Origin of the sequence: Kribbella sp. CA-293567, from assembly GCF_027627575.1 — a bacterium.
GTDB lineage: Bacteria > Actinomycetota > Actinomycetes > Propionibacteriales > Kribbellaceae > Kribbella.
In genome coordinates this window covers 2,729,031-2,844,373 of record NZ_CP114065.1, presented here as the reverse complement: position 1 = coordinate 2,844,373, position 115,343 = coordinate 2,729,031, and the positions used below count along the sequence as shown (strand labels likewise).

At 66.9% G+C, this 115,343-nt stretch carries 86 protein-coding genes and 3 rRNA genes (2 of these 89 cut by a window edge); 35 read left to right on the top strand and 54 right to left on the bottom strand.

Annotated features, from left to right (window positions below; genetic code table 11):
• The 3 genes in view from OX958_RS13580 to OX958_RS13570 are tightly spaced (each overlapping or abutting the next) and all read right to left on the bottom strand, a layout consistent with a single transcriptional unit that may run on beyond the window.
• Positions 1-37, bottom strand: partial view of an ABC transporter permease gene (locus tag OX958_RS13580; RefSeq protein WP_270137684.1) — the 5' portion only. It extends 782 nt beyond the left edge of the window; only the first 37 of its 819 coding nucleotides appear in the window; its start codon is at positions 35-37; the stop codon falls past the left edge of the window.
• Positions 34-981, bottom strand: coding sequence for an ABC transporter permease (locus OX958_RS13575; RefSeq protein WP_270137682.1), 948 nt, complete (start codon positions 979-981; stop codon positions 34-36). Before OX958_RS13575 ends, OX958_RS13580 begins: the two co-directional genes overlap by 4 nt.
• Complete coding sequence (locus OX958_RS13570; protein WP_270137680.1) at positions 981-2,492, bottom strand: ABC transporter substrate-binding protein; 1,512 nt, start codon at positions 2,490-2,492, stop codon at positions 981-983. The genes OX958_RS13575 and OX958_RS13570 overlap by 1 nt, the downstream gene beginning before the upstream one ends.
• 181 nt (positions 2,493-2,673) lie before the next feature.
• Between OX958_RS13570 and OX958_RS13565 the strand changes: the two genes are divergently transcribed.
• Positions 2,674-3,423: a FadR/GntR family transcriptional regulator gene (locus OX958_RS13565; protein ID WP_270137679.1), complete on the top strand. Its 750-nt coding sequence runs from the start codon at positions 2,674-2,676 to the stop codon at positions 3,421-3,423.
• A 3-nt stretch (positions 3,424-3,426) separates the two neighbouring features.
• Here OX958_RS13565 and OX958_RS13560 read toward each other — a convergent pair whose 3' ends face one another.
• Positions 3,427-3,933: a hypothetical protein gene (locus OX958_RS13560; protein ID WP_270137678.1), complete on the bottom strand. Its 507-nt coding sequence runs from the start codon at positions 3,931-3,933 to the stop codon at positions 3,427-3,429.
• 112 nt (positions 3,934-4,045) lie between these two features.
• On the bottom strand, positions 4,046-6,595 hold the full coding sequence (locus OX958_RS13555) for an MXAN_6230/SCO0854 family RING domain-containing protein (RefSeq protein ID WP_270137677.1): 2,550 nt from the start codon (positions 6,593-6,595) through the stop codon (positions 4,046-4,048).
• Between the two features lie 482 nt (positions 6,596-7,077).
• Here OX958_RS13555 and OX958_RS13550 point away from each other — a divergent pair, with 482 nt between their 5' ends.
• Positions 7,078-8,310, top strand: a complete 1,233-nt coding sequence (locus OX958_RS13550; protein ID WP_270137676.1) for an MFS transporter — start codon at positions 7,078-7,080, stop codon at positions 8,308-8,310.
• 83 nt (positions 8,311-8,393) lie between these two features.
• Here the strand turns inward: OX958_RS13550 and OX958_RS13545 are convergent, their stop codons facing one another.
• Complete coding sequence (locus tag OX958_RS13545; protein WP_270137675.1) at positions 8,394-8,582, bottom strand: DEAD/DEAH box helicase; 189 nt, start codon at positions 8,580-8,582, stop codon at positions 8,394-8,396.
• A gap of 248 nt (positions 8,583-8,830) precedes the next feature.
• Here OX958_RS13545 and OX958_RS13540 point away from each other — a divergent pair, with 248 nt between their 5' ends.
• Positions 8,831-10,042 (top strand): GGDEF domain-containing protein, encoded by a 1,212-nt coding sequence (locus tag OX958_RS13540; protein WP_270137674.1) that lies wholly within the window; start codon positions 8,831-8,833, stop codon positions 10,040-10,042.
• A gap of 105 nt (positions 10,043-10,147) precedes the next feature.
• On the opposite strand, the gene OX958_RS13535 is transcribed toward OX958_RS13540, so the two are convergent.
• A complete protein-coding gene (locus OX958_RS13535) occupies positions 10,148-11,122 on the bottom strand; it encodes a zinc-binding dehydrogenase (RefSeq protein ID WP_270137673.1) in 975 nt (324 codons plus the stop codon).
• A 98-nt stretch (positions 11,123-11,220) separates the two neighbouring features.
• Here OX958_RS13535 and OX958_RS13530 point away from each other — a divergent pair, with 98 nt between their 5' ends.
• The gene (locus OX958_RS13530; protein ID WP_442913270.1) at positions 11,221-14,205 is read left to right on the top strand and encodes a DEAD/DEAH box helicase; all 2,985 of its coding nucleotides are present in this window, start codon (positions 11,221-11,223) and stop codon (positions 14,203-14,205) included.
• Positions 14,198-15,424, top strand: coding sequence for an SWIM zinc finger family protein (locus OX958_RS13525; protein ID WP_270137670.1), 1,227 nt, complete (start codon positions 14,198-14,200; stop codon positions 15,422-15,424). The genes OX958_RS13530 and OX958_RS13525 overlap by 8 nt, the downstream gene beginning before the upstream one ends.
• Here OX958_RS13525 and OX958_RS13520 read toward each other — a convergent pair.
• From OX958_RS13520 to OX958_RS13490, 7 genes are all read right to left on the bottom strand, one after another.
• Positions 15,407-15,766: an iron chaperone gene (locus OX958_RS13520; RefSeq protein WP_270137669.1), complete on the bottom strand. Its 360-nt coding sequence runs from the start codon at positions 15,764-15,766 to the stop codon at positions 15,407-15,409. The two genes, OX958_RS13525 and OX958_RS13520, sit on opposite strands and share 18 nt — an antisense overlap.
• Positions 15,767-15,823: 57 nt before the next feature.
• The gene (locus OX958_RS13515) at positions 15,824-16,789 is read right to left on the bottom strand and encodes a GDSL-type esterase/lipase family protein (RefSeq protein WP_270137668.1); all 966 of its coding nucleotides are present in this window, start codon (positions 16,787-16,789) and stop codon (positions 15,824-15,826) included.
• 116 nt (positions 16,790-16,905) lie between these two features.
• Positions 16,906-19,776 (bottom strand): CBM35 domain-containing protein, encoded by a 2,871-nt coding sequence (locus OX958_RS13510; protein ID WP_270137667.1) that lies wholly within the window; start codon positions 19,774-19,776, stop codon positions 16,906-16,908.
• A gap of 87 nt (positions 19,777-19,863) precedes the next feature.
• A complete protein-coding gene (locus OX958_RS13505; RefSeq protein ID WP_270137666.1) occupies positions 19,864-20,739 on the bottom strand; it encodes a carbohydrate ABC transporter permease in 876 nt (291 codons plus the stop codon).
• On the bottom strand, positions 20,736-21,620 hold the full coding sequence (locus tag OX958_RS13500) for a carbohydrate ABC transporter permease (protein WP_270137665.1): 885 nt from the start codon (positions 21,618-21,620) through the stop codon (positions 20,736-20,738). The genes OX958_RS13505 and OX958_RS13500 overlap by 4 nt, the downstream gene beginning before the upstream one ends.
• Positions 21,621-21,623: 3 nt before the next feature.
• On the bottom strand, positions 21,624-22,985 hold the full coding sequence (locus OX958_RS13495) for an ABC transporter substrate-binding protein (RefSeq protein WP_270137664.1): 1,362 nt from the start codon (positions 22,983-22,985) through the stop codon (positions 21,624-21,626).
• Between the two features lie 11 nt (positions 22,986-22,996).
• Complete coding sequence (locus OX958_RS13490; protein WP_270137663.1) at positions 22,997-24,586, bottom strand: glycoside hydrolase family 13 protein; 1,590 nt, start codon at positions 24,584-24,586, stop codon at positions 22,997-22,999.
• Positions 24,587-24,713: 127 nt separating this feature from the next.
• On the opposite strand from OX958_RS13490, the gene OX958_RS13485 reads away from it, so the two are divergent.
• A complete protein-coding gene (locus tag OX958_RS13485; protein WP_270137662.1) occupies positions 24,714-25,769 on the top strand; it encodes a LacI family DNA-binding transcriptional regulator in 1,056 nt (351 codons plus the stop codon).
• Here OX958_RS13485 and OX958_RS13480 read toward each other — a convergent pair.
• The gene (locus OX958_RS13480; protein WP_270137661.1) at positions 25,719-26,522 is read right to left on the bottom strand and encodes a TrmH family RNA methyltransferase; all 804 of its coding nucleotides are present in this window, start codon (positions 26,520-26,522) and stop codon (positions 25,719-25,721) included. The genes OX958_RS13485 and OX958_RS13480 overlap by 51 nt on opposite strands.
• 244 nt (positions 26,523-26,766) lie before the next feature.
• On the opposite strand from OX958_RS13480, the gene OX958_RS13475 reads away from it, so the two are divergent.
• The 5 genes from OX958_RS13475 (at position 26,767) to OX958_RS13455 (ending at position 34,488) form a co-directional block, all read left to right on the top strand.
• Positions 26,767-27,957, top strand: coding sequence for a hypothetical protein (locus OX958_RS13475; RefSeq protein ID WP_270137660.1), 1,191 nt, complete (start codon positions 26,767-26,769; stop codon positions 27,955-27,957).
• Complete coding sequence (locus OX958_RS13470) at positions 27,954-28,583, top strand: hypothetical protein (protein ID WP_270137659.1); 630 nt, start codon at positions 27,954-27,956, stop codon at positions 28,581-28,583. The genes OX958_RS13475 and OX958_RS13470 overlap by 4 nt, the downstream gene beginning before the upstream one ends.
• Entirely contained in the window at positions 28,580-29,233 is a 654-nt protein-coding gene (locus OX958_RS13465; RefSeq protein WP_270137658.1) for a hypothetical protein, read from the top strand. The genes OX958_RS13470 and OX958_RS13465 overlap by 4 nt, the downstream gene beginning before the upstream one ends.
• The gene (locus tag OX958_RS13460; RefSeq protein WP_270137657.1) at positions 29,230-32,679 is read left to right on the top strand and encodes a chromosome segregation ATPase; all 3,450 of its coding nucleotides are present in this window, start codon (positions 29,230-29,232) and stop codon (positions 32,677-32,679) included. Before OX958_RS13465 ends, OX958_RS13460 begins: the two co-directional genes overlap by 4 nt.
• Positions 32,680-33,834: 1,155 nt before the next feature.
• Positions 33,835-34,488, top strand: coding sequence for a hypothetical protein (locus OX958_RS13455; RefSeq protein ID WP_270137656.1), 654 nt, complete (start codon positions 33,835-33,837; stop codon positions 34,486-34,488).
• A 15-nt stretch (positions 34,489-34,503) separates the two neighbouring features.
• Here OX958_RS13455 and OX958_RS13450 read toward each other — a convergent pair whose 3' ends face one another.
• From OX958_RS13450 to OX958_RS13415, 8 genes are all read right to left on the bottom strand, one after another.
• Positions 34,504-35,022 (bottom strand): GrpB family protein, encoded by a 519-nt coding sequence (locus tag OX958_RS13450; RefSeq protein WP_270137655.1) that lies wholly within the window; start codon positions 35,020-35,022, stop codon positions 34,504-34,506.
• A gap of 153 nt (positions 35,023-35,175) precedes the next feature.
• A 5S ribosomal RNA gene (gene rrf, locus OX958_RS13445) occupies positions 35,176-35,293 on the bottom strand.
• A gap of 144 nt (positions 35,294-35,437) precedes the next feature.
• A 23S ribosomal RNA gene (locus tag OX958_RS13440) occupies positions 35,438-38,564 on the bottom strand.
• 487 nt (positions 38,565-39,051) lie between these two features.
• A 16S ribosomal RNA gene (locus tag OX958_RS13435) occupies positions 39,052-40,569 on the bottom strand.
• The 16S, 23S and 5S rRNA genes sit together here, the layout of an rRNA operon.
• A 752-nt stretch (positions 40,570-41,321) precedes the next feature.
• The gene (locus OX958_RS13430) at positions 41,322-42,650 is read right to left on the bottom strand and encodes a serine hydrolase domain-containing protein (RefSeq protein ID WP_270139057.1); all 1,329 of its coding nucleotides are present in this window, start codon (positions 42,648-42,650) and stop codon (positions 41,322-41,324) included.
• Positions 42,651-42,751: 101 nt separating this feature from the next.
• Positions 42,752-42,979, bottom strand: a complete 228-nt coding sequence (locus OX958_RS13425; RefSeq protein ID WP_270137654.1) for a hypothetical protein — start codon at positions 42,977-42,979, stop codon at positions 42,752-42,754.
• Positions 42,980-43,057: 78 nt separating this feature from the next.
• Positions 43,058-43,267 (bottom strand): KTSC domain-containing protein, encoded by a 210-nt coding sequence (locus OX958_RS13420; RefSeq protein WP_270137653.1) that lies wholly within the window; start codon positions 43,265-43,267, stop codon positions 43,058-43,060.
• Positions 43,268-43,630 carry a helix-turn-helix domain-containing protein gene (locus tag OX958_RS13415; RefSeq protein WP_270137652.1) on the bottom strand — a complete coding sequence of 121 codons (363 nt, stop codon included), beginning with the start codon at positions 43,628-43,630 and terminating at the stop codon, positions 43,268-43,270. It lies immediately after the preceding gene.
• A gap of 143 nt (positions 43,631-43,773) precedes the next feature.
• On the opposite strand from OX958_RS13415, the gene OX958_RS13410 reads away from it, so the two are divergent.
• Positions 43,774-44,064 (top strand): hypothetical protein, encoded by a 291-nt coding sequence (locus OX958_RS13410; protein ID WP_270137651.1) that lies wholly within the window; start codon positions 43,774-43,776, stop codon positions 44,062-44,064.
• 59 nt (positions 44,065-44,123) lie between these two features.
• On the opposite strand, the gene OX958_RS13405 is transcribed toward OX958_RS13410, so the two are convergent.
• A complete protein-coding gene (locus OX958_RS13405; protein ID WP_270137650.1) occupies positions 44,124-45,008 on the bottom strand; it encodes a hypothetical protein in 885 nt (294 codons plus the stop codon).
• Positions 45,009-45,192: 184 nt separating this feature from the next.
• Positions 45,193-45,822, bottom strand: coding sequence for a hypothetical protein (locus tag OX958_RS13400; RefSeq protein ID WP_270137649.1), 630 nt, complete (start codon positions 45,820-45,822; stop codon positions 45,193-45,195).
• 197 nt (positions 45,823-46,019) lie between these two features.
• On the opposite strand from OX958_RS13400, the gene OX958_RS13395 reads away from it, so the two are divergent.
• The gene (locus OX958_RS13395; RefSeq protein ID WP_270137648.1) at positions 46,020-46,850 is read left to right on the top strand and encodes an aldo/keto reductase; all 831 of its coding nucleotides are present in this window, start codon (positions 46,020-46,022) and stop codon (positions 46,848-46,850) included.
• A 158-nt stretch (positions 46,851-47,008) separates the two neighbouring features.
• Here OX958_RS13395 and OX958_RS13390 read toward each other — a convergent pair whose 3' ends face one another.
• The 4 genes from OX958_RS13390 to OX958_RS13375 all read right to left on the bottom strand — a co-directional run bounded on the left by OX958_RS13390 (position 47,009) and on the right by OX958_RS13375 (position 53,562).
• Positions 47,009-47,788, bottom strand: a complete 780-nt coding sequence (locus OX958_RS13390) for a DUF6308 family protein (protein ID WP_270137647.1) — start codon at positions 47,786-47,788, stop codon at positions 47,009-47,011.
• Positions 47,789-47,917: 129 nt separating this feature from the next.
• On the bottom strand, positions 47,918-50,809 hold the full coding sequence (locus OX958_RS13385) for a vitamin B12-dependent ribonucleotide reductase (RefSeq protein ID WP_270137646.1): 2,892 nt from the start codon (positions 50,807-50,809) through the stop codon (positions 47,918-47,920).
• A gap of 103 nt (positions 50,810-50,912) precedes the next feature.
• The gene (gene nrdR, locus OX958_RS13380; protein ID WP_026163430.1) at positions 50,913-51,392 is read right to left on the bottom strand and encodes a transcriptional regulator NrdR; all 480 of its coding nucleotides are present in this window, start codon (positions 51,390-51,392) and stop codon (positions 50,913-50,915) included.
• Positions 51,393-51,717: 325 nt separating this feature from the next.
• Positions 51,718-53,562 (bottom strand): glycerophosphodiester phosphodiesterase, encoded by a 1,845-nt coding sequence (locus OX958_RS13375; protein WP_270137645.1) that lies wholly within the window; start codon positions 53,560-53,562, stop codon positions 51,718-51,720.
• A gap of 99 nt (positions 53,563-53,661) precedes the next feature.
• Between OX958_RS13375 and OX958_RS13370 the strand changes: the two genes are divergently transcribed.
• On the top strand, positions 53,662-54,612 hold the full coding sequence (locus tag OX958_RS13370) for a nucleoside hydrolase (RefSeq protein WP_270137644.1): 951 nt from the start codon (positions 53,662-53,664) through the stop codon (positions 54,610-54,612).
• Between the two features lie 89 nt (positions 54,613-54,701).
• Positions 54,702-56,027 (top strand): Gfo/Idh/MocA family protein, encoded by a 1,326-nt coding sequence (locus tag OX958_RS13365; RefSeq protein WP_270137643.1) that lies wholly within the window; start codon positions 54,702-54,704, stop codon positions 56,025-56,027.
• 2 nt (positions 56,028-56,029) lie between these two features.
• Here OX958_RS13365 and OX958_RS13360 read toward each other — a convergent pair whose 3' ends face one another.
• The gene (locus tag OX958_RS13360; RefSeq protein WP_270137642.1) at positions 56,030-56,566 is read right to left on the bottom strand and encodes a LysM peptidoglycan-binding domain-containing protein; all 537 of its coding nucleotides are present in this window, start codon (positions 56,564-56,566) and stop codon (positions 56,030-56,032) included.
• Between the two features lie 369 nt (positions 56,567-56,935).
• Here OX958_RS13360 and lexA point away from each other — a divergent pair, with 369 nt between their 5' ends.
• The 3 genes from lexA (at position 56,936) to OX958_RS13345 (ending at position 60,852) form a co-directional block, all read left to right on the top strand.
• On the top strand, positions 56,936-57,718 hold the full coding sequence (gene lexA, locus OX958_RS13355; RefSeq protein ID WP_270137641.1) for a transcriptional repressor LexA: 783 nt from the start codon (positions 56,936-56,938) through the stop codon (positions 57,716-57,718).
• Between the two features lie 48 nt (positions 57,719-57,766).
• Positions 57,767-58,279, top strand: a complete 513-nt coding sequence (locus OX958_RS13350; RefSeq protein ID WP_270137640.1) for a glutathione peroxidase — start codon at positions 57,767-57,769, stop codon at positions 58,277-58,279.
• Between the two features lie 227 nt (positions 58,280-58,506).
• On the top strand, positions 58,507-60,852 hold the full coding sequence (locus OX958_RS13345; protein WP_270137639.1) for a hypothetical protein: 2,346 nt from the start codon (positions 58,507-58,509) through the stop codon (positions 60,850-60,852).
• Here OX958_RS13345 and ligD read toward each other — a convergent pair.
• From ligD to secD, 3 genes are all read right to left on the bottom strand, one after another.
• Positions 60,849-61,817, bottom strand: coding sequence for a non-homologous end-joining DNA ligase (gene ligD / locus OX958_RS13340; protein WP_270137638.1), 969 nt, complete (start codon positions 61,815-61,817; stop codon positions 60,849-60,851). The genes OX958_RS13345 and ligD overlap by 4 nt on opposite strands.
• A 170-nt stretch (positions 61,818-61,987) precedes the next feature.
• The gene (locus OX958_RS13335) at positions 61,988-63,967 is read right to left on the bottom strand and encodes an ATP-dependent DNA helicase (RefSeq protein ID WP_270139055.1); all 1,980 of its coding nucleotides are present in this window, start codon (positions 63,965-63,967) and stop codon (positions 61,988-61,990) included.
• 131 nt (positions 63,968-64,098) lie between these two features.
• Complete coding sequence (gene secD / locus OX958_RS13330; protein ID WP_270137637.1) at positions 64,099-66,399, bottom strand: protein translocase subunit SecD; 2,301 nt, start codon at positions 66,397-66,399, stop codon at positions 64,099-64,101.
• Between the two features lie 290 nt (positions 66,400-66,689).
• Here secD and OX958_RS13325 point away from each other — a divergent pair, with 290 nt between their 5' ends.
• Positions 66,690-67,883 carry a S8 family peptidase gene (locus OX958_RS13325; protein ID WP_270137635.1) on the top strand — a complete coding sequence of 398 codons (1,194 nt, stop codon included), beginning with the start codon at positions 66,690-66,692 and terminating at the stop codon, positions 67,881-67,883.
• Between the two features lie 56 nt (positions 67,884-67,939).
• Here the strand turns inward: OX958_RS13325 and OX958_RS13320 are convergent, their stop codons facing one another.
• Together OX958_RS13320 and macS are read right to left on the bottom strand one after the other, a co-directional pair.
• Entirely contained in the window at positions 67,940-68,578 is a 639-nt protein-coding gene (locus OX958_RS13320; RefSeq protein WP_270137634.1) for a response regulator, read from the bottom strand.
• Entirely contained in the window at positions 68,575-69,729 is a 1,155-nt protein-coding gene (macS, locus tag OX958_RS13315) for a MacS family sensor histidine kinase (protein ID WP_270137633.1), read from the bottom strand. Before macS ends, OX958_RS13320 begins: the two co-directional genes overlap by 4 nt.
• Before the next feature lie 238 nt (positions 69,730-69,967).
• Between macS and OX958_RS13310 the strand changes: the two genes are divergently transcribed.
• Positions 69,968-72,352, top strand: a complete 2,385-nt coding sequence (locus OX958_RS13310) for an immune inhibitor A domain-containing protein (protein ID WP_270137632.1) — start codon at positions 69,968-69,970, stop codon at positions 72,350-72,352.
• A gap of 117 nt (positions 72,353-72,469) precedes the next feature.
• Here OX958_RS13310 and hflX read toward each other — a convergent pair whose 3' ends face one another.
• Together hflX and dapF are read right to left on the bottom strand one after the other, a co-directional pair.
• The gene (gene hflX / locus OX958_RS13305) at positions 72,470-73,969 is read right to left on the bottom strand and encodes a GTPase HflX (protein ID WP_270137631.1); all 1,500 of its coding nucleotides are present in this window, start codon (positions 73,967-73,969) and stop codon (positions 72,470-72,472) included.
• An 82-nt stretch (positions 73,970-74,051) separates the two neighbouring features.
• On the bottom strand, positions 74,052-74,900 hold the full coding sequence (gene dapF, locus OX958_RS13300; RefSeq protein ID WP_442913269.1) for a diaminopimelate epimerase: 849 nt from the start codon (positions 74,898-74,900) through the stop codon (positions 74,052-74,054).
• Between the two features lie 22 nt (positions 74,901-74,922).
• Here dapF and OX958_RS13295 point away from each other — a divergent pair, with 22 nt between their 5' ends.
• Positions 74,923-75,291 carry a hypothetical protein gene (locus tag OX958_RS13295; RefSeq protein ID WP_270137630.1) on the top strand — a complete coding sequence of 123 codons (369 nt, stop codon included), beginning with the start codon at positions 74,923-74,925 and terminating at the stop codon, positions 75,289-75,291.
• A gap of 1,013 nt (positions 75,292-76,304) precedes the next feature.
• On the opposite strand, the gene OX958_RS13290 is transcribed toward OX958_RS13295, so the two are convergent.
• The 6 genes from OX958_RS13290 to OX958_RS13265 all read right to left on the bottom strand — a co-directional run bounded on the left by OX958_RS13290 (position 76,305) and on the right by OX958_RS13265 (position 88,779).
• A complete protein-coding gene (locus OX958_RS13290; protein ID WP_270137629.1) occupies positions 76,305-76,757 on the bottom strand; it encodes a hypothetical protein in 453 nt (150 codons plus the stop codon).
• Positions 76,758-77,268: 511 nt separating this feature from the next.
• The gene (locus OX958_RS13285; protein WP_270137628.1) at positions 77,269-77,511 is read right to left on the bottom strand and encodes a hypothetical protein; all 243 of its coding nucleotides are present in this window, start codon (positions 77,509-77,511) and stop codon (positions 77,269-77,271) included.
• Positions 77,508-77,831 carry a hypothetical protein gene (locus tag OX958_RS13280; protein WP_270137627.1) on the bottom strand — a complete coding sequence of 108 codons (324 nt, stop codon included), beginning with the start codon at positions 77,829-77,831 and terminating at the stop codon, positions 77,508-77,510. Before OX958_RS13280 ends, OX958_RS13285 begins: the two co-directional genes overlap by 4 nt.
• Positions 77,828-80,113, bottom strand: coding sequence for an RHS repeat-associated core domain-containing protein (locus OX958_RS13275; protein ID WP_270137626.1), 2,286 nt, complete (start codon positions 80,111-80,113; stop codon positions 77,828-77,830). The genes OX958_RS13280 and OX958_RS13275 overlap by 4 nt, the downstream gene beginning before the upstream one ends.
• A 453-nt stretch (positions 80,114-80,566) precedes the next feature.
• Positions 80,567-81,202, bottom strand: coding sequence for a hypothetical protein (locus OX958_RS13270; RefSeq protein WP_270137625.1), 636 nt, complete (start codon positions 81,200-81,202; stop codon positions 80,567-80,569).
• 20 nt (positions 81,203-81,222) lie between these two features.
• On the bottom strand, positions 81,223-88,779 hold the full coding sequence (locus tag OX958_RS13265) for an RHS repeat-associated core domain-containing protein (RefSeq protein ID WP_270137624.1): 7,557 nt from the start codon (positions 88,777-88,779) through the stop codon (positions 81,223-81,225).
• Positions 88,780-89,093: 314 nt separating this feature from the next.
• Between OX958_RS13265 and OX958_RS13260 the strand changes: the two genes are divergently transcribed.
• Positions 89,094-90,089, top strand: a complete 996-nt coding sequence (locus OX958_RS13260) for an IS481 family transposase (RefSeq protein WP_270133500.1) — start codon at positions 89,094-89,096, stop codon at positions 90,087-90,089.
• A gap of 75 nt (positions 90,090-90,164) precedes the next feature.
• On the opposite strand, the gene ggt is transcribed toward OX958_RS13260, so the two are convergent.
• The 4 genes from ggt to miaA all read right to left on the bottom strand — a co-directional run bounded on the left by ggt (position 90,165) and on the right by miaA (position 94,296).
• Positions 90,165-92,003 carry a gamma-glutamyltransferase gene (ggt, locus tag OX958_RS13255; RefSeq protein ID WP_270137623.1) on the bottom strand — a complete coding sequence of 613 codons (1,839 nt, stop codon included), beginning with the start codon at positions 92,001-92,003 and terminating at the stop codon, positions 90,165-90,167.
• 109 nt (positions 92,004-92,112) lie between these two features.
• Entirely contained in the window at positions 92,113-92,814 is a 702-nt protein-coding gene (locus OX958_RS13250; RefSeq protein ID WP_270137622.1) for a hypothetical protein, read from the bottom strand.
• The gene (locus tag OX958_RS13245) at positions 92,802-93,344 is read right to left on the bottom strand and encodes a SigE family RNA polymerase sigma factor (protein ID WP_270137621.1); all 543 of its coding nucleotides are present in this window, start codon (positions 93,342-93,344) and stop codon (positions 92,802-92,804) included. Before OX958_RS13245 ends, OX958_RS13250 begins: the two co-directional genes overlap by 13 nt.
• The gene (miaA, locus tag OX958_RS13240; protein ID WP_270137619.1) at positions 93,325-94,296 is read right to left on the bottom strand and encodes a tRNA (adenosine(37)-N6)-dimethylallyltransferase MiaA; all 972 of its coding nucleotides are present in this window, start codon (positions 94,294-94,296) and stop codon (positions 93,325-93,327) included. The genes OX958_RS13245 and miaA overlap by 20 nt, the downstream gene beginning before the upstream one ends.
• 141 nt (positions 94,297-94,437) lie before the next feature.
• Between miaA and OX958_RS13235 the strand changes: the two genes are divergently transcribed.
• From OX958_RS13235 to OX958_RS13220, 4 genes are all read left to right on the top strand, one after another.
• Positions 94,438-94,641, top strand: a complete 204-nt coding sequence (locus OX958_RS13235) for a hypothetical protein (protein ID WP_270137618.1) — start codon at positions 94,438-94,440, stop codon at positions 94,639-94,641.
• A gap of 91 nt (positions 94,642-94,732) precedes the next feature.
• Complete coding sequence (locus OX958_RS13230) at positions 94,733-94,969, top strand: antitoxin (protein ID WP_270137617.1); 237 nt, start codon at positions 94,733-94,735, stop codon at positions 94,967-94,969.
• Positions 94,970-95,040: 71 nt separating this feature from the next.
• Positions 95,041-95,493 (top strand): NUDIX hydrolase, encoded by a 453-nt coding sequence (locus tag OX958_RS13225; protein ID WP_270137616.1) that lies wholly within the window; start codon positions 95,041-95,043, stop codon positions 95,491-95,493.
• A 94-nt stretch (positions 95,494-95,587) separates the two neighbouring features.
• A complete protein-coding gene (locus OX958_RS13220) occupies positions 95,588-97,414 on the top strand; it encodes a LamG-like jellyroll fold domain-containing protein (protein ID WP_270137615.1) in 1,827 nt (608 codons plus the stop codon).
• A 2-nt stretch (positions 97,415-97,416) separates the two neighbouring features.
• Here the strand turns inward: OX958_RS13220 and miaB are convergent, their stop codons facing one another.
• Positions 97,417-98,862, bottom strand: a complete 1,446-nt coding sequence (gene miaB, locus OX958_RS13215; RefSeq protein ID WP_270137614.1) for a tRNA (N6-isopentenyl adenosine(37)-C2)-methylthiotransferase MiaB — start codon at positions 98,860-98,862, stop codon at positions 97,417-97,419.
• 202 nt (positions 98,863-99,064) lie between these two features.
• On the opposite strand from miaB, the gene OX958_RS13210 reads away from it, so the two are divergent.
• From OX958_RS13210 to OX958_RS13195, 4 genes are all read left to right on the top strand, one after another.
• Positions 99,065-99,835 carry an amino acid ABC transporter ATP-binding protein gene (locus tag OX958_RS13210; protein WP_270137613.1) on the top strand — a complete coding sequence of 257 codons (771 nt, stop codon included), beginning with the start codon at positions 99,065-99,067 and terminating at the stop codon, positions 99,833-99,835.
• A gap of 64 nt (positions 99,836-99,899) precedes the next feature.
• Complete coding sequence (locus tag OX958_RS13205) at positions 99,900-100,823, top strand: glutamate ABC transporter substrate-binding protein (protein WP_270137612.1); 924 nt, start codon at positions 99,900-99,902, stop codon at positions 100,821-100,823.
• An 81-nt stretch (positions 100,824-100,904) separates the two neighbouring features.
• Positions 100,905-101,555 carry an amino acid ABC transporter permease gene (locus OX958_RS13200; protein ID WP_270137611.1) on the top strand — a complete coding sequence of 217 codons (651 nt, stop codon included), beginning with the start codon at positions 100,905-100,907 and terminating at the stop codon, positions 101,553-101,555.
• Positions 101,552-102,409 carry an amino acid ABC transporter permease gene (locus OX958_RS13195; protein ID WP_270137610.1) on the top strand — a complete coding sequence of 286 codons (858 nt, stop codon included), beginning with the start codon at positions 101,552-101,554 and terminating at the stop codon, positions 102,407-102,409. Before OX958_RS13200 ends, OX958_RS13195 begins: the two co-directional genes overlap by 4 nt.
• A gap of 64 nt (positions 102,410-102,473) precedes the next feature.
• Here the strand turns inward: OX958_RS13195 and OX958_RS13190 are convergent, their stop codons facing one another.
• Positions 102,474-105,329, bottom strand: a complete 2,856-nt coding sequence (locus tag OX958_RS13190; protein WP_270137609.1) for an ATP-binding protein — start codon at positions 105,327-105,329, stop codon at positions 102,474-102,476.
• A 211-nt stretch (positions 105,330-105,540) separates the two neighbouring features.
• Between OX958_RS13190 and OX958_RS13185 the strand changes: the two genes are divergently transcribed.
• Entirely contained in the window at positions 105,541-108,477 is a 2,937-nt protein-coding gene (locus OX958_RS13185; RefSeq protein ID WP_270137608.1) for a S8 family serine peptidase, read from the top strand.
• Positions 108,478-108,522: 45 nt separating this feature from the next.
• Here the strand turns inward: OX958_RS13185 and OX958_RS13180 are convergent, their stop codons facing one another.
• On the bottom strand, positions 108,523-109,812 hold the full coding sequence (locus tag OX958_RS13180) for an aspartate aminotransferase family protein (protein WP_270137607.1): 1,290 nt from the start codon (positions 109,810-109,812) through the stop codon (positions 108,523-108,525).
• Positions 109,813-109,884: 72 nt separating this feature from the next.
• Between OX958_RS13180 and OX958_RS13175 the strand changes: the two genes are divergently transcribed.
• Entirely contained in the window at positions 109,885-110,973 is a 1,089-nt protein-coding gene (locus tag OX958_RS13175) for an LOG family protein (RefSeq protein ID WP_270139053.1), read from the top strand.
• Here OX958_RS13175 and pdxY read toward each other — a convergent pair.
• A complete protein-coding gene (gene pdxY, locus OX958_RS13170; RefSeq protein WP_270137606.1) occupies positions 110,966-111,817 on the bottom strand; it encodes a pyridoxal kinase PdxY in 852 nt (283 codons plus the stop codon). The two genes, OX958_RS13175 and pdxY, sit on opposite strands and share 8 nt — an antisense overlap.
• Positions 111,818-111,987: 170 nt before the next feature.
• On the opposite strand from pdxY, the gene OX958_RS13165 reads away from it, so the two are divergent.
• Genes OX958_RS13165 through OX958_RS13155 form a run of 3 tightly spaced genes read left to right on the top strand, consistent with a single transcriptional unit; the run spans position 111,988 to position 113,110 of the window.
• A complete protein-coding gene (locus OX958_RS13165; RefSeq protein ID WP_270137605.1) occupies positions 111,988-112,455 on the top strand; it encodes a hypothetical protein in 468 nt (155 codons plus the stop codon).
• Positions 112,452-112,751 (top strand): DUF6355 family natural product biosynthesis protein, encoded by a 300-nt coding sequence (locus tag OX958_RS13160; protein ID WP_270137604.1) that lies wholly within the window; start codon positions 112,452-112,454, stop codon positions 112,749-112,751. The genes OX958_RS13165 and OX958_RS13160 overlap by 4 nt, the downstream gene beginning before the upstream one ends.
• Positions 112,745-113,110, top strand: a complete 366-nt coding sequence (locus OX958_RS13155; RefSeq protein ID WP_270137603.1) for a hypothetical protein — start codon at positions 112,745-112,747, stop codon at positions 113,108-113,110. Before OX958_RS13160 ends, OX958_RS13155 begins: the two co-directional genes overlap by 7 nt.
• Here OX958_RS13155 and OX958_RS13150 read toward each other — a convergent pair whose 3' ends face one another.
• The 3 genes from OX958_RS13150 to OX958_RS13140 all read right to left on the bottom strand — a co-directional run.
• On the bottom strand, positions 113,111-113,707 hold the full coding sequence (locus tag OX958_RS13150) for a DivIVA domain-containing protein (protein ID WP_270137602.1): 597 nt from the start codon (positions 113,705-113,707) through the stop codon (positions 113,111-113,113). It abuts the gene before it with no gap.
• A complete protein-coding gene (gene rlmN / locus OX958_RS13145; RefSeq protein WP_270137601.1) occupies positions 113,707-114,828 on the bottom strand; it encodes a 23S rRNA (adenine(2503)-C(2))-methyltransferase RlmN in 1,122 nt (373 codons plus the stop codon). Before rlmN ends, OX958_RS13150 begins: the two co-directional genes overlap by 1 nt.
• A gap of 104 nt (positions 114,829-114,932) precedes the next feature.
• Positions 114,933-115,343, bottom strand: the 3' portion of a protein-coding gene (locus OX958_RS13140; protein ID WP_270137599.1) for a C39 family peptidase. Its footprint extends 366 nt past the window's final position; the window shows 411 of its 777 coding nt (coding positions 367-777); the start codon falls outside the window, past its right edge — the gene reads right to left on this strand; it ends in the stop codon at positions 114,933-114,935.

Below are 115,343 nucleotides of genomic sequence, written 5' to 3'. Positions count from 1 at the left end.
CCGTACCGACGACGAGGCTCGGGTTCCATCTCCTCATCGCTCGACCCGCAGTCGGGGATCGAGCGCGACGTACAGCAGGTCGACGAGGAAGTTGACCACCAGTACGGCGACGACGAGCACCATCACCACGTCCTGCACCAGCAGCAGATCACGATTGGAGACGCCGTCGAGCAGCAGGCTGCCGACGCCGGGGATCACGAAGACGCGCTCGACCACCACCGCGCCGATCAGCAACGTCGCCAGCTGCAATCCCAGCACGGTCACCACCGGGACCGCTGCGTTGCGCAGCCCGTGCCGCCACAACGCCGGGAACGGCCGCAGCCCTTTCGCCCGCGCGGTGCGCAGATAGTCCTCACGAAGTACGTCCAGTACTGCGCTGCGTACGTACCGGGTCAGAACGGCGCCCTGAACGAGGCCCAGAGAGAGCGCCGGCAGAATCAGCTGTTTGAGAAACATCCCGGGATCGGACGCGGGCGGCGTCCAGCCGTTGGCCGGCAACCAGCCGAGTTTCACCGCGAACAGCATGATCAACAGGATCCCCGCGAGAAACGCCGGGATCGCGACTCCCACTTGAGAGAGAGCAGAAAGCGCCAACCCGGAGAGCCGGCGGTGCTGCGCGGCCATTACCGTTCCCGCGGGAGCGGCCAGCACCAGCGCGATCACCATCGCGACGACGACCAGCCACAAGGTGACCTGGAACCGATCGGCGATCTGCGGGCCGATGGCAACCTTCGACACGTACGACGTCCCGAAGTCACCGCGGAGCAGACCGCCGACCCAGTCCGCGTACTGCGTGGCCAGCGGCCGGTCGAGTCCGAACTGCTGACGCAACTGCGCGACGGCTTCGTCGGACGCGTTCACGCCAAGCGCCACCCTGGCCGGGTCGCCGGGGAGCACCACCATGAACCCGAAGACGAGCACCGAGGCGACCGCCAGGCTGACCAGCAGCACGGCGGTGCGCTCAACCAGGCGGAGGACCATCAGGAACGCGCTAGGCGGGTCAGGTCGAAGGACTCGGTGATCGCGTTGGCGGGCAGCCCTGTCAGGTTCTTGTCGGCGACGACGAGGTTGGGCAGCAGGAACAGCCAGTCGGCCGCGGCCTGCTCCGACAGCCGTCGCGCGGCCTTCTTCATGTTGTCGACCTGGGCCGCCTCGTCGCCGGAGTCCGCCGCGGCCAGCAGCCCGGCCAGCGTCGGGTCGTCGTACCGGGTGTAGTACTTCGCGTTGAAGACCGCGCCCAGGTCACGCGGTTCGACGTGCGCGACGATCGACAGGTCGTAGTCGGCGTTCTTGAACACCGTGGTGAGCCAGGCGGCCGGGAACTCGAGCTGGTCGATGGTCACCTTCAGCCCGACCTGCTCCAGCTGACTCTTCACCACCTGGCCGCAAGAAGTTGCATAAGGCAACGTCGGGAGCCGGAGCCGGAGAGTGGCGCCGGCCGCGCCCGCCGCCTGCAACGCAGCCGTCGCCTTTGCCTTGTCGAACGGCGCGACGCCGGTCAGGTCCTCGGACCACGGGTCGGTCGGCGGGACCATGCTGCCGATCAGCTTGCCGCGACCCGCGAAGCAGGTGTCGAGCAGCGCCTGGTGGTCGATCGCCTGCCGGATCGCCTGCCGCACCCGCAGGTCCTTGAGCACCGGACGCGAGTTGTTGAACGACAGCACCACCTCGCCGTTCGTCGTGCCCTCGATCACCTGGTACTTCTCGTTGCTGGTGAACTGGGTCAGCGCCTCGGGTGCCTGGACCGTGCCGATCACGTTGATCGTGCCGGTGAGCAGGGCGTTGTTGAGCGCGGTCGGGTCCTTGAAGTACTTCAGCGTGACCTGGTTGAAGAACGGCTTCGTGCCCCAGTACGCGTCGTTGCGCTGCAGCACGATCGAGTCGCCGCGCTTCCAGGTACCGAACTTGTACGGTCCGGTGCCGACCGGATCGGTGGCCAGCTTGCCGACGCCGGTCTGGGAGAACATCGCGCCGACGCGGGTGGTCATCCGGAACAGCCAGCCGTTGCTCGGCTTGGTCAGCGTCACCTGCAGCTGGGTCGGCGACACGGCCTTGGCCTCCGACACGACGTCCATCACGGACTTCAGCGAGGTCGTCCAGGCCGTCTTCACCCGGTTGATGCTGAACACCGCATCGGCCGCCGTGAAGGCGGCGCCGTTGGTGAACTTGGCGTTGTCGACGAGTTCGAAGGTATAGGTCCTCCGGTCCGGCGAGACGGTCCACGACTTGGCCAGGTCCGGCACGATCTTGCCGGACTCGTCCTGTTTGACCAGGCCGTTGTAGACGTTGCCGAGCAGCGCCTGCGGGATGGCCGCGCCGTCGGTGGTGGTGAAGTCGAGGCTGGCCGGCTCGGCCACCAGGCCGACGACGAGCGACTGATCGCCACCGGGAGACGAACCGGACGACGTACCGGAGCCCGCCGAGCAGGCCGTCAACGCCAGCAACGCAGCGGCACCGACCAGTGCGATCGCTCGGGACGAGTACGACTTCATGCGAACTCCTCTGACCACCATGTGCCGCATTTTGCCTGCCTCCCGGCAGCCGGACGGCGGCGGATCGCCGGAACGAGCGGAGCCGTAACTGGTCGGACCAGTGGACTAGGTACCAATAGGCCACTAGGTTTGTCGCTACCGATCGGCCTGTCAAGGCAAAGGGCGAGACCAAGGGGCGCAGATGGCACAGTTCCAGCCCGTGCACACCGTCCGCGCCTACCAGCGGATCGTCGAGCAGATCGAGGAAGCGCTGGTCCGCGGTGAGCTCTCCCCGGGCCAGCGGTTGCCGAGCGAGCGCGAACTGGTGACGCAGTTCGCCGTCAGCCGCTCGACCGTGCGGGAGGCGCTCCGGGTGCTGGAGAGCAACGGTGTCGTGCGGTCGAGACCCGGTGACCCGAACGGTCCGGAGATCCTGCCTTTCTCACCAGGACCTCTGCGCAAGCAGCTGACCAGACTGGCCCGGGTCGACGACCTGACGCTGAGCGAGCTGATCGCCTTCCGGATGATCATGGACGGCGCGGCGATCCAGCTGGCCTCGCGGCTGCGCACCGACGAGCAGCTCGCCGAGATGGAGCAGACGCTGGTCGCGATGCGGGCGGCGATCGACGTCGACTTCACCGCGTTCAGCGAAGCCGACGTCGCGTTTCACGAGGCCGTCGCCCGGGTCAGCCGCAACTCGATGCTGCAGACCTGCAACGAGGTCGTGCGCGGCGTCGTACTCGGCTTGATCTCCGACAAGATCGCGCACGCGGCGAACAGCCGCGCGCTGATGCTCGAATCACTCGGCCACCACGCCGAGGTGGTCGAAGCGATCCGCGCGGGCGACGGCCACGCCGCCGCCCGCCTGGCTCGCCAGAACCTCTACGACTACTACTCCAGCTACGTCGCCGAGCCGGAGCGCGAAACCCTCCGCGCCCTGCTGGACGACTGACCGCTAGTCGGCGTGCTCGAGGACCCGGACCCGGGCGACCTTCAGTTCGCGGCGGGCGTTGGTGACCCAGTTGGAGCAGAGGAAGCGGGCGGCGGTTTCGGGCCAGGCGACCACGACCACCTCCTGGCTCTTGGTGGTGGTGACAACTGTCTTCAGGGCGAGCAGGATCTCGCCGCGGGTAACAGCGACGTCGACCCGGCAGGCGTTGAGGCCGCGAAGTCTTCGGGCGCTGTGCTCGATCACCGCCGGGAGGTCGTACTGCGGATCGGCGAGCGCGGTCCCGGTCGTGGTCGCCGTACGGGCTGGGCTCGCGGCCACCGGCAACCCGGCGACGTCGGCGAAACTGGAACCCAGCAACGCCATCGGGCCACCGATTCCCTCGGTGGGATGACTCGAGACCAGCAGGTGGTAGGTCACCGGCTCGTCGTTTCCAGCATGCAGGGCGGCGACCCTGAGCGCGTCGCCCTCACTCATCTCCCGTTCGATGAGCACCACCACGTCGTTCGTCATGCGTGGCTCCCTTCGCCACTTCCTTTGTAACCCCGGGAGCCGCCGGCCGGAACCGTGATCACCGCATCGGCCGCGAAAGTCACCGAACTCTCACACGGCTCAGGGCGCAGGCTCAGGTCCGGACCCTGGCGCGGGCGTCCGGAGCCAGGGTGGCGAGCAAGTGGGGGGCATCGACGAGGTTGAGGTTGCCCGCGTCCAGCAGGTGCGGGTGGAGGGCGTAGACCTCGGCGCCTGACTTGGGGTCGAGGTCGCCGTTGACGACGGCGACGAAGTCGGCGCGGTTGGCGGCGTCGAGATCCCAGTAACGGTCCGGTTCGAGGCGGGCGGTCAGGCGGCGGGCGAAGGTCGCTACGTCTTCGGTCTCGCCGCGCAGGTAGCCCACGATCGAGTCGTCGGCGCAGCGGACCACGACCTCGTTGGTCCGCGCCGCGGCGTGCCAGCAGGCCACCTCCCACAGGGTGACCCGGTCGCCGGCGCCGTGCGCCTCCTCGATCGCTGCTGCCATCAGCGCGATCGGACCGGCGTACCGCGCGATGTCGTGGCCGTAGCCGGCGGCACCCAGGTTCACGTCGTACCAGCGGAGCTCCTTGGTCCGCAGATCGATGCCGAACGGCAGCAGGATCTTCGCCGGACCGCTGAGGTCGAAGCGCTCTTCCACCGCCGTCGGGTCGAAGAGGCCGGACGGCTGCCGCATCACGCCGGCGAAGCCTCGCTCGAGCCGGTCGAAGGCGACGTTGTTGTAGCTGAAGACGACAGGCAGGACGTAGCGACCGCCGACCCGCTGGACCGCGACCAGGTCCAGATCGATGAACTCGGTCGAGCCCAGCGGACCGGGCGCCGAGGTGAGGTCACCCGAGTGCACCAGCGCGTCCTGGTCGAACCTGTACCGGGTGTAGTCGCAGAGGCCGGCGAACCGCCATTCCTCGTCGAAGACCGCGACGGACAGATCCAGGTCCACCCGGCGCCCGGCCGGCTGGATCCAGTGCAGGAAGAGCCGCAGCAGCTCGTCCTCAGGGATCGGTTGCGCACTCCCCCGGGTCATCCGCAGCAGAGTGGAGGAACTGCCACGCTCGGATCCGGGCGCCGCCAGCCGGGACAGTTCCTCGTCCAGGAAGGCGCGCCGGATCCGCGGCAAACCTGTTGCCCGACGCAACAATTCGCTCATCAGTACTTCGCCCAGCGCCGCGGCCGATCCGGCCGGCAACGGCGCGCGGCCGTCCACTGTGGTCCAGATTCGCGTCGTGCCGCCGCGCGGGAAGAACAACCGCAGGTCGCCCGGCGGAGTCCGGAGCTGGCCGAGCGCGGCGGTGAGGACGACCGGCGAGACGTCCGACACCGCGGTGGCGACCGCTTCGACGAGTGTCGCTTGGGATTCCGGCGGCAGCGTGCGAACAAGGTGAACCAGCCGGCGCAGCAGATCGCCGGGCCGACCGCGCAACAGGTCGAGCGCCAAGTCTGGCCGGCTGGAACTGAACGCGCCCTCGACGCGACTCGCGAAGGTGCTCATGGTGAGCCGGCTGTCCTCCAGCCGGAGCAGAGGATGCAGCGTGGCCTCGCTCAGCACCGCCAGGCCGGCCGGGGTGGAGGCGTCCAGCTTGGTCCGGCGAACGACGGCGAAGGCCAAGGCCGCGACGCGATAGCGGGTCGCGAATTCGAACGGGTGCAGGTTTTCGGCAATTCGCTTCCAGGCGCGCCGGTGCCGCAACATGTCCTCGATGAGGGCCTCGGCCGGCAGTTGGTCCAGCCGGGCCAGTACCGCGCGACGGGTCGCCCGCGGCAGGGAATGTCGGCGTACCGGCGGGGTGCGCAGGTCCGGGGCGGCCCCCATCAGCACATAGAGGAGGCGAAGCGCGTCGGTCGCGGTCTCGACCAGTTCGTCAACCAGGGCAGGGAAACGGGGCAGCAACTCGGCGAGCACGACAGCCCGGGTTTCGCGCACCGGGATGACGTCGGGCAGCCAACTCGGCTCCGCATCGGCCAGCAGCAGCACGAGGTCTGCTCTGTCCCGCTCCGACAATGGGGCTCGCCGGGCCAGCAGCTCGGTCGCCGTACTGCGCGCTGCGCCCGGCGAGGCGAGCGCGAGCAGCCGCAACCGGCCGTTGCGACCTGGCGTCGGCACCTCGTCGAAAGAAGGTTGCAGAAAAGGATCGTCGGGGTCGATGCGGCGGAGGCACAGCGGGCAGGCGCTGAAGTCGGAGCCGTCCCAGCAGGAACGGCAGACCAGGTGCGCGCAGGGCGCTACCGGATGGACCGTCCGGGTCTCGCCGCACAGCACACAGGGCTGATCCGGCTCCTGCAGCAACTGCGCGAAGACCCGGTTGATGTAGAACGTCTCGGTGTTGCCCGGGACGCTCTCGGGGAAGCCGCGGAAGAGCGGGACATGGGTCGCGCCCGCGCCCGGCTCCTGGTCGAGCAGGTCGAGCATCGCCCGGCCGAATCCGGCGAGCGCCAGCGGGCTGAGCCCCGCGCAGTACCGGTAGAGGTCGACGGACAGCAGCAGGCCACGCTCGATCAGGTCTGCCTGGAAGGCCGACAGCCCGGCCGGCGTGGTGAGTGGGCGCCGCAGCCAGCTCCAGGCGGAGCGGCGTACGGGCGGGGTGAGGCCGTCGGTGTCGACCAGTCGACGCCGGCGCAGCAACACTGCAGCGAGCGCGTGCGGCATCGATGCCTCCCCCGGAGTAGTCAGCGTGAAGTGCCAGGGGCGGAGAGCAGACGCGCTACATGCCTGGTTAAGGAGAAGGAAGCACGCCCAGGAGCCGCCCCTGGCAAGAAGAACGCTACCGGGTCGCACCGACAGTTTCAGCGGAGTATCGGCAGGCAGCGTGCGCGTCATCGGGGAGAGACCCCCGGACAGAGAAAGGGTCCGGTACCAGGGTCGGAGCCGCCCCGCCCAAACCCCGGTACCAGACAAGACCAGTCTACGGCCGCCGGACAAGTCCCGTGTCACCGGCTGCCACTTTTGACACTGATCCGCCGGTTCAAACCCTTGAATGCAGCACACCAGTGTCAGTGCTGGTACTGACCAGTCACCGTGCGTTCGATCACATCGGCAGCGGGTGGGCCTGCAGGGAAACCCTCGGTGTCACGAAGAGAAGGTGTCAGGCCACGGATTGTGGTTAAGGTCTCCGGCATGGTGGTGGGGCGGTGACGGAGAAGGCGCGCTGGCGCGACGTGTTCGGGCATCCCGAGTTCCGCGCGCTCTTCGCGGCGGGCGTGCTGTCGGTGATCGGCGACCAACTGGCCCGGGTCGCACTGTCGGTGCTGGTCTTCGAGCGCACCGAATCGGCCGGTCTGACCGCGCTCGCCTACGCGCTCACCTACATCCCGGACCTGATCTTCGGTCCGCTGCTGGCCGGGTTCGCCGACCGGTACCCGCGCCGCCGGGTGATGATCATCACGGACCTCGCGCGCGCCGTCCTGGTGGCCGCGATGGCGATCAACGCGCTGCCGCTGCTGGTCGTCATCCTCCTGCTGGTCGCGTTGCAGGCCTTCGGTTCACCGTTCAACGCCGCCCGGGCCGCCACCCTGCCGGTGGTACTGCCAGGCGACCACTACGTTCTCGGCAAGGCCGCGAACGACATGGTCGTCCAGTTCAGTCAGGTGCTGGGCTTCGGCACGGGCGGTCTTGCCGTGGTCGCCGTCGGCACCTCCGGAGCACTATTGCTCGACTCCGCGACGTTCCTGCTCTCAGCGGCCTTCATTGCCTTCGGCGTTCATCACCGGCCGGCACCTTCACACTCCACCATCGAGGGCGAGCCACGCCGAAGCTACTTCAAGGACCTGGCCGCAGGCGCAGTCCTGGTAGCCCGTACTCCGAGCCTGCGGGCTCTGGTCGCTCTGGCGACCGTCGCCGGGTTCTACGTGACCGTGGAAGGCCTGGCGGTCCCGTACGCCGACGAGATCGGCGGCGGCGCCAAAGCAGCCGGACTCCTGCTGGCAGCCCAACCCGCCGGCGCCGTGCTCGGGATGTGGCTGATCACCCTCTGGCCGCCGGAGCGGCGGATGCGGTTCCTCGGCCCACTGGCGATCGCCGCCTGCGTTCCACTGATCTTCTGCGCGCTCAAGCCGGGCCTGGCCGTGACGGTAGTCCTGTGGGGGCTGTCGGGCGTCGCGTCCTCCTACCACCTCCCGGCCAGCGCAAGCTTCGTCCAGGCCGTCCCGGACCACCAGCGGGGTCAGGCGTTCGGGGTGGCGAGCACCGCACTGAAGAGCAGTCAGGGGTTCGGGATCCTGCTTGCCGGAGTACTGGCCGAGCGGTTCACGCCCTCCCTGGCGCTGGCCGTGATGGGCGCCGCCGGAGTCGTCACCGCGGTAGTGGCGGGCGCCGCCTGGCGGCGCGCCCGCCGAATTCCGGCCGACTCGGTAAAATTCCGGTAAGGAGAATTCCGGGCGGCCGGCTGAGATCGTTTTCCGATATCAGTTCGGCCGAGCGTAAGGCAAAGGTAAAGATTTACCTTTCGTCACCAATCGTTACCGCCAGGTACGGAAGTCGGGACGAACCAGTCGTTGCCACCGGCGAACCAGTCGTTGCCACCACCGGTGAACCAGTCGTTACCCCCTGTGAACCAGTCGTTTCCGCCCTGGAACCAGTCGTTGCCGCCGATGAACCAGTCGTTGCCGGTGCCGGTCGCGCGCGCTGCCTTGCTCATGGTTTTCGACCCTTCGAAGAGGAGTAGTCCGTTGAATGAATCCGGACACAGGGGTGACCTGACGTGAACAGGCCGTTACGATGAACGCATAACCGTTCAGGTCGAACTGTGTGAGGCTCATGATGATTCTGATCGGTCGGAGCAGCTGGGTGCCACCCCGGCAATGGAAGCTCTGGTCGTTGCCGCCTGCGGCGTTGGGATATGTGCTCGCAATTGACGTGATTGCGGTCACGATTACCACACTCGCGGTGCGCTCGACGCTGTCCGGGCCCCATGCCGGCGTCACCTCCTCGGAGTGGGCGGCCTTCGCCGTCCTGGCCGTCGCCTCGGTCCTGCACCTGGAGTCGGCGCGCGGGATCGAGCGCCGCCGGGAGATGGCCGCCAACACCTCACCGCACACGAACCTGAAGTGCCTGTGGGTCTTCGCCAGCCTGCTGTTGCTGCCGCTGTCGCTGGTGATCCCGCTGATCACGCTGATGTACCTGTACTCCTGGTTCCGCGTGTACGGCCGGACCGTCGCCCACCGCAAGATCTTCTCCACGTCGACCTACGTCCTGGCCAGCGCCGCCGCTGCCGCCGTACTGCGGGCGGGAGGGCTGATCGCCGAGCCGCGTGTCCCGGTCAGCTTCTGGACCCTGCTCGTCGTGATCGCCGCCGCGGCGACCTGGTGGCTCGTGAACTACGCGCTGGTGATCGGCGCGATCCTGCTGGCCTCCCCGGAGGCGACCGCCCGCGAAGCGCTGGGCGAGCTGTCCGACCAGCTGGTGGTCTGCGCCGGGCTGGGCCTGGGCGTGGCGATCGCGGCAGTGCAGTCGTCATACCCATGGGTCGTCCCCGTGCTGATGGTGACCGTGCTCGCGCTGCACCGCGACCTGCTGCTCCCGCAGTACCAGCGGGCGGCCGGCACGGACGTGAAGACCGGCCTGGCCACCCCGTCGTACTGGGCCAGCGCGGTGCCGGTCGAGCTCGCACGCGCCGAGACGCTGCGCAGCCAGGTCGGGCTGCTGCTGCTCGACCTGGACAAGTTCAAGGAGATCAACGACACCTACGGGCACCCCGCCGGTGACCAGGCACTCAAGGCGGTCGGTGAGAGCGTCCGCGCCGAGGTCCGCCAGGGCGACCTGGTCGCGCGCGTCGGTGGCGACGAGTTGGCCATCCTGCTGCCCGGCGCCTCGGAGAGGGAGGTGCTCGAGGTCGCGGAGCGGATCCGGGACCGGCTGGCCAGCCTGACCGTCGCGGTCAGCACGACCGGAACCTCCAAGACGATCATCACCGGTGTCCCGGCCTCGTTCGGTGCCGCGGTCTACCCGGAGGTGGCCGGCACCATGGACCAGCTGGTCCTGGCCGCCGACAACGCGCTGCTCACCGCGAAGCGTGAGGGCCGAAACACGATCGTGTCGGCGCAACCACTGCCGCCTGCTGTCGGCGAGCGTTCCGACCAGCCGGTCGGCGACAACTGACCGTCGTACTGCTGCTTCACTGAGCGACATGGGTCAGCCCTCCCTCGAGGCGCTGGTTGCCGGTACTGAACCAGTTCCCCGGGGAGGGATCGCTCTAACCGATGGTCACCGAATCCTGATCAAAGCCTTACCAAGCAGCGACCTGTCCTCGACCGCGGTGTGGGCCTCGCCGAGCTGCTCCAGCGCGAAGGTCCGGTCGATCACCGGCATCAGGTCACCGCGCAGCGCCCGCCGCAGCACGTCCTCACCGGTGACGGAGACTGCGCTGCTGTCCACGCGCAGCTCCATGATCCCCTTCACGGTGATGCCGCGCCGCTCTGCCTCGGCCGGATCGTACGCCGCGAAGCCGCCGCTCGGCGCCCCGTGCGCGGAGAACCAGCCGCCGTCCTTCACGGTGCCGAACGCGACTCCCCCGAGCTCGCCGCCCGCCCCCTCGAACGCGAGGTCGATCCCGTTGCCGTTCGTTGCCTCCAGCACTTGCTTTTCCCAGCCCGCGACGGAGTAGTCGATCACCACGTCCGCTCCCTGTGCCTCGACCAGGTCGAGCTTGGCCTGGCCGCGCGCCGCGGCGACGACATGAGCGCCGGCCCGGTGAGCAAGCTGGACCAGCAGAACGCCCAGGCCGCCGGCCGCGGCCGTGATCAGCACCTCTTTTCCTTGCAGGCTCGGCGCGAGCTGCTCGAGTAGCACTGCGGTGAAGCCGTCCCCGAAGACCGCTACCGCTGTCTGCAGGTCAAGACCGTCCGGCACCTCGACCACCTGGTCGACGGCGGCGGCCGTCAGTTCGGCGTGGGCACCGAAGGCGGCGGTGCGACCGAGAACGGTTCGTCCGATCCACTTGTCGTCCACCTCCGGACCCACCGACCGCACGACCCCGCCGAACGAGTTGCCTGGCACGTAGGGCGGTGTGACGTCGAAGAAGCCGCCGTGGTCGCCCTTGCGGATCGCCGTCTCGACGAAGATCAGGTCGGTCAGTTCGACGTCGACGAGAACCTCGCCCGGTCCGGCGACCGGTTCCGGCCAGTTCCGTACCTCGATGACCTCCGCGCCGCCGAACTTGGTCACTACTGCTGCCTTCATGGCTTCGGGCTCCGTTTCGCGTCCGGTGATGTGGCCGCCAGCCTGCTACCTCAACTAATGTTCAGGTCAAGTCGCGCCTGTGGACGAAGGAATCCGGGATGTCGGCGGTGATCGGTAGGGTTCGAAGGGTGTTGGAGGTCGTGTTCGCACCCGCCGACCCGCCGCGAGCGGGGCGCTTGGCGCTGTACGGCGACCTGGCGGCGACCGGCCTCGTCGCCGACGAGAAGGCCGAGTTGGTGCTCCCCCGCGGCGATCAGGTGCGCCGCGTGCGGGTGGCGGTGCTGACCCTGGGGATGACGGAGGCGCTGGCTTTCCTGCTGTCGGCAAGCGGCGAGACCAGGCAAGCGGACTCGCGGAGTTGGCAAGCGTGGTCTGCGGCTGCCCTCGCGGGAGTCGGGTTGATCGGGCGGGGCCGGCTGGTGCCCGACGTCAGCCCTGCTGGGTTCGGAGCGTGGCGGGTGGCGCCGTTGGATCCGGCGGATCACGGGTGGTTGCGGAGTCTGGCGGCGGCGATGCCGGCGTACGGGCATGCGTTGGCGATCGAGGGGTCCCGGCCTCTCCGGCTGGTCGATCCGGAGCAACTCGTGCGCGCGTTCTGGGATGCGATCGCCGACACGTTGGTGCGGACGCCGGCCGCGGGCGTCGCAGTACGGGCCGGTGCTGCTGCGTTCGCCGAGGCCGGGCCGGTCGCGTTGACCGGTTCCACGGCTTGGCTGGAGGAGACCGCGCGGAGCGAGGAGGCAGGTGCCCGGCTGGTACTTCGGATCGAACCACCTGAGGACGACTCCGAGTTCCGGGCGGTGCTGCAATTGCGCAGTGGCGTGGATCCGAGCCTGCTGGTGGATGTCGCGGAGGTGTGGAACGCGCCTCCCGCAGTACTGGCGGCCTTGGGTGAGCGGGCCGAGACGGATCTGCTGCTGGCCTTGCGGCGTGGCGCTCGGGTTTGGCCGCCCTTGGGGGTGGCTCTGCGCGACGCGGCTCCGGCCGAGGTGCCGGTGGGCGATGAGGCACTGGACGAGTTGGCCGGCGACAGCAACGCACTCGAGGATGCCGGGATCGAGGTCTTGTGGCCGGCCGAACTGTTCGCGGGTCAGCTCGCTCTGCGGGGTGCTGTGCAAGCCACGCCAGCGCCGGGCGCGGTGACCGGTCCTGACTTCAGCCTGACGGAGTTGCTGGCTTTTCGCTGGCGTCCGACGCTGGACGGGCAGGAGTTGACCGAGGCGGAGGTCGCCGCGCTGGCGGAGGCGAAGCGGCCGATGATCCGGATGCGCGGGCGTTGGGTGCGCATCGATCAGGAACTGGTCCGCAAACTGCGGCACGGTGGATCGCGGAAGCTCAGCGGCGCCGAGGCACTGGGGGCCGCGTTGACGGGGTCGGTGCAGATCGAGGGCGAGCTGGTCGCTTTCGACCCGGACGGTTCGCTGCTGACGATGGTCGAGCGGCTGCGCGCCGCTGAACAGCCGGAGCCGCTGGCCGATCCGGTGGGTTTGCGGGCGACCTTGCGTGACTACCAGCGCCGAGGGGTCGCCTGGATGGCGCAGCTCGCCGAGCTGGGGTTCGGTGGGTGTCTGGCCGACGACATGGGGCTGGGCAAGACGATCCAGGTGATCGCCTTGCACCTCCAGTTGTCGCGACGCGGTCGTGGGCCGACGTTGGTGGTGTGTCCGTCGACGCTGCTCGGCACGTGGGAGCGCGAGTTGACGAAGTTCGCGCCCGAAGTGCCGGTACGGCGGTATCACGGGGCCGGGCGTTCGCTCTCGGAGCTGCTGCCGGACGAAGTGGTGCTGACGACGTACGGGGTGGTGCGTCAGGATCACCGGGTGCTGGGTGAGATCTTCTGGGGCCTCGCGGTCGCCGACGAGGCGCAGCACGCGAAGAACCCGTTGTCCCGGACGGCGCGCGCACTGCGGACGTTGCCTGCAGCAACCAGATTGGCGTTGACCGGAACTCCGGTGGAGAACCGGTTGTCGGAGCTGTGGTCGATCCTGGACTGGGCGGCGCCGGGGTTGCTGGGGACACTGGAGCGGTTCCGGCACGACATCGCGGTGCCGGTCGAGCGGTATCACGACGAGGAGGCGACGGCCCGGCTGGCGCGGGTGACGCGGCCGTTCCTGTTGCGGCGGAAGAAGAGCGATCCGGGGATCGCACCGGAGCTGCCGCCGAAGACCGAGCACGATCTCGTCGTACCGCTGACCGCGGAGCAGGCGACGCTCTATCAGGCGGTGGCGAAGGAGACGCTGGCCAAGATCGAGGAGGCCGAGGGGATGGCACGGCGGGGGTTGGTGCTGAGTCTGCTGACGCAGCTGAAGCAGGTCTGCAACCACCCGGCGCAGTTCCTGCACGAGACCGGTCCGCTCCCGCGGCGCTCGGGCAAACTGGCGGCGCTGGACGAGCTGCTCGACGTGATCCTGGCCGAGGGTGAGTCGGTGCTGATCTTCAGCCAGTACGTCGAGATGTGCCGGCTGATCGAGTCGCATCTGGCGGCGCGGCAGGTGCGGTCGCTGTTCCTGCACGGCGGCGTCGGAGTGCGGAAGCGGGAGCAGTTGGTCGAGCAGTTCCAGGCGGGTGAGGCGCAGGTGTTCCTGCTGTCGCTGAAGGCCGGCGGGGTCGGACTGACGCTGACCAAGGCGACTCACGTCGTGCACTACGACCGCTGGTGGAATCCGGCGGTCGAGGATCAGGCGACGGACCGCGCCTACCGGATCGGCCAGGACCGGCCGGTTCAGGTGCATCGACTCGTCACCGAGAACACCCTGGAGGACCGCATCTCCACGGTCATCGCTACCAAGCGCCAACTCGCCGACGCCGTCGTCGGCTCCGGCGAATCCTGGCTCAGCGAGCTCTCCGACACCGAGCTGACCGAACTGGTCGAGTTGTCGACCACCCCGGCGAAGTCCGGCGCCGCAAGCGCCTACAACCCTTCCGCGGTGGGCCGGGCACCAAGCATTGAGAGCACAGCCAGCGCTCCGCCCGGCTCGACCTCCACGGCCGACGGCGCGGCGCAGACGTCGTCCACTTCCGGTCAGCACCAGGAGCTCTACGGCGGTCTCCCCTCGACCAGTGAGGGGTTGGACGATGAATGAGCGGACGCCCTGGCAGGGGTGGCGGCAGCGGGACGGGGAGAACGCCGGGCTGCCTGCTGCCAAAGGAGCGGGGAGTCGACGGCCGTTCGGCGGGACTTGGTGGGGCAAGGCCTGGTTGGGGGCGTTGGAGCGGCAGGCGCAGCTGGATTCCAACCGGCTGGGGCGCGGGCGGTCGTATGCGCGACGCGGGAGTGTGCTCTCGGTCGAGGTGGAGCCAGGGGTGGTTCGGGCGTCGGTGCAGGGCAGTCGCGTCACGCCGTACGAGGTGACGGTGAAGATCCGTGCGTTCGACGATCGCGAGTGGGAGGCGGTGCTCGACGTGGTGTCGGCGCAGATCGGCCGCGTCGCCGCGCTGCTCGACGGCGAACTGCCGCCCGAACTGGTCGATGACGCTCAAGCGGCGGGACTGGAGCTGCTACCGGACTCGGGTGAGGTGCGAACAGCTTGCAACTGCCCGGATTACGCCGTCCCCTGCAAGCATTCCGCCGCCGTCTGCTACCTGATCGCGGACGCCCTGGACGACGACCCTTTCGAGCTGCTCCTGCTGCGTGGAAAACAGAAGGACGAACTGCTGTCGGCGCTCCGAGCCCGGCGGGCGACGAGTGCCGAGCCGCCGGCGATCAGACGACAACCCGTCGGCGTACTGGCGAAGGCGGCCTTCCAGCGAAGTCCCGGACCGCTGCCGAAGCCTGTGCGTCCATTGAGTCAGCCGGGCGCGCCGACCGCCGTACAGGTGCTGGAGCCGCCGCGGCAGTCAGGGGTCGAGGGCAAAGACTTGGTTGCGCTGGCGACCGACGCGGCGCGGCGAGCCTGGGAACTGGCCGCGGGAGACGGCGACGGCGGGCTCGGCCTCACCCGCGAGCAGGACCTCGCGCGCCGAGCCGCCAACCTCTTCGGTACGCCGGGCCTGGCCGATCTCGCCCACCGCTCCGGCCTGACCGCCCGGCAGCTCACGAGCTGGGCTGTGGCCTGGCGCGAAGGAGGCGCAGGCGGACTCGCGGCAGCCACCGACCACCCGGCCGACCTCGATCCCAGCGTGCTCGCGGAAGGTCTCGAGGCTCTCGGCGGCGTGATCGAGGGCAACCGCGTCACCGCCGGCCGCACGCAGCTGCGTCTCGGCCCGGACGGCCTCTGGTACTTGTTCACCAAGCAGTTCAGCGACTGGATGCTGAGCGCGCCGCCCGGGCCCGATCCCGCGGAGTTACTCGGCCGCCCGTGACGCGACGAACGCCTCGGCGATCCGGGCGATCAACTCGTACGGGATCGGTTGAGCCAGCGGGAACTTGAGCGTGCCCTCACCGGACCGGTAGGGCTCGATCGCCGTCGCGAGCTCGCCGTCGACCGGCGGAATCGGATAGATCGCGAGGTGCTTCTTCCAGCCGCTGAAGTGCAGCAGCGAGGTGCCGTCCAGCGTGATCGTCGGCATCTGGTAGCCGATCTTCTCCCCCGCCCCGGGGACGACGCCGTGGATCGTCTCCCGCACCCGCTGCAGGATCGTCTGCAACTCGGCGGGAAACGATGCGATGTACTCGTCGACGCTCTGGAAGTTCGTGGTCGCCATACCCCATCGTGGCGGCCGGGAGCCGTCGCGGCAAACAGCAGCCACCGGACCGGCGCGCTAGAGAATCGCGCGAAGCTCCTCGGTCAGCCTGGCCGCGATCTTCGCGTGTCCGTCGACCGACGGGTGCAACAGGTCCGTGCAATCGTCCTCGGTGATCCAGCCGTCGGTGCCGACGTACCGGATGGCCGGGTCGCCGCCGGCCTTGACCGCGGCCTCGATCTCCTCGGCGTACTTGCCGTTGAAGGGGCTGAGAGCAACGATCTCACTGCTCCCGTACGCCGCCCGCACCCGCGCGAGGTATCCGCCGTACTGCGCGGCGGTCAGCGTCTCGTCGTTGACCCCGAGGTTGATCACCACCACCTGCGGCTGCTCGATCCGCTCGGCGGGTGAGCCGGCGAAGTTCCAGCCGAACGACTCGATCCCGCCCGGCACCTCACCGTTGCCCGGCCGGACGACGCCCTGCCGCCCGAAGCCGACCTGGTACGCCGATGCGCCGAGTGCTCGCGCGGTCAGGTAAGCGAACGACTTGGTCCCGTCGGCGCCTTCGGACTCCGGGTGCTCGCTGAGCGCTCGCACGCCTTGCGTGATCGAGTCGCCGTAGAACTCCAGTCGCGGTCCGCTCGGGCGCCCGCTCAACCGCAGCCGGGTCCCGGTGCCGAGCACGAGGCCCGCGAAGACGACCGCGCAGCCGAACGGCGGGTGCCAGCGGTTGACGTGTTCGTTGACGTCCTTCACCACGATCTCGACCTTGTGCGGCCCGGCCTCCGCCGCGGTCAGCTCGATCACCGGCTGCGCGACGACGTGCAGTTCGGGCTCGGCCTCGTCGACCGAGACCCACAAGTGCGGCGCGACCTCCAGCCCACCGACGTCGAACAACGCCTGCACGGCAGTGCCGTTGAAGGTGAACGAGATCCGGGAGCCGGAGTTCACGGTGACCGCCAGACCCGGCTGCAGCCCCCACTGGCCTTCCAGCACGATCCGCGGATCACTCGGTGCGACTACTTCGCCCGCCACAAACGCCACTGCTCTGCTCCTAGGTCTCCGGCAACCCGGCCATTCTCCCCAACCGCCGGCCGGGGCCGGACAGGGGTCAGCCTCCCGCGCCGGTCAGGGGCGCGGGAGGCCGGCAGGGTGGGGGGTCAGAAGCCTGAGTTGCCCGGACCTCGGTTGAGGGTGAAGCCGAAGGCGTTGTTGAGGCCGCCCGCCAGGGTGCCGGAGACGGTCACGTTGTTGAAGGTGGCGCTGCCCGCGACCTGGATGTCGATGCCGAAGGTGCCGGTGTTCTGCACCTTCACGCGGTCGAAGGTCAGGTTGGTGACGTTCTTCTGCCAGCTCATCGAGATGCCCTGGTAGGTGCTGTCCAAGATGTCGACGTCCCTGATCAGGACCGGCGAGGTGATCTCCCGGCCCTCGGCGTAGATCCACAGGCCGCCCTGGCTGCTGTTCCAGTCGGTGTTGAAGCCGCCGGCCCGGGTGATCGTGTTGCGCTGGACGACCGTCGTACCGCTGAACGGCTGCGCCGAGTGCCAGGTGCTGATCGTGATCCCGGCGGCGGTGTAAACCGTGTCGGAGAACAGGTTGTCCTCGATCCGGTTGCCGTTGCCGCCGTAGATCGCGCCGCCGTTGGCCAGCGCGGGCAGCGCGGCGGTGTTGAACGTGAACGCACAGTCCGCGACCGCGCTGCTGAACGACCACATCGCCATCGCGTCGTCACCGGTGTTGCGGAAGACGCTCTGGTCGACCCGGCTGTTGGTGACCGGACTGCCGTCGCCGCTGAAGGTGTTGAGGTTGAGGCCGTCGGCGAACATGTCGCGGATCCGGACGCCGGCGACGTACAGGCCGGTGGTGCCGCTGCTGGCCCACAGGCCGACCTTCGAGTGCTCGAGCCACACGTTGTGGATCAGCGAACCGGGCCCGAACTTGCCCTCCAGAGCGGCGTCGGTGGTGACCGAGCCGTCCGGGTCGCGGTACCGGACGTCACCGGCGAAGTAGAAGTCGGCGAGCTGGACGGCGCCGCCGTTGGCGAAGAAGCCGCCACGACCGGCGTTGCCGCGGACCGTGGTGTGCCACATGCCCGCACCCCGGATCGTCACGTTGTCGATGGTGACCCGAGCGGTCAGGTCGAAGGTTCCGCTGGGGATCCAGAGCGTCTTACCGGCAGCCTTGGCCGCGCTGACCGCCGCATTGAACGCGGCTGTGTCGTCACCGGAGCCGGACACAGCGCCGTACGCGGTCAGGTCGACCGAGTTGGCCGGCATCGAGTACGCCGGTGCCACGACCTCCGTGTCGATCAGGTCGATCGTGATCGGTGTGGAGGTGTCGTTCTGCAGCCTGAGCACAGTGCCTGCCGGGTACGACGGAAGCGTCGAGCGGACCTCGTCGTAGAAACGGTGCCCACCACCCAGACCCGGGTCGTTGGGGAACGGGTAGTTGCCGTAGACCCAGCTGTACGCCGAGGTCAGGCTGAGGTCCTTGACCTTGGCTCCGCCCACGTAGACGCCGAGCGGCGCGGTGATGCCGGTACCGGCGGCGTTGTCGGGGATCGAGTAGCGGACGACGATCGAGTTGGCCGGCTTGGTCAGGGTGAACTGGGTGTACTTGCCCGCGTTGTCGAGCCGTACCGCGCGCCGCCCGGACGACTCGGACGCCACCGTCCGGTAGGTGCGGTCGGGGCCGATCACGACGCCGTTGGTGCTGCTGCTCTCCGCCTCGTACTCGGTGTAGGGCACGGTCGCGCCCCGGGTGGCGAGGTCGGTCGATCCGGCCACCGCGAGATCGTCGAGGGCCACGTTGCCGCTGTCACCGGCGTCGTACTGGTAGCCGATCAGGTTGAGTCCGGCGCGGAGCGGCAGGGTCTGTTGGACGGTCGCCCACCCACTTGCCGCAGGCAACGAGACCTGGCCGACCTTCACCCCGTTGGCGTAGGCGCTCAACGTCTTGGTACTGCCGCTGGAGTTGCTGTAGCGGAGGGTGGTCTGGGCATTGCCGGCGGCGAGGAGGTTGACCGTGCGGATCGCGCGACCGCCGACGGCGGTGAAGCCGGTGACGTAGCCGCTGCCGGCGTACCCGGTGATCGACGTACCGACTGTGGTGCCGCCGGAGAGGAAGGAGCCTTCGAGAGCGGCTCCCCCGGCGGGCGGCGGGTCGGTGGGGGCGGCGACGGCGAGGTTGTCGAGGTTCACGTTGCCGGAGTCGGCGCTGTCGAACTTGTAAGCGATCGTGTTGGCGCCTGCGTTCACTGGCACCGCTTCGGCCGCAGTACCCCAGGTGTCCCAGTTGGCGGTGGCCGGGAGGCTGATCTGCCTGACCTTGCTGCCGTTGGCGTACAGGGACAGAGTCATGGCGACTCCGGTGCCGTTGGCGTACCTGAGGGTTGCAGTGCTCGACCCGGCCTTGGCTGCAGTTACAGCGAAGGTGGTTGCAGCGTTGCCCTTGTTGGCATCCGTGTAGCCGCCGACGAAGCCTGTGCCGGTGAAGCCTGGGTGATCAGTGGCAACGACGACTCCCCCGGACAGCGTGGCCGACTCGGCCTCCAGAGCTCCGTCCGGTGTCGGGCCGCCGCCGGGGAGGTCAGTGACGGTCAGCCTGTCCAGGTTGACGTTGCCGGAGTCCGTGGAGTCGAAGCGGTAGCTGAGCTGGTTGGAGCCGGCCGGGAGCGAGAGGGTGGTGTGCAGGTCGGACCAACTGTTCCAGTTGGCCGACGGCGGCAGGGTGAGCTGTCGCACCTTCGTACCGGCCTGGTAGAGCGACAGTGTTTTGGCTGAGCCGGTGCCGTTCGCGTAGCGAAGGGACAGGTCGTAGCTCGCGGCGGCGGGGACGTTAACCGCGGCAGTGACGGCTGCCGTGCCTTTGTTCCCGTCGGTGAAGCCACCGACGAAGCCGGAGCCGGTGAAGCCGGTGTGGTTGGTGGCGACGACTGCGCCTCCGGCCAACGTCGCGCTCTCGGCCTGCACGGTCGCCGTGAAGCCGGCCGCGTCGGCTGGTCGCAGGAAGCCGGCGGCCAAAAGCATGGCCAGTAACGCTGTGGCAAACCTCTTTTTGGGCATGGCTGTGGAGCCCTTCTGTCAGGCACTGCTCGGGCGGGGGTGGGGGCGGAACTAACCTTTGACTGCGCCACTCAGAACGTTGGACCTCAGGAACAGTCGCTGGAAGACCAGGAAGAGCGCCACGGGGATCACCGTCGAGATCGCGAGTGCCGCCAGGAACACATCGAGTTCGACGAAACGCTGCAGCGCCGGGAGACGGACGGACAGGGGTTGCAGATCGGGATCGGGGAGCACCAGCAACGGCCAGAGGAAGTCCTTCCAGGCCGCGATGATCGCGAACACCGAGACCACGCCCAGGATCGGGCGGGACATCGGCAGCACGACCGACCAGAACATCCGGAACGGTCCGGCGCCGTCGACCCGGGCGGCCTCGAAGATCTCCCGGGGCAGGTTGTCGAAGAACCGCTGCACGATCAGGATGTTGAACGCGTTCGCGCCGGCCGGCAACCAGACCGCCCAGAACGAGTTGATCAGCGAGGTCTTCAGCAACGGCGGATTCACGATCGTGAGATAGAGCGGGACGAGCAGCACCACCGACGGGACGAACAGCGTCGCGAGCACGACGCCGGTGAGTGCCTTGCGGTAGCGGGGCCGGAGGACGGACAACGCGTACCCGGCGGTGGTTGCCACCAGCAACTGGACGAACCAGGAGCCGGCCGCCAGCACGACGGTGTTGAAGAAGTACTTGTCGATCTCCACCCGCGTCCAGGCGGTGGCGAGGTTGGCCCAGTCCATCCCGTTCGGCCACAGTGCGAGTGGCGCGCGCAGAGTGTCCTGGGTGGGCGTGATCGCTGCTTTGGCGAGCCAGAGCATAGGCCCCAGGCCGACCAGGAACAGCAGTCCCAGCAGTACTACGTGCAAGCCGCGCGCAGTACGCCGTACGCCGGGGCGGCGCCAGTCCGACGACGAGAGCACTCCCCTGCTCATGAGCGGCTCCAGGATCGGGTCAGCCGGAAGTAGATCGCGGACAGGATGCCCAGGGCAACGGCAAGCATGATGCTGAGCGCGGTGGCCGCGCCGTACTCGCCGCCGAGGCTGTTCGCGAAGGCGTAGTCGTAGATCAGCAGCAGGATGGTGATGGTCGAGTTCGCCGGGCCGCCGCCGGTGAACAGGAACGGCTCCAGGAACACCTGGGACGTCCCGACGATCTGCAGGATGAAGGTGATCAGCAGGACGCCTCGGAGCTGTGGCAGCGTCACGTGCCAGATCTTGCGCCAGATCGAGGCCCGATCGATCTCGGCCGCTTCGTACAGGTCGGTGGCGACTCCGGTCAGTGCCGCCAGGTAGATGATCACCGTGCCGCCGGCCGCGGCCCAGGTCGCTTCCAGGACCAGGGCCGGCATCGCGCTGCCCGAGTCCTGCAGCCAGGACACCGGACCGAGACCTACCGCGCCGAGGATCGTGTTGAAGACACCGTTGGGCCCGGCGTCGTAGAAGAACTTCCAGAGCAGTACTGCGACCACCGGCGGGATCACCACCGGAAGATAGGCCAGTGCGCTGTAGAGACCTTTGAAGCGGCGCACCTCGCTCATCAGGACGGCCGCGACGAGCGGCACCGGGTAGCCGAACAGCAACGCCAGCAGGGCGAAGTACAAGGTGTTCTTGACCGCTGTCCAGAGCAGTGGGTCGGCAAGGACGTCCCGGAAGTTCTGCAGGCCGACGAAGGTCGCCGGAGTGACCAGGTTGGTCTCCTGGAAGCTCATCACCACGGCGCGCAGGATCGGGACCCAGGAGAAGATGCCGAAGACCAGCAGCAGCGGGAGCAGGAAGACCAGTGTGCTGAGGCTGCTGCCGCGGACCCGTGTCATCGGCTACTTCCGGTCGAGGAGGGCCTGCGCTTGAGCGTCGGCCTTCTTGAGCAGGTCCGCGATGTCCGCGTCCTTGTTGGTGAGCACCGACTGCACGACCGGGTCGAGCAGCTTGTAGACCTCCTGCGTCGACCGGACCGGCTCGGTCACCAGCGGCTGGTCGAACATCTTGTCCGTGTAGGGCTTCATCTGCTCCAGCGGGACGTTGACGTACTCCTTCACCCAGCCCAGCGACTCGTCGTACGTCGCCTTGTCGAACACCGGCAACTGCGGAGCGCCCACGGGCTGCTTGGAGGCGGCAGTGGTCTTGGCATCGAGTACCGCGGCGTCCTTGTCGGCCAGCTTCTTCATGTAGAAGAAGTCGATCCACTTCACGGATGCGGCCTTCACTGCCTCGCTCGCCTTGGCGCTGACCGTTGCCAGCGTCCCGCCGCCCAGTACTCCGGCCTGGTCGTTGACGAGCGGAATGGTGGCTACGCCGTAGTCCGCCGGCTTGAGCGCGTTCTGTGTGACCAGGGAGCCGTAGTTGCCGCCACCGGACACGTACATGCCGATCTGGCCGGAGGCGAACGCCTGGTTGATGCCGCCCCAGTCGTAGAGGAAGTTGGCGCCCATGCTGTTGTCGGACCAGCGCATGTCCTTCAGCAACTGCAGTACCGAGGTCATTTCGGGTGTGTCGAGCTGTGCGGTCGCAGTGTCGCCTTCGAGCTTCTCTGTCCGGCCACCGAAGGCGTAGTTGAGGGTGGTGAGGATCCAGCCACCCGTGTTGTCGGTGGTGAGTTCGGCGTACCCGGCCTTGCCGGTCTTCTCCGCGATCTGCTTGGCGCTGGAGCGAACCTGGTCCCAGGTCGTCGGCGGCTGGTCGGGATCCAGACCGGCCTGCTTGAACAGCGAGCGGTTGTAGTGCAGCGCCTGCCCGTACGCCGCGATCGGCACGGCCCACATCTTGCCGTCCTCGGCCTTGCCCGCCTTGGCGACGTTCTCGCTGAACTTGCCCGCGTAGGGCAGTGCGGAGACCAGGCCGGAGATGTCGGCGATCTGCTTGCGCTCGATCAGGCCGCGGCCGTCGGTGAACGGGACGGTGAAGACATCGGGCAGCGTGCCACCAGCAAGCTGCGCGGTGAAGGTGGTGGCCGTCCAGTTGTACTCCTGCGGGACGACGTCGATGGCCGGGTTGTCCTTCTCGAACTGCGCGACCCGCGCGTCGAAGGCGGCGATCGCGCCCTTGTCCAGGCCGGGGTCGCGAGCGACCTTGATCGAGACCGGTCCGTCCGGGCTCGGCGGGCTCGCCGCGTCGTCCGAACCCGAGCAGGCCGTGAGGCTCGCGGCCAGCGCGACCACCAGGGCGATGGGAGTGAGTTTCATCCGTGGTTCTCCTACTTCGTGGTCAGCCAGACGGCTGCGTCGGTGGGAAGGCGGTCGCCGGTCAGGGCGGTGCTGGCGAGTAGCACTTCGCCGTACTGCGGAAGGGCCAGCGCCTGGTCGCCGAGGTTGACCAGGCAGAGGAAGCCGGGTCCCCGGGTGAAGGCGATGACGTCGCCGGTGTTGAGTTCGTGCCAGTCGAAGGGACTTGCGCCGAGGTCGCGACGGCCGGCCAGCGCCGCGCGGTACAGGGTGAGCATCGAGCCGGAGTCGCGTTCCTGCCGCTCGACCGAGTGCGATCCCCAGTCCGCGGGCTGCGGCAGCCAGGGGGTGAAGCCTTGCGAGTTGAAGCCGAAGCTCGGGCCGGTCGTTGTCCAGGGCAACGGTACGCGGCAGCCGTCGCGGCCGGGGTCCGCGCCTTCGGAGCGGTGGAAGATCGGATCCTGGAGAGCGGCGAGCGGAAGGTCCTCGACCTCTGGCAGACCGAGCTCGTCACCTTGGTAGACATAGAGCGACCCGGGCAGCGCTGCCGTCAGCAAAGCCGCCGCTCGGGCCCTGCGTTGCGCCTTGGCCAGATCGGTCGGTACGCCGAACCGCTTGTCCTGGAACGAGAACGAGCTGTCCTCCCGCCCGTACCGGGTGGCCGGCCGGGTCACGTCGTGATTCGACAGCACCCAGGTCGCGGGCGCGTCGACCGGGGCGTGGGCGGCCAGCGTCGACTCGATCGACGCACGCAGCTCGGCCGCTTGCCAGGGCCGGCCCATCAGGTCGAAGTTGAATGCGGTGTGCATCTCGTCCGGCCGCAGGTAGCGGGCGAACCGCTGGGGGTCGGCCAGCCAGATCTCGCCGACCAGCACCCGCGGTTCGGCGTACGAGTCGGCAATCGCGCGCCAGGACCGGTAGATGTCGTGCAGCTCGTCGCGGTCGACGTACGGGTGCTCGGCGGTCTCGCCGTACTGCGGGAAGCTGGGGTCCTTGACCGGCATGGTGGCCGAGTCGATCCGGATCCCGGCGACGCCCCGGTCGAACCAGAACCTGAGGATCTCCTCGTGTTCGCGGCGGACGTCCGGGTGGTTCCAGTTGAGGTCGGGCTGGTCGGGCGTGAAGAGGTGCAGGTACCACTCCCCCGGCGTACCGTCGGGGTTCTTCGTCCTGGTCCAGGTGTCGCCGGAGAAGCTGGAGACCCAGTCGGTCGGCAGCTCCTCCCCGCCGCGGAACCAGAACCGGTCCCTCGCGGGCGAGCCCGGGCCTTCCTCCAGCGCCTGCTTGAACCACTCGTGCTCACTGGAGACGTGGTTGGGAACGATGTCGATGATCGTGCGGATGCCTCGGTCGGCCGCCTCGGCGATCAGCAGCTCGGCCTCCTCGACGGTGCCGAAGGCCGGGTCGATCGTGCGGTAGTCGGCCACGTCGTACCCGCCGTCGGCCAGCGGGGACAGGTACCACGGGGTGAACCAGATGGCCTCGATGCCGAGGCTGCTCAGATAGGGCAGCCGCGACCGGACGCCGGCCAGGTCGCCGGTCCCGTCACCGTCTCCGTCGGCGAAACTGCGCGGGTAGATCTGGTAGATCGCCGCGTCCCGCCACCACTGTTCTCTGCTCACCCGGACTCCGTTCGATCATGGTAGGTTTAGCGCTCCACCTTGGTGGGACCGTAAGGCCGGTTCCGGCCGGGTGTCAATGGGGGGATCGCACTCGTATCCTGGCCGCGACGATCGAGAGGAGCCGCTGGTGCGGGTCACGCTGAAGGACATCGCCGACGAGGCCGGGGTCAGCATGATGACGGTCTCCAACGTGGTGAACGGCAAGCGCGCCCGGGTCTCGAAGGACACCATCGAGCGGATCGAGCGGATCGTCGCCGAGCGCGGCTACGTGCCGAGCGCGTCGGCCCGGAGCCTGGCGGCGAAGTCGTCGCGGCTGATCGGGCTGCTGGTGCCGGCCGCCGACGAGGACAGCCTGATGATCAGTCCGCACAACGTGGCGATCGTCGGGCAGATCGAGCGGGAGCTGCGCAAGGGCGGCTACCACCTGCTGCTGCGCGGGATCGCCGCGCCGGCCGAGGTGGCCGAGGCGCTGCAGTCGTGGAGTCTGGACGGCGCGGTGCTGCTCGGTTTCCTGGACGAGGAGATCGACCGGCTCACGCCGCGGACGGTCGGCAAGGTGTCGTTGCTGGCGATCGACAGCTACTCGGCCAACCCGCTGACCACCGGCGTACGGTCCGACGACCACACGGGTGCGCTGCTGGCCGCACGGCACCTGCTCGAACTGGGGCATCGGGAGATCGTGTTCGCGAGTCCCTCGTTCTCCGGGGTCGGCGTGGTGCACGAGCGGTACTCCGGGTTCCGTGCCGCGTTCGCCGAGGCCGGGCTGGTCTGGCGGGAGCGACTCGTCACGGCGAACACCACGCATGCCGGCGGTCGCGAGCTCGGGCGGCGGCTGAAGTCCGAGCATCCGGAAGCGACGGCCGTGTTCGCGACCGCCGACATCCTGGCGATCGGGATCATGGAGGGCCTGGGCGAGAGCGGTTTCTCGGTGCCCGGCGATGTCTCCGTGCTGGGCTTCGACGACCTCGACCTGAGCGCTTACGTGACGCCGAAGCTGACGACGATCGCGCAGGACATCCCCCGCAAAGCGGCGATCGCCGTCCGGCTGCTGCTGGGCACGGTCGAGGGCAAGGACCATCCGGCCGACCCGATCACGCTCGACGTGCGGCTGATCGAGCGTGGATCGACCGGCTCACCACCCCTCCTTGCGGGCGCGGGCCTCGAAGAGCAGGATGCCCGCTGAGAGAGCGACGTTGAGCGAATCCGCCTGACCGAGCATCGGGATCGAGACCTTGCCGAACCCCTGCTGATGCCAGTTGCGGTGCAGTCCCGCGCCCTCCGAGCCGACCACGAAGGCCGTCCGTCCCCGGTACGCCGGTGTTTTGTAGCTGCCGGTCGCCGCGGGATCGGCTAGGTGGACGTCGAAATGGTGCTGCCTGAGCCAGCTCGCTGCCTCCGCGATCGTCGGGAACTCGAGCACCGGCGTGGTCAGGACCATGCCGCGGCTGGCGGCGTACACGGTGGGGTGGGTGAGTTTCGCCCGTCGGCTCGTCAGGACCAGACAGTCGGCGCTGGCCGCGTCGACGGTGCGGATCAGGGTGCCGAGATTGCCGGCGTACTCGACCCCGTCGGCGACCAGGATCAACGCGTCCTCGCCGAGGCGGAGCAGGCTGGGCCGCCAGGCAGGGAGGCGGGCGATCGAGATCAGGCCGTCCGATCTGCTCTTGCGGCTGACCCTGGCGAGCAGCTTCGGCGAGATGCGGAAGACCTCCCGCGCGCGGGCCGCGATCTCGGCTGCCTCGTCCGGTGGCGCGCAGGCCTCGGGACAGTAGTAGAAGGTGTCGACAGTGGTCGGGGTGCTGAGCAGGCGGCTGTGCTCCCAGCTCCCCTCGACCAGGATCCGGCCGGGGACCGTGTCCTTGCGGACGGCGAGCAGGGCGCGGCCGCGGGGATGCTGCGCGCCGATGGTCAGGGCGTCGGGAAACGACGGTGTCATCAGGTGACTCCGGAGGATGAGACCAGCGAAAGCGTCCCGGGGATCGCCGCTCAGGCGTCCGCACCGGGTCTCTCACTGGGGGTCGGCCAGGGCGTGGGGACGCGCTGGCCGAGCAGTCTCATCATGTTTCGGATGGTAGATATCCACAGCCTCGGCGTCACTCGGTTTTCAGATGCTCGGTCCCGGTCGATAAAGTCCGTTCTCTGGCTGTCTTCGGGGGCGGCCGGGCACGGGAGGAGTCACGATGGACGCGACATTGCTGGACGCGGAGGCCGAAGCGGCCGTACTGCGCGTCTACCGGCAGGTCTTCGCCGTGCTCGCCCGCGAGGCCGGCGCGATGATCGTCGATCCCGAGCTGCTGGATGTGGACCAGGCGATCCTGGACGCGTTCGCCGAGGCGGGCAGCGACGGGATGACCGTCGAGCAGGCCACCCTCGCCTGCCGGGGGTATCCGCACGACGTGATCGTGCGGCGCTTCGAGGTGCTGCGGCAGTACGGCGCGATCACCAAACTGGTCGACCGGCCCAACGAGCTGCGCCACCGGGCGGCTTTCGCGCCGTACGTGATGCTGATGTTCCTCAAGCGGATGTCGGTGCAGGGCGGTCAGGCCGAGCTGCACCAGTTGCTGACTCTCGAAGCGCACAGCGTGAGCGACCCGAAGGCTGTGGCCGACCAAGGGCAGGCGTCGATCCAGCGGCTGACCAAGGTCTTCCGGCTGCTGGGCAACGAGCTGTCGATCCTGGTCTCGACCAGCACGACGGCTCAGCTCCGGGAGAACGCGCAACTCGCCTGGGGCAACGAGCGGCTGATCGAGCAGGCCGAGAAGGTCCACCGCATCGTGCTCGAGCGCTGGCCCGGACTGCACCAGGTCTGCACGCAACTGCGGATGTCGCTCGCCGCCTATGCCGACGCGGTGCAGCTTGCCGCTGGGCGACTGGTCGAGCGAGCCGGTACTACGCGAGCGCTGGGGCTGCTGCCGATCGAGACCTGGCTGAGCTTCACCCGCGGCAGCGACACCGACGTACTGGCTGGGGTTCTGGACGGGCTGCTCTTCGACGCGGCGGCGCCGGACTTCTCCCCGGAGAGCATGCTGGAGGCGGTCGAGTCCGGCCGCCGGACCGGCACAGCGCGAATGGCGCCGCCTCGCCCTTCGTCGGAGACCGACGCGCCGGAGTCTGCCGCCGCGACGGATCGGGAGGATCTCCGCGCGCAGGCCGAGCGGATCCTGGCCGGCCAGTCGAGCGTGAGCATCGTCGACGTGGTCGACGATGCGGGTGACTGGGTGACGGCCCGCCGGGTGCTGTCCGAGCTGACCGCGGCTCACCTGCACGACGAGCTGGACTACGAGCTGGTGTGGGGCGACGGCATGCGGATCGACCCGTCAGCCGGGACGCCGTGGGCGACCGAAGGTTCCTTCCGGCGGGTGACGCGATGAGCCCCTCGGAGGCTGTCGAGAGTGGCCGCGGCTACAACGCTCTGTGGTGGGCGAAGGTGCAATCCGCCGGGCCGTTGCAGGTCTCGGCGGACACGCCCGCCGTCCCAGGACTGGCCCGTGCCGCCGAACCGGACGGCACGTCCTTGTGGATGCTGCCCACGCTGCCCGACGGCGCCGGCCACAGTGTCCTGGAGGAGCTCGGCATGCCTCCAGTGGCCGTCGAGCAGCCGAACGAGACCGCCCGGGTCCTTTCGATCTGCGTAGCCTGCTGCTGGCCCGACCGCAGCGGCTCCGCCTGGCCCGGCGTCACCGGCACGCTGGCCCAGGTCAAAGCCGTGTACGCCGGGCTGCGGGGTCGCGCCGAGCAGTCGAGTGACCTGACCTTGATCATCGGCAGTCTTCGCCGCCTGCACGCCACCAACTGGCTGCTCTGGAACGAGAAGGACGGCGAAGTGCGGCTGGGTCCGCGAGTCGTCACCTGGGGTCCGACGCAACTTGTCGCTCTTCGCGAGATCTGCCGCATCCTGCCTGACCCGCCGGCCGCGGTGCTCGCCCCGCCGCAGCCCGTCGTACCGGATCCGGATCCGCTGCCCACCACGCCGACCCCGACGGAGGAGGACGAATGACCGAGCAGCACGCGCTCTTCGACCCCATCCTCCAAGACCTCAGCGACCGCACCCGCGACGAAGTACTGGCTGCTTTCAGCGCTGTCCAGTACGCCGCCCATCCGGTGGCCGAGGTCCAACTGGCCGGCCTTCGCGATGTCACGCTGCGCCGTCAGGTGCAGAAGATGCTGAAGCTCATCGGCCGCACCCTGGTGCACGTCGACGGCACCCACTGGACCGCGGGCTACGCCGACGACATCGCCGAGACCCTCACGGCCCAGGGCTGGCAGCCCCTCTCGACCGTGGACCGCGCCGTGCTGGTGCTCGTGCTGGTCCACTCGGTAGCGATCCCTCGCAGCGAGGGCATCCTCACCGGCGACAGCTGGAAGTCCGCCCGGCCCACGACGGTCGACGAGCTGCGCACCACCAAGATCAGCGCGGAAGAGCGCCGCCTCGCTCTTCAGCGCCTGCGCGCCGCCGGCCTGATCCAGCTCTCCGGGGACCACTCCGGCGGGCCGAGTTACATCCCTGGTCCGCAGCTCCAGCGCCTGACCCCGGCCGCGCGCCGCCGCCTGCAGGACCAACTCATCCTCGCGGCCGCGCCGTCGAGTCCGATCGCGGAGGCCATCCGCGCTCGCAAAGGTTCCACCCCAGCAGAAGGAGCGGCATGAGCACCCCCACCACGACCGAGGACGGGCCGTTCGACATCCTCGGCTCGAAGGTGCTGCTCGGCGTTCAGGTCGTCGACCTGTCCCGGCTGTCGACGCACCCGATCCCGATGGTCGGCCAGGGCCTGGTCACTGTCGCCGGTCAGGGCCCGGTCGACTCCAACGGCGCCGGCAAGTCGTCCTGGATCGCCGCGTTGTCGCTTCTGCACGCCGACGACCAGTGGCGGCTGACCAGCGGTGCCCCCGGCGCCGCCGAGTTGCTCTTCACCGCTGAAGCGGCCGGCCAGGAAGGCACCTGGTCGAATGTCGACCGTGGCTACATCGTCGGCGTCTTCTCCGACCCGGACCTGACCGAGCTGGCCGAGATCGAGGCCGCCGCGATCACCGTCTGGATCAGGATCAACCGCAAAGCGTCGTACCTGGATCTCCGCTGGAAGAGCGGCCTGCACGTCCCGTACGGCAGCACCGAGGCCGAGCGCGCCGCGGGCGCTGACGCTCTGTGGGCCGCGCTCCCCCACTCCAACGGCCGCACCGACTTCCACGCCAACAAGCTCTCCTCGGTCCTGTACGGCGGCCAGGTCCGCTGCGTCTCCTTCCTGTCCACGTCGGTCCGGTCGTCCCCCACGGCCAACCTGCTCGCCGAGCCGCTCAACGAGCTCGGTCCGGCCCGTATCTTCAACGCGATCGCTACCCTGACCGGCCTCGATCACGAGCTGGAGCAGGAACAGGCACACCGCTCCACCGAGCACACCCAACGCGAGGCGACCAAGCAAGCAGCGGCCGACCTGCAGCGGTGGGAGCAGGAGATGGCCACCGTCGAGGCGGGCATCCTGCAACGCGCCGCGGCCCGCGACGCGCTGACGGCCGCTCGCGAGTCCTGGCGAGCCCGCAGCGCGCGGCACCTGCTCGACGGGGACGCGCGGAACAGCGAGATCCTCGAGGAGCTGGGGGTTCTCGACGAGCGGGTGGCCGAGCAGGAGGCCAAGCGCGAGACGGTCGACACCGAGATCGAGGCGTTCGGCAGCGAGGAGAACCTGCTTCGCGACGTCCAGCTGACCCGCCAGGAGCGCGACAAGCTCGACGCCCGCGACCGCGAGCTCGATCTGGCGCAACGGTCGGTCCGCGAGCAGCTCGAGCGGCTCGGCCAGGAGCACCGCCGGTTGCTCGACGCCGGACGTTCGGCCGACGGCCGGGATCTCTCCGCGGCCGCGGAGGAACAAGAAGAGGCCCGCGCCGTACTGGAGGAGCACATCGGCCGGGATCACGCGGCCCGTTCCTCGGTGGGCCAGGCGACTGCCGAGCTGAAGGAAGCTGAGAGCGGCCAGACCGTCTCGGCTCCGCAGCAACAGGTGCTCGCCAACGCGGGGATCGAGTGTGGCGCGCTCACCGACATCACCGAGCTGGCGAGTGCCGATCGTGCCGAGTGGGAGCCACGGCTTGCGCCGTACAGGGAGGCTGTTGTCGTCGACGCGGCTGACGTTGCGCTCGCGACGTCTGCTCTCAGCGACGCCGGCTACTCGGGATTCCTACTCGTGCTGGCCAACCGGCCCGAGGCAGTGCCTTTCGAGGGCGGCCCCGTATCGGCGGACAAGCGCTTCCAGCTGGACGGGTTCTTCGCCGCGCTGGCAGCTCGTGCCGCCAAAGAGGTCATCGATGATCCCGCCGGTGTGGTCGCGGTCGGGCAGTTCGAGGAAGCGATCACCGGTCGTACCGCCCGAATCGAGGCTGCCCGCCGCCGACTCGAGGCAGCCGTCGAGGCTCGCGCCGCTGCCTCGGCCGCCCTTGAGCAGGCTCGTGCTCGGGTCGACCAGGCTGAGCGTCGTACGGCGGCAGCTCGCGCGTTGGGTACCGCGACCGGCGTACAGGAGGAGATCCTTGCTCTCCGCGAAGCGAACGACCAGCACGAGGCGGATCGCGACAGCCTCGCTCCCGCTCTTCAGGCAGCCAAGGAATCAGCGGAAGCAGCAGCTGGGCAGCAACTCGTCCGCGATGAGCGGCTGAAGAATCTCGAAGCCACCCGTCGCGACCACGGCCGAGTTCTCGATGAGCTGGCCGGTCGTCGCCTCATGCTGCTGGAAGAGCAAGCCGGACTCGACCTGGCCAGCCGGACGGCCGCTTGGGGTGGCAGCGCGGCCGAGGCCTCCGAGTTCCTCGTCGCGTTGCCGGACGAAGCTGCCCAGCGCCGTACGACGGCTGATTGGAACCACCAGGCCTGCACCCAACTCGACGACGTCATCCGGCGCTGTTTCCCGAACGCTCGCTCGCGGGAGGAGATCCCGTCAGAGCTCTGGGAGATCCTCAACGGCCCTGACGGCTGGTCGAACGGCACTCTCGGTGCCCGAGTCGCGCTGGTCCCCGCGTTGCAGCGGACACTTGCCAGCCACTTGGCGCAGCACGAGACCTTCGACAGCCTGCAACAACAGCAGATCGCCAGCCAGCGGGCCGAACGCAACGCCGCCCTGGAGCGCGCTCGCGAGGGGCTCGACGAGTCGGAGAGCACCGCCCGTGCTCACCGTTCCTCCCTCGCCGACGGCATCAAGGCTCGGCTACGTCTCGTCTCTGCGGAGTTCGATCGCCTGGACCAGCAGTACGGCGGCTACGGAGCCAAGCTCGAGTACCCGGAGCCCGACCCGCCGGCCGAGCCGGACAAGCCGTGGCGCTGGACCGTCACGCCGAAGTGGCGGCGCTCGGAGGGTGGCCCGTTCTCCGCGTTCAACGTCAAGGGCAACACCGCCCAGATGGATGAGAAAGCGGTCAAGCTCGTCTGCGCCGCCGCCCTCGCGGGCGGTAGCGACCGCCCACTGTTGCTGATCCTGGACGAACTGGGCCGCAACCTCGGCTCCCAGCACCGCCGCGAAGCAGTAGCGCTCTTCGAACAGATCGGCCGCGACCGCAACATCACGGTCATCGGCGCCCTCCAGGACGACATGGAACGCTACGCGCTGTCGTCTTCCCGCCTCTACGTCAAGCTCCGCCGGTCTTCCGACACCATGGCGTACAACCAGGCCCCCGTCGTCAAAGGCAACGACGAGTACTCCGCACGGGTTGAACTCCTGCGCAGTTGGCTCGACTCGTATCGCGGCCCCCGCCCGACACTGGACCTGGCCAACCCCATGCTCGACGCCGATGCCGACGTCAACGCCAGGCTTGACGCCGATCCGACGCTCGACTCGGTTCCCGCGCTCGACTCGGCTGCGACGCTCGACTCAGCCGGCCTGGCTGAGTCGGCCGCAGGGGTAGCAGTCACTACCTCAACCGCTTCAGCCTCCGACGTCGACGCGAACACACACCGAGGATCCACTGCTGAAGACACCTCCGGCTCTGCAGGGAAGGCCAGCAAGTCGGCCACCCGACGAAAGGCGGCTAAAGCGGTCAAGTCAGCCGAGCCTGAAAGCACGGACTCCAACTCCGCAGCGCCCGCCGAAGACGGGCCTGATGCCCGTCCGTGAAGCCGCAGGAACTCGTCGAAAGACCAGCCAGCTCTGACACAGGATGACGAGCACCGGCACCGGCACCGGCACGCGCACCCGCACCCGGCACACGCACCCCCACCCGCACCCGGCACGCGCAATCGCACCTGCACACGGCACGCGGACCTGCATCCGCACACAGCCCGCGCACCCGCAGACGGCACGCGCACCCGCACACAACACGCGGCACCCGTACTTGGCACGCGGCAGCGGCACCTGTACTTGGCACGCGACACGCGCAGCGGCACCGTACTCGGCATCGGCATCGGCATCGGCATCGGCATCGGCAGCGGCAGCGGCAGCGGCAGCGGCAGCGGCAGCGGCACCGTACTCGGCATCGGCACCCGTACTCGGCATCAGCATCAGCATCGGCACCCGTACTCGGCATCAGCATCAGCATCAGCATCAGCATCAGCATCAGCATCAGCATCAGCCGAGGATTGAACTGCGGACTGACTGCGCGCTCACCTGCTCATCAAATACGCGAACGACGAGGCCTGCGCCGCCATCGGCGGCTGACCCTAAGGTCTGCGTGCCGCGTGCCGCGTGCCACTTGCCACTTGCCACTTGCTGCGGCCTGCTCGGTGCAGTCTGCTCATCGCTGCTGGGTGCGGGCCGCGGGCTGCCGGATGCTGGGCGCTGGGCACTCGCCGCCGGGCGCTCGCCGCTCGCCGCTGGGTGCCGGGTGCCGGGCGCTCGCCGCCGGGCGCTGGACGCTCGCCGCTCGCCGCTGGGTGCCGGGCGCTGGGTGCTCGCCGCTGGGTGCCGGCGCTGGGTACTGGGCTGATAGGTGCTGGGTGCTCGCCGTTGGGCGGCTGGGTGCCGGGTGCTCGCCGCTAGGTGCCGGACGCTGGGCTGCTGGGGGCGGATCGAGTCCGCTGCGATCGCTCTCCGACGCCCGGCGCGCCTCGCTCCCGACCGGTCACTTTGTGGCGGGAGGTTGCGGAAAACCGACCCCGGTGGTCCGGATCGACCTGGGGTTCGTTCACACTGGGAGGGTGAGGTGTCTGCAGATGTCCGTCCCAGCCCTCTTGAGTCGTTCACACGGAGTAGGCGGAGCTCTGGCCAACCCCTCACCGTTCGGCGTACCGTCCGTGACACAGCTCCAGCCGGCAGCTGATCGGAGGGCGTGAGATGGCATCCTGGCTACTGCGCGCCCAGTGGGCTCACCGCGACGAGTCGGTCGAACACCGCGCACTCCGCGTAGGCCGCACGCTGACCGCGGTCGCCGTAGCGTTCCCGGAAGTCCACCTGTGGACCCAGGACGAGCGCTGGGGCTTCCATGTCCTCGAGGCAGATGCCTCCACGCCGCTCCAGGAAATGGTCGAGGCGACCACCAAAGTCCTGTCGAACGGCTCAAGCACCACCCGGCTGCACCTCCAAAGCGCCGGCGACCTCCCCTGGCTCTTCGACCTCTCCATGGGCGGTACTCTCACCACGGTCTCCGACCAGCTCACCCTGCACTGGAGCGATGAAGATGCGCTGACCCAGTCAGAGCGCTTCGCCCAGGTCCTCCGGGCAGTCGTCACGATCTGGGAACCCGAATGGGCCAGCATCGCCGACACCGAACTGGCCGCAGCCGCCGGCGTCTTCCGCCGCGGCATCCCGATGATGGGCTGGCTCACCTACGTCCGAGGCATGGTCGCCGGTGCCCACGGCATAGACATCGGCCTCACCCCCTTCGAACGAGGCACCCTCCTCCAGGCCCCCGTAGCCCCCGCAGACCTGACTCCCATCCACATCTGCGCCGCCGCGGCCCTCGTAGGCATCTCCCCCGAAGACCTCTGACTTGCGCTCGCTCGACTACGAACTCAGTCGTGCGAGCACGTCGACGATGAAGGGCGCCTTACCAGTTCGGTAGCGCGGCCGATCTTGGTCGTCAACAGCGGCCAACTCCCGCTTGATCCGCCCGTACTCCGCCCGATCGGCGGCGTCCACTCTCAGGTGATCACGAAACGCCAGAAGCGTCTGCAATCTGTCGGAGCCCTGCTCGTAGACGTGCAGATGATGTGTCCGTCGCTCGACGGACGGAAAGCACAGCGACCACTTAAGAGCCTCTGGATCTCCCGGCTCGGGCGCCCGCAACCAACCGATGGACGCCAAAGCGTCGAACGCGCCCACACATTCCGCATGGTCGCGAACCACTACCGCCATATCGATAATCGGCTTGGCCGGCAGGCCCGGAACAGCCGTGCTTCCTATGTGCTCGACAGGCCCAGCCAGATACTCCGACATGACCGACTCCACCCGCCGGCGTTGCTCTTCGAACAACCCCGGCCAGCGAGCGTCGTACTCGACGATCTCGATCCGATCCAGCCGCATGCCAAGAAGTATGCCCAGCAGCGCGCCGCGAAACTCGCCTCGCACCGCGGCCCAAGCCACCAACAAGAGATGTGTTGGCCTTGAGTACACCAACGGTGGACCATGAACGCATTAAGGGCCACCCCTTGCGGGGTGGCCCTTAACAGTGTGAATGTCCGGCGACGTCCTACTCTCCCACGACCTACCGGTCGCAGTACCATCGGCGCTGTCAGGCTTAACTTCCAGGTTCGGAATGGAGACTGGGTGTTTCCCTGACGCTATGGTCACCGTAACTCTATAGAAATATCAACCAACCACACCTAGTCACATAACCCTCGGATCGAGGATCATGGCTGGGGTTGACCGTATTCCGGGAACCGTATAGTGGACGCAAACATGTTCGCAGCAGTCTGTTGCCAACCATTGGTTGGGTGTTTGAGACAAGCCCTCGGCCTATTAGTACCAGTCAGCTCCACACCTTACGGTGCTTCCACCTCTGGCCTATCAACCCAGTGGTCTACTGGGGGCCTTACCCGATTAACTCGGTGGGAGACCTCATCTTGAAGCGTGCTTCCCGCTTAGATGCTTTCAGCGGTTATCACTTCCGAACGTAGCCAACCAGCCGTGCTCCTGGCGGAACAACTGGCACACCAGAGGTTCGTCCACCCCGGTCCTCTCGTACTAGGGGCAGCTCTTCTCAAGTCTCCTGCGCGCGCAGCGGATAGGGACCGAACTGTCTCACGACGTTCTAAACCCAGCTCGCGTGCCGCTTTAATGGGCGAACAGCCCAACCCTTGGGACCTACTCCAGCCCCAGGATGCGACGAGCCGACATCGAGGTGCCAAACCATCCCGTCGATATGGACTCTTGGGGAAGATCAGCCTGTTATCCCCGGGGTACCTTTTATCCGTTGAGCGACGGTGCTCCCACATGCCACCGCCGGATCACTAGTTCCGACTTTCGTCCCTGCTCGACATGTCTGTCTCACAGTCAAGCTCCCTTGTGCACTTACACTCGACACCTGATTGCCAACCAGGCTGAGGGAACCTTTGAGCGCCTCCGTTACCTTTTAGGAGGCGACCGCCCCAGTCAAACTACCCACCAGGCACTGTCCCTGATCCAGATAATGGACCGAAGTTAGACAGCCAGAACAACCAGAGTGGTATTTCAACGATGACTCCACCCGAACTGGCGTCCGAGTTTCACAGTCTCCCACCTATCCTACACAAGTTGTACCGACCACCAATACCAAGTTGTAGTAAAGGTCCCGGGGTCTTTCCGTCCTGCTGCGCGTAACGAGCATCTTTACTCGTAATGCAATTTCGCCGAGTCCATGGTTGAGACAGCGCCCAAGTCGTTACGCCATTCGTGCAGGTCGGAACTTACCCGACAAGGAATTTCGCTACCTTAGGATGGTTATAGTTACCACCGCCGTTTACTGGCGCTTAAGTTCAAAGCTTCGCCGGCCTAAACCAGCTAACCTGTCCCCTTAACGTTCCAGCACCGGGCAGGCGTCAGTCCGTATACATCGAATTACTTCTTCGCACGGACCTGTGTTTTTAGTAAACAGTCGCTTGGGCCTGGTCTCTGCGGCCATCAACGCTTCCGAGAGCAAGTCTCGTCACGCATCCGGCCCCCCTTCTCCCGAAGTTACGGGGGCATTTTGCCGAGTTCCTTAACCATGGTTCACTCGATCGCCTTGGTATTCTCTACCTGATCACCTGTGTCGGTTTGGGGTACGGGCGGCTCTAACACTCACTACGAAGTTTTTCTCGGCAGCATGGGATCATCCACTTCCCCTCAACGGGTCCGCCTCGGTTCTCAGGCTATATGAGACACGGATTTGCCTATGCCTCGCCCTACCACCTTGCCCGCGGATCAGCTTGCGCCTACCATCGCCGCGGTTGGACTGCCCTCCTGCGTCACTCCTTAGTGCACCTAATACCAGTTCGGGTCAACGACTCCACCAATCAACCCGAAGGTCTCATGGCTTTGTGGTCTTAGCATCACCAGGTTCGGTCGGGTCGTGTTAATGCCGGTACGGGAATATCAACCCGTTGTCCATCGACTACGCCTGTCGGCCTCGCCTTAGGTCCCGACTTACCCAGGGCAGATTAGCTTGACCCTGGAACCCTTGATCATTCGGCGGACGGGTTTCTCACCCGTCATTCGCTACTCATGCCTGCATTCTCACTCGTGCAGCATCCACAACTAGATCACTCTGCTGCTTCACACGCTGCACGACGCTCCCCTACCCATCCACACACCTGGACACCAATCAAGTCGGTGCCGAGTACAAATGTGAATGCCACAGCTTCGGTGGATTGCTTGAGCCCCGCTACATTGTCGGCGCGGAATCACTTGACCAGTGAGCTATTACGCACTCTTTCAAGGGTGGCTGCTTCTAAGCCAACCTCCTGGTTGTCTGGGCAACTCCACATCCTTTTCCACTTAGCAATCGCTTAGGGACCTTAGCTGGTGATCTGGGCTGTTTCCCTCTCGACGACGGAGCTTATCCCCCGCCGTCTCACTGCCGCGCTCTCACTTACCGGCATTCGGAGTTTGGCTGATTTCGGTAAGCCGGTAAGCCCCCTAGACCATCCAGTGCTCTACCTCCGGTAAGAAACACGCGACGCTGCACCTATATGCATTTCGGGGAGAACCAGCTATCACGGAGTTTGATTGGCCTTTCACCCCTATCCACAGGTCATCCCCCAGGTTTTCAACCCTGGTGGGTTCGGTCCTCCACGCGGTCTTACCCGCGCTTCAACCTGCCCATGGATAGATCACTCCGCTTCGGGTCTAGAGCATGCGACTAAAGCGCCCTATTCAGACTCGCTTTCGCTACGGATACCCCTCACGGGTTAACCTCGCCACATACCACTAACTCGCAGGCTCATTCTTCAAAAGGCACGCCGTCACACCCACACAAGGTGAATGCTCCGACGGATTGTAGGCAATCGGTTTCAGGTACTATTTCACTCCCCTCCCGGGGTACTTTTCATCTTTCCCTCACGGTACTAGTCCGCTATCGGTCACCAAGAAGTATTTAGGCTTAGCGGGTGGTCCCGCCAGATTCACACGGGATTTCAAGAGTCCCGTGCTACTTGGGAAAACACTCGGAAGTCACTGTCTTACGCCTACGGGGCTGTTACCCACTACGGCTCAACTTTCCAGAAAATTCGACTTCAACAGTGATTTATAACTCCCTGACCCCACGGCATTAAGGCCTGAATGCTCCCACAACCCCATGTACGCAACGCACGCCGGCTATCACACGCACATGGTTTAGCCTCATCCGCTTTCGCTCGCCACTACTCACGGAATCACTATTGTTTTCTCTTCCTGCGGGTACTGAGATGTTTCACTTCCCCGCGTTCCCTCCAGAACCCTATGTGTTCAGGCACTGGTAACTGGCTTTAGAGTGCCAGCTGGGTTTCCCCATTCGGACACCCCCGGATCACAGCTTGGTTGCCAACTCCCCGGGGCTTATCGCAGGCTCCTACGTCCTTCATCGGCTCTTGGTGCCTAGACATCCACCGATTGCCCTTAGTAGCTTGTCAAAAAAACAACAAAAACAACTACTGAAGATGCTCGCGTCCACTATACAGTTCTCAAAATACGGGCAGGAAAACCAGCCCTACATCACCACTACCCTCGGACAATCCTCGCAAAGGGAAAACCCACCCCTACAAGCATCACCACCAGGAGTTTGGTGAGAGCCGGCCCCAGCCACACAGCTACACCCAGATCCGCAAAGATACAGGTAGTAGTAGTGACCCAGAAAAACCAGTCCAAGAAAACCCGAAGGTTCCCATGGCCCGATTCTTCAGGACCCAACAGCGCGCCTCGGCCACTCACCCAATCCTTGCCTCTGTTCCACGCTCACTTCCCCGAAGAGAAGATCGCAGTACTAAGACACTCAGACGAGTTCCTGGCCTAATGGTCAATGTTCCACATTCCGAAGCATCATCGCCCTGGAACGGATGTCCAGGAAACGACGAGTAGACAACCACACTCTTACGAGCCATGGCTGTCAATGCTCCTTAGAAAGGAGGTGATCCAGCCGCACCTTCCGGTACGGCTACCTTGTTACGACTTCGTCCTAATCGCCAGCCCCACCTTCGACGGCTCCCTCCACAAGGGTTAGGCCACCGGCTTCGGGTGTTGCCGACTTTCATGACGTGACGGGCGGTGTGTACAAGGCCCGGGAACGTATTCACCGCAGCGTTGCTGATCTGCGATTACTAGCGACTCCGACTTCATGGGGTCGAGTTGCAGACCCCAATCCGAACTGAGACCGGCTTTTTGGGATTCGCTCCACTTTGCAGTTTCGCAGCCCTTTGTACCGGCCATTGTAGCATGCGTGAAGCCCTGGACATAAGGGGCATGATGACTTGACGTCATCCCCACCTTCCTCCGAGTTGACCCCGGCAGTCTCCTATGAGTCCCCACCATAACGTGCTGGCAACATAGGACGAGGGTTGCGCTCGTTGCGGGACTTAACCCAACATCTCACGACACGAGCTGACGACAGCCATGCACCACCTGTATAGGACCCTTACGGACCCCCCATCTCTGGAGGATTTCCCTATATGTCAAACCCAGGTAAGGTTCTTCGCGTTGCATCGAATTAATCCGCATGCTCCGCCGCTTGTGCGGGCCCCCGTCAATTCCTTTGAGTTTTAGCCTTGCGGCCGTACTCCCCAGGCGGGGCGCTTAATGCGTTAGCTGCGGCACGGAGGACGTGGAATGTCCCCCACACCTAGCGCCCAACGTTTACGGCGTGGACTACCAGGGTATCTAATCCTGTTCGCTACCCACGCTTTCGCTCCTCAGCGTCAGGTAAGGCCCAGAGAGCCGCCTTCGCCACCGGTGTTCTTCCTGATATCTGCGCATTCCACCGCTACACCAGGAGTTCCGCTCTCCCCTGCCTACCTCTAGTCTGCCCGTATCGGAAGCAGGCTCGGAGTTGAGCTCCGAGTTTTCACTCCCGACGTGACGAACCGCCTACGAGCCCTTTACGCCCAATAATTCCGGACAACGCTCGGACCCTACGTATTACCGCGGCTGCTGGCACGTAGTTGGCCGGTCCTTCTTCTGCAGGTACCGTCACTCTCGCTTCGTCCCTGCTGAAAGAGGTTTACAACCCGAAGGCCGTCATCCCTCACGCGGCGTTGCTGCGTCAGACTTTCGTCCATTGCGCAATATTCCCCACTGCTGCCTCCCGTAGGAGTCTGGGCCGTGTCTCAGTCCCAGTGTGGCCGGTCGCCCTCTCAGGCCGGCTACCCGTCGACGCCTTGGTAGGCCATTACCCCACCAACAAGCTGATAGGCCGCGAGCCCATCCCCCACCGCCAGAACTTTCAACCCCGAGCCATGAAGCCCGAAGTGATATCCGGTATTAGACCCCGTTTCCGAGGCTTATCCCGAAGTGAAGGGTAGGTTGCTCACGTGTTACTCACCCGTTCGCCGCTCGTGTACCCCCGAAGGGGCCTTACCGCTCGACTTGCATGTGTTAAGCACGCCGCCAGCGTTCGTCCTGAGCCAGGATCAAACTCTCCGTTGAAATCTATATGTAACCCGCCCCCAAAGAGGCGAGGAACAGACTACTTTGAGTGACCCTTTGATATCTCAGAAACAATCAAACTGACTTGAATCATAATTTCTCAAAGGAATCCGAACACAAACAAAGAACAACCCCCACCAAGAAACCAGATAGGCCCTTGATGAAAAAGATCGCCCAATGCCGTGAAACGGGATAAAACAAATTTCGGCATTGACTTTCGGCACGCTGTTGAGTTCTCAAGAATCGGACGCACACCGCGCTGTGAACCTTGCGATTCAAGCTCCGGGGCAACCCGCCAAACATTACTGTTTCGCTCCAGGCCAGTCAAATCGGCCCTTTTCGATCCAGTCACCCCGTGACTCAGTAACCGAAGACCCGCCAGGGGCGTGCTTCAGTTGCTAGGCCTTCCAGGGAGTTCAGAGCGACCGGCCGCTTTCGCGTCCCGCACTCGCTCCAACAAGAAGAACATTACTGAGATTCGGGGTGAAGATGCAAATCGAGGTTGAGAGCTTGTCCGAACCCTTGCAGAGCGCCTGCCCGAACCGCACTTCCATCATGCCGCACCCGTTCAAGCCGGAGCGGCGGCGAGGGTGAGAGACCGGCGTACCGGCCTCCCACCTTCAGGTACCGCATCGTCCAGCAGACGCCTCTCGGCGAGTGGCCGCTCGTAGCGGCGAAGTGTGAGGCCCGGGGGTCTTGCACTGGACGACATCAGATGTAACCCACACCCCCGCAGACCTATTCCCGACCGCTCAGCTCAGTCGCACGCACTCGAGCTCCTCGCCGTCCTGGACGAAGGTCAACTCGCCGCTGCCAACCAACCGCAACTCCGCAGCCACCCAGCGTGCAGCGAATCTCCCGTCACCCCGTGCGGCGAATCTCAGCACCGCCTGCTGTCCGAAGATGACGTCCAGCGCCCCATCCGACGCAGTCACCTCCATAACCAGGTCTCCACTCAACCGGTACTTCCCCGCAGCGGTCCGAAGTACTTCGTCGCTGCTGACCTCACTTCGCTCAGTCACCTCGTACGGGTAGCCCTCCCACCCGCGCGCTGCTGCGATCCGAGCGATCGCCCTGTCAGCGAGGAGGCCGCCGTTGTCTCCATTGGTCATGACGGCCGCTCCTTGCCCCGTATCCCTGTACGCGACCAGGTAGCACTTGAAGCCTTTGTTCGACCCGCCGTGACCGAACCGCCGCCCTCCATCGGCAAGGAACGTTCCGAGTCCCATCGCATCCATCGGATCCCATGGATCAGCGATGTTGATTTGGGGCGTGAGCATCTCCCGCGCCCGTTCTGGTGAGATCAGGGCTTCCTGCCTCCCCAAGTACGCGTCGCGTACCCCGTGGGCGAAGGCGGCAAGGTCCGTTGGCGTCGTCCACAAACCCGCGGCGGCCAACTCGGGATACGAGTGCCATCGGCCGGTCTCTGGGCGGCCGAACTCGTCGTGTGCCGTTGCGGCCCGGGCTTGGAGTTCCTCTGGCAGCGGCTGGGCATAGTCGCTGGCCATCATTCCCAGCGGCTCCAGGACCAGTTCCCGCAGAAGCGATCGGAACGGCGTACCGGTCACGTCTTCGAGCAGTTGCTGAAGGACGACGGTTCCGCCGCCGGAGTACCGGAACCAGGTGCCAGGGACGAGGTCCGCGTGCACGCCGAAGGTGTTCGCCGGGCGTACGCCGTCCAGGATCTGTACCACCGACGGCAGTTCTGCGCCTCGCTGATAACCCGGAAATCCTGGCACCGAGAGGCCGGCGCTGTGACTCGCGAGCTGCCGCAAGGTGACGATCGGCTGCCATTCACCGGACGGCGGAATCCGCCAGGACGTCAGTCGCCGATTGACGTCCTCGTCGGGGTCGAGGAGTCCACGATCGACCAGCCGCAGCATCGCGAAGACGGCGACCGGTTTGCTGATCGAGCAGGCCTGGAACAGCGTGTCCTCGGTGACGGCATCGGGACGACCGGCCTCGATGACGCCGGCGCTCCCCCGCTGGACGATCTCGCCGTCGTCGATGACCGCCCAACTGGCTCCCGGAACTTGGAGCTGTTGGAGATCCTTCTCGATCTCGTCCCGTAATACGTCCACCAAGGCCGTCGCCTCCTGAGTCGGTTGGCTCGGAGCCTAGCGACGGCCGGGCGCAGACAGCACGGCTGCGGACACCGGAGCGTCCGCAGCCGTGCGACCTGTCAGCGAGACGGTTGCGGTGCCTCACAGTCGATCTTCGGATTCGCACCGATGTAGTTCAGTGGGCCGGCGAGGATCGTGACGACGATCGTGCCGACCTTCGCGCAGCTGGCGTTGTCGTTCTTGAAGTAACTCCGTTGTCCGGCCGCGGCGAGGCCTATCAACAACCACACCACCACGATGATCGTGATGACGCGAGAACCGGTCGTAGAGGCTCTACGAGTGCGCATGTCCACCTCCTGGCAAGTACCCCCGTGGATCCACCCACTTGTGCCCGCCGGTGAGACAGCGAAAACCCCTGGCGCCACTCAGACCTCGGCGACGTCGAAGTACGGCTTGATCCGGGTGTTGACGAAGTTGCCGATACTGGGCGCGGCCAGCAGACCGGCGTACGTCGGCTGCGGCACCTCGTAGTACTGGTAGACGCTGCCGTTCACGTACTCCAGTTCAAGTGTCCTGGAGGCCAGGTGGTAGCCCACCGACCTCACACTCGACGAGTTCACCGGACGTCGCCTCATCTACCCGTCCCTTCCACGTCCTGTCTGGATGCCAGCCGTTTCGAGCGCCGTCACGATCCGGGACAACTCTCCCAACGCGGCCTGCAGTTGGTCGACCATCGAATCATCCAGCGCCAAGTGGTCGAGCTGTGGTGCGCCGAGACTGGCGTTGAACCGGCTTTGAGCTTCCGGCGACGCGCGATGCAGGGAGGTGTCGAGCGCCTCCTGGAGTTGGGCGCTGGGGACCATGTCCGGGCGCTTGCGCCACTTGGCCACCGTACGAGGTGAGATGCCGAGGTGCTCGGCGAATGCCTCACTGGTCAACCGCATCGCCGCTTGCAGGGCGCGTGCGTGTCGGCCCGTCCACTGGTCGATGACTGTCATCGGCCCGCTCCTCCCAGCTTGCTCGATCACTCTGTGCAATCAGATTACGTCGATCGAGTGACCTCATGGGGTGCATGGCCGGTGACCTGTGGATACAGCTCCAGTTCATGGTCGAACGCACCGAACGAGCGTTGACTGTCGTCATGGAAGAGACCCCCGGCAGACCCGCGACGATGCTGCGGCCCCCGCGAAGACACCTGAAGGTCGCCGCGGCGGCCGGCCCACGCCGCTTCCACCTCATCCGCCATCACGACGTCTCCGGCATCAGTGGCACCGGCATCGTTGCCGAGGGCGTCGAGTGGACGGACGGCACCGTCACTCTGCACTGGGGAGGCCGCTACCCCACCACCACTGTCTGGCAGGACGGTATCGACGCCCTGCTCACCATCCACGGCCACAACGGCGCCACCACGATCCGATGGATGGACGACTGAGAAGCCCGGTAGGGCCGGCGTCTCCCCTGCACCGACGCCGGCTCTACCGACTACGTCGATCAGCCTTGTCCAGAAGGGTTTTCCCCATGATCTTGCGACTGCTCATCCGGATGCTGATCATTGCCGGACAGCTCCGGTACTACGAGCGCCAGTGTTCCGAGGTCGGTGTCCCAACGGCGTTCCAGCGCTTCCAGCGAGATGTCGTTGGCTGCCGCGGACAGCCGGGTGAGCGTGCCGAGCAGATCTACGCACTGGGCAACCTCGCCAGGGTTGTTGGCAAGCCACCACACGACCGCCGAGCCGGGCGTGGCGAGTACGTCGTCGCGAAGATAGGCGCGTTTGTCCTGTTCCAGTTGGCGTTCCAGCAACAGCGTCTGTGCTCGGCGTTGCAGCGCGGTGATGTTCTGGAGGTGCTTGAAGTCGGCGTCCGGCAGCTTCAGCCGTACGTCGGTGGCCCAGGTGCGAACCTGCCCCTTCTCGTCGAGATCTGGCTCACCGAGCAAGGCCGCGAGGCGGTGCTGATTGAGCGCCTCCTCGAAGGGTTGCTGTCCTGCAGCCAAGGCCTTGGCCCGGCTGAGCAAGGCGTCGACGGCGACGCTGCCCAGATCCGCGTGCCGCAGACCCGTCATCACCGGCGACCACTGGACGATCGCGGAAAAGCTGAAGTGGTAGTCAGGCGACGCCGACGGCAGCCGCACTCCGGCGACGGTTCGCGTGGGCGGCGCCGTGAAGACCGGTTCGCGCTCCGCCGGTCTCGGGACGGGCGGAGCGGGCGCCGCCATCGGAACCGCCTTCTCCTGCTTCCACAACACAGCCAATGCGATCAACACGACCGTCGCAACCAGCGCCGCGATCCAGGTAGGCAGGTTGAAGACCACTGCCAAAAGCCATGAACCAGCGACCACAGCAGCCGCAACCAGCAGTACTCGTTTGGTTTGCGTCATCGCCGAAGACCTCTGCTCTGCCGCAAGTACTGGAGTGTTCCCAAGGCCGCTCGCCTCTCACCCCCGTGGTGATTACGCCACATCAAAGCCACGAAGAGTCTGGCATGCCTCACACACCGTAGCCAGGTCCAGCGTGTCGCCGACCGATCGTCTGAGGCGTTTCGTCACCTGGTGAACGTGGTCGTCAGCCGGCCAAGGAGCGGAGAGCTCGGCGGCTGGGGGTCAGGAGGACCGGTTTGTACGGGCAGCGGGCGTCGGTGAGGGTTTCGTAGGCGCTGATGGCTCGGGTGGCGGCGTCCCAGCCTTGTTCGGCGGGGCTTTTGCCGAGGCCTCGGTTGCGGATGAGGGCGCCGTAGAAGGCGGAGCAGAAGACGGTGGCTTCGTACCAGCCGATGACTGTGCTGGTGCCGATGTAGGTGATGTCGTCCTGGAGGCAGTCGCGGATGGCGCGTTGCCACTTGCCGATGCCGGTTTTGCAGCCGTCGGCGATCACCACGCCGCTGGCGATGCCCCAGGAGCGGTCGAGGAACCAGTCGGCCAGTGCGGTCAGGGAGACCTGGGTCTGGCCGTCGGTGGAGAGGAAGGAGGGCTCGTCGCTGTGGTCACCGTGAGCCATCACGTGCAGCACGGTCGACGGAGTGGTGAGGGCGGAGAAGGCGGTCTCGTGGTCGCGGGTACGGACGAAGTTCACGTCGATCACCGGGCTGTTCCAGCCCGCGTTGATGTTGCTCGTGATGCCCTGGACGAACGTCATCGACGCGTCGAAGGAACTGTCCAGGCCGAGGTCGACCAGCGTGATCAATCGGTTCTTCATCGCCCACCCTCACCAGCCGTGTTCGGGCAGCCGTCCTGCCGACCCCCATGATGACCCAGCCCACCGACAATCCGCTGCCCGCGTCTCGGCGCTCAGTCTCGCCCGCCCGAACGGGGTCGGTACGGGGCGAGGAAAGGGTTTGCTGGGGCCGTGGATACGGTGGCGAGAGAATTGTCAGCGGCTCTTTTGGAGGATCGATGACCAGCGTTCCAACCGTCACCCTGAGCAATGGCGCGGCGTTGCCGCGGCTCGGGCTCGGGACTTCTCCGATGAACGACGACGATGCCGAGCGGGCCGTCGTACAGGCGCTCGAGGTCGGGTATCGGCTGATCGACACGGCGGAGAACTACCGCAACGAGGTCGGTGTCGGGCGTGCGTTGAAGGCGTCCGGGGTGCCGCGGGAGGAACTCTTCGTGACCTCCAAGTTCAACAAGCAGTGGCACAGCGTCGCGGGCGCGCGGACCGCGTTCGAGGCGAGTGCGGAGAAGCTCGGGCTTGAGTACCTCGACTTGCTGTTGATCCACTGGCCGAACCCGGATCAGGACCAGTACGTCGACGCTTGGCGCGGATTGCTTGAACTCCGCGAGGCCGGCCTGGTGCGAGCGATCGGTACGTCGAACTTCAAGCCGGCGCATCTGCAGCGGTTGATCGACGAGACAGGCGTCGCTCCAGAGGTGAACCAGGTGCAGCTCAGCCCTGTGTGGGCGAAGTCGGCTGAGCGCAAGTTCCATGCCGAGCACGGGATTGTCACGGAGGCCTGGAGTCCGCTCGGCAAGGGCACGGATCTGCTGGATCAACCGGCGGTCACGGCGGCTGCCAAGGCGCACGACAAGACTCCGGGGCAGATCGTGCTGCGGTGGGAGGTGCAGCAGGGCGTCGTACCGATTCCCAAGTCGGCAAATCGCGAGCGGCTGGAGCAGAATCTCGCCGTCTTCGACTTCGAGCTGACCGAGGAAGAGATGGCTGGCCTTGCCGCGCTGGACGGCACGGGGTCCGAGCACGCCGATTCGGACCGTTTCGGGCACTGAGTCCGGCCGGCGGTGCTGCTGCGTTGAGCCGCGCCTGCCAGTCGTCAGGTCGGTTCAGGTCTCTCGGATGCGTTCAAGTGCATCTCTGTCCTCGGGGTTCATGGTGTTCCTTCGTTCTCTGGACGACTCTGGCGACCACGAACGCTGTACGGATATCTCTAGCGGTCCGTGGCTTCCATCCAGAGCACGATGTCGTGGACACGGAGGTCGGACCAGTCGACGACCCAGGTTGGGTGTTGTGAGAGGACCTCGTTGCGCGCGTCGTCGATCCAGTGGCGGACCGTGTCGTGGGTGGAGAGGTAGGCGAACACTTGGATGTCGCGAATGAAGGACCCGAGCCGGCCGGGTTTGTTGCCCCGGAGGTGGTTGTCGGAAAGGTAGCTGCAGACTTTGGCGTCGCGGACCGGGAAGAGCATCGGGCGTTTACGGGCGCACATCTTGGAGGCCATCACCCATTGGTCTGTTTGGCGCTTGCCGAGGGCCGGGAGCATCGTCCTGATGGCCGTGTAGAGGTCGTACATGTGCCCGAGGTGTTGCGGGGTGGCGTCCGACAGCGGGATGTTCGGTGGGAGGTGGCGGAGCTTGCCGTTGACGATGGTGCGCAATGCTCCAGGAGTCATGAGTGCTCGCCCAGCATCGGGCGGCACTTCCATGCTGAGGGTGCTCACGGCCCAGAGGTCGGCGGCGGTGATGGCGTAGTCGTCGTACCCCTCGACATCGAGGAATGTGGCCCCGGCGTACCTGCCTGCTGGGTCGTAGTAGGTGAGAAGGTTCTGCACCGCATGGTCGACCGTGTCGTTTCCCCCGGTGAACGCCATCTCTGTCTGTGCGAGCGCTGTCACGAACATGGATTCCTCGACCGGCTTCCAGTCTTTCGGCAGCGTCATGGTCCGACCATCGCCGTAGGGAACGGTCGGCAACGGCTCCAGGGTGCTCATGAACCGATAGTGCCCGCTCCCTCCACTCGACAACGCGAACGAGCCGCAGGTTCCTAGACGAATCCAGGAACCTGCGGCTCTCGTTTGTCACCGCTCAACCTGGCTCAAAATCCAGAGAGAGCGCCGAAATCAGCTGCAGCCGGAGGTGCTGCCGCAGCCTTCGCAGACGTAGCAGGAGCCGGAGGGGCGCATTTTTGTGCCGCAGGTGAAGCACAGGGGGGCGTCCACTGAGGTTCCGGTGATCAGTTCGAACATTTCCGCGGTGGTGCGGACCTCGGAGGAGGCCGGCTTGGCTGCGGCGGCGTCGATGGAGGGGTCCTCCACCTCGATCTTTTCGGCGATCGGTTCGACCGACTTCAGGGACTCGGCTTCCGAGAGCTCGACGGGGGCCGGTTCGTAGGAGCCGGTGTCGAGTTGGCGGGAGCGCTCCTCGGCGGAGTAGATGCCGAGGGCGGCGCGGTCGTCGAAGGACAGGTGGTCCAGCGCCAGGCGGCGGAAGATGTAGTCCATGATCGACTGCGCCATCCGGACGTCCGGGTCGTCGGTCAGGCCGGCCGGCTCGAACTTCAGGTTGGTGAACTTCTGGACGTAGGTCTCCAGCGGCACACCGTGCTGCAGGGCGATCGAGATCGCGATCGAGAAGGCGTCCATCACACCGGCCAGGGTCGAGCCCTGCTTGCCCATCTTCAGGAAGACCTCACCCAGACCGTCGTCGGGGTACGAGCCGGCCGTCATGTAGCCCTCGGCGCCACCGACGCTGAAGGAGGTGGTGCGCGACGGGCGCGACTTCGGCAGGCGCTTGCGGGTCGGGCGGTACTCGATGATCTGCTCGACGACCTTCTCGACGGCAGCCTCGGTCGACGCCTCGGCCTTCTTGGCCTTGGAGTCCGACAGCGGCTGGCCGACCTTGCAGTTGTCGCGGTAGACGGCGAGCGCCTTCAGGCCGAGCTTCCAGCCCTGGAAGTAGACGTCGGCGATCTCCTCGACCGTCGCGGTCTCGGGCAGGTTGACCGTCTTGGAGATCGCGCCGGACAGGAACGGCTGGGCCGCCGCCATCATCCGCACGTGACCCATCGGCTTGATCGCGCGCTCACCCATCGCGGTGTCGAAGATCGAGTAGTGCTCGGTCTTCAGGCCGGGGGCGTCGACGACGTGACCGTTCTCGGAGATGAACTCGACGATCGCCTCGATCGTCTCCTCGGTGTAGCCGTACTGACGCAGGGCCCGCGGCACCGTCTGGTTGACGATCTGCATCGAGCCGCCGCCGACCAGCTTCTTGAACTTGACCAGCGAGAAGTCCGGCTCGATCCCGGTCGTGTCGCAGTCCATCATGAAGCCGATCGTGCCGGTCGGCGCGAGCACCGAGGCCTGCGCGTTGCGCCAGCCGTTCTTGGCGCCGGTCTTCAGGACGCCGTCCCACGCCGCCGTGGCGTGCTTGTGCACGTCGGCGTCGATCGGGTGCACGGTACGGATCGCGTCGTTGGCCGCGGCGTGCTTGCGCATCACCCGGGTGTGCGCGTCCTTGTTGCGCTCGAAACCGTCGTACGGGCCGACGATGCCGGCCAGCTCGGCGGAACGCTTGTACGACGTACCGGTCATCAGGGAGGTGATAGCGCCCGCCAGTGCGCGACCACCGTCGGAGTCGTACGCGTGCCCGGTCGCCATCAGCAGCGCGCCGAGGTTGGCGTAGCCGATGCCCAGCTGCCGGTAGGCGCGGGTGGTGTCGCCGATCGCCTCGGTCGGGAAGTCGGCGAAGCAGATCGAGATGTCCATCGCGGTGATGATCAGCTCGACGGCCTTGACGAAGTTCACCGAGTCGAAGGTGTCGTCGTCCTTGAGGAACTTCATCAGGTTCAGCGACGCGAGGTTGCAGGACGAGTTGTCCAGGTGCATGTACTCCGAGCACGGGTTGGACGCGGTGATCCGGCCCGTCTCCGGGGTGGTGTGCCAGTCGTTGATGGTGTCGTCGTACTGGATGCCCGGGTCGGCGCACGCCCACGCGGCGTGGCTGATCTTGTCGAACAGCTCACGGGCGTCGACGGTCTCGATGATCGAGTTGTCGATCCGGGCCCGCAGGCCGAACTCGCCCTTCTCCTCGACCGCGCGCATGAACTCGTCGGTCACCCGGACCGAGTTGTTCGCGTTCTGGTACTGCACCGAGGTGATGTCGCGGCCGCCGAGGTCCATGTCGTAGCCGGCGTCGCGGAGGACGCGAATCTTGTCCTCCTCGCGCATCTTGGTCTCGACGAACTCCTCGATGTCGGGGTGGTCGACGTCCAGCACGACCATCTTGGCCGCGCGGCGGGTGGCGCCACCGGACTTGATGGTGCCCGCGGACGCGTCGGCGCCCCGCATGAAGCTGACCGGGCCCGAGGCGGTGCCACCGGAGGACTGCAGCAGCTCCTTCGAGGAGCGGATCCGGGACAGGTTCAGGCCGGCGCCGGAGCCGCCCTTGAAGATCAACCCCTCTTCCTTGTACCAGTTCAGGATCGAGTCCATCGAGTCGTCGACGGCGAGGATGAAGCAGGCCGACACCTGCTGCGGGGAGGTGGTCCCGACGTTGAACCAGACCGGCGAGTTGAAGCTGAAGTACTGGTGCAGCAGCATCCAGGTCAGCTCGTGCTCGAACACCTCGGCGTCGGCCGGGGTGGCGAAGTAGCCGTAGTCCTCACCGGCCTTGCGGTAGGTCTTCACGACCCGGTCGAGCAGCTGCTTGAGGCTCCACTCGCGGTTGTCGTGACCGACGGCGCCGCGGAAGTACTTCGTGGTGACGATGGTGGAGGCGTTCACGCTCCAGTAGTCGGGGTACTCCACCCCGCGCTGCTCGAAGACGGTCTCGCCGGTCTTCCAGTTCTGCTGGACGACGTCGCGGCGCTCCCACGTCACCTCGTCGTACGGATGAACACCCTCGGTGGTGAAGATGCGGTCGATGGTGAGTCCCGCGGGCGCGTTCTTGCCCTTGCGGAACCCGGCCGTCGACCTCTTGGTCGACCCCGAATGGCCGGTCACCGTCTCTGTCATGTTGGCTCCTCGCCTGTCAATGTCGCGGTCTGTCGGGACCGCCCCGTTGATGGTGCTCTGGTACTGCGTACTGCGGGTGCCGCTGGCCGTGCTGATCCCCGATTTATGTCTGTACGGACGGCTCGGTGCCCTCGGGCTCCTTCTCGGCCCGGAGCAGCGCGATCTCCGTCTCGAAGTCGTCGGCCGACTCGAACTGCCGGTAGACGCTCGCGAAGCGCAGGTAAGCCACCTCGTCGAGTTCCCGCAGCGGTCCGAGGATCGCCAGGCCGACCTCGTGGGCCGGCACCTCCGGCGAGCCACTGCCCTTCAGCGCGTCCTCGACCTGCTGGCCCAGCCGGGCCAGGGCGTCCACGCCGACGGGCCGGCCCTTGCAGGCCTTGCCGACTCCGTTGATCACTTTTTCCCGGCTGAACGGCTCGGTGGCGCCGGAGCGCTTCACGACCGTCAACTGCATCTGCTCGACGGTGGTGAACCGCTTCTCGCAGACCGGGCACTGCCGCCGGCGGCGGATCGCTCCACCGTCCTCGGCGACCCGGCTGTCGACCACCCGGGAGTCCACGTGCCGGCAGTAAGGACAGTGCATGGCGGACCACTCCTCCCGTAGGTGTTCATCCCCGCCTGGGGATGAATCTGTGGATCAGCTGGGGACAACTTGTGGATGACCTGTGAGTAACCAACCACTACCTGTGGATGACTTACAGGGGTGTAACTACTACATCTAGGGATGCTACGTCCGTCGTCCGACACTTTGCAAGAACGCTCCGATCCCGCGCGCGTCTCTATGTTTCAACACTCGCGCGGCCGGGTGTAGTCCCGCGTGGCGCCGCTGCGGGAGCCCGCCGGAGGAGCAAAATGCAGCCGGCCGGACCCCGAGGCGAATCACCCCAGAGCCCGGCCGGCGGCCGCGATCAGCGCGTTGCGAGGAGCCGCGCCTCCGCCACGATCTGCTGGCGCCGTACTGCGCTCAAACCCGCCGCCGCGGGCGTCCCGGCATAGGTGGCCAGTACGCCGTACTGGCGACGGCCGAGCAGTGTCGTCATGGTCGAGACCGCGGCCTGAGATGCGCCAGAGGTCAGGACCAGGTGCGCGAGCCCGGTCGGTGTCGCGACGATCTCGAAGCCGGACACCGCCATCGGTGTGCCGCCGATCAGCACCTTGATCTCATGCCGGCCCGCCGCGAGCGAGGTCGTGTTCACCGGCGTGCCGTTCTCGATCGGCTGCCCATCCAGGGTGATGGTCGCGGGCTCGGTCGAGGACACCGCGATGCGCAGATCCTGGGCGCGGTCGATCTTGGCTCCGGCGGCCGGGTTGACGACGGTCACCTGCGGCTTCGCCCGCTGCAGGAAGGCGGCGTTCCAACCGGCGAGCTCCGCCGGGCGGTTGGTGATCACACCATCCACCCCGGCCTTCTCCAGCGCGTTCCAGCGGGTCGCGTCGTCGACCGTCCATACATTCACGGCGACTCCGGCCGCGTGCAGCTCAGCGATCGCTGCCGGGCGGGCCGCCAGCGCTGCGTCCGACGGGTTGTAGGCCGAGAGGTCGAGGTCCTTGGCGATGGCGACCGGGTCGGGGTCGAGGGCGCTGCGCAGCAGGCCGAGCGGCAGTTCGGGCGCCAACTCGCGCATCCAGCGGAGATGCTGCGGCTCGAAGCTCTGGACGAAGACGCGACTGCTCATTTTCCGATTCCGGATCTCGGTGACGATCCGGGCGACCTCAGCCCTGGTGTGCGTTCCCTTGACCTCCAGCAGCAGGTTGCCACCGCGGGTCCGGAGACCGTCCAACTGCTGGCCCAGCGTCGGCACCCGCTGTCCCTCGAAGGCCGGCGCGAACCACGAACCGGCGTCCAGGGCGGCCACCTGCGCAGCGGTCAACGACCGGACGGCGCCCGTTCCATCGGTGGTTCGATCCACGGTGGTGTCGTGCAGGATCACCGGTACGCCGTCCTTCGTCGGCTGGACGTCGTTCTCGATCCACTCGGACCGGGCCCGGCGGGCGACTTCATCGGATGCCGCCGTGTTCTCCGGAGCGGCCGACGAACCGCCACGATGCGCCCACACGCGAAGCGGGTCACCCGGCTTGCGGATGAACGACTCCCGCGCCAGCGGAGTCACCTTCAAGTCGTCGAACGACACGGTGGCGCCGTTGACGACCAACGCCTGTACGCCGCCGGCCGTCCGGTTCACCATGCTGGTGCGGAGCGACTGCCGCCCATCGACGTACCAGGTTGCCCTCGAGCCGCGGACTTCTACGGCCACCGCGACCTCCTTGCCGACTCCGACCTCGATCGGGGCAGCCGCGGTGTCGGTGACGCTCCAGGTGTTCGAGGGGGTCCGTTGGGCGAACTCGAGGCCGTTGGCCGCCGTCGAGCCGTTGCGCAGGGTCGCGATCGACCAAGGCACCGCGCCGGCCGGGGCGAGATCGAGGCCGAAGGCGACCCAGCGGCCGGCATCGAGAGCGGAGTCGAAGCGGAGACGGCTTTCGATCCGGTAGTCGGTCAGCGGGGCGCCGAAGGTGATGCGGCTCAGCTGGCTCGCGGTGGCCGACGTACCGACGAGGCGGCCGTTCTGCACCTTCCAGGTGCCGTCGACCGCCTTCCAGCCGGCCGGCAGGCCGGGGCCGTCGAAGGTCTCGTTCACCGTGGGGGCGTCGGCCATGGCCGACGGCTCGGCCTGGGCTGGTGAAGTGGTCAGCAGGGCAGTGATCGTGGCGAGGGCTACGAGCACTGCGCGGGGGCGGTGTCGAGTGAGCTTCATGGATCCCGAACGTAGGAAACTCACAAGAACTACGCCAGAGCCTGTGATGAATTGACCACCAACCTTCAGTGGCTGCCCCGATAGGCGAGGATAGGGCGCATGAAACCGGTCATCCTCGATGTCGACACCGGGCTGGACGACGCCTGCGCACTGCTTCTGGCCGCCCGGCACCCCGAGCTCGACCTCAAGGCGGTCACCTGCGTCGGCGGGAACGTCGGCCTCGACCAGGTCGTCGTCAACACGCTGACAGTGCTCGAGGCCGCCGGCCGCACGGACGTCCCGGTAGGCCGCGGCGCCGCGCTCCCCCTGCTGCAGCCGGTCCGGACCGCGGCGCATGTCCACGGCGCTGACGGCCTGGGCGATCTCGGCTGGCCACGCTCCACCCGTACTGCGGACGCCCGGCACGCTGTCGAGCTGCTTCGTGACGCGCTCTCCGAGGCCGCCCGGACCGGCGAACTGGTGACCCTGATCCCGCTCGCGCCGATGACCAACATCGCGCTGCTGCTGCGGACCTATCCCGAGGCCGCGGCCGGTCTTCGCGAGATCGTCTTCATGGGCGGCGCGGCCGGGATCGGCAACGCGACCGCCTCCGCGGAGTTCAACATCTGGACCGACCCCGAGGCCGCGGCGATCACACTCGCCGCGGCGTCCGAACTCGGCGTACCGGTCACGATGTACGCCCTGGACGTCTTCTACGACGTCGTCATCTCGCTGGACGAGGCAAAGACACTCAGCGGCTCACCATCGGCGGACCTGGCGCGGCGACTGATCGAGCGACGCAGCGAGCTCTACAAGTCGGATGGCGCGAGTATCGGTGACGGCGGCGCGCTCTGCGCCGTGATCGATCCGGACGCGCTCACCACACAGCCCTTCCCGCTCCGGGTGGAGCTGTCCGGCAGCTGGTCCCGAGGACGCACCATCGTCGACACCCGGGACTGGTCGGGCGACCTGACCACCGACCCGCACGGCGCGGCAGCGCCCGTCGTACAGGTCGCGACCGCCGTGGACGGCCGGCGGTACGCCGACCTGTGGCTGGAGACGGTGCGTTAGCGACCGGTTCCGGTCACCGGGTTGTTCCGGTCAAGGCGGCGTGATTGCATGGCAAGCGCTTCCCGAGCCGATCTCACCAGGAGTCTGCCTTGTCTGCAGCTGCCCAGGAACGCCGTCGCTACGCCGTGGTCGGGTTGGGGGCCCGGGCCCAGACCTTCGTGAACGCGCTGGCCGGCCCGTACGCCGATCGCGCCGAACTGGTCGGCTTCTGCGACCTGAACCAGACCCGGATGGCGGTGCACAACCGCTGGCTGACCGAGAGGTTCGGGGCGCCGGCGGTTCCGCAGTACGCCGCCGCCGACTTCGGCCGGATGCTGACCGAGCAGCGCGTCGACGCGGTCGTGGTGACCTCGATGGACCGGACCCACGACGACTACATCGTGGCAGCGCTGGAAGCCGGGCTCGAGGTGATCACCGAAAAGCCGATGACGACGGATTCGGAGCGCTGCCGGCGAATCCTCGCGGCGGCGGAGAAAGCATCCGGCAGCATGCGGGTGGCGTTCAACTATCGCTACAACCCGGTGCACGAGAAGGTTCGTGAGGTGCTCGCGTCGGGGGCGATCGGGGAGATCGGTTCGGTGCATTTCGAGTGGTTGCTCGACGTGCGGCACGGGGCCGACTACTTCCGCCGCTGGCATCGCGACAAGGCGAACGCGGGCGGATTGATGGTGCACAAGGCGACTCACCACTTCGACCTGGTGAACTGGTGGATCGACGCCGAGCCGGTGACGGTCTTCGCCGACGGAAAGTTGTTCTTCTACGGCGAGAAGAACGGGAAGCAGCGAGGCCTGGCCCGCGATTACGACCGCGCCGCCGGTGCCACCGCCGCGGCGGACGACCCGTTCGCGATCGACCTGGCCGCCTCGGCACAGTTGCGCGAGTTGTATCTGGAGGCGGAGCACGAGGACGGCTACCACCGCGACCAGAACGTCTTCTCCCCGGGAATCACGATCGAGGACGACATGGCGGTGCTGGTTCGGTACTCCACCGGCGCCTCGCTGAGCTACCACCTGACGGCGTACTCACCGTGGGAAGGCTATCGGATCGCCTTCAACGGAAGCGCCGGCCGGTTGGAGCTCCTGGTCAGGGAGAACACCTTCGCGACGCCACCGAAGGATCAGCAGTACGCGACCGCGGTGCAGCACGGCGACGCGAAGCCGGGCGAGACCGAGGCGCTGTTGACCTTGCATCCGCTCTGGGAGCCGCCGCGGACACTGCTGCGCGGCGAACTGGGCCAAGGCCACGGCGGCGGCGACGAGCGATTGATGGAATCGCTTTTCGGCGACCCGGCCGACGACCCACTCGGCCGAGGCGCGGACCACCACGACGGCGCCCGCTCGCTACTCGTCGGCCTGGCGGCCAACCGGTCCTTCGAAACCGGCCAGGTCGTCCAGGTCTCCTCCCTGCTCGACTGAGGTCAGCGCACCGGGATCAGCAGGGTTTGGCCGGGGATCACATCGGAGCTGGTGCGGAGGTTGTTGAGGTCGGCGATCTGCTCGACGACGAGGGCGGTGTCCTCGGCCGGGTTGGTCTCCTGGGCGATGGACCAGAGGGTCTGACCGGCCCCCACCTCCACCTGGACGGTGTGGTCGAACCGCGGCGTCGGGTCGAGCACACCGGCCACTCGGAGACCGAGCACGGCCACGGCCGCTCCGAAGACCAGCACCGACACCACGGTCAGCAGCACCTTGCCCCGGCGGGTCAGTTGCAGGACAGAGGGCTCGATGTCGGTGGACCAGGACCTCCCCCGCGACGCTCCGGTCCCGCTCGCACCTCGCAGTTGGGCTTCACGGCCCAGGACCTCTCCCGAACAGGCACGGGCCGGCAGTGGCTCCGTGGTGGTGCCGGCGATCCGGCGACGGCGCCGCGTCTCGCCGGGTGACTGCGTCACCTCGGTCGCGGGCGTCGTCACGTCTGCTGCCAGGGCTCCTGACGCCAGTGCCGCTGTGCTCATCGGATCCTCCAGACCTCGTGTTCTGGTGCCAACTGCGGTGTCGATCTCTGTCTACCGGGCGCCTCCGACAGTTTTCGGCCGAGGACCTCCGGACACCGCACCGGCGACCAGCCGAACACCTGTTCGATCGAACGCCTGTACGAATGATTAACCGACAGCCGTCCGGCACGCAACCATTTCCAACCAGGACACGCCGGGAAAATTCCCGGCCGATCGGGGCTCTATAACCTGACACGCGAACAAACGTGCGAACCGACACGCCTTCGAACAGATGTTTGAAGAATCTCAGGATTCGGTCTACGGTCTTCTCAGTCGACAAAGCCTGGCCGGTGCCCGATTGACCGGCCCGACCCGAGGAGAAGCCTGACCATGGCCAGGACGCCGAGCGGTTCCAGCAAGGACGATCGCAGTACCGCGGGGCCTGCAGGCAAGGCCGCCAAGACCGTCTCCGAGCTGCCCGACGGCCCCGCCGACGCCACCGGTCTGACTCCGCGGCAACGCCGGGTGCTCGACGTGATCCGGGACTCCGTCGACAGCCGTGGCTACCCGCCCTCGATGCGCGAGATCGGCGAGAAGGTCGGCCTGACCAGCTCCTCGTCGGTGTCGCACCAACTGAAGGTGCTGGAGCAGAAGGGTCTGCTGCGCCGCGACCCGAACCGGCCGCGCGCGATCGAGGTCCGCTACCCCAACGAGGTCGCCGACGTCGCCCGCCGGGGGTCGATCGGCTCGGTCCGGCAGACGTCGTACGACGAGACCGGAGCCGGCGACGCGCACCCGGCCGCGGTCTACGTGCCGGTGGTCGGCCAGATCGCCGCCGGTAACCCGATCCTGGCGGAGCAGGACATCGAGGAGGTCTTCCCGTTGCCCAAGGCAATGGTCGGGGAAGGCACCCTGTTCATGCTCAAGGTCAAGGGTGAGTCGATGATCGAGGCGGCCATCTGCGACGGCGACTGGGTGGTCGTGCGCCAGGAGCAGACCGCGGAGAACGGTGACATCGTCGCTGCCATGATCGACGGCGAGGCGACCGTGAAGACGTTCAAGAAGACCGCGACCGAGATTCTGCTGATGCCGCACAACCCGGCGTTCGAGCCGATCGACGGCAAGAACGCGGTCATCCTCGGAAAGGTCGTAACAGTTCTGCGGCGTGTCTGACATCTCAGACGGCGCGCGGAGTCGCGCGTGTCATGTCAGGATTGAGATATGACGACTGTCTATGACTTCAGCGCCACCCGGATCGAAGGCAATGAACAGTCTCTTGCCGACTTCCGTGACCAGGTGCTTCTGGTGGTGAACACGGCTTCGCAATGTAGCCAGACGCCGCAGTACAGCGGACTCCAGAAGCTCTACAAGACGTACCGCAAACAAGGCTTCGCGGTGCTCGGTTTTCCCTGCGACCAGTTCGGCCACCAGGAGCCCGGCGACGAGAACGAGATCGCGAACTTCTGTTCGACGATCTACCACGTCACGTTCCCGATGTTCGCCAAGATCGACGTGAACGGCTCCAAGACGCCCGAGCTCTACAACTGGCTGAAGCGCGAACAGGGCGGCCTGCTCGGCGGCCGGATCAAATGGAACTTCACCAAGTTCCTGATCGGCCGCGACGGCGGGGTGATCGCCCGGTACGCGCCGACGAACACTCCCGAGAAGCTCGCGGACAAGATCGAGGCCGCCCTCGCGGTGCCGGCGCCGAGCCGGCGCGACTCAGGCGACTGATTCACCGCTCGCGGTAGCTGGCATCGATTCCGGACCACGTCTGGAATCGATGCCTTTTCTGTGCCTGCGACAGTGAGTCAGCTCTCGTCGCAGTGCAAAGCCATTTTTCGCCACCTGACGACCCGGGTAGAGACCTTACGGTCCCGCCCGAATCAGGCGTACTGACCTGTAGACGTTTCGGCCATGACCGATATACCGTCGAATGAACCGTCGCAGGGAGAACCGCCATGATTCCGCGCCGTCGTTCGCTCCAGCGTGCCGTCGAACTCCTCGCCATGCTGGCTGTCCTCACATTCGCCGCCCCAATCGCCGCCCAGGCCGCCGACCCGCTGCCCGGGCCATTGTCAGAGGTGCTCGAGCACCCCATCAGGCCGCCGCTGTCCGCCGCACCCGAAGTCATCAAAGACCTTGGCGCTCCTCTCACCTCGTTGACGGTGATGGAGGGCGCTTTCGGCCGAGAACCCGACGGCCGCGATGTCGTCTACGCCGTGCCGGCCGGTGAGAACGCCCAGCTCAACGTCGTGGACGTCCACAGCCGCCAGTTGCTCCGCGCCATCCCGCTGCCCGGAGCGGCCGGAGCGTGGGCGATCACCGTCGCGACCGACGGCAGCGTGTACGTCGGCTCCTACGCCAACGCCCATCTCTACCGCTATCGCCCCGAGACGGGCACGGTCACCGACCTCGGTCAGCCGGTCCGCGGCGAGTCGTCGATGTACGGCCTGACCGCCGGACGCGACGGTGCCGTCTATGCCGGCACGTACCCGAACGCGCACGCGTTCAAGTACGACCCGGTGACCAACGAGTTCACCGACTACGGCTCGCTGGACCCGGTCCAGCAGTACGTCCGGGCCGCCGTCTACGACCCTGACCACAACGTGCTCTTCGCCGGCCTCGCCACGCCGGCGGCCAAGCTGATCCGGATCGATCTGACCACCGGCGCCAAACTGGACATCACTCCCCCAGGGCTGACGGCCAAGGACTTCCAGGATCTCGACTACGCGGACGGCCGGGTCTTCGGCAACGCCAGCCTGCGCCTGATCGTCATCGACGCGGTGACCAACCAGCAACTCAGCTTCACCGACGCGGAGACCGGTAACCAGGTCACCGACTACCCGATCGGTGCCCGCGGTGTCTCGAACGCCGGTCCCGGCGGCGTCTACTTCACCTTCAACACCGCCCTCATCCGCTACGACCTGGAGACCAACACAGTCGGCCCAGTGGCATCCGGCGTCCGGATCACCAGAGGCGCCGCGATCGGGTACGGCTGGATCACCGACAACCGGCAGCCGATGCTCTACGGCCTGGGCGGGAACTACTCCGGTGGAACCTGGCGCTACAACCCGCAGACCGGTGTACTGGAGCAGTGGACGTCGCCCTTCAAGTACGTCGGCGCGCCGTTGATGCACACGATCGCGGATCCGGTGACCGGCAAGATCCTGGTCAACGCGTTCCTCAACGGCTCGACCGCCAGCTACGACCCGGTCACCGCCCGGACCACTGCGACCGCCCGGCAAGGCCAGGTCGAGGGCTGGTCCTGGGACGCGGCCAGCAAGCTCTACGTCGGCATCTATCCGTACGGCCGGCTGTCTGCCTGGGATCCCAACCAGCCGGAGAGCCCGACCAATCCACGGGTCCTCTTCAGCCTGGTCGACAGCGACCTGCAGAACCGTCCGGTCTCGGTCGTTCCCGCCGGTGACCGCGTCTACCTCGGCACCACTCCCGCGTACGGCGAGTACGGCGGAGCGCTCACCGTCTACACGATCTCGACCGGCACCGTGGCCGTCCATCGCAACATCGTGGCCGACCAGACCATCGCGTCGGTGCTGCCGGTCGGGTCGGCTGTCTGGGCCGGCTCGAGCATCGAGAGCGGGCAGGGCACGGAGCCCCGGGCGACAGAGGCTCACCTGGTCAAGGTCGATCCGGCCACCGGCGCGGTGACCAAGGACGTCGTACCGGTGCCGGGCGCGATCAGCATCACCGAGTTGAGTCTTGGCTCCGACGGCAACGTGTGGGGTCTGGCCGACGGCACGGTCTTCGTGGCCGACCCGACGACCGGAGAAGTCATCCGCCGCATCCCCGTCTTCAACGCCAGAACCGGCGCCGCGGACGGAGCGATGTCGTGGCGCGACGGCTACCTGTACTCCGTTGCCGGCGGTCGCCTGTTCATGATCGACAGCCTGTCAGGCGCCAACACCGTACTGCGCGATCGCGGCCTCTACCGGCTGACTCAGGCACCGACCGGCCTCTACTACATGCTGCTCCGGCCCGACGGTTACACCAACCAGACCAACCTGGCTTCCTACACTCCCCCGGTCGATCCCTGTCCCCGCTCGGATCTGCGGCCGACGGTGTGGACCGGCAACATCGACAGCTCGGTGGTGAACCGCCACGTGCGCTACGGCTGCACGCTGATCGATGATCTGCCGGATGCAGAGGCCAACTGGCCGAGCCATCAGGCTTACGTCACCGCTGTCGGAACCAAGAGCGCGCAACTGGTGCAGGCCGGCACGATCACCTACGCGGAGGGATACAAGATCCTGCTTGCTGCCAAGCGGTCGGACGTCGGCCGCTAACGCAGGACCGAGGACGGATCGATGTCGAACCGGAGGCCCCGGAAGACCGGATGACGAAGGCGTCCGTCGGCGGCCCAGCCGGAATAGGTGACCTCGGCAACCAACAGCGGGTCGAGCCAGTGTGCGGCCCGGCGGTCACCGGCCGGGATGCCGGCGGCGTCGAACGGCGGGGTGTCGATCTCGAGAGCTGCGAGCTCGGCACCCAGCACCTCCAGCATCGCGAAGTCGAGCCCGGAACCGACCTTGCCGACCATCACCAACTCGCCCCCGGGCTCGGCGTAGGCACCGCAGTACAGGGAACCGATCTTGCCCTGGCGGTTGCCTTCGCCGGGGTGCCAGCCGCAGAGGATCACGTCGCGGGTGATGACCGGTTTGATCTTGACCCAGTCCGAGCTGCGTTTGCCCGGCAGGTACCGCGACTTGCGGCGTTTGGCGACGACGCCTTCCAGGCCTTGCGAAACGGACAACTCGAGCGCCTCGTCGCTGTCGGCGTACGCCGGCGGCACCTCCCAGAACGGGTCACCGAGGTCGAGCGAGTCGAGCAGCGCCCGGCGGTCGTCGTACGTTGCCTCTAGCAACGAGCGGCCGGCGTACCGGAGGACGTCGAAGACCCGGACCGAGACCGGCACCTGGTTGATCAGCTGGGCCAGCTGGCGTGGATCGCGAACGTGCATCCGGCGTTGCAGCAACCCGAACGACGGTGCGCCGGACTCGTCGAGGGTGACGATCTCGCCGTCCAGTACCGCGGGAAGTTCCAGCCCTGGCGCCGTCGCGAGCCCGAGCAGCTCGGGATAGCCACCCGACACGTCCCGGCTGTTGCGTGACCACAACCGGCAGCCGCTCTCGTCGACCTCCGCGATCACCCGGATGCCGTCCCACTTGAGCTCGTAGGACCAGCCCGGCCCGGACGGCATCGTGCCGAGCGCTGCCATCATCGGCAGCACAGGCGGCTCCGTCCCGGGCATCCGGGCAGGACGTGTCACTCGATTCCCTGCAGTCGCGAGCAGGTGCTCGGCGCGGTAGCTCGGCGTGCTGGAGCGAAGGCCTCGATGTTCTTCCATCGTGGTCTTTGCTCCAGTGCGCCGAGGTGCCGTGCCGAGTGCCGCGCAGCACGCAGGGAATCGAGTGACACGTCCTAGTCCTGGAGTCTCTTCAGGGCGCCGAGCACCTTCTCACGATCGGCTGTCGGCCACATCGGTGGCAAGGAGGCGCGCAGGTAGCCGCCGTACCGAGCCGTGACGATGCGCGGATCGAGGATCGCGACGACGCCCTTGTCGGAGGTCCGGCGGATCAGCCGGCCGGTGCCCTGCGCGAGCAGCAAGGCGGCGTGGGTCGCGGCGACCGCCATGAAGCCGTTGCCGCCCGCCTCGTCGACGGCGCGCTGCCGGGCCGCCATCAGCGGCTCGTCGGGTCGCGGGAAAGGCACCCGGTCGATGATCACCAGATTGCAGGTCGAGCCCGGTACGTCGATGCCCTGCCACAGCGACAGCGTGCCGAACAGCGAGGTCTCGGGGTCCTCGACGAACTCCCGGGACAGCTCCCCCAGCTGCGCGTCCCCCTGGCAGAGCACCTTCAGCTCGGTCGCCTCGCGAACCGCCGCCGTCGCGGCCTCCGCCGCGCGGCGCGACGAGAACAATCCGAGCGTCCGCCCCCCCGCGGCGAGGATCAGGTCGATGATCTCGTCGAACTGCGGTTTGCCCAGCCCGTCGCGATGCGGCGGCGGCAGGTGCTTGGCGACGTACAGGATGCCTTGCTTCTCGTACTCGAAAGGCGAGCCGACGTCGAGGCCACGCCACGGCAGCGGAGCGGTCTCCGACTCGGGGGTGGCCACTTCGGGCACCTCGTCGGAGATCTCCAGCTTGTCGGCGGGGCGGAGCCCGACCTGCCGGGCGATCGCGTCGAAGTCACCGCCGAGGGTCAGCGTCGCGGAGGTCAGCACGACGGTGCGGTCCTTCAGCACCAGCTCGCGCAGCAATCCGGCGACGGTGAGCGGTGCGATCCGCAGCTCGCGGCCGAACCGGTCGCGGTCGACCAGCCAGACGACGTCCAGATCGTTCAGTGCCGCAACCCGCTCGGCGACGTCGAAGATCTCCTTGACCGCGCCCTTGGACTGCCGCTTGGCGCCGTCGGGATCGTCGTCCTTGTCGTCGGACTTCTTGGTCAGGTCCGACAGCACCCCGCGGGCCGCGTCGCGGACCAGCCCTGCTGCCTCCAGCACGACGCCGTTGGCCGCCTCGATCCGGCCCTCACGGGTCTCGTCGAGCGCCGCCCGGAGTGCGTCGGACGCGTCGATCAGGTCGTCGGCGTTGTCGTCGTCGACGAACCGGCGGGCGCGCTTGGCGGCCCGCTCCACCATCTGCGGGGACAGCTCGTCACCGGCGGCACCGGTGACCCGGGCCGGCAGTTCGTGCGCCTCGTCCACGATCACCACGTCGTGCTCGGGCAGCACCGTGCGGTTCTCGAAGGCGTCGATCGAGAGCAGGGCGTGGTTGGTGATCACGATGTCGGCCTTGCGCGCCTGCTCCTTGGCCTTCTCGGCGAAACACTCCTCGCCGTAGGGGCACTTCTGGGCGCCGAGGCACTCACGGGCGGCGATCGCGACCTGCTGCCAGGCCTGGTACTGATGGGTGGGCGCGTGATCGCGGTCGCCGGCCTCGCCGTCGAGCAGTTGCTGCTCGGCCCAGTCCCGCAGCTCGAGCACCTGCTGGCCGACCGGCCCGGCCGGCGGCATGTCGATCAGCATGCCGTCCTCGTCAGGCGCGCCCTCTCGGATGCGGTGCAGGCAGGCGTAGTTGTTGCGGCCCTTCTGGATCGCGTACGACGGGCGGCGCGGCAGCAGCTTCTCGGTCGCGTCGAGCAAGGCCGGCACATCCCGGTCGACCAGCTGCGACTGAAGCGTCAGCGTCGCCGTCGAGACGACCACCCGGCGGTTCTCCACCGCGTGGATCAGCGCGGGCACCAGATAGCCGAGCGACTTGCCGGTCCCCGTCCCTGCCTGCACCAGGAGGTGGGATCCGTCGTGCATGGATCCGTTCACCGCTTCGGCCATCTCGACCTGGCCCGGGCGCGTTTGCCCACCGATTCCGGAGACCGCGGCCTCCAGGAGTTCCCGCACTTCGACACCCACCGCATCACCCTAGCCGCAGCCACGGACATTCACCGAAGCCCGACCGGCCGGCCTGTGGACGAACCTCCGGTGAACGCAGAACTGCCCCCGGCCATCGTGATGGCCGGGGGCAGTGCGGGTCAGACGACGGCGCCGCGGTCCGGTTCGGCGTCGCGGTCACGCTGCTTGGCCTTGGGCCGAGGCGGCGGGGCCGGGTACCGCTTCTCCAGCTCGACCAGCAGCGGCGCCGCGGTCAGGTTGGAGGAGTAGGTGCCGACCAGGATGCCGATCAGTAGCGCGAGCGCGAAGTCGCTGAGCGAGTCGCCGCCGAGGAACAGCAACGCGGTCAGGATGAACAGCGTGCTGATACCGGTGTTGATCGTCCGCGGCAGCACGTTGATGATCGCGGTGTCGATCACCGGACCCAGCGCGTCGGTGGCCCGCGCGTTGCGGGTCTCCCGGATCCGGTCGAAGACGACGACCGAGTCGTTGACCGTGTAACCGATGATGGTCAGCATCGCGGCCAGGAAGATGCCGTCGACCGGTTTGCCGGTCCAGGCGAAGACACCGATCACGACGGCCACGTTCTGCAGCAGGGCCAGGACGGCGCCGGCGCCGAAGGTCCAGCGGAACCGGATCGCCAGGTACGCCAACTGCGCCAGCAGGGCGACACCGAGCGCGATCAGCGCCTTGTTCCGCAGTTCGCTGCCCAGCGACGGGCCGATGCTCTCGTTGCGGATCAGTTCGGTGCCGCCGCCGATCCGGGAGATCGACTCGCGGATCTTCTCGGTCTCGTCGTCGGTGATGGTGCCGGTCCGGACGGTGATGTCGTCGGCACCGGAGGACTGGACCACGGCGTTGGGGTAGCCGGCCTCGGCCACCGCGGCGCGGGCCTGGTCCGGGGTGATCTGCTGGGCCGTGCTCACCTCGAGCAACCGGCCGCCGGTGAACTCGATGCCGAGGTTCAGCCCGCGGATACCGATTCCGGCGAGGCTGATGACGATCGCGGCAGCCGTGATGACCAGCCAGCGGCGGCTGTGCTTCATCAGCGGCGGCTTCTTCGCCTCCAGCCAGGTCCGCACCCGGCCGTGGCCGGCGATACCGCTCAGCGCGGGCCGCTTCATGACGAACTTGCGGGAGACGAAGAACTCGGCCAGCACCCGGGTGATGACGAGGGCGGACAGCATCGAGGCCACCACACCGATGCTCAGCGTCACACCGAAGCCCCGGACCGGTCCGGCGGCCAGGAAGAACAGCAGTCCGGCCGCGAGCAGCGTGGTGATGTTGGAGTCGGCGATCGCGGAGAGCGCGTTCTGGAAACCGCTGCGCAGAGATCTCCCCAGCCCGTCGGTGCGCCCGCCGATGTAGTCCTCGCGGGCTCGCTCGAAGACCAGCACGTTGGCGTCGACCGCCATGCCGATGGCGAGCACGAAGCCGGCCAGACCGGGCAGGGTCAAGGTGGCGCCCAGCAGCGTCAGTACGGCGTACGACATGCCGGCGTAGGCGATCAGGCCGATCACGGCCATCAGGCCGACCAGCCGGTAGACGATGGTGATGAACAGCGCGGTCAGCGCGACGCCGATCAGGCCGGCCATCGCGCTCGCCTGGATCGCGTCCTTGCCCAGCGACGGACCGACGACGCGCTGGTCGATGACCTGGACCGGGACCGGCAGCGCGCCGCCCTCGATCAGCGCGGCCAGATCCTTGGCCTGTGCCTCGGTGAAGGAGCCGGTGATCGTGCTCTGGCCACCGACGATGCCGATGTTGCAGAGCTGGGTGCCGCCGTTCGGGTCCACCTGCGGGGCGCTGATCACCTCGTTGTCGAGGACGATCGCGACCTGGCGCTTCGGGGTGTTGACCGGCTCGCAGGCGGCCTTGCCGGTGATGTTCGCCCAGATCTTGCCGCCGTCGTCCTTGAAGTCCATCTGGACGAACCAGCCCTGCGCGGCCTGCTGCGGGTCGATCAGGCCGTCCGCGCCGCTGATCTTCTCGCCGGTCATCGCGAGCTTGGCCAGCCGGAGGAACCCGGGCCCGTTGTCGTTCTTCAGGTAGAGCTCGCCCGCCGCGGGCTTGGCCGGCTTGGCCTCGACCAGGTCGAGCACCTGGTGGAAGGACAGCTGGGCGGTCTTGCCGATCACCTTGGCCGCCTCGCGCGGGTCCTGCACGCCGGGCAGTTCGACGATGATCCGCTTCTCACCCTGCCGGGTCACGCTCGGCTCACTGACGCCGAGGGCGTCGATCCGGCGGCGCAGTACCTCCAGCGACTTGTCGGTGGTCTCCTTGTTCGCCTTCACCGTCGGCGAGTCGCTCGCCTCCAGGACGATCTGGGTACCGCCGCGCAGGTCGAGCCCGAGTTCGGGCTTGGCCGTCAGGACGACGTACGTCGACGCCGCGAAAACGAGGAACGCGAACAGCGCGCGGACCAGGGACGACCGGTTCACCAAGAGCCTCCGAAGAGTGGGCACCCACGGTGTGGGTGTCGTGACACAGAGCATTCCACTGGGCGTGGAACGCACAGTCTACGAACGGGCGCAAGTCGGCGGTCATCCCCGGGGGGTGCGACGGCGGCGCGGCTCTGTCAGCCCAGTGCCATGGCATCACCGCGCAGCAGAAGTGATTGACCTGTCAGGCGACAGGCCCTAACTTCTCATCCACTCGCTCCGTAGTCACTCACGGACCGAGTGTGATCACCCCTCCGCCCCGGTGGGTGATAGTTCCTTGAGGAGGAACCGTGCGTCGAAGCATCCGCCTGACCCTGGCCGCCGCCATCGTGCCAGCGATCGCCTTGACTACCGCTCTGAGCACCGCCAGCGCCGCTCCCGCTCCGGACCCCGGCGACCGGATCATCCTGGTCCAGCCGGCGGCTGCCGAGCCCGGCGCGACAGCGATCAAGGACACCTACATCGTCGAGCTGAAGAAGGGCAGCCAGCTCGGCAAGCTGAAGAGGTCGCTCGGGGTCACCCCGCAGCGTGAGTTCAGCACCGCCGTGACCGGCTTCAGCGCCAAGCTCACCGCCGCCCAGCTCGCCACCCTGCAGAAGAGCCCGGACGTGGTGGCCATCTCGCAGGACGTGCTGTACCAGGCGCTCGACGCCACCCAGACGAACCCGCCGTCGTGGGGCATCGACCGGATCGACCAGCGCAACCTGCCGCTGTCGAAGTCCTTCACCTACACCCGTACCGGCACCGGGGTGCACGCCTACATCATCGATTCCGGCGTCGACCCGACCCACCCGAACTTCGGCGGCCGGGCCAGCTTCGACTTCAACGGCATCGACGCCAACAACACCGACTGCAACGGCCACGGCACCCACGTCGCCGGCACCATCGGCTCCACCTCGTACGGCGTGGCCAAGAACGTCCGGCTGCACGGGGTGAAGTGGCTCAACTGCAGCGGCGGCGGAACCGCCTCGTCGGCCATCGCGGCCGTCGACTGGGTCACCCGGAACGCGGTGAAGCCCGCGGTCGCGAACGCGTCGTGGAACTTCAGCCCGAACACCACGCTGGAGAACTCGCTGCGCGCGATGATCAACTCCGGCGTCTTCCTGGCCGCCTCCGCGGGCAACACCGGCGCCAACTCGTGCGACCGGCTGCCGCGGCGGATCTCCACCGCGCTGGTGGTGGCTGCGAGCACCAGCACCGACGCGCGGGCGTCGTACTCGAGCACGGGAGCCTGTGTCGACGTGTACGCACCGGGTTCGGCGATCGTGTCCACCCTGCCGGGCGGCAGCAGCGGCTCGAACAACGGCACCTCGATGGCCACCCCGCACGTGGCCGGCGTAGCCGCGCTCTACCTGCAGACCAGCCCGTCGGCCACTCCGGCCACGGTCAAGTCCTACATCGAGAACGCCGCGACCCCGAACAAGGTCTCCGGCGGCGGCACTGGCGGCACGGTGAACCGCCTGCTGTTCAGCAACGGCCTCTAGTCCGCACCTGAGTACGCCGTACCGGCTCCGCCCCAGCCGGTACGGCGTACGCGTGGTTAGTGCTCGCCTTCGTCGATGCCGTGCTCTATCGCGTAGCGGACGAGCTCGGCCCGGTTGTGGAGCTGCAGCTTCCGCAGTGTGTTCTGTACGTGGTTCTCGACGGTCCGATGCGACAGCACCAGCCTCGTGGCGATCTGCCGGGCAGTCAGCCCGCGTGCCACCAGGCGTAGTACTTCAGTCTCTCGCTCAGTCAGCTGCGGCACCTCTGGCCCGGCACCGAGCCGCCTGTACTCCCCCAGCAGCAAGCCGGCGAGTCCGGCACTGAAGACGGCGTCGCCCTCGGCGGTACGCCGTACCGCGTCGTCGAACTCCTCCAGCGACGCCGACTTCACCAGATAGCCCGAGGCACCGTTCTTCACAGCAGCCAGTACGTCGGCCTGCTCGGCGCTGGCCGACAGCACCAGCACCCGAGTGTCCGGCAGCGCTGCGGTGATCTCCCTGGTCGCGTCGACGCCGGAACCCTCGCCGAGCTGGAGGTCCATCACCACCACGTCCGGCCGGGTCGCCAGGGCGATCCTGATCGCGCCGCCCACGTCGGAGGCGGTCGCGCAGACGTCGTACCCGCGACTGCCGAGATCCCGCGCGACGCCTTCGCGCCACATCGGGTGGTCGTCGACGATCATCACCCGCGTCATCCCGTTCCCACCTTCATCTCCCACTCGGTGCCTTCGCCCGGGGCGGTCCGCACTGTCACACTGCCGCCCAGATCGGTGATCCGGCCGCGGATCGACTGGCTGACGCCGAGGTGGCCGTCGGACCGCTCCCCGGCCAGCCGGTCCACCGTCGTCCCGACCCCATCGTCGCGGATCGACAGCAACACCTCGGTACCGAGGTCCTCGACCACCACCCACGCCTGAGCGTCCGGACCGGCGTGCTTGCCGACGTTGCTCAACGCCTCTTTGATGACCGCCACCAGTTCGGTCGCCTTCTCCGTAGGCAACAACACCTGGTCCGCCGGTACGACGACGTCCACGCGAGTGGTTGCCAGCGGCAGGAGCAACATGCAGAGGTCGATCCGGCCGCGGTCGCCGGTGACCGGCCGGGTGGCCATCAGGGTTCGCAGGGCCACCTCCTGCTCGGCGGCCAGCGAGGCCAGCTCGACCGCCTCGCCGCCGATAGCGTTGCCACGGCGCTGCACCTGGGCGAGCACCTGGAGCACGCCGTCGTGGATGGACCGGCTGAGCCTGAGTCGCTCGGCGGTCGCGCTCTCGGCGGCGATGGCGGCGCGCAGTCTCGAGGTCGCCTTGCGCATCGTGCTGGCGGCGTACCCGACGACCAGGCCGGCGACGAGCAGCAACTGGACGTTGCTCAGGATCTTGGCCGCGTTGTCGACGCCGCGCAGCGACAGCAGAGCGAGGCTGATCGTCGCCGCACCGAGCAGACCACCGTCACGGCCACGAGAGATCGCCAGTGCCAGCACCGGTCCGGCGGCCCAGACCGACGTCAGCACGGACGCACCGGCGCGGATGTCGAGCAGCGGCTGAGCCAGGAGCGTGAGGAACATACAACCCACAGTGACGATCAGATCGGCAAAAGCCAGTCGCGTATTGCGACGGCCCCAATGCCTGCTGTAACCGATCGACGCGACAATGGTCCAAAGTCCCATCACGGCCAGCTGAATGACCGCGCCGGACGGCCGGTGAATACCGTCCCAACGGGTCCAGACACCGAAACAGGCGAATATCCAGGTGATCACCCGGAAGACCACCAGCGCGCGCCACAGCGGCAGCATCAGGTCCACCGCGTCGCCACGGGAGCGGCCGGCGTCGGCGCGCGAGGCTTCCATGGCGGACAGTGTGCCAATTCGGCCGGTCGCGACCCTGCGTGGCCCTACTCCAGTGGAGCGAGTGGTCTTACCTATTGCGTACACGCATGATTCCCCGCTGTTGCACGGAAATTTTTCCGGAACCACTTCAGCAATGCCGCATTTCCCCGTACTGTCGCGCAGAAGTACCACGCTCGGGGGAGCCATGAACACGTTGCGTCACCAAGCGCGACGTGCTTTTCAGTACAGGGAGGGAATCGTGCGCAAAGTATCTGCCGGGCTGTTCAGCCTGGCTCTGGCGACGACGTTCGGCTTGAGCATGGCCTCAGCCGGTAACGCCGCTCAGCCCCAGGCCGCCGGTGGGGCACCGGCCGCCAGTGAGCCCGCATCGACGTCGGACGAGCTGCCCAACCCGCTCGAGGAGAAGCGCCGTGACCTGCGCGAGCAGGCGCTGACGAAGGTCCTCAACGGCACGGCCAAGGCGGAGAAGCGCGGCGCCAGCACGGTGGTGAAGCTCGGCACCAAGACCAAGACCGCCGGCTTCGCGAAGGGCCAGAAGAGCGCCGCCGGCAAGAAGGTCAAGGTCGACGAGTACGTCGAGCTGAGCCGCGAGAAGACCGACAAGATCTTCGTCGTCCTCGCCGAGTTCGGCAACGAGCGGCACCCGAGCTTCCCCGACGAGGACATCAACGCGACCATCCCCGGTCCGACCACCTACGAGGGACCGCTGCACAACGCGATCCCCGAGCCGGACCGCTCGGTGGACAACTCCACCGTCTGGCAGGCCGACTACAACCGCCAGCACTTCCAGGACATGTACTTCGGTAGCGGCAACTCCGTGAAGAAGTACTACGAGAAGCAGTCCTCGGGCCGGTACAGCGTCGACGGTCTGGTCACCGACTGGGTCAAGGTCAAGTACAACGAGGCCCGGTACGGCCGGTCCAACGGCAAGCCGTGTGCGGGCAACGTCTGCAACAACACCTGGAACCTGGTCGCGGACTCGGTCAACCAGTGGGTCACGGACCAGAAGGCCGCCGGCCGCACCACCGCGCAGATCAAGGCCGACCTGGCGTCGTTCGACGTCTGGGACCGCTACGACTTCGACGGTGACGGCAACTTCAACGAGCCCGACGGCTTCATCGACCACTTCCAGATCGTCCACTCCGGTGGCGACCAGGCCGATGGTGACCCGATCCAGGGTGAGGACGCCATCTGGTCGCACCGCTGGTACGCCGGATTCCCGGGCGGCCCGGCCAACAACCCGATCGGTGGCGCGCAGATCGGCGACACCGGCCTGTGGGTCGGCGACTACACGATCCAGCCGGAGAACGGCGGCATCAGCGTCTTCGCCCACGAGTTCGGCCACGACCTCGGTCTGCCGGACCACTACGACACCTCCGGTCCCGCCATCGAGAACGGCGTGAACTGGTGGACGATCATGGCCCAGAGCCGGGTCGGCAAGCCCTCTGACGGCGGGATCGGCGAGCAGGCTGCCGACCTCGGCGCGTGGGACAAGCTGCAGCTCGGCTGGCTGGACTACGAGATCGTCGCTGCCGGTCAGGAGCGCAAGCTCGAGCTCGGCCCGCACGAGTACAACACCAAGCAGCCGCAGGCCGTCGTCGTGACGCTGCCGAAGAAGAACGTCACCTCGCCGCTCGAGCCGCCGGCAGTCGGCGCGAAGAGCTGGTGGAGCGGCCGGGGCGACAACTTCACCCGGACGATGAACCGCCAGGTCGCTGTTCCGGCCGGCACCACCTCCCTGACCTTCCAGGCGAACTGGCAGATCGAGGACTGTGACACCACCGCCTGCGACTACGCCTACGTCGAGGTGAACGACGGCACCGGCTTCAAGCCGATCGCCGGCAACATCACCAACCCGGCCGAGGGCAACGGCATCGACGGCAACTCCAACGGCTGGAAGCCGGCCACCTTCGACCTGTCGGCCTACGCCGGCAAGACGATCGGCCTGCAGTTCCGCTACACCACCGACGCGAACACGGGTGGCTTCGGCTTCTACGCCGACGACATCTTGGTGACCAACGGCGCCACCACGGTGCTGGCTTCGGGTGCGGAGGCAACGCCGGAGGGCTGGACGCTGAACGGCTTCAGCTCGGTCGGGTCGACGCTGACCACGGCGTACGACAACTACTACATCGCCTCGCACATCAACTACGTCTCCTACGACGAGCACCTGAAGACCGGGCCGTACAACTTCGGCTGGGCCAGCACGGCGCCCGACAAGGTGGAGCACTTCCCGTACCAGGACGGCCTGCTGATCTGGTACTGGGACACCTCGCAGAACAACAACAACACCAACCAGCACCCCGGTGAGGGCCTCATCCTGCCGATCGACTCGCACCCGACCCCGATCAACCGTCTCGACGGTGGCATCTGGCGTCCGCGGGTCGGCGGATACGACGCACCCTTCGGGCTCGAGAAGGCCGACTCGTTCACTCTGCACCTGAACGGTCAGCCCAGCTACATCCGCGGTCAGGACGGTCAGCCGCTGTTCAACGACGGACTGACCTACTGGTACGCGCAGCAGCCGCAGGCCGGTGTGAAGGTGCCGAACAACGGCGTCAACATCCGGGTCACCTCGCGGGACAAGAACACGGTCAAGGTGCGGATCTCCACCCGCAAGTGATCACCGCACGGCAAACCAGCGGCCCCCGGGAGGTTTCCCGGGGGCCGCTGGTCCGTTCTGTACCGCGTGCTTGGTGCTCTACCGCGTTGCTCGGTGCTGTACTGCGAGCTTCGCGGGTCAGGCGATGACGGCGTACTGCGTCAGGTCGCCGGCCAGGTCGGCGTGCACCCGGGCGGTCAGCCTGGTGCCGTCGGCCGTGTGCTCGAGCTGGTCGACCGCGCCCTCGGAGTGGATCCGGGAGACCAGGTCGCCGCGGTCGTAGGGCAGCAGCAGCTCCACCGCGACGTCCGGGCTCGGCAGCGAAGCCTCGACCAGGGCGCGCAGCTTGTCGATCCCGTCGCCGGTGTGCGCGGAGACCACGATCGCGCCGGTCTCCCGGTGCAGGATCGGAGCCAGCGCCAGCGGATCGGCCAGGTCGCTCTTGTTGATCACGATGATCTCCGGGACGTCGGAGGCACCGATCTCGCTGAGCACCTCGCGGACCGCGTTGATCTGGGAGACCGGGTCCGGGTGCGAACCGTCCACCACGTGCAGCAGCAGGTCCGCGTCGGCCACCTCCTCCAGCGTCGAGCGGAACGCCTCGACGATGTCGTGCGGCAGGTGCCGGACGAACCCGACGGTGTCGGTGAAGGTGTAGACCCGGCCGTCGGACGTGGTCGTCCGCCGGGTGGTCGGGTCCAGGGTCGCGAACAGCGCGTTCTCGACCAGGACGCCGGCGTTCGTCATGTTGTTGAGCAGGGAGGACTTGCCCGCGTTGGTGTAGCCCGCGATCGCGACCGACGGGATCGAGTGCCGGCGACGCTCCTGGCGCATCGTCGAGCGGGTGCCCTTCAGGTCCTTCAGCTCACGCCGCAGCTTGGCGATCTTGGTGTTGATCCGGCGCCGGTCGGTCTCGATCTTGGTCTCACCAGGACCACGGCCACCGATACCGCCACCGGCCGCACCGACCCGGCCACCGGCCTGGCGGGACAGGTTTCCACCCCAGCCACGCAGGCGCTGCTTCATGTACTGCAGCTGGGCCAGCTCGACCTGGGCCTTGCCTTCCTTGCTCTTCGCGTGCTGGGCGAAGATGTCGAGGATCAGCGCGGTCCGGTCGACCACCTTGACCTTCAGCTTGTCTTCCAGGTTCCTCAGCTGGGCCGGCGCGAGCTCACCGTCGGCGATCACCGTGTCGGCGCCCAGAGCGGCGACCAGGTTGCGCAGATCGGACACCTTGCCGCTACCGATGTAGGTGGCCGGGTCGGGCTTCTTGCGCCGCTGGATCACGCCGTCGAGCACCTCCGACCCCGCGGTCTCGGCGAGCAGCTTCAGCTCGGCCAGCGAGTTCTCGGCGTCCTCGGCACTGCCGTCGGTCCACACACCGACCAGCAGCACGCGCTCCAGCAGCAGCTTGCGGTACTCGACCTCGCTGATGTCGGTCAGCTCGGTGGACATCCCGACCACGCGCCGCAGCGCCTGGCGTTCCTCCAGCTCGAGGCCTTCGGTGCTCTCCTCGGCGGAATAGTCGCGTCCGTAACCCGACGACGAGTCAGTCTCCTCGTCGTCGAGCACGTCGTCCTGGGTCAGGTCGAGGTCGACGTCGGCGGGCTCGTCGTATGCGTTCGAATGGGTCGTCATATACCTTCCATCGTGGCACGGCTCACCCGGACAGGCGACCCGATTACTGTTCCAACGACCCCGCGGCGTACCGAATTCCCGTTCAGGCGGGCAACCAGGAGCGATCGAACTCCCCGCGAGCGTGGATCACGGCCGGCCCGGTGAGCTCCAGATGGTTGTCCTCGCGCCACGTGACCGTCACCGCCCCACCCGGTACGCCGACGCGATACGTGACCGGCAGACTCTGGCGAGCGGCCCGGGCCGCTGCCACCGCGACGGCACAGGTGCCGGTCCCACAGGAGCGGGTCTCCCCCGCGCCGCGCTCGTGCACCCGCATGGCGACCTCGTTCGGGCCCTTGCGGACCACGAACTCGATGTTCACGCCGCGCGGGAAGGCGTCGGCGGGTGACCAGCCGGGCTGGTCGCACAGGTTGCCCGGCTCGGCGAGCGAATCCACGAAGGCCACCGCGTGCGGGTTGCCCATGTCGACGTGCAGGGCCGGCCACTGGTGCCCGTTCGCGTCCACGACGATGCCGGCCGGTCCGGGAAGCACCGGCTCGCCCATGTCGACGGTGATGGTCCCGTCGTCGTTGACCACGACTTCCTTGACGCCGGCCCGAGTCCCGACCCGCACCGGCTTGCCGCCGGCCAGACCGGCCTCCACGAGGTACCGGACGAACACCCGGACGCCGTTGCCGCACATCTCGGCGATCGAGCCATCGGCGTTGCGGTAGTCCATGAACCAGTCGCCACCGTCCTCGACGTACGACTGCTTCGACCCCTCGATCACCCGCAGCACACCGTCCGCGCCCAGCCCGGCATGGCGGTCGCACAGGAAGCGGACCAACTCTTCGTCGAGTTCCTCGTGCACGCTCCCGTCGGGGTCGGGCAGCAGCACGAAATCGTTCTCCGTGCCATGCCCCTTCAACCAGGGGAAGGTGCCGATGCTCATGGAGGAATCGTACGGTTCGGGTATGAGCGAGGAACTGGTGGCGTACTTCTTCGAGCGCGAGGACGCCGACACGGTGGCCGAGCTACTGCACGGCGAGGTGCGGCGAGACCGGTTCCAGGGCGAAGACGACGATGAGGACCACCCGTGGGTGGTCCTCATCCCGGCTGACGCCGACGCCGCCGTGGTGGAGCCGCTGGTCGCGGAGCATGACGGCTGGCTCGATGCCGCTATGGGTGGTTCGCAGCCGTCGGCGGAGCCTGAACCACTTCCGACGGCTCCTAGGCGGCTAAAAAGAGCTAGGCAACTGTCTTACCCGGCTACGACCACCGAGCTTGCCGAAGAGACTCCAGTCCGCCACCTCAGCGAAGACGGCTCAATTCAGATCGACTGATCTTACTGAACAAAGGCTTTTGATGCAGTGCCCCTCAGCGACTACCAATGACCGCCGCAGCCCTATTCACTCTGCTCCGACGTATTGGTCCACCGCGATGCTGGCCTCAGCCTCAGCCTCAGCCCGAGCCAGCGAGACGGTCGCCGAACTCATCCCCCAGCGCAGTGACTGCGCCGGAGATTCCCTCAGCTCCCCGTGCACGAGCTCGTCCCACGTGAGGTTCAGCACCCAGAAAGACGACCTGTGGGTTCGGGCGGGTTGAATCTGACTCGGCTACCGACTGTGCGCCCGGAGTCTGGCGCACGCCCGATGGCGGCGGTCAACTGACTCGATGAGAGCGCCGTGCTTTCCACCGCTAACTCAGCGCGAATCATCACAACTCATCCGGGAAGACTCCAGTCGGCACCACAATTTTCCCATTCTTGTTGACGAGGAAGAACTCGCGCCCTGCGCCGACCTTGATGTCGAAACGAGCTATCACTGTCTTGTCCACGTGCTCCATCTTGAACACGTGGGGCTCGGTGCCGATTTTCTTCAGAACCTTCTTGATATAGGCGTTGCTGAGGCCGGGTGTTCTACACCAGCGATGAGAGCACTAAGGTCGATTGGATCCACCGGTCGGACTTGGCAGACCTCAAAGCGGTCACTTTGTGACTCCTCAGCAGGTGAGACTGACGACCGAGCCCGCGCCACTCACCGAACTCCTCCGACATCCCCCGTCAGATGATGGAGAACGGCGGTGATCGCATCCTTCAAACAACAACTCTCCATACTGGCGACAACCTTGTACTCATCGGGGAGGTGATCTGCCAGTTCTAACTCTATGTAGTAGCACTCGGAAGGCTGCGCCCACGTGCTGACGTACGCGAGGCGTCGAGGAGCCAAGGGGCTCACTATTCCGATAGCGCACCGATCACCTACCCAATGGTCCTTTACCTCCCAGTCTTGGAACTTTACTTCCAGCGCACGGAGAAATATTTTGACCGATTCATCTTTGCCGTCGACATCGTATTTCACTTTCGCGCGAACCGCCCATCTACCAGCAGCTTTCGCGCCATTTTGGAAGACGTGATCGCTTCTTCCACAGTCATACCCCTGACCTCGCTTCCCAATCGTCCCCAGATCGACGCCAGGCGATACTTGGAGATGAATTCCTCGACCGGCATGTCGAGGCTGTTCAGCACCTGGCGCGTCGTGGGGCTGGAGGCATTCATCTTAAGCTTTCGAGCGATCTGCTCAGCTCGCGAAGCGGCTCCAAGGCTCTTGCCGATCGGATGAGATTTCGGGAGTACGCGGTTCGTCGTGCCCTGGACTGTGGCGACCTGGCCCGTCGGCTTTTCGGTCGGTGGGCATTTGTACTGGCCGCGGAGCTTCGCGGGAAGGTGCGGCACGATGTTCTTGTCGAGCCATTGGACGACCTTCGTCTTCTCGAAGATCGTGCCGCCGGCCTTGCCGAGCCCGCCCATGGTGAGGGTGGTGCCGAAGCCCCAGGCGAAGTCTTTGCCTGTGTCGCCCAGGAGTCTTCCTCATCCCAGATGAGGGAGTTGAGGTAGCCGCCGGCGGCGTTGCCGCCGCCTGCGCAGGCGGCCATTGCCCAGATGCCGCCCCCGGCGCAGAGCCCGGCCGGCCCCTCCCGAAAGACCGCCCTGAATCGCGCCCTTTCCGACGCCTTCTCAGGTCTCACTCCAGTCGCCGCCTTGCTGCATGGCGAGGTGCGCCGAGACCGCTTTCAAGGGGAAGACGACGATGAGGACCACCTGTGGGTGGTCCTCATCCCGGCTGACGCCGATGTCGCTGTGGTGGAGCCGCTGGTCACGCGGTACGACGGCTGGCTCCCCGGCGTACAGGGTAATTCCCAGCCGCCCGCCGAGCCTCAGCCACTTCGACGGCTCCGAAGCGGCTGAAAGGGACGAGTGATGTTGGGTAGCAGGCCTGGCCGGCTACCACCGACCAAGTTTGCGATGCGCTGCCCTCAGATTATTCGGAGGAGTGGTCGATTATGGATGGCAGACGCGAAAAGATTTTCTTGATCGCCGCTGACATTTTGCCTTCGAGTTCCGTGAATCGAAGAATTTCCATCTCATTAACCAAACCACCGAGCAGTCGCTCCTGCTCGGAGGCCAACTTCTGCAGCCACCCAAGCAGCAGATAGCTCGGAGTAGTTGAGGGGTCGTCTTGGTCGTAGAGACGTGCGCCTGCGCCAGTTTTTTTGACGATCACACACGCGAGAAAAAGATCCAACAAATTCCATCGTCAGGCGAGGTCGAGCGCTGATCAAGAACCTCCTTGATATCCGCAATCTCAACCTCATCCCCGACAAGCGCGGACATTTCACTGACGATTTCACTAATATCCAGCAAATCACTCTCATCGAGCTCGCTCAACTGAAAGCGCAGTACGATTCGCCTGCCGTCGACCTCCACGCCCATGGCCAGCGCATGCAGCGGAATCTGCCCGCGCGAGGACTCGACAGTTTGCGCTATAATATAATTCTCCCAAACCGGGGATTCCGCCGGATCATCCGGAGTTGGTAGCCTCATGGCTTCCAACTCGGGTCGTGCGGAACGACACTCGGAGACTTAATACCTTTGATGAAAAATACGTGAGTCGCCTGCTTGGGGAAGCCAGCCCGTCGATTCACATTGAAACCGGTGACACTGTTCACGCGCACAACTATATCAGCACCCTTCACCCCGAGAACCTCGGCAGATCCATCGTGGAAAGCATCAATGACTCGCTGGGCGTCATCGGCGGAGTTGAAGTAGCTGCCGTTCTTGTATTCCTTCGCGCCGAGAACATGGCGCCCCTGCCGCTGCACACTGATTCTCTTGCCCACCGACGAGCGGTCGATAGTGACGCCCTTCCCAGTCGTGATGAACCGGGCAGGCCCTGCTGACGGCGTTTCAGCCGGCGGACACTGGTATTGTCCGCGGAGGTGGGCAGGCAGGTGTGGCCTGATGTTCTTTTTGACCCAATTCGCGCTCGCTTGGGCCGCTCGCGTGTTCTTGAATAAATTCTTGCCCGCCTTGCCGAGCCCTCCGAGGGTGAGGGTGGCACCGAAGCCCCAGGCGAAGTCTTCGCCTGCGTCGCCCCAGGAGTAGTCGTCGCCCCAGATAAGGGAGTTCAAGTAGCCGCCAGCAGCGTTGCCCGCGCCTGCGCAGACAGCCATTGCTGCTAGCCCGCCGCCAGCGCAGAGGCCGGCGGCCCCTCCCGACAGAGCACCCTGGATTGCGCCCTTGCCTGCGCCTTCCCACGTTGCGCCCCAGTCGCCGCCGCTCTCCTTGTAGGCGCTGACGCCGCCGGAGATTCCACCGACTACGCCGCCGACTACTGCACCGACCGCGCCACAGATCCAGCAGGCTCCGGAGGGGTCTGTGAAGTTCAGGGGGTTGTTGTAGCCGTACGAGTAGTTCTGGATGAAGCCGTCGCGTGGCGAGGCTGAGACGGGGTCAGGGCCGGTGAAGCGGCCTTGGGTTGCGTCGTAGTCGCGGAGGCGTACGTCGTACAGGTTGGTTTTGGTGTCCTGGTACTGGCTGTGGAAGCGCAGGGGGTTGGTGGACATGGCGCCGGTGGGCGCCGCAATCGGGGTGCCGATGGGGTCCCAGGTTGCAGTGCCGGTCAGGGCTGTGCCGGTGCTGGTGGTGTCGGTGATCGAGCCTTGGTAGTCGCCGAGGAGCCAGGTCGGGGTGGTGCCGACGGTGTCGATGAAGGCGCCGCCCAGGCCACTGACAGGGTCGTTGGCCCATCGGTGCGTGGTCGTCCCGGCGCTGTTGGCTTCGGTGATGCGGATCGGGAGGGAACCGACGGTGTCCCACGTCCACTTGGACTGCAGTGCGCCGTCGGCGCTGGAGGTGAGGCGGTTGCCGGCTTCGTCGTAGGTGTAGTCGATGACGGTGCCGGCGGTGGTGGTCGTCTGGGCGAGGTTGCCGTCGAGACGGTAGGTGAATGCCTCTGTGCCGGCCGGCGAGCCACGGTTCTTCAGGTAGCCGTTGCCGTCGTAGGTACTGGTGGTGACGCTGGTTCCGGTGGTCTCGGTCTGGACCCTGTCGTCGGCGTCTACGACTGTCGTGGTGACTACGTCGGCCTGACCCGGAGTGGCCTCGGTGGTTGTCTTGCGGTTGCCGCTGGCGTCGTAGGTGTACTGCGTACTAGGTGCACCATCACAGGTGACGGTGACCGACGACGGCGTACAGAAGCTCGTGAGTTGTCCGGCAGCGTCGTAGCCGTAGAGGCTGCGTTTGACTGTGCTCCCGCGGGTCGTGTCGGTCTTGGTGGGTCTGCCCGCGTTGTCGTAGGCAACCGTTTGGGACATGAGCGCGGTGCCGGAGCGGCCATGCTCGATCTTGGTGAGTTGGCCGGCGTCGTCGTAGGTGCGATCGGTGACCAGCCCACCCGCGTCGGTCTTCTTCAGGTGACCGGCCGCGTCGTAGGTGTAGGCCGTCGCGATCGGTGTGGCGATCGAACCGCCGCTGAGGGTCGAACCTGCGACGAGCCCGTCGGCGTCGTAGGTGAACGCCTGGGACCGGCCGTCCGGGTAGGTTCGCTTGGCGAGCCGTCCTTGGGGGTCGTGAGCGTAGGTGAAGGCCGCGGAGCCGCGGGTGAGGTCGGTGACTCGGCCGGCCTTGTCGTAGTTGTACGCGGTCGAAGCGGCTCCCGCGGTGACTGTCTTCGGACGGCCGGCTACGTCGTAGGTCGAGGTGACGTCCGGGGTGCTGTCGGAGTAGTCGACCTTGGTGGTGCGGCCGAGGTTGTCGTAGGTGTAGGACACCGATCCGGCAGGCAGCGTCGTCGAGGCGACTGCGCCGGATGGTGTGTAGGCCATGCGGGTCTCGCGACCGGTCGGAGTCACGTTGGGCGAGTCGGCCGGCCGCGTCGTAACTGCTGCACGGCGAGGTGCGGCGAGACCGATTCCAAGGCGAAGACGACGATGAGGACCACCCGTGGGTGGTCATCATCCCGTCTGACGCCGATCCAGCTCAGGTAGCCAAGTTGGTGATGAAGTACGCCGGTTGGCTCGATGGTGGCGACACCGGAGCGCCCTCGCCCGTTGAGCCGCCGCCCCTTCCCACTGCTCCAAAAACGGTGAAAAGAGGCCAATTCTCGCGTTGGTGGCCGACCACAACTCAACTTCAGTCGCTATCCACCCGCTTGCACCGGATTCGGAACATGCGGACCAACGCTCCGGCCCGTCATGCTCAACCCACCTGCTGGAATCCCGCGCCACCATCCACTGGCGGCCGGTAATGCTTCCCCGAAGTGGCATCGCGAGCCTTGTTCATCGTCCTCTGAGGCCAATTTTTGCTTGGATGATATAAAAATCTCGCTGACTAGCAGCCACCAGCATGTCCGCCAAAGTTCGGCTTACCAAGAATTCATGGTAACTGTTGAGCCCGTCACCGAACCATTCTGGCGATGCACTGATATCCACATCAAGGCCATCCGAAATAGTTGCCTGCGGGAGTTCTTCGCGATCCAGTGGATACCAGCGAAAGATTCCGCAGTCATCACAAGATTGCCCGGCTGAACCATGTTTGGCGACCGTTCGAGTTGTGAGCTCGGCAGGAGAAAACCAAACTCCTTGAGCAACCGGCATCTTGATCTGGAAGGCTAGCGATCCACCAGGGCCCCGCCACTCGATGGGCACAAGTTCGACATTGAGCCCAGCCTCAGCGATACTGCGCGCCAGTTGCTCGTCTACGCAAAGCTCGTTGTACCTCCAATAGGGCACCCAGGCGCCGTCGAACTTCGATCGAGCGGTTCGCGATAACACCAAAGACCCTTGTTGCGGCACCAGCGGAATACCACATCCGCGACACCAACCTTCGGGCCCGTACATCGGATCGAGGCCCAGTGACGCCTCAGGCCAGGGGTTTCCCCGATTCCGCTTCAGTTCCAGCCATACATATTCCACGATATCTCTCCGCATCTGTCCTACTTCAGACCCAAGGCCTTGAGGAACTCCGGATAGTTAGCATAGATCGTGCTGGCGGCGGCCTCGATGCTGGCCACTGTCGCAGTCCGCGTGCCCTTGCCACGCGGGATCAACGCCGCCCAAGCATTCGTGAACTTCCGGTGCTCTGCTCTGGTAAGAACGACAGTTGCCCATTCATTGGTATTAGTGCCCAGTTTCTTGCCCATCTGAGCCAGAAACCGCTGCTCAATCAGGTGATGCGCCTCGATGGCTCCGCCTTGGCCAGCTGTCACCTTCTTGAGAACCCTATAGGGCTGCACACCATGTGTTGAGGCGTGCATAAGTTGCGAGTAGGAGGACTGTGACTGTGTGGCGGTCGCCGGCAGCTCGCGCGGCGCGCACTTGAACAATCCTCTCAGCTTCTTGGCCACCGGGCCGACTATGTTGTGGGAGATCCACTCGTTGGCTTTGGCCTTCTTGAAGAGATAGCCGGCGAGCTTGCCGGTGAGACGGCCCCCGAACTCGCCGATGACTCCACCACCGAAGTCAGCGCCGGCATCATGCCAGCTATACGAGGTGCCGTAGATGAGAGAGTTGGCGTACCCACCTGCGACATTACCGAGGCCTGCACCGATGACTGCGCCGCCGAGGCCGCCGAGAAGGAAACCTGCGGCGCCTCCGGCTCCGGCGAGGCCTCCCTGGAGGGCGCCCTTACCAACTCCCTTCCACGTCTGGCCCCAGTCGCCGCCGCTGCTGCGGTAGGAACTAACACCTTCGACGGCACCCCCGACAGCCGCGCCGACGAGAGCACCGACACCAACAACGACGCACCAAGGGCAAGCACCAGATGGGTCGGCAAAAATCAGCGGATTATTGGACCCATAGGCGTAGTTCTGGCTGAAGCCGGCCTTGCTGTCGGCAGGAGCTGGATCTGGGCCGGTAAAACGTCCTTGGTTTGCGTCGTAGTCGCGGGCGCGGATGTCGTAGAGACCAGTCTTGGCATCCTTGTACTGGCTGTGAAAGCGCAGAGGATTGGCGGACATGTCACCAGTCGGTACGCCGATCTGTTCCCCGAAGGGGTCGAGAGCGGCAGTGCCGGTCAGCGCGGCGCTGGTACCGGCTGTATCGGTGATCGAGCCTTGGAAGTCTCCCAGTAGCCAGGTGGGCGATGCGCCGACCGTGTCGATGAAGGCGCCACCGAGAGCCGTGACCGGGTCATTTGTCCATTGGTGCGTCGTCGTCCCGGCGCTGTTGGCTTCGGTGATGCGGATCGGGAGCGAGCCGACGGTGTCCCACGTCCACTTGGACTGCAGTGCGCCGTCGGCGCTGGAGGTGAGGCGGTTGCCGGCTTCGTCGTAGGTGTAGTCGATGACGGTGCCGGCGGTGGTGGTCGTCTGGGCGAGGTTGCCGTCGAGACGGTAGGTGAATGCCTCTGTGCCGGCCGGCGAGCCACGGTTCTTCAGGTAGCCGTTGCCGTCGTAGGTACTGGTGGTGACGCTGGTTCCGGTGGTCTCGGTCTGGACCCTGTCGTCGGCGTCTACGACTGTCGTGGTGACTACGTCGGCCTGACCCGGAGTGGCCTCGGTGGTTGTCTTGCGGTTGCCGCTGGCGTCGTAGGTGTACTGCGTACTAGGTGCACCATCACAGGTGACGGTGACCGACGACGGCGTACAGAAGCTCGTGAGTTGTCCGGCAGCGTCGTAGCCGTAGAGGCTGCGTTTGACTGTGCTCCCGCGGGTCGTGTCGGTCTTGGTGGGTCTGCCCGCGTTGTCGTAGGCAACCGTTTGGGACATGAGCGCGGTGCCGGAGCGGCCATGCTCGATCTTGATGAGTTGGCCGGCGTCGTCGTAAGTCCGGTCGCTGGTCAAGCCGCCCGCATCAGTCTTCTTCAGGTGACCGGCCGCGTCGTAGGTGTAGGCCGTCGCGATCGCTGCGGCGATCGAGCCACCGCTGAGCGTCGAGCCCGCGACGAGCCCGTCAGTGTCGTAGGCGAAAGCTTGGGATCGACCGTCTGGATAGGTCCGCTTGGACAGTCTGCCCTGAGCGTCGCGCGCGTAGGTGAAGACCGCAGCACCACGAGTGAGACCTGTGACTCGTCCAGCCTTGTCGTAGTTGTAAGCGGTAGATGCAGATCCAGCCGTAACGATCCTCGGACGGCCTGCAGCGTCGTAAGTCGAGACGACATCAGGGGTGCTGTCGGAGTAGTCGACCTTCGTCGTACGGCCGAGATTGTCATAGGTGAACGACACCGACCCCGCGGGCAAGGTCGTTGAGGCAACCGCGCCCGACGGTGTGTACGCCATCCGCGTCTCACGACCGGTAGGCGTGACATTGACAGCTAGACGTCCGGCCGCGTCGTAGGTGTTGACGTAGGCGCCATTGCGAGGCGTAGTGGTTTTGGTGAGATTGCCCGTCTTGTCGTACTCATAAGTGGTTAATGCACCGGTCGCCGTCTTGACCGAGCTCAACTGACCGAGCGAGTCATAGGTGTAGGCGGCCTTTCCGCCGGCCGGATCGGTGACCGACGCTATCTGTCCAACCGGATCGTAGGCGGTGACAACAGCACGTCCTATCGGGTCGATCGACTTGATCTGCTGCCCATTGGCGTCGTACTCGTAGAAGGTGGTCTTCCCCAAAGGATCGGTCGTGGACACGACCTGACCATCGTCGTCGTACGCGGTGACGCTCGCGCGGCCTGACTTGCTTCGTACTCGGGTCTGCTGCCCTGCTTTGTCGAAGGTGGCCGTTGTCGTGACGCCTGCAGACGTGCTGGTGACAATCCGGCCAAGTTTGTCGTAGGTCTGGGATGCCTTCACCCCGGTCGGATCCGTTGTCTCCAGAACCTGACCTAGGACGTCGTACGTGGTAGTGGTCGTGCTCATGTCCGGGTTGGTGATCTTCACCGGCCGACCTTGGTCGTCATAGGTCGTAACGGTGGCCAGTTTCTTAGTCGGACTATTTGGGTCCGACACCAAAGTGTGGGTCAGCTGGCCTTCGGCGTCGTAGGTGAACCGGGCCGTGTACTTTTCCCGGGTCGCCGCGTCGGCGCCGGAGACATTGCCCTCAGGTCCGACAGTCGAGGCCAGTTCGCCGGTCACGCCGTCATAGATGTTGATAGTCTTCGCGCCACCGGGAGCAGTGTTGGTGACCAGCCGACCGGCGGTGTCGTACTCGCTCGTCGTCACGCGCCCTTCGGGGTCGGTGACCTTTGAGACCTGACCGGACGCGTCGTATTCGTACTTCGCGACACCACCGCCGCGGTCCGTGACGGTCAGCAGCCTGCCCAGCGCGTCGTAAGTCTTTGTCGTCACCCGGTCGAGCTGGTCGGTGTGGGTGAGGACGTTGCCGAAGGGGTCGTAGGTCCAGTGTTCGGTGTTCTGCTCGATGACCGCAGGAGTCGCGCCCGCGATGTTGCCGAGCGGATTGGTCTGCGACAGGCGCCGGTGCTTGGCGTCGAAGGTCGACGTGACTACTGCGCCGCCCGGGCTGACGACCTTGATCGGGTCGCCCTTGGCGTTGTAGGTGAACGTCGTGACCTTGCCGAGCTGATCGGTGCTGGTGGCAACCTGTCCGAGCGCCGTGTAGGTCTGCGACGTGGTCGACAAGTCAGGGAACGTCGTCTTCAGCAGCTGGCCGCTCGCGTCGTACTCGTACTTCGTTTCGTTGCCAGCAGCATCCTTGTACGACGTGACGCGGTTGCCGGTGTCGTAGGTCCACTGCTCGAAAGCGCCCGCAGCGTCCGTCGTCCCAGTGGGCAGGTACTGCTTGAGCAGGTTGCCGCGCGTGTCGTACTCGCTGCGGGTCAGCTCCTGGCCAGGGCTGGTAGAGGCCGTGACGTGGTTGTTCGACCCGTAGTACAGGTCTTCCGACCGTCCGTCGCCGCCGACATGGGAGACCAGGACATTGCCTTGGTAGATGTCTTGCGTCTTCACACCCGCCGGGTCAGTAATCGTCGCCGTCTCGGAGGCCGCGTCCCAGCTGAACGTCCAGGTGCCGCCGGACTCGTCGATCTGCGAGATCGCCCGCTTGGTGACCGGGTCGTACGTCGTCCGTGCGCTGACCGCGCCGGTCGGGTCGGTGATGCTGTTCAGGAACCCGACGGTCGCGTCGTAGCCGTAGGTCGTGGTCTTGCCGTCGATGCCCTTGACCGACGTGAGCTGACCGGCGGTGTAGCCGTACTCCGCGACATCGCCCGTCGAGGCCGTGATCTTGCTGATCAGCGCGCCGTTCCAGGTGATCGTGAACGTCTGCGTGAGGTCATCCGTGATCGTGGCGAGCTTGCCGCCGGAGTACGCCAGGGACACGCCACGGCCCTGGGGGTCGCGGTCGGCGACGAGCTGACCGGTCGCGTTGAAGGTCATCGTGTCGCCGGCGATGTTGGTCAGCACCCAGCCGCCGCCGGACTTGTCGGTCAGCTTGGCGGTGACACCGGGGTCAGGCGAGACATAAGCAGTGCCCGACTTCGTGTACTTCGTGACGCCGCCAGTGCCGTTGCGGATGTCGATCGAGGTGTCCGCGTTCTTGGTGAGCGCCACGTCGTACCCGAAGGTCCAGCCCTTCCCGAACGAACCGACATGCTCGTCGAGGCTGTTGTAAGTCCTGGTCGAAGTCAGCGAGCGACCCGGACCTGCCACCGCGAGATCGGTGAAGTACTCAGTCAACGACCCCGTCGCGGTGTTGACCGGATCAGCGGCCAGGCGCGTGTTGACCATGCCGCGGCCGTCCCAGCACGAACAGCCCCACGTACGGCGCAACGGTTGCGGGTTCGGTCCGCCGTACCCGCTCTGCGAAATGCTCTTCAGGAAGATCGACCGCGCGCCGTCACTCTTGGAGACATCGACACCGTTACCGCCGGTGTAGTCGCGCTCCTCCATCGTCGCCCAGTCGCTGATCGCCGTCCCGTCGGCGGTCAGATGCTTGAACTCGCCACCGTCGGAGCCGAATCGGTAGAGCTTCGAGCGATCGGAGTACAGCTGGTAGTCGGTGAACTGCTGCGTCTCGTCACCCAACTGCTTGCGCAGATGGTTGTTGTGGAACACGTTGTTCTCACCCGACGAGCCCGACCACTTGACCGCCTTCTTCCCAGCCGCCCACCAGATCGGGTACCAGTCCGAATCGTCCGGATCCGAGCCACCCTCACCACCACAGTTGGTCTGGCAGTTGGCCGACTTGTGCTCGTAGGGAACAGTGACCTCGTTCAGCTCGAACAGGTTGTTCCGCTCGAAACCACCGTGCAGGTTGAGGTCGGAGTCGAAGCTGTTCGCGATCGCGACGTTGCCGCTGGACGACCACTGGAACGTGAAGTGGCGCAGGTCGCGCGTGGTGTTCCCGGCGTACACCGAATCCCAGACCCGGGAGCCGCGGAAGTAGCCGTTGCCGCCCTTGCCCTTGTTCCACGAGCCTTCGAGCAGGTTGTCGATCACCGAGATGTTGGCCGCGGCCTCGGTCACGATCGGGTGCGATCCGGTCATCTCCGAGTGCACGTTGCGGACCCAGGAGTTGTTGACCCACTTGAGCACGATGCCGTGCATCGCCGCGGCCGGGTCCATGTTGCCGTAGTTGTGCTTGGCCGATTCCTTGTCCAGCCCGGGCATCACCTGGGTGAAGGACAGGTCCTCGATCCCGACACCGGTGACCGGGTCGAGGATCGGCGACACCTTCGACGGGAACACCGAGCCGTTGAGCGGGTCCGAACCGTCCGACGTCGAGTTGACCGGCAGGTCGTACTCGAGCGGCTTGTCCAGCGTGATCGTCGCGGCCAGCGGATCACCCGACACCACCATGAACAGCTGCTGACGCATGTGCAGGTTCTCCAACGGAAACTCCGTCGGCGTCGCCTGCATGCTGTCGTAGAACTTCTTCGAGTTGGCGGCCATCACGTTGACCATGCCGCCGACCTTGATGTTGTCGAACGACGTACCGGGAGCCAGCTGGATGACCTTGTCGCCCTTGCGAGCGCTGTAGTTGGTGTCGCCCGCCTTGCCACCCACCAGCGCACCGTTGGTCCAGTGCACGTTGACCGTGCCCTCGAACAGGTCCTTGCGGTTCGGCGCCGCCGCCGCGAACTGCTCGGCGTACTTCGGAGCGACCGCCCGCGACTGCACCCGGATCATGCCGCGACCCGGCCAGATCCAGCCGCCGTTCGCCTCACCCGACGTCATCGCGTCGAGATCCCAGCGCGAACCGTCCTTGGTGACCTTGTCGTACCGCGTGTTGGCATCCGGCGCGAACACCAGCTGCGTACCACCGGTACCAACGCCCGCGCCACGCAGCAACATGTAGTCGGCGTCGAGGTGCAACTCCTTGCTCAGGTTGATCTTGCCCGCGGGCAGCATCACCTTGGCCATCGAGTCGATCCGGCTGGTCGGCGAGCAGTCCGTGCGAATGTGATCGATGACCGCCTGCAGCGCGTTCGTGTCGTCCACGTTGTCGTTCGGGATCACGTTGTACGTCGACTGCACCACGGCCGCCGTCAGGTTGCAGGCAGCGTCACTGCGGTAGTTCGACGGCGCCGGCAACGGCGTACCGCCACCGAAACCGGCCTTGCTCCAGTCATAGACGCCCGAGATCGGCGTACGGCGATTGTCGGCCGTCGCCCACAGGTTCTCGATCGCCGGACCAGGCTCCTCGTCGACCGGCGGCGCAAGACGGAAGTCCGGCATCGTTCCGACCGTGAAGACCGCGGTCACGTCCTTGGTCGCACCGGTGCCGGAGTTGACCACCCAGCGAGCCTTCAGCTTGTGCTGACCGTTCGCCGTCGTCACCGTGAACTGGTGCGGCGGGGCCGTGCTCTTACCGACATAGCTGTCGTCCAGCAGCCAGGTCACGTCACCGGAAACGCCGACCGGGTTCGACAACACCGCGGTGAACGGCGAGTTGACCTTGCCCGCGTGCAAAGGCGTGCCACCCGACGACAGGAACGGCCCGTCCTGGACGTTGGCGGAGGCAACAACCTCCTTCGCCTGCTGATTCGACGGATCGACCCAGGTCGCCTTGACCTGATGCGAGCCGGCACCGGTGGTGATGTTGGCCTGGAACGGCGACGAGGTGTCCTTCACGACCAGAGCGCCGTCGAGCAGGAACGTGACCCCGCCTGGGATCGACGTCGGCACACCGGCCAGGTCGGCCCGGAACGGCGAGTTGACCGTCGCGCCCTGCAGCGGCTCGCTGCCGGCCATCAAGGTCGGCTGCGTCGGCGTAGATCCCACCGTGAAGTTGGCGAAGGTCTCGGCCGTCGCGCCGGTGGTGGGGTTGATGACCCACCGTGCCTTCAGCTTGTGCGGACCGGCCGTGTACGTCGCCGAGTACCCATGGGGTGGAGTTGGCGTCTTGGCCGCGAACTTGTCATCGACCAGCCACGTCACCTCACCCGTCGCCGCCGCCGCGTCGGTGAGATCAGCCTTGAACGTCGCCGGCTGCGTCGAGCCCGCCAACGCGACACCCGCCACCGTGAGCGTCGGCGTACCGGCAGCCGACGCGAGTGGAGTGACCTTGACCAGCCCCGCCACCAGCAGAGCAACCGCGACCGCGATGGCCACGATTTTGGGCAGGGCAAAGCGACGGAACCGACCAACCACGAGAACTCCCCCTCATCAGCACCCCGAGGTGCAGCCGCCCGGGACGTAGGCAGCCGGATCAGCTTGGGGTCCGTGGGAGTGCCGGGCAAGGGAGATCGGCGAAGTTGCAGCAACGTGCAGTTGCGCTGTGAACAGCAGCCGTCCGTAGGTCGGCGAACCCGCCAACTTCATTGACTCAGGCAGTGCTGCTCAGCTAGATGTGATGTCCAGGAAGGTTGTCCCGTGTTGCGGCGGTGAGTCGGTGTGACAGGTGAAGGCCTCCGGTTGTGAAGTGGAGCTGTCTAGTTCACCGCTTCACCACACCGGAGGCCTTCGTGTCCCACGTTAACGCGACTTTGACCCCCCGCACCCGGCTACGGCTCGCGCGTCTGATCGTCGATCAAGGCTGGAGCTGTGCCGCGGCGGCGAAAATGTTCATGGTCGCAGCCAAAACGGCGCGCAAATGGGCCCAGCGGTACCGCGCCGAAGGACCTGCAGGGATGGCTGACCGCAGCTCCCGCCCGCGCCGCAGCCCCTTCAAGACCCCGCCACACCTGGTACGCCGGATCGTGCGGTTGCGGTGGCGCCACCGGCTCGGCCCGGTACAAATCGCCGGCCGCCTCGGCCTGCCCGCCTCCACCGTCCATGCAGTACTGGTGCGCTGCCGAATCAACCGGCTGTCCCGGATCGACCGGGTCACCGGCGAACCCCTGCGCCGCTACGAACACGACTATCCCGGATCGCTGATCCATGTCGATGTCACCAAATTCGCCAACATTCCCGACGGCGGCGGCTGGCGCTACCTGGGCAAACAACAAGGCGACAAAAACCGTGCCGGCACCGCGCTACGGACCGGACGCACCGCCAAAGGCCACCCCAACATCGGTACCGCGTTCGTGCACACCGTCATCGACGACCACTCCCGCCTCGCCTACGCCGAAATCCACACCAACGAGAAAGCCAGCACCGCCACCGCAGTACTCCAACGCGCCGTCGCCTGGTTCACCCACCACGGCGTCACCGTCGAACGCGTCCTGTCCGACAACGGATCCTGCTACCGCTCCCACGCCTGGCACGACACCTGCACAGCACTCGCCATCACCCCGAAACGCACCCGGCCCTACCGGCCACAAACCAACGGCAAAATCGAACGCTTCCACCGCACCCTGGCCGACGGCTGGGCCTACGCCCGGCTCTACAACTCAACCAACCAACGCAACACAGCCCTACCCGGCTGGCTCCACTTCTACAATCACCACCGAGCCCACTCCGCCATCGGAGGCAAACCACCAATCAGCCGACTGACCAACCTCCCTGGACATCACAACTAGAGGATCCACGCATCGGCGACGCGTCCGCGAGGTGGGGCAGGCTCAATTCCCGTCCTGCCCCACGCGGCGTTCGGGCTAGCGGGGCCAGAGTTGGTGGACTGTGCCGGCGGCGCCGCCGCCGCGGCGTTTCGGTTCTGCGGAGGCCAGGTAGCCGCCGCCGGGGAGTACTTCGAGGGCTGCGACGGCGCCGATCTCGGCGGCTGAGGTGAGGGCGTCACCGGCTGGGACGAGGGTGTGGCCGTAGGGCTTGAGGCTGGTGCCGTAGGCGTCGATGAACGAGGGTTCCGCGGTGACGTTCGCCGTGTTGCGCTGGGAGGCTCGGGGAGCGGCGACGGCCTCGGGGAGCGTCATGCCTCGGTCGAGCCGGTTGGTCAGGGTCTGGAGGACGGTGGTGATGATGGTCGAGCCGCCGGGCGAGCCGAGGGCGAGGAAAGGCTTGCCGTGCTTCAGGACGATGGTCGGCGACATCGAGGAGCGGGGCCGCTTGAGCGGCTGGATCCGGTTCGGGTCGGCGGCGTCGTAGACGGTCGAGAAGTCGGTCAGTTCGTTGTTCAGCAGGAAGCCACGCCCCGGCACGGTGATGCCGGAGCCGCCGGTCTGCTCGATGGTCAGCGTGTAGGAGACGACGTTGCCCCACTTGTCCGCCGAGACCAGGTGCGTCGTCGACAGGCCTTCGGTGTCGGGCTTCTCTGGCGAAGCGACCGGGGTCGGGCAACCGGAGTACGAGCCGTCCGCCGAACCAGGCGCGAGCGGCTTGACCGAGGCCTTCGCCGGGTCGATCAGGCAGGAACGCTCGGCGCCGAAGCCCTTCGACAACAGCTCCTTGGTCGGCACGTTCACGAACGCCGGGTCGCCGACGTACTTGCCGCGGTCGGCGAACGACAGCGCGGACGCCTCCAGGTAGGAGTGCAGCGCCTGCGGAGTCGACTGTTTCGAGAGCTTCAGCGGGGTGAGGATATTGAGGGCCTCGCCGACCGTCGTACCGCCCGAGGAGGACGGGGCCATGCCGTAGACGTCGAGCCCGTCGTACCGGACCTTCGTGGGCTCGCGGTTGATCACCTTGTACTTCGCCAGGTCGCCCGTCGTCAGATGCCCGGGCATCACCGGCAGGGTCGCGCCGGGGGCCTTCGGCGGTGTCTTGACGGCCGTCTCGATCTCCTTGGCCAGCGGCCCGGTGTAGAACGCCGACGGCCCCTTCTTGCCGATCAGTTCGTAGGTCCTGGCGAGCTCCTTGTTCTTGAAGACCGAGCCGACCACCGGAGCGTCTCCGTTGGGCAGGAACAGCTTCGCCGTCGGCGTGATCGCCGAGAAGCGGGCCTTGTTGTCGAGGGTCTGGTTGCGGAAGGTCTGATCGATCACGAAACCCTTGTCGGCGAGCTCCACGGACGGCTTCAGCGCCTTGCCCAGCGAGAGTGTGCCCCACGAGCGCAGGGCCGAGTCCCAGGTCGCCAGCGTGCCCGGCGTACCGACCGAGACGCCGGACGTCACCAGGTCGGGGAAGAACGTGTACGCCTTGCCGGTGGCCGGGTTGATGAAGGCGTCGTTCGGCATCGCCTTCGGTGCCGTCTCACGACCGTCGATCGTGTACACCTTGCGGTTCTTCGCGCTGTAGTAGACGAAGTAGCCGCCACCACCGATACCGGCGGAGTACGGCTCGGTCACCCCGAGGGCGGCCGCGGTCGCCACTGCCGCGTCGACAGCGTTGCCGCCGCGACGCAGCACGGACAGGCCGATGGCGGTGGCGTCGGCGTCGACGGACGCGACCGCGCCGCCGAACCCGATCGCGGTGGCGTTCTTGGCGGGCGGCCGCGGGGTGTGATGGCCGCTCTGGGCGGCGGTAGCGGTACTGGCGGACAGGCCGGTCAGTACCAGTGCACCCGCTGTCAGGGTGGCGGCCAGGCGTTTCGGGGTCACGGGTCCTCCGCGAAATCGGCGTACAGGGACAGGGCCTGCCTACCGTCTTCACGGCGTGTCCGCCAGTCCTGGCGCGTCTCCGGGCGCGTGTCGCGGCGCCGCGCGGGTGTCAGTTGACCGAGCAGGACGCCATGAAACGGCGCAGGAGGTCGTCGTTCCAGTCCAGGTTGCCGGCCGGCAACTGGACCAGCAGCCAGCGCTCACCGAGCAGCACCTGCCCGGTTTCGCGGCCACCTGTCTGCCCGAGGTGGAACACCTTGCCGCCGGCCGAGGTCACCCGGGTGGCGGTCAGGCTCAGGGCCTGCGGCTCGGCCCGGAGCTCCAGCCCGTCGTTCTCCCCGAGGTCACCGGTTCGCATGGTGGGCGGCGCCAGCAGGACGTGGTCGGTGCCGACCGGTTGCTGCGGCGTCCAGCCCTGCGGTGTCAGGGAGCAGGTGATGCTGTTCCAGGCTTCTCTGTTGGTGACCAGCGAGACGGCCGGGCCGGAGTACAACTCGATCTCGCCGTCGGAGTCCTGCACGCTCGGTGTGGCCACGGGCTTCGTGGCCGATCCGGTGACCGATGCCGGTGCGGCCTCGCCGGCACCGCCCGCGACCTGCGACTGATCGCCGCCCCACCACTTGAGCTGACCGAGAGCGAGTACGGCGGTGGTCGCCGCGGCGATGCACAGCACGCCCGTGACCCGGCGGCGCGCCCTGATCCGGCGCAGCGCGCGACGGCCCCGCGCCACGTCCGCGTCCACGTCGGCCGGCGGGATGCCGTCGACCGAACGGTCGGCGAACTCCGCCAGCAGCTTCTTCACGTCGTCCACTTCTCAGTGCTCCCCGTCGCCGGATCCGTGGCCGGATCGTCGGCCATCAGGTCCTTCAGTCGTTTCAGTGCTTTCGCGGTCTGGCTCTTCACGGTGCCTTCGGTGCACTCCAGGATCCGGGCGCAGGTGGCCACGTCGAGATCCTCGAAGTACCTGAGCACCAGCACGGCCCGCTGTCGCGGCGCCAGGTCGAGCAGCGCCTTGCGGACCAGAAGGGTGTCCACCGGATCGGTCTGCTCCGGCGATCTCGGCTCGAACGTCTCGGCGGTCACCACCTCGGGGTGGCGGCCGGCCCGGCGGCGTTCGTCCAGGAAGGCGTTGACCAGGATGCGGTGCGCGTACGGCCCGGCGCCTTCGTGCCGGATCCGGTGCCAGTGCACGTAGACCCGGGTGCAGGCGGTCTGCACCAGATCCTCGGCGGTGTACCGATCCCCGGCGGTCAGCAGCATCGCCGTACGCATCAGTCTGCTGCGGTCCGCGACGACGTACTCGCGGAACTCGGCCTCACGGTCACCCCCTCGCATCGACATGCCGCGCGCCTTCCACCTCGACTACGTCGTGGGAGGCCGGACGGTTGCCTCGTACTACGTGCAGAGCCTGGTCGACGAGATCGGGCGCATCCCAGGGCAGCCAGGTGATCCGTGGATCCTTGCGGAACCAGGAGTCCTGCCGTCGCGCGAACCGGCGGGTGGTCTGCGCGGTCTTCTCGCGCGCCTCGGCTTCGGACAGCTCACCGCGCAGCAGCGCGATCACCGGAGAGTAGCCGAGTGCGCGGTGCGCGGTGACGCCGTCCAGCAGCCCGTGGCCGAGCAGGGATCTCACCTCGTCGACGAATCCCTGCTCGAACATCCGGTCCACCCGGCGGTTGATCCGCTCTTCCAGCACCGGGCGGGGAACGTCGAGTCCGAGGGTCACCGCGCCCGGGTAGATGTAGGTGCGCTCGGGCAGCGTCGCGACGTACGGGCCGCCGGTGAGCTCGATCACCTCGAGCGCGCGGACGATCCGGCGGCCGTTGCTGGGCAGGATCTGCCGGGCGGCGGCCGGATCGACCGCGGCCAGCTTGGCGTGCAACGCGCCCGATCCGTGGTCCTCGAGCTCGGCCTCCAGCCGCTCCCGGACCGCCGGATCGGTGCCGGGGAACTCGAAGTCGTCGAGGATCGCGCGGACGTAGAGCGCGGACCCGCCGGTCAGCACCGGAACCACCTGCCGGCCCAGGCAGTCGTCGATCGCCGCCCTGGCCAGTTGCTGGAAGTCGGCCACCGTCGCGGTCTGGGTGACGTCGAGGATGTCGAGCAGATGATGCGGTACGCCGGCCCGCTCGGCCGGCGTGATCTTCGCCGTCCCGATGTCCATCCCGCGGTAGACCTGCATCGCGTCGGCGTTCACCACCTCGCCGGGCAACTGCTTGCACAGGGCAACCGACAGGTCGGATTTTCCGGCCGCCGTGGGACCCACGACGGCGACGACGAGTGACTCGACCATCTCTGTAGTGTGACAGTGCCGCCGGCCGGACCGGCCGACGGCGTGAAGTCTGGGACAAACAACCCCGGTCAGGGTTGTGATGACCCCCTGGGTTCGGTAGGACAAGAGCAAGTTCGCAGCACCGACTCGGGAGGAACATCAGTGTCGAATCAATTCGAAGAAGGCGCCGACGCGGCCAAGGACGCTTTCGGCCAGGGCGAGGAGAATCTCGCCGAGCTCAAGCGCAGTGGCGGCGACGTCGAACTGAAGCGCAGCGGTGGTGACGTCGAGGCCGGCGGCAGCGGCAAGGAAGGCACCGACTCGGGCGGCGACGTGGAGACCGAGCCCACCGGCGATCCGGCCTGAGCACCTCCCACACCTGGGGCCCCGTTGGTGCGAAGATCACCGCTAGCTGTCTGTAAGTAGTTCACTACGCTAGGAATGGGAGCCCCACGCGATGGGCATCTTCGACAAGTTCAAGGGCAAGGCCGAGGACCTGAAGGACAAGGCCGGTGACCTGGTCGACCAGCACGGCGACAAGGTCGGCGGCGGACTCGACAAGGCCGGCGACTTCGTTGACGAGAAGACCGGCGGCAAGTACGGCGACAAGATCGACCAGGGCGTCGACAAGGCCAAGGACGGGCTCGACGGCCTGGACGGCCAGGACGACGACATCGCCAACAAGCCTGCCTGATCTCTCACACCGAGGGCCGCAAGGGGACTCCCCTTGCGGCCCTCGGTCGCTACGTCCCTAGGGTGGCGGTCATGGATCGGTTTCAGGTGATTCCCGCGGCCTATGTGGCGTTGCGGCGCGGCGACGAGGTGCTGTTGTTGCTCAGGGCCAACACCGGCTACATGGACGGCTACTGGGCGATGGCGGCCGGGCACGTCGAGTACGGCGAGTCGGTCCTGGCCGCGGCGGCGCGTGAGGTCCTGGAGGAGGTCGGGGTGGAGATCGACCCGGCCGACCTGGTGCCGGTGACCGCGATGCACCGGACCGGTGGCAACGGACTGGCCATCGACGAACGCGTCGACTTCTTCTTTACCGCCAGTCGCTGGACCGGTGAGCCCCGGCTGATGGAGCCCGGCAAAGCGGCCGGGCTGGAGTGGTTCTCGCTGGACAAGCTTCCGGATCCGGTCGTGCCGCATGAGGCACGAGTGCTGGCCGGCCTGCGCGACGGGAGCATCCCGGCGGTCGTCGCGCACGGTTTCGCGTAGTTCGTTTGCTGTTCACATGGTCAGGACAAAGTCGTTCTAGAGTGCCTGCGGTACGCCGGGGCGTGAGGCGCCGGCTCAGCACCCGGAGGCACGGATGGACGAGCAGTACGACGGAACGAGCAGGCGCCGGCTTCTCCAGGCGGGGGTTCTCGGCGCAGGTGCCGCCGTCGGCGGTGGCCTGATCGGAGCGCCGACGGCAGCCGCTGCCGGCAGCCAGGCATCTTCGGCCAGACCCGATCCGGAGGATCCGCGGTTCACGCTGGCCGTCGTACCGGACACGCAGTACCTGTTCGATCTGGACCGGGGCGATCCCGCGCCGCTGACCGCGACCTTCGAGTACCTGATCGACCAGCGAGGCGTGGACAACATCGTCTTCACCGCGCACCTGGGCGACGTGGTCGAGAACGCGCAGGCTTCGGAGTTCGCCCAGGCCGACCCGGTCTTCGCGGTACTGGACCGGGCCCGGATGCCGTACAGCGTGCTCGCGGGCAACCACGACATCGACGGCCGGACCACCGACCAGCGGGGCGATACGCCGTACCTGCGGGCGTTCGGGCCGCAGCGGTTCCGCCGGATGAGCACGTACGGCGGCTCGACGCCGGACGGCTACAACTCCTACCACGTGTTCCGCGCCGGCGGGCGGCAGTGGTTGCTGCTGGCAATGGACTGGCGGCCGTCGGACGCCGGATTCGCCTGGGCCCGCAAGGTGATCGCCGAGCACCCCACGCTGCCGGTGATCCTGACCACGCACGAACTCGTGCACGCCGACGGCGGCCAGGGCGTCGCGCAACTGTCCGGTCACGGCAACCGGGTCTGGGAACAGCTTGTCAAGGGCAACGACCAGATCTTCCTGACCCTGAACGGCCACTACTGGCCGCCCGGCCGGACGGTCCGGCAGAACGCCGCCGGGCACGACGTGCACCTGCACATCACCAACTACCAGGACCGGTACTACGGCGGCGGCGCGATGGTCCGCCTCTACCACTTCGACCTGGCCCGGAACACGATCGACGTCGAGACGATCAATCCCTGGATCCTGGCCCAGAAACCGTCGCGGCGCTCCGAGCTGGCCGAGCGGGAGGTCGAGCTGACCGGCGACGTCAACCGCTTCAGCCTGCCGATCGACTTCGCGGCCCGGTTCGCCGGCTTCGCGCCGGAGCCGGTGCGGCCTGCGCGACCGGCTGCCGCCCAGGTCATTCCGGGCACCGTCGCGTACTGGCGCCTCGACGGGCCGGTCGGGTCCCGAGTGGTCGACCACTCGGGCCGGGGCAACGACCTGACACCGGTGCTGCTGCCCGGCAGCCCGGCGGACAGCCTCAAGGCTTCCGCCGAGTTCCATCCGGACCAGCCCGGCCACGCGAGCTGGCTGTTCGGCGGCGGCAAGAACCCGGCCCGCGGCGGCTATCTGCGAACCGCCGACAACGCGCCGCTGAACCGGCTGACCTTCCAGGGCGGCTACACCATCGAGGCCTTCGTGAAACTCACCGACGACGGCGCGGACCACTCCTGGCAGGGACTGCTCAGCAGGCTGGGCACCGGCGCCGACGCGGGCAAGACCGGCGGCGACACCTCCGAGCCGGTCGTCAACCTCGCCTTCTCCGGCGGACGGCAACTGCAGTGGGCGGTCTACCCGCTCGACCGGACCGACACCTTCACCAACTGGGGGCACGAGGAACTCGCCGGGCGCTGGTTCCACCTCGCGGTGGTGAACGACGGTCGCCGCACCACCTTGTACGTCGACTCGTCGGAATTGCTGCGCAACCCCTCGACCCGCTCCAACGGCCTCGCCACCGCCGGCAAGCCGTGGCTGCTGGGCGCGAACCACTACGCCAACCAGATCGAGCAGACCTTCGCCGGCCATATCGGCGAGCTCCGGATCGTCGACCGGGCGCTGACGTCGAAGGAGTTCCTGACCGCGTGAGGTCAGCCGACCTGGCAACCGCCGGTGGCGGGGGCCAGGTCGGCCGGCTTGCCGATCACGGGCATGCCGAGCAGGACGCCCGGAGTACCGGCGGACGGCGGCGCGTCCTGGGCTCGCTCCCAGGCGTCGCCGGCGCGAGTACGGCGTACTGAACCGAAGACGTCGGCCACCAGGTGATGCGGCGCCGCGTAGGTGACCTCGACCGTCGCCATGTCGCCGGGGCGCGGCTTCTCGACGCCCTCCGGCAGCGCGAAGTGGACCAGGCGGTTGTCGCGGGCCCGGCCGGACAGCCGCTGGGTGGCGGCGTCCTTGCGCCCCTCCCCCTCGGCGATCAGCACCTCGACCGAGCGGCCGACGACCGACTTGTTCTCACCCCAGGCCATCTCGTCCTGCAGCTCGACCAGGCGCAGATAGCGCTCCTGGACCACGGCGTGCGGCACCTGGTCCTCCATCGACTCGGCGGGAGTGCCAGGGCGCTTGGAGTACTGGAAGGTGAAGGCGCCCGCGAAGCGGGCCTGGCGGACGACGTCGAGCGTGCCCTGGAAGTCCTCCTCGGTCTCACCGGGGAAGCCGACGATGATGTCGGTGGTGATCGCGGCGTCCGGCATCGCGGCCCGGACGTCGGAGATGATCTTGAGGTAGCGGTCGCGGCGGTAGGACCGGCGCATCGTCTTGAGGATCCGGTCGGAGCCCGACTGCAACGGCATGTGCAGCGAGGGCATCACGTTCGGCGTCTCGGCCATCGCCTCGATCACGTCCGCGGTGAAGTCGCGCGGGTGCGGCGAGGTGAACCGGACCCGCTCCAGGCCGTCGATCGTGCCGCAGGCGCGGAGCAGCTTGGAGAACGCGTACCGGTCGCCGAACTCGACGCCGTACGAGTTCACGTTCTGGCCCAGCAGGGTCACCTCGAGCACGCCCTCGGCGACCAGTGCCTCGACCTCGGCCAGCACGTCACCCGGGCGGCGGTCCTTCTCGCGGCCGCGCAGCGCCGGGACGATGCAGAACGTGCAGGTGTTGTTGCAGCCGACGCTGACCGACACCCAGGCCGAGTACGGCGACTCGCGCCGGGTCGGCAGCGTGGACGGGAAGACGTCGAGCGACTCGAGGATCTCGACCTGCGACTCCTCGGCGATCCGGGCCCGCTCCAGCAGCACCGGCAGCGACCCGATGTTGTGGGTGCCGAAGACGACGTCCACCCAGGGCGCCTTCTTGGTGATGGTGGCCCGGTCCTTCTGGGCCAGGCAACCACCGACGGCGATCTGCATGCCCGGGTTCCTGGCCTTCGCGGGCGCCAGCTGTCCGAGGTTGCCGTACAGCTTGTTGTCGGCGTTCTCCCGGACCGCGCAGGTGTTGAAGACGACCACGTCGGCCGGGTCGCCCTCGGGCGCGCGGACATAGCCCGCATCCTCCAGCAGGCCCCGCAGGCGCTCGGAGTCGTGGACATTCATCTGACACCCGTGGGTGCGGACCTCGTATGTACGCATAACAGCCACCAAGCCTACGTCGCCGGGTGAAGTCCCGGGCGTCGGCGTAGGATTTCCAGCGCGCTGTGACGACTTCGTCACGATCTGCCATCGGGATTGCAGATCGTTACCACCGTGGAACCGGGGATCGGTGCGGTCACCCACCGGGCTCCGCTAGGTTCTCGCCATGAGCGATTCCTCCGCCGTCGATACCGTGACGACCACAGGTCTTGTCGCCCTGACAGGTGTGAACAAGCATTTCGGTGACCTGCACGTGCTGAAGGACATCAACTTGTCCATCAACCGCGGCGAGGTCGTCGTGGTGATCGGCCCGTCCGGTTCGGGCAAGTCCACGCTGTGCCGGGCGATCAACCGGCTCGAGCCGATCGACACCGGCACCATCACGCTGGACGGTCAGCCGCTGCCCAGCGAGGGCAAGGCGCTGGCCTCGCTGCGCGCCGATGTCGGCATGGTGTTCCAGTCGTTCAACCTGTTCGCGCACAAGACGATCCTGCAGAACGTCACCCTCGGCCCGCTGAAGGTCCGCAAGAGCGACCCGAAGGTGGTCGAGAAGCGGGCGATGGAGCTGCTCGAGCGGGTCGGCGTCGCCAACCAGGCGTCGAAGTACCCGGCCCAGCTGTCCGGTGGGCAGCAGCAGCGCGTCGCGATCGCGCGGGCGCTGGCGATGGACCCGAAGGTCATCCTGTTCGACGAGCCGACCTCGGCCCTCGACCCGGAGATGATCCAGGAGGTGCTCGAGGTGATGATCGACCTGGCCCGGCAGAACATGACCATGGTCGTGGTCACCCACGAGATGGGGTTCGCCCGCAGCGCGGCCAACCGGGTGGTCTTCATGGCCGACGGCGAGATCGTCGAAGAGGCCACTCCCGAGACGTTCTTCACCAACCCGACCTCCCGCCGTGCCCAGGACTTCCTCGGGAAGATCCTCAAGCACTGAGAGACGCCCGGCGGGCCCTCGGGCCGGCCGCAACTGCAGTAAAAACACACGAAGGGGATCCCCAATGAGAATGCGCAACCTCGTCGCCACCGTTGGCGTCGCAGCGCTCGCGCTGACCGTCGGTGCCTGTGGCAAGGAAGACACTCCGGCCGCCGGCGGCGGTGGCGGCAGCACCACCGGTGCCTGCGGCGACCTGCACAAGTTCACCGTGGCCCCTGCCGCGGACGTGGCCGGAAGTGCGACCTACACCAAGCTGAAGGCCCGCGGCAACGCGGTCGTCGGAGTCAAGGCCGACCAGCCGAACCTCGGGTACAAGGACGCCAACGGCAAGCGCTGCGGCTTCGACGTCGAGATCGCCCGGATGGTGTCGGCCCAGCTCGGCCTGGACCCGGACAAGATCGAGTTCAAGGAGATCCCGTCCGCGAACCGCGAGACCGCGATCGCCGGTGGCGAGATCGACTACTACGTCGGCACCTACTCGATCACCGACAAGCGCAAGAAGCTGGTCGGCTTCGCCGGTCCGTACTTCGTCGCTGGTCAGGACCTGCTGGTCCGCAAGGACGACACCTCGATGGACGCCGGCAAGGACGCCCTGAAGGGCAAGAAGGTCTGCTCCGCGACCGGCTCCACGCCGATCCAGAAGGTCAAGGACGAGAACCTGACCGAGGCCAGCAACATCTCGGAGTTCAAGACCTACTCCGAGTGCGTCTCGCAGCTGCTCGACAAGAAGACCGACGCCGTCACCACCGACGACGCCATCCTCAAGGGCTACGCGGCGAACGCGCCGGAGGACCTGCGCGTGGTCGGCAAGCCGTTCAGCACCGAGAAGTACGGCATCGGCCTGCCGCTGGCCGACAAGGCGCTGCGCGACAAGGTGAACGCCGGCCTGGAGACCGCCGCCACCGACGGCACCTGGAAGACCATCTACGACAAGACGCTCGGCAAGTCCGGCTCCGCCGGCACCCCGCCGCCGCTCGAGAAGTACTGATCTGAAACCCGGCTACGGTGACCCCGGTCTTCTCGGGGCGCCGTAGCCGGACTGCGTTGTCACTCACTTTGGAAGGTCGCGATGCTCTCGGTCCTCACCGACAACTGGGAACTGTTCAGAGACGGCTTCTGGACCACGATCAGGCTGTTCGTCGTCTCCGGCGTACTGAGTCTGGTGCTCGGCACCCTGCTGGCCGGGTTCCGGGTCTCCCCGGTGCCGGCGCTGCGTGCCCTCGGCACCGGCTACGTCAACACCCTGCGCAACACTCCCCTGACGCTGGTGTTCGCGTTCCTCGTCTTCGGTGCCCCGAAGATGGGCATCGACCTGCCGACGTTCTACTGGTCGGCCATCGTCGCACTGACGGTCTACACCTCGGCGTTCGTCTGCGAGGTGGTCCGCTCCGGCATCAACACCGTGTCGCCGGGCCAGTCGGAGGCCGCTCGGGCGGTCGGTATGACGTTCGTCCAGGTGCTCGGCATCGTCGTCCTCCCGCAGGCCTTCCGCGCGATCGTGCCGCCGCTGACCAGCGTGCTGATCGCGTTGCTGAAGAACACCACCATCGCGGCCGGCTTCTCGGTGCTCGAGGCCGGTGCCATCCCGGCGGCGATCGCCGAGCGCGGTGAGAACCAGATGCTCACACTGCTCTGGATCACCATCGGCTTCCTGATCCTGATCACCCCCCTGGTCCTCCTGCAGCGGTGGGCCGAGCGACGGACGGCGGTAGCGGCATGAGTGCCGTCCTGTACGACGTACCGGGCCCGCGCGCCCGGGCGCGCAACCGGATCCTCAACATCGTCGTCGTGCTGGTGCTGGTCGGCGCGCTGGCGTGGGTGGTCTTCCGGCTCAACGACACCGGTCAGTTCGAGGGCCGGCGCTGGGCGCAGTTCCAGTACACGTCGATCCAGGAGCAGCTGCTCACCGGTCTGCTGAACACGCTGAAGGCGGCCGGCCTCGCCGCGGTCTTCGCGTTCCTGTTCGGAGCGGTCTTCGCCTCCGCCCGGATCAGCGACCACAAGTGGGTCCGGGTCCCGGCCACCTTCGTGGTCGAGCTGTTCCGCGCGATCCCGCTGCTGATCCTGATGTTCTTCTTCTACTACGGCTCGCTGCAGTTCCAGCTCGGCCTGTCGCCGATGTGGGCGGTCGTGCTCGGTCTGACGCTGTACAACGGCTCCGTGCTCGCGGAGATCTTCCGGGCCGGCATCAGCTCGGTCCCGAAGGGCCAGCGCGAAGCGGCGTACGCGACCGGTCTGCGCAAGAACCAGGTGGTCCGGCTGATCCTGCTCCCGCAGGCGGTCCGGGCGATGCTGCCGGCCATCGTCAGCCAGCTGGTGGTGCTGCTCAAGGACACCGCCCTCGGCTTCATCATCACCTACAACGAACTCCTGTACGTCGCCAAGCAGATGGGCGGCCGGCTCGAGTTCGGCTTCCCCTACATCCCGACGTACATCGTCATCGCCTTCATCTACATCGGCCTGTGCTCGCTGCTCTCGGTGCTGGCCCGCTACCTCGAAGGCCGCACCCGCCGCAGCCGCAAGATCGCCGGCACTCCCGCCCCGATCCACCTCGACGACGGCGGCGCCGCCTGACCCAGCACTCCAGAAGCCCCGCACACCACCTCGGTGTGCGGGGCTCTCTTGTCTGCTGCATTCGTCAGCTGGACCTGAGCAGGTCTGTGCGTGAGGTGGCGTTGAGCTTGCGGAGGACCTTGGCGACGTGTTGCTCGACCGTGCGGGGTGAGAGGAACAGCACGTCGGCGATCTCGCGGTTGGTGTGGCCGCGGCCGAGGAGCCGCGCGACCTCCTGCTCGCGGGGAGACAGCTCGGCGCCGTAGCCGCGGCGGCCTCGGCGGGAAGGCGCGGCGACTCCGTGGTGACGGAGCTCGTGACGGCAGCGCGCTGCGTCTCTGGAGGCTCCGATGCGGTCGAAGGTCTCTGCCAGTGCCGTGAGTTCTTCTGCGGCTTCTGGCTCGTCCAGCGCGAGCCGGCAGTGCACTGCGCGCTCAGCGGCCAACGCTGCGAAGTACGGCGCCGGCAACGCCTCGTACTGCACCGCCACCTCGCCGTACAGTCCAGCAGCCGTCAGGTAGTCGCCATCGCTCTCCGCCAACTGCGCCCGGCCACAGTGCAGCGCCACTCGCGCCAACGGCGCTTCCAGTCCGCTCGTGCAGTCGTCCAACTCCCCCAGCAACTTCCGTACTTCGTCGTCCCGCCCGTCCGCGAGCAGTACTGCGACGGCGGCCGGGGTGAGCTCCCCCGCCCACGTCCACACCTGCTTGCGACGCAGCAGGTCCAGGCCGCGGTTCACCGACGTAAGTGCGGCACTGATCTCGCCCCGCGTCAGCTGCATCCACCCGAGGAGCCCGAGACCGGCGAGAGCGATCTGCGCGATCGCCTCAGTCGGCTGGTCGATACCCGTTGCGGCCAGATAGGACTCCGCCTCAGCCCACTCCCCGCGAGCGACCGCCAGCGAGGCGAGCACCAGCGACAGTTCGCTGGTGAGCGGGAACAGGTCGCGGTACTCGTCCAGCAACTGCACCGCCCGGTCGTCGAGCCCGGCCCAGTCGCCGGTGAACCAGTCGACTCGCACCTGGGTCGAGCGCGCAGTACTGACGACGAAGGGAGCTCCGCAGTCGGTGGCGAGCTGCAGTCCACTGCGCAAGTACTCGGCGGCCTTCGTGTAGTGACCGATGGACATGCAGGCGTCAGCCAGGTTGCAGTGGGTCCGGGCGAGATGCCGTTGCTCTGCCCCGGAGCCACTGGCCAGGGGAAGCCGGGCGATCTCTTGCAGGGCCTCCGGGGAGCCCATGTGCAGCCAGGTGCCGAGCAAGTTGGCCCGGAGGCTCGCGACCACGACCGGATCGGTCGACCTGTGCAAGAACTCCTCAGCGCGCAGAGCCCAGCGCCTGTTCTCGTCCACTGACGCCGTTCCCAGCCAGCACTGTGCGAGTACAGAGACGGCTTTCGCCTCCAGGTCCGGCCGATCCCCCAGGTCGGCAATCGCTCTTTCGATCTCCCGCCGGCCCTCGGAGATGCCACCTGCGGCCCGAACCAGCATCAGACCGGCATACAGCCGAACCTCGCCTCGTACGGCCGGTGAAAGCCTTTGGTCGGTCTGGAGGCGTTGAAGCGTGTCCATCGGGTCCTGCTGATCCAGCCCGGTGTAGGCCACGTTGCCCAGCTTCGCGGCCAGCCTGTCGGCCGTCTCGGTGGAGTGATCCGGCTCGGCCAGCAGACGCTGGAGCAGCCGGGTCGCGGTCGACGCGTCGCCGAGCTCGGTCGCCCGGTCGGCCGCGGCCTCGCCGTACTGTCGCCAGTCCTGTCTGCGCCCGGCCAGCCGGCTGTGTTCGGCCAGTTGAAGTAGCGGCAGTGGGACGGTCTCAGCGAGCGTTTCGGCGATCCGCCTGTGCAGTGACTGGCGGTGCGGCCCGGGCAAGCTGTCATAGACAGCTTGCCGTCCCAGTGCGTGGCGGAAGTCGTAACGACCGTCACCCGAGTCCCGCAGTACGCCGGCTGCCAGCGCGGAGGTCAATGCGGCATCGACAGCTCTCTCGGGCAGCTCTGTGACTCTTCCGAGCAGCTCGCTCGCAGCGGGGATACCCAGCGCTGCCGTCGCATAGCTCACCTCCCGAGCCTCTTCCTGCAGGCTGGACAGCCGCTCAGCCATCGCGTCCCGCAGCAGAGCCGGTACTTCGACGTGTTCGAGTGCCCGGCGAGCCGTGCTCCCGTCAACCGGATGCGGCAGCGTCCGCACGGCCTCCTCGATCACCGCCGGGATGCCTGCTGTTCGCTCGTACAACAGAGCAGCCAGGTCGGCCCCGATCGCCTCTACGCCCAAGATCCCGGCCGACAGCGACCGGACTCCGGGCAGGTCCAGCGGCTGCAAGGTGAGCACCGCACTCGGCAACCCCACCGGCGGCCGGTACGCCGCTCCGAGTGGTGGCCCGGAGGGCAGGTCCTCGCGCCGGTAGGTGACGAGAATCGACAGGTTCTCCGGCGGATCAGTCATCAAGAACCGCAGTAGCTGCCGAGACCCGTCATCCGCCCAGTGGAGGTCTTCCACCACCAGCAACGCGGGTCCCGCGGCCGCCAGCAGCTCGCGGATGGCGCGGAAGACCTGGTGCCGCTCCGTAGCGGGGTCGGCAGCCGGCCAGTGCGCGTCGGGGAAGCTGTCAGCGAGCTCTGGCAGCAGCGGGCGGAGTACCGAGGTGAGCGGGCCGAGCGCCGTGCCCGAGTGACGGGGATAGCTGCGGAGCGCTTCGACGACCGCGCCGTACGGGAACGGCTCTCGCAGTGGCTGGCAGTAGCCGACCATCAGGTGCTTGCCGTGCAGCTCCGGCCGGCTCAGCAGCTCGCCGACCAAGCGGCTCTTGCCGATCCCTGCCTCGCCTTCGACCAACGCGACGCCGTGCCCACCGACCGCGGCGGCCAGCAGTCGCAGTTCATCGGCGCGGCCGACCAGCACTGGTGAACTGGTCCGGGCGAGCCGAGCGATCGGTTCTCCAGCCATCTGCGCTCCCGTTGATTTGGGGCGAGCCTACGTGCGGACAAGCGACGGGGAAACCGTTTCCGTGTGTCTGCGCCCGGCCGCGGTGACCGATTAGACACGTACCCCTACCTACTTATGCCCGGATTGTTCCCACGGCAGGTCGCCCCGACAGTGATCCAACCGGCCATCCACTCTCTTCCGCCCCGGATGGCCGGGACCGAACGGAGAGCACATGAAACTCCTGCGGATACCGGCCCTAGGGGCCGTCGCCTGTCTGGCGCTCGCGGTACCGGGACCGGCGGCTGACGCCGCCACCCCGCCGGCGCCCACACCCACCATCCGGAGTGCCGGTGCCCCAGGCACCATTCCGGGGAGCTACATCGTCGTACTGAAGGACGGTGCCCGGGCCACTGCCTCGAACCTGGCCGGCAAGTACGGCGGCCGGGTCAAGCTGACCTACACGACCGCGCTCCGCGGCTTCTCCGCCTCCCTGACCGAGGCGGAGGCGCTGCGGCTGGCCGCCGATCCGGACGTCAGCTACGTCGAGCAGGACGGTATCGCCAAGGCCAGTGACCGGCAGGCCAACCCGACCTGGGGACTCGACCGGATCGACCAGCTGAAGCTGCCACTCGACAAGGGGTACACCTACCCGACCAAGGCGGCCGGTGTCACGGCGTACATCGTCGACACCGGCATCTACAAGACGCACTCCGACTTCGGGGGCCGGGCGACCGACGGCTACGACTTCATCGACAACGACGCGGTCGCCAACGACTGCAACGGTCACGGCACCCATGTGGCCGGCACTGTCGGCAGTACGACGTACGGCGTGGCCAAAGGCGTCGCCCTGGTCGGCGTACGGGTGCTGGACTGTCAGGGCAACGGCGAGTGGTCCCAGGTGATCGGCGGCATCGACTGGGTCGCCAAGAACGCCAAGAAGCCGGCCGTCGCCAACATGAGTCTCGGTGGCGAGGCGAACACCTCGGTGGACGACGCGGTCAAGCGCGCGATCGCCGCGGGCGTCTCCTTCTCGGTCGCTGCGGGCAACGACAACGGCGCCAACGCCTGCAACACCTCGCCGGCCCGGACACCTGCGGCGATCACGGTCGGTTCGACCGACAGCCAGGACAACCGCTCCAGTTTCTCCAACCTCGGCTCGTGCCTGGACCTGTTCGCCCCCGGGTCCAGCGTCACGTCCACCTGGAACAACGGCGGCACCAACAGCATCAGCGGTACGTCGATGGCGACGCCGCACGTGGCGGGCGCGGCGGCGCTCTACCTGGCGGGCAACCCGGCCGCGACCCCGGCAGCGGTCGCCGCGGCGCTGACCGGCAACGCCAGCACCGGCCAGGTCAAGAACCCGGGCAGTGGCTCACCCAACAAGCTGCTCTACACCGGCTTCATCGGCGGCGACCCTGACCCCGATCCCGATCCGCCCACCTGCGCGGGCGGTTCGTCGACCGAGGACGCCGCCATCCCCGACGCGGGTGCCGCGGTCTCGACCTCGGCCACCATCACCGGCTGCGACGGCAACGGTACGTCGGCCACCAGCGTCAAGGTCGACGTCAACCACAGCTACACCGGTGACCTGCAGGTCGACCTGATCGCGCCGTCGGGCGCCGTCATCAACCTGCGCAAGGCCGGCGGCGTCGGCTCGGCCGACGGTCTGCACCAGACCTTCACCGTCAACACGTCCGGCGAGACCCGCAACGGCACCTGGAAGCTGCAGGTGCGCGACGTCTACCGCTTCGACACCGGCACCCTCGACGGCTGGTCGCTGAACTTCGCGCCGACGGCAGCCAACTACGAGGGCGACACCGTGCCGCTGAAGTCCGGTACGCCGGGCGCCAACTTCGTCGGCGGCCAGGACGCCACCGTCAGCGAGTTCCCGTCGATCATCGCCGGAGTCCGGGCCGGCGGCACCCGGCCGCAGGGCCAGACCTGCACCGGTACGGCGATCGCGCCGCGCAAGATCCTGATCGCCGCGCACTGCGCCGACGCGGCGGGAACCAAGAGCTTCATCTACGGCCGGAACGATCTCAAGGCCGGCGGCGGCACCACGGTCGGAGTGGTCGACTACAGGAAGCACCCGAAGTACGTGAACTTCGATCAGGGCTACGACGTCGCGGTGGTCACCACTGACGCCGACATCCCGGTCCCCAACGGCCAGTACGCGTCGTTCGCGACCTCGGCCGACGCCGGACTGGAGCGCCCCGGTGCGACCGGTCTCGGCTTCGGCTACGGCAAGAAGGACTTCGACGACAACACCCAGGACGTGACCCTGGACAAGGCGTCGCTGCCGATCGTCGACGGCGCGCAGGTCTGCAACGGTGTCGGCGCCGGCTTCAAGCCCGCGACGATGATCTGCGCCGGCTACTCCGACGGGCGGATCACGATCCTGCCCGGCGACTCCGGCGGTCCGCTGATCGTCCAGGGCAAGGTCATCGGCGTCGCGTCCTGGAGCCGGTCGGACTTCAAGTGGTACAGCGTCTACGGCCGGCTCACCAACGAGGTGGGCGACTGGGTCAAGCAGCAGGTCGGCGACGCGCCGCCCACCGGCGACTTCGGCGTCGCGGTCTCCCCGTCGGCCGTCAAGGTTGCCCCCGGCAAGTACATCTCCACCACCGTGACCAGCACCAACGGGTCCGGCAGCGGCGAGAACCTCACGCTGACCACCTCCGGTCTGCCTACCGGGGCCACGGCGACCTTCCAGCCCGAGTCGATCGCCGCAGGCACGGCGGCCAAGGTGACCTTCCAGGCCGGTACCGGCACTCCGGCGGGCAACCACACCGTCACCGTCCGGGCGTCCAACTCGGCCGGCAAGACGGCGACCGCCACGGTGACACTGACCGTCGAAGGCGACCAGCCGCCGACGGGCGACGTACAGGTCACTGCTACGCCGACCAGTGGATCCGTCGCGCAGGGCCAGCTGGCTCAGACGACCATCAAGGCATCCGGTGGCACCGGCAACCTGACCCTCACCGCCAGCGGCGCCCCCGCCGGCACGCAGGTGTTCTTCAACCCCGCCACCATCGCTCAGAACGGCAGCAGCAACGTCTGGTTCTTCACCAGCTTCCAGACACCGCGCGGCACCTACAGCATCACGGTGACCGCCCGTTCCGCTGACGGCAAGACCGGCAGCACGAAGTACAGCCTGACCGTGCGCTGAGCACAGCAGTGGGCCCCTGCCGGTTGGCAGGGGCCCACTTGCCTGTCAGCGCAGCGTGTTGAACGAGTCGCGAAGGATCTCGATCGCCTCGGTGGTCTCCTCTTCGGTCAGCGTCATCGGCGGCGCCATCCGCAGGACGTTGCCGTAGAGACCGCCCTTGCCGATCAGCAGGCCGCGGTTCTTGGTCTCCTGCTGGAGCTTGACCGTGGTCGCCGCGTCCGGCTTGCCGTCCTCGGGGTTGATCAGCTCGGCCGCGAGCATCAGGCCCTTGCCCCGGACGTCACCCAGCTCGGGGAACTCCTCGGAGATGCCGCGCAGGCCGTCCATCAGCTGTGCGCCACGCTTGGCGGCGTTGGCCTGCAGGTCGTTGTCGAGCAGGTAGTCGATCGTCGCCTTGGCCGCGGTGGTGGAGATCGGGTTGCCGCCGAAGGTCGACAGCGAGTTCGCGCTCAGGCTGTCCATCAGCTCGGACCGGGCCACCACGCCACCGATCGCGAAGCCGTTGCCGAGCCCCTTCGCGAACGTCATCGCGTCCGGTACGACGTCGTGCGCCTGGATGCCCCAGAAGTGCTCGCCGGTCCGTCCCCAGCCGGTCTGGACCTCGTCGGAGACGAGCAGGATGCCGAACTCGTCGAGCACCTCCTTGAACGCGGCGTACAGGCCGTCGGGAGGGGACGAGAAACCGCCGACGCCCTGGATCGGCTCGACGATCAGGCAGGCGACGTCGCCCGCCGTACCGGTCTCGATGACGTTGCGCAGATCATCCACGCAGACCTTGATGTACTCCGCGTCCGGCAGGTCCCTGAACGGGCTGCGGTACTGGTAGGCGCCGTTCACGTACTGCACGTTGACCGGCGACAGACTGCTCGCCGACCAGCCGCGGTTGCCGGTGATCGCGACCGTGCCGAAGCCGCGGCCGTGGTACGAGTTGCGCATCGCCAGCACCTGGTTGGAGCGGCGCTTCTGGGTCGCGAACAGCATCGCCGCTTCGTTCGCCTCGGTGCCGGAGTTGGTGAAGAAGACCTTCGCGTCCGGGATGCCGGACAGCTCGGCGATCTTCTCGGCCAGCTCGATCTGCCGGCGGATCAGGTACACCGTGGAGGTGTGCGCGATCCCGCCGGCCAACTGCTCGCGGACCGCGTCGGAGATCTCCGCGACGTCGTAGCCGATCGCGTTGGTCAGGATGCCGGCGAAGAAGTCGAGGTACTCCTTGCCCTCGCCGTCGGTGACCCGGCGGCCGGCGCCCTTGACGATCTCGATCGGCTGCTCGTAGTACAACGCGAGCCAGTCCGGCATGACGGCCTTGTGACGCTCCCACAGCTCCGCATGTGTCATGTCCTAAGCAATACCCCATCACCGGGCTCTCCGGCTATCGCCCGGTGGTGACTTAGGGTGCTCTTCGTGACTATGCCGAGCATTCCGCATCTGGACATCGAGTCGCTGACGCACTTCGACCAGGTGATCGGTGCGGGAGCGGCCGCCATGGGCGGCTGGCGGGTCCAGTCGGTCGACCTGACCGGGCGGACCCAGGTGTTGCTGCAACTGGAGCCGATGGGGTCGCTGTTCCTCGGTTGCGCGCTGGAGGAGTCCGCGGCGGCTTGGGTCCGCGACGGCGGCGGACTGATCTTCCCGACCATCCCTGAGCTGCCGTTCGACCCCTACCGCGGCACCCTGTACGCCGCTGACGAGCTCTACGCGGGCCTGGCGTCCGGCTACGAGGCGACTCCCGACGCCCAGATCTACGCCTGGTCGCGGCAGCACGACGAGCTGGGCGACACCAGCCGCACGCTCGCGGCCGCGTTGCACGACCACTCGATCGCCGACGCGCTGCACGAACTGCCCGGCGACAAACCGTGGATCGGCGTGATGGGCGGGCACGGGATCGCGCGCACCGACCCGGCGTACCGGTCGGCCGTCCTGCTCGGCCGCACGCTCGCCCGCGCCGGCCTCACCGTCGCCACCGGCGGCGGACCTGGTGCCATGGAGGCGGCGAACCTCGGTTCCAGTCTCTCCCCGTACGACGACGCCGCCGTCGACGCGGCCCTGTGCTCTCTCGCAGCGGCCCCGTCCTTCCGCCCGTCGATCGCCGACTGGGCCGCCACCGGCCTCGCCGTACGCCGTGAGTACCCCGGCGACGGCGGTGTCTCCATCCCGACCTGGTTCTACGGCCACGAGCCGCCGAACGTCTTCGCCACCGCGATCGCGAAGTACTTCTCCAACGCCCTCCGCGAAGACGTCCTGCTCAGCCGGGCCCGCGGCGGGATCATCTACCTTCCCGGAGCGGCCGGCACCGTCCAGGAGATCTTCCAGGCCGTCACACCGAACTACTACGGCGACGCCGCCACCCAGGTCCCGATGATTCTGGTGGGCGTCGACTACTGGACAGTGAAGCTCCCGGTCTGGCCGCTGCTCGAGAAGCTCTCCACGGACCGTGCGATGGCCTCTTCGGTCCTGCTGGTCGATACCGTCGAAGAGGCCGCCGAACTCGTCAGCTGACCCGCTCGGGCGTGAACTGCATCCGCGGATTCGCGTAGGCGTCCTGCGACTCGACCAACTGCAGCTCACGCTCGCCCGACTCGTGGGTGCGGGTGAGCAGGTCGAAGACGCTGGAGGTCGTGCGGGCCAGCGCGTCCGCGAGGTCGCCCGTACGCCGGTAGTGGGCCGTGAACAGCGCGGCGGTCACGTCACCCGAGCCGTTCGCCTTCATCGGGATGTACGGCGTCCGCACCAGCCACGCGCCGCTGTCGTCGACGGCCAGCATCTCGATCGTGCCGTCCTCGCGGTCCGGGCGCTCGACGCTGGTGACCAGCACCGTCCGCGGTCCGGTCGCACGCACCAGCTCCACCGAGGCCAGCGTGGATTCAAGGGTGCCGGGCTCGGTGTCGGTCAGGAAGCCCAGCTCGAACTGGTTGGGCGTGATGATGTCGGCGGCCGGAACGACCCGGTCGCGCAGCAGCACGGGGATGGCCGGCGCGACGAAGCACCCGGACTTCGCGTTCCCCATCACCGGGTCGCAGGAGTACACCGCGGCAGGGTTCGCCGCCTTCACCCGCTCGACCGTCTCGAGGATGACATCGGCGATACCCTCACCGCCCTGGTAGCCGGAGAGCACCACGTCGATCTGCGGCAGGACGCCGCGGTCCTCGATCCCCAGCAAGACCTCTCGCACGTCGTCCGGGCTGATCAGCGGCCCCCGCCACGCCCCGTAGCCGGTGTGGTTCGAGAAGTTCACCGTGTAGACCGGCAGCACCTCCACCCCGATGCGCTGGAGCGGGAAGACGGCGGCCGAGTTGCCCACGTGGCCATAGGCGACCGCGGACTGGATGGAGAGGATCTTCACCGCTCGATCATGCCACTTCGGCCGGAGCGGATGGTCCGGACCCTGGCGTGGGGCGGCCGATGGTTATGGGTCCTCATCTAAACGATTGCTTGCGAGAGCGACTTACGGTGACGATCGGGTCGCGCACCGGAGTCCCGTCCGGTGCCGACGATCCGAAAGGATGTACTTCCATGCGCAAGATCGCTCTGGCGGTCCTGTCCGCGCTCGTCCTGACGCTGTCCTGGACGGCCACGGCAGCATCAGCGGCTCCGCTCCCAGCCGATCCTTCTCCACGCCAGGCCTTCGCCATCACCGCGGACGGCCAGATGAAGGTGATGGACGCGAGTTCCTGCAACTTCCCGCAGTGGGGCACCGTCTGCATCAACGTGAACGGCAGCGGCCTGTTCGTGTCCCGGGTGACCGGGTCGCACCCGGTCGCGGGTTACGAGTGCGGCCGGGCCTTCCACCTCTGGGGCTACTACGAAAACGGCCAGCAGTGGCACCGCAACGGCACCGCGGACTGCGGCGCGGTCCGGGTCTGGGTCGACTTCGACCTGAACGCCAACATGCGCGACGGCTCGCAGATCTGCGCGGATCTGCGGGAGGGCGCTTCGCAGTGGCACGAGAACGGCTTCGCCTGCATCACGGTGCACCGGTGATCGGCCGTCGGCTGGCCACCGCGGCCGCAGTCGTTGCCATCGGCACCGGCCTGACGATCGGCACCGCCCCGGCCGCGAACGCGCAGCAGAACGGCGTACAGCTGAAGTGCGGGTTCGACACGGACGTGCTGTCGATCAACGCCTACTACACGCACTGCGACTCGAACACCTACGTGGTGATCAAGATCTCGGGCACCCCTTGGACGCCCAGCGAGATGTGCGTAGGCCCCGGTGAGACCTGGCTGGGTTCGACGATGAACTACACCTGGGCCGAGTACGCGGGCCGGCTGTGCTGACCTCGCGCGCAGTGGCGGCCGGGGCGATTGCTGTCGCCGCCCTGGCCGGTACCGGCGCTGTCCCCGCGGCCGCGGCCGAACTGACCGTGCAGACCGACGTGTTCCTCTGCGACTACGACACCGCCCAGAGCAACGGATACCTGTACGTCCGGAACGACGGCACCCGGTTCACCTGCTTCGCCAACGCCGGGTCGGCCGGGGTCTGGATCGGCAACGCGGCGTACTGGTGCAGCTTCGACAACGCCGGAGCGATCACCTACAACCGTCCCGACATCGTGGGCGGGAAGGTCTTCTTCGGTCGTGGTCAGTGCGGTTCGCTGGCTCCGAACACCACGGTCACCAATGTGACCATCTACTGATCAGCGGCCGGTGAGCCAGGACTCGGCCTCTTCGAGAAAGAGGTCGACCTGCATGACGTCGTACCCCTCGCGGATGCGCACCGGCGAGAACCGCACGTTGCGGATCTCTCGCGCGGTGACGGGCCGGTCGACGGGTCGGCCGTTCACGGTCGCCATCACCCGGTCGACGAAGTCGTCGACCTCGGCCATGTCGTAGCCCTCGCGAAGCTTCACGACAGCGAAGTGCGGGGCGTCGCGCAGCCGGCGCGGCGCCACCGCGTGATCCACGGTCGAGTCGGTGGGCCGGTCCGCCGGGTTGGTGGGCCGGTCCGCCGGGTCGGCGATCGACTCGATGGGCCGGCCGGCCCGGGGTTCGCCCGGGCGGTCGGCCGACCCGCTCGGCATGCTCTGCGCGGCCTGTTCCAGGAAGGCGTCGACCTCGTCCACCGAATAGCCCTCGCGGAAGCGAACCGGCGTGAAGCTCACGTTACGGATGTCCGCCGCGGTCACCGGCGCTCCGGCGTACCGGCCTTCGACCGTGGCCGTCAGGCGCTCGATGAACGCGTCCACCTCGGCAATGTCGTAGCCCTCGCGCCAGCGGACGCGGGAGAACAGCATCAGTCCTTGTTCGCGGCGGCGAGCTGGCCGCAGGCGCCGTCGATCTCCTGGCCCCGGGTGTCGCGGACCGTGGTCGGGATGCCGCCGGCCTGCAGCCGGCGGACGAACTCGCGCTCGTCGGCCGGGTCGGAGGCGGTCCACTTCGAGCCCGGAGTCGGGTTCAGCGGGATCAGGTTCACGTGCACCCAGCCCCAGTCGCCGCGGGCCGCGAGCTTCTCGGCCAGCAGGTCGGCGCGCCAGGCGTGGTCGTTGATGTCGCGGATCATCGCGTACTCGATCGAGACGCGGCGCTTGGTCTTCTCGGCGTACCCCCAGGCGGCGTCGAGGACCTCGTCGACCTTCCAGCGGTTGTTGATCGGGACCAGCTCGTCGCGCAGTTCGTCGTCCGGCGCGTGCAGCGACAGCGCCAGCGTGACCGGGATGCCCTCGGTCGAGAGCTGGTTGATCCGCGGCACCAGCCCGACGGTCGAGACCGTCACGCCGCGGGCCGAGATGCCCAGCCCGTCCGGCGACGGCTCGGTGAACCGGCGGACCGCGCCGATCACGGCCTTGTAGTTGGCCATCGGCTCACCCATGCCCATGAAGACGATGTTGTTGACCCGGCCAGGTCCACCGGCGATCTCGCCCCGGGCCAGCGCGCGGGCGCCGTCGACGACCTGCTCGACGATCTCCGCGGTGCTCATGTTCCGGGTCAGACCGGCCTGGCCGGTCGCGCAGAACGGGCACGCCATCCCGCAGCCGGCCTGCGACGAGACGCACATCGTGGTGCGGTCCTTGTAGCGCATCAGCACCGACTCGACCAGCGAACCGTCCAGCAGCTTCCACAGCGACTTGCGCGTGGTCCCGTTGTCGCACTCCAGGTCACGGACCTTGGTCAGCAACGGAGGCATCAACTCGGCGACCAGCTTGTCGCGGGTCGCCGCGGGCAGGTCGGTCATGTCCGCCGGGTCGTCGGTCAGCCGGGCGAAGTAGTGGTTCGACAGCTGTTTGGCCCGGAAAGCGGGCTCACCGAGCGCCGTCACCGCGGCGCGGCGCTCCTCCCCGCTGAGGTCGGCAAGGTGCCGCGGCGGCTTCTTGGCACGGCGCGGCTCATCGAAAACAAGCGGGAGGGAGGTAGTCATCGCCTTCCATTGTCGCCCGCGCACCCCACGTTCACAAATTCACATCAGTGACCCTGGACACCACTCGCGCCCCGGTGGTGACCGGGACGCGAGTGCCGGGGCGGTCAGGCCGAGTAGCCCTTGGGCGGGATCAGGGTGGCGAGCTGGTTGAAGGTCAGCCAGTACTGCGCCGGGCCGAAACCGGCCGGATCCGCGATCAGCACGGTCATGTCGTTGGAGTTGTAGCCGATGACGGTGAAGTAGTGCCAGATCGTGTAGTTCGGGTAGCCCGGCGGATGGTTGCCGGCCGGGGCCACGATGTTCGCGACGATCGGGTAGTTGCGGTCGATGTCGTAGACGATGTCGCTCCAGAGCAGGTTTCGCTGCGACTGGGTCGGCGGATCGTTCGGCATTTCCTTGGTCTCGTAGTAACTGCCGCCGATGTGCGCGTTCAGCTCCCGGGTGACCTGGCCGATCCAGTCGGTACCGTTGGTCGTCGTCCCGAGGTCCGCGGCCAGATGCGCCTGGCTGGGCGC

Bases quoted from the DNA above. Each gene is read 5' to 3' on its own strand.
- OX958_RS13575 (WP_270137682.1), bottom strand. From the start codon at position 981: ATGGTCCTCCGCCTGGTTGAGCGCACCGCCGTGCTGCTGGTCAGCCTG.
- OX958_RS13570 (WP_270137680.1), bottom strand. From the start codon at position 2,492: ATGAAGTCGTACTCGTCCCGAGCGATCGCACTGGTCGGTGCCGCTGCG.
- OX958_RS13565 (WP_270137679.1), top strand. From the start codon at position 2,674: ATGGCACAGTTCCAGCCCGTGCACACCGTCCGCGCCTACCAGCGGATC.
- OX958_RS13560 (WP_270137678.1), bottom strand. From the start codon at position 3,933: ATGACGAACGACGTGGTGGTGCTCATCGAACGGGAGATGAGTGAGGGC.
- OX958_RS13555 (WP_270137677.1), bottom strand. From the start codon at position 6,595: ATGCCGCACGCGCTCGCTGCAGTGTTGCTGCGCCGGCGTCGACTGGTC.
- OX958_RS13545 (WP_270137675.1), bottom strand. From the start codon at position 8,582: ATGAGCAAGGCAGCGCGCGCGACCGGCACCGGCAACGACTGGTTCATC.
- OX958_RS13535 (WP_270137673.1), bottom strand. From the start codon at position 11,122: ATGAAGGCAGCAGTAGTGACCAAGTTCGGCGGCGCGGAGGTCATCGAG.
- OX958_RS13530 (WP_442913270.1), top strand. From the start codon at position 11,221: ATGTCGGCGGTGATCGGTAGGGTTCGAAGGGTGTTGGAGGTCGTGTTC.
- OX958_RS13525 (WP_270137670.1), top strand. From the start codon at position 14,198: ATGAATGAGCGGACGCCCTGGCAGGGGTGGCGGCAGCGGGACGGGGAG.
- OX958_RS13520 (WP_270137669.1), bottom strand. From the start codon at position 15,766: ATGGCGACCACGAACTTCCAGAGCGTCGACGAGTACATCGCATCGTTT.
- OX958_RS13510 (WP_270137667.1), bottom strand. From the start codon at position 19,776: ATGCTTTTGGCCGCCGGCTTCCTGCGACCAGCCGACGCGGCCGGCTTC.
- OX958_RS13505 (WP_270137666.1), bottom strand. From the start codon at position 20,739: ATGAGCAGGGGAGTGCTCTCGTCGTCGGACTGGCGCCGCCCCGGCGTA.
- OX958_RS13500 (WP_270137665.1), bottom strand. From the start codon at position 21,620: ATGACACGGGTCCGCGGCAGCAGCCTCAGCACACTGGTCTTCCTGCTC.
- OX958_RS13495 (WP_270137664.1), bottom strand. From the start codon at position 22,985: ATGAAACTCACTCCCATCGCCCTGGTGGTCGCGCTGGCCGCGAGCCTC.
- OX958_RS13480 (WP_270137661.1), bottom strand. From the start codon at position 26,522: ATGACACCGTCGTTTCCCGACGCCCTGACCATCGGCGCGCAGCATCCC.
- OX958_RS13475 (WP_270137660.1), top strand. From the start codon at position 26,767: ATGGACGCGACATTGCTGGACGCGGAGGCCGAAGCGGCCGTACTGCGC.
- OX958_RS13470 (WP_270137659.1), top strand. From the start codon at position 27,954: ATGAGCCCCTCGGAGGCTGTCGAGAGTGGCCGCGGCTACAACGCTCTG.
- OX958_RS13465 (WP_270137658.1), top strand. From the start codon at position 28,580: ATGACCGAGCAGCACGCGCTCTTCGACCCCATCCTCCAAGACCTCAGC.
- OX958_RS13460 (WP_270137657.1), top strand. From the start codon at position 29,230: ATGAGCACCCCCACCACGACCGAGGACGGGCCGTTCGACATCCTCGGC.
- OX958_RS13455 (WP_270137656.1), top strand. From the start codon at position 33,835: ATGGCATCCTGGCTACTGCGCGCCCAGTGGGCTCACCGCGACGAGTCG.
- OX958_RS13450 (WP_270137655.1), bottom strand. From the start codon at position 35,022: ATGCGGCTGGATCGGATCGAGATCGTCGAGTACGACGCTCGCTGGCCG.
- OX958_RS13425 (WP_270137654.1), bottom strand. From the start codon at position 42,979: ATGCGCACTCGTAGAGCCTCTACGACCGGTTCTCGCGTCATCACGATC.
- OX958_RS13420 (WP_270137653.1), bottom strand. From the start codon at position 43,267: ATGAGGCGACGTCCGGTGAACTCGTCGAGTGTGAGGTCGGTGGGCTAC.
- OX958_RS13415 (WP_270137652.1), bottom strand. From the start codon at position 43,630: ATGACAGTCATCGACCAGTGGACGGGCCGACACGCACGCGCCCTGCAA.
- OX958_RS13410 (WP_270137651.1), top strand. From the start codon at position 43,774: ATGGAAGAGACCCCCGGCAGACCCGCGACGATGCTGCGGCCCCCGCGA.
- OX958_RS13405 (WP_270137650.1), bottom strand. From the start codon at position 45,008: ATGACGCAAACCAAACGAGTACTGCTGGTTGCGGCTGCTGTGGTCGCT.
- OX958_RS13400 (WP_270137649.1), bottom strand. From the start codon at position 45,822: ATGAAGAACCGATTGATCACGCTGGTCGACCTCGGCCTGGACAGTTCC.
- OX958_RS13395 (WP_270137648.1), top strand. From the start codon at position 46,020: ATGACCAGCGTTCCAACCGTCACCCTGAGCAATGGCGCGGCGTTGCCG.
- OX958_RS13390 (WP_270137647.1), bottom strand. From the start codon at position 47,788: ATGAGCACCCTGGAGCCGTTGCCGACCGTTCCCTACGGCGATGGTCGG.
- OX958_RS13385 (WP_270137646.1), bottom strand. From the start codon at position 50,809: ATGACAGAGACGGTGACCGGCCATTCGGGGTCGACCAAGAGGTCGACG.
- nrdR (WP_026163430.1), bottom strand. From the start codon at position 51,392: ATGCACTGTCCTTACTGCCGGCACGTGGACTCCCGGGTGGTCGACAGC.
- OX958_RS13375 (WP_270137645.1), bottom strand. From the start codon at position 53,562: ATGAAGCTCACTCGACACCGCCCCCGCGCAGTGCTCGTAGCCCTCGCC.
- OX958_RS13370 (WP_270137644.1), top strand. From the start codon at position 53,662: ATGAAACCGGTCATCCTCGATGTCGACACCGGGCTGGACGACGCCTGC.
- OX958_RS13360 (WP_270137642.1), bottom strand. From the start codon at position 56,566: ATGAGCACAGCGGCACTGGCGTCAGGAGCCCTGGCAGCAGACGTGACG.
- lexA (WP_270137641.1), top strand. From the start codon at position 56,936: ATGGCCAGGACGCCGAGCGGTTCCAGCAAGGACGATCGCAGTACCGCG.
- OX958_RS13350 (WP_270137640.1), top strand. From the start codon at position 57,767: ATGACGACTGTCTATGACTTCAGCGCCACCCGGATCGAAGGCAATGAA.
- OX958_RS13345 (WP_270137639.1), top strand. From the start codon at position 58,507: ATGATTCCGCGCCGTCGTTCGCTCCAGCGTGCCGTCGAACTCCTCGCC.
- ligD (WP_270137638.1), bottom strand. From the start codon at position 61,817: ATGCCCGGGACGGAGCCGCCTGTGCTGCCGATGATGGCAGCGCTCGGC.
- OX958_RS13320 (WP_270137634.1), bottom strand. From the start codon at position 68,578: ATGACGCGGGTGATGATCGTCGACGACCACCCGATGTGGCGCGAAGGC.
- macS (WP_270137633.1), bottom strand. From the start codon at position 69,729: ATGGAAGCCTCGCGCGCCGACGCCGGCCGCTCCCGTGGCGACGCGGTG.
- hflX (WP_270137631.1), bottom strand. From the start codon at position 73,969: ATGACGACCCATTCGAACGCATACGACGAGCCCGCCGACGTCGACCTC.
- dapF (WP_442913269.1), bottom strand. From the start codon at position 74,900: ATGAGCATCGGCACCTTCCCCTGGTTGAAGGGGCATGGCACGGAGAAC.
- OX958_RS13295 (WP_270137630.1), top strand. From the start codon at position 74,923: ATGAGCGAGGAACTGGTGGCGTACTTCTTCGAGCGCGAGGACGCCGAC.
- OX958_RS13290 (WP_270137629.1), bottom strand. From the start codon at position 76,757: ATGGGCGGGCTCGGCAAGGCCGGCGGCACGATCTTCGAGAAGACGAAG.
- OX958_RS13280 (WP_270137627.1), bottom strand. From the start codon at position 77,831: ATGAGGCTACCAACTCCGGATGATCCGGCGGAATCCCCGGTTTGGGAG.
- OX958_RS13275 (WP_270137626.1), bottom strand. From the start codon at position 80,113: ATGGCCTACACACCATCCGGCGCAGTCGCCTCGACGACGCTGCCTGCC.
- OX958_RS13245 (WP_270137621.1), bottom strand. From the start codon at position 93,344: ATGTCGATGCGAGGGGGTGACCGTGAGGCCGAGTTCCGCGAGTACGTC.
- miaA (WP_270137619.1), bottom strand. From the start codon at position 94,296: ATGGTCGAGTCACTCGTCGTCGCCGTCGTGGGTCCCACGGCGGCCGGA.
- OX958_RS13230 (WP_270137617.1), top strand. From the start codon at position 94,733: ATGGGCATCTTCGACAAGTTCAAGGGCAAGGCCGAGGACCTGAAGGAC.
- OX958_RS13225 (WP_270137616.1), top strand. From the start codon at position 95,041: ATGGATCGGTTTCAGGTGATTCCCGCGGCCTATGTGGCGTTGCGGCGC.
- OX958_RS13220 (WP_270137615.1), top strand. From the start codon at position 95,588: ATGGACGAGCAGTACGACGGAACGAGCAGGCGCCGGCTTCTCCAGGCG.
- miaB (WP_270137614.1), bottom strand. From the start codon at position 98,862: ATGAATGTCCACGACTCCGAGCGCCTGCGGGGCCTGCTGGAGGATGCG.
- OX958_RS13210 (WP_270137613.1), top strand. From the start codon at position 99,065: ATGAGCGATTCCTCCGCCGTCGATACCGTGACGACCACAGGTCTTGTC.
- OX958_RS13205 (WP_270137612.1), top strand. From the start codon at position 99,900: ATGAGAATGCGCAACCTCGTCGCCACCGTTGGCGTCGCAGCGCTCGCG.
- OX958_RS13200 (WP_270137611.1), top strand. From the start codon at position 100,905: ATGCTCTCGGTCCTCACCGACAACTGGGAACTGTTCAGAGACGGCTTC.
- OX958_RS13195 (WP_270137610.1), top strand. From the start codon at position 101,552: ATGAGTGCCGTCCTGTACGACGTACCGGGCCCGCGCGCCCGGGCGCGC.
- OX958_RS13190 (WP_270137609.1), bottom strand. From the start codon at position 105,329: ATGGCTGGAGAACCGATCGCTCGGCTCGCCCGGACCAGTTCACCAGTG.
- OX958_RS13185 (WP_270137608.1), top strand. From the start codon at position 105,541: ATGAAACTCCTGCGGATACCGGCCCTAGGGGCCGTCGCCTGTCTGGCG.
- OX958_RS13180 (WP_270137607.1), bottom strand. From the start codon at position 109,812: ATGACACATGCGGAGCTGTGGGAGCGTCACAAGGCCGTCATGCCGGAC.
- OX958_RS13175 (WP_270139053.1), top strand. From the start codon at position 109,885: ATGCCGAGCATTCCGCATCTGGACATCGAGTCGCTGACGCACTTCGAC.
- OX958_RS13165 (WP_270137605.1), top strand. From the start codon at position 111,988: ATGCGCAAGATCGCTCTGGCGGTCCTGTCCGCGCTCGTCCTGACGCTG.
- OX958_RS13150 (WP_270137602.1), bottom strand. From the start codon at position 113,707: ATGCTGTTCTCCCGCGTCCGCTGGCGCGAGGGCTACGACATTGCCGAG.
- rlmN (WP_270137601.1), bottom strand. From the start codon at position 114,828: ATGACTACCTCCCTCCCGCTTGTTTTCGATGAGCCGCGCCGTGCCAAG.